Here is a 111473-nt window from a genome sequence, read left to right as displayed (position 1 = left end):
CCCAGATATGGCCGATAGCGGGATGTCCCATGGTCTTCCTCAAAACTGCACCTGCGAACTGATAAATGACGTCGTAGCCCCCAAGACGCGTATAGAGGGAGGGCTGTTGTTCCACGGATGGTTGCTGGTCGGTCATGATGCGGTTTCTCCGTTTCGGCTGGGGACGATCTGATTCGCTCAATGTCGTGTTCCGCACGGTTGATAAAGGGCGCGAGAACGTGGGACGAATACAAAATTAGAGCTGCTGTCGAGCGCACGCTTTGCTGGCAAGGACAATCGTTTGGTCTAGACGGACAACGGCTTAGGAAAACCGTGCTTGCAGCCGACGCAGAATGCTGACATCGGAACTGGTCCTGCGGCCATGGGGGGAGATATGGTCCGTGACTGGGGTTCCTTTATTTCTGTCTTGACCGGACGGTTCGCTGTTCTAGATCGCCGTGGACGTTGGTGTTTTACGATTGCTCCCATTCCATCGGCGTTGCAGCACCAAGGTCCCGAGTTGCAGCAGGTAAGTGGCAAACTCTTCGGGTGCCATGTCCCATCTGTGTAAAAACCAGGATGAATCGGATAGTCGCTGCTGTTCTCGTAGATGCATGAGACACCTCGTCATTTGTGTTTTTAGGGACACGGCGTGGAGTGAACATTATCTAGGGGAGATGAAGTGTGCTTGGCTCGAATGGACAACCGTTTGGTTAAAAAGGACAGGTATAGATGTCCGGCATACCCGTGGGCAGCGATGGTGCGGGGGGGGGATAGGCAGAGGTAAACGGCCAGACACAAGAAAGCCCGCACTAGGCGGGCTTCTTGAGGTGATTCATAGACTGCTGTAGACATCTATGGATCGGTACTTGGTGGCTACACAGGGACTTGAACCCCGGACCCCAGCATTATGAATGCTATGCTCTAACCAACTGAGCTATGTAGCCAAGTGGCGCGCATTATTCGCGTAGAACGGGAATGCGTCAAGCATTTATTTTGAATTTTTATCTACGCTTTCAATTGTTTATCGGAAACGCGCGAGTTGGGCGACGAGTGGTTGATGATTCGCTACTTCTATGAAGGGCCCCCCCAGGCGCCAGGCAATCCCTCGGCTGCTGGGCAAAGCAGCTCGTTGATCCTGCTTGCAACGGGACTGATCGCTCAAGGGGCTTGGGGCGGATGTTCGGTTTTGGCGGGATCGGTGCGATGCTGTCAGGGTGATTGGTGATCTTCCTGGCACGTACGAAAAAGGTCTGATTCGGTTGGGCAGATATCCCTTTCGCCCAACGCTTGGCCAGTCAGCCGGTTTTACGATTGGAACGGGTTCTGGGTGGTGCGCTTGAGCTGTTCGCGTGCTCGCGACAGGCGTGAGCGAACGGTGCCGATAGGGATGTCCAATACATCGGCGGTGTCCTGGTAGCTGCCGTCGGTTTCCAGCGAAGCGTACATCGTCCTGCGCATTTCCGTCGGCAGGTGGTCAATGGCGCTCAGGGTGTTCTCCAGGCGGCGGTTGATCTCAAACTCCCAATCCAGGTTGTTGTTTTCTTCCTGTCCATGCCACAACGATTCATCAAATTCGCAATGCACGGGTTTGGCATACATGCGCCTGAAGTGATTGCGAATCAGGTTCTGTGCGATGCCGCACATCCAGGTACTGAGCGAGGCGTTACCGCAGAAACGCTCGCGGTTGCGCCAGGCTTCCAGGTAGGTCAGTTGCAGAAGATCATCCGCATCTTCCGGGTTGAGTACGCGCTTGTGAATGAAGCGCCTGAGTTTTTTCTGCTGGTCGTCTGTCAGGTGATGCATGAATTGAGGCGAGCTGCCAACGAGGTGAGCTAAAGCTTCAATGGGAAGATTCATGTTTTTTTTCCTTAGGGTAGACGCAGTCGAGCGGGTGTCGACAGGTCCCTTTAGCACTCCCTGTGCCAAGCGGAAAAAATTCGTAACTTTATGATTTATATGTATAAATATTTTGAATTGATGCGTTTTTGTGCAGTGATTTGCACGGAGCACTGAAGGCTTTTGCAAGTTTTTTCAAATTCGTATTGAGAAAGGATTTTGATGGAACTGCATGGGCAGCCGTTGCCACACAGGGAAACACTCTTCCTGTACTGGCGTGTCCATGAAAGTCGAATCCAACAACGATGTGCAAACAATCCGCCCCCTGGATCAGACGGCTATCAGTCATGCCTCAGTTCCCGCACCCCCGAAGGCAGATGAGCTTGCACATCTGTTCGGCCAGGAGGTGGAGCTCAACAGCCGAGCGCTGAGCGGCCGGCAGATGACGTTGCGCGTGCCCCCCGTCGAGCACTATGCGCAACTTTATGATCAGCTAGGCCATCCGGCCAAGAAGACGCTGGCTTACCTTTCAATGCTCTTCAGGCGGCAATTGCAGAACAAACCTACTGTCGAAAAATTGCTGACGCTTGCGGAGGGGGACCCGGCGCGCGCGTTCGTGGTGCTCAAGCATGTGATGGCCAAGACAGGCAGCGAGGTCCGTCAGTCCGATCGTACGTCGGCGCACGATGTTATTGCCGAGCTTGAAGACCGTTTCAAAGGGGAGATCCGGGCAGGCCTGAACACTGCCTTGGCCTTGCAGTCGGTTGGGGTTGACTCGAAGGAGTGCCAGGCATTGCGTTTGCTCTACTACGCCAATGTGGTCACGCGCCAGTCCCTGTCTACGATGATGCAGGCTTTGCTGGGTGTATACGGTGGTGAGCAGTTCCACGTCGGGCTCCAGGTGATGAGTAAGGCGTTGGCGGATGACCTTATGGCCAAGGTGTCGTCAACGCCCAAGCCTCTGTTGCACACTTTGCTGCAGGGCCTGCGAGACTGCGGGCGGTTGAGCTCCGTGTTGGCTGGGTGCAATGAGTTGATCGGGCGCTTGGGCATCGAACATGACGCGGTAGGCTTGTTGCAGCGTCTGCTGGCTTACGCCGGCGGTGGCATTGAGGCTGCTGAGGCCCTGCGACTGGCGAATGATCTGGGAGGGGTCTCATCCCTCCGGCAACTGTTAGCCCTCCAGGCGATTTACCCGTTGTTCAAGCAGTTGCCCTTGGCCTTGTGGTCTGACAATCAAGTACGACGGGATACCTTGGCTCGGCTTGTGACGGTGGTGGATGAACTGGACCGGCATATGCGCGGACCTACACGACATGCCGGTGAGCCGAGGACCATGACGTGACCGCTCTGTCGGCCATCAACCGTGTATTGCTCAAAGTGGCACAACGCGCCGAAGTGTTGGGCGCCGTGGTGGTCATGGCCATCGTATTCATCTTCATTGTGCCGCTGCCCACCTGGCTGGTGGACATTTTGATCGCCCTCAATATCTGCATTTCGTGCCTGTTGATCGTGCTAGCGCTCTACCTGCCGGGCCCCCTGGCGTTTTCGTCGTTTCCGTCGATCCTGTTGTTGACCACCATGTTTCGACTGGCCCTATCGATTGCAACCACGCGTCTGATCCTGCTGGAGCAGGATGCGGGTGACATCGTCGAGGCCTTCGGTAATTTTGTGGTAGGGGGCAACCTGGCAGTGGGGATGGTGATTTTCCTGATCCTGACCCTGGTTAACTTCCTGGTGATCACCAAGGGGTCGGAACGGGTCGCCGAGGTCGCGGCGCGGTTCAGCCTGGACGCGATGCCGGGCAAGCAGATGTCCATCGACAGTGACTTGCGTGCCGGTCTGATTGACGGCACACAAGCGCGGGACAAGCGCGAGCAGTTGTCCCGTGAGAGCCAGTTGTTCGGCGCGATGGATGGGGCCATGAAGTTCGTCAAGGGCGACGCTATCGCGGGGTTGATCATCGTCGTGGTCAACCTGTTGGGCGGCTTCTCTACGGGCATGTTCCAGCACGGCTTGAGCGCTGCTGAATCAATGACGTTGTATTCGGTGCTGACTATCGGCGATGGCCTGATTGCACAGATTCCGGCGCTGCTGATCTCTCTGACCGCCGGCATGATCATCACCCGCGTGGCGCCGGAGGGGCGTAAGGGCATCAGTAACATGGGTGCCGAAATTGCCCGGCAAATGACCAGCGAGCCCAAGAGCTGGGTCATCGCTTCGGTGGGCATGCTCGCGTTTGCCATAGTGCCCGGTATGCCGACCGGGGTATTTATCCTTATTTCGCTGATAACCGGCAGCCTGGGGTATTACCTGATGCGCCAGCGTCAGCGACAGGCAGAGCCCGCGGCCGCAGTTGCCGAAGCCGTGCGTCCCGAAGAAAACGGAAAAGAGGACTTGCGCGGGTTTGATCCGTCGCGCCCTTACCTGTTGCTGTTCCCCCCGGTTTTGCGTGGGACGCCTGAGGTGACGGAGCTTATTCATGGGATTCGTCAGGCCCGAAATGCACTGGTTGCCAATATCGGTCTGACCCTGCCGCCCTTCGAAGTCGAACTCGATGACTCGCTGGCCGCCGACGAAATGCGTTTTTGTGTGCATGAAGTGCCGATGGTCAAGGCCTCGGTTGTCAACTATCTGGCCGTTGAACGTAACGCCTTGACGGTCGAACCTGAGCACGGAATACCCGGGCTGACTGAGCGTGATGAACAGGACTGGGTCTGGCTGGCACCGGATGATCCATTGCTCGATGACCCGCAATTGGAACGCTTTACCGCGACCAGTCTGATCATCGAACGCATGAAGCAGGCCATGATGCTCAGCGGACCGCAGTTCCTGGGGATCCAGGAGAGCAAGTCGATCCTCAGCTGGCTGGAGCACAACCAGCCGGAACTGGTGCAGGAACTGCAACGAATCATGCCGCTGTCGCGGTTTTCGTCAGTATTGCAACGCCTGGCCGGTGAAGGCGTGCCGCTGCGCGCCGTGCGGTTGATTGTCGAATCGCTGATCGAGTATGGCCAGCATGAGCGTGAGCCGGAAGCATTGGCCGACTACGCGCGTATTGCGCTCAAGGCGCAGATTTTCCATCAATACAGCGAGGCCGACGGCCTGCATGCCTGGCTGCTGTCACCGCACTCTGAAAACATCCTGCGTGAGGCATTGCGCCAGACCCAGACCGGGGTGTTTTTCGCGCTTGACGACGACCACAGCGCCGCGTTGATCACCCTGCTTAACCAGGCCTTTGCCTTAAGGGCCAAGAGCAAGAGTGTGCTGTTGGTGGCGCAGGACTTGCGTAGTCCCTTGCGTACCTTGCTGGTGGAAGAGTTCAACCATGTTCCGGTGCTGTCGTTTGCCGAGTTGGGGAGCACCTCCAAGGTCAAAGTGCTGGGGCGCATTGACCTTGGCCAGGACGAGCTGATGCGTGGTGCAGTGGCATGAGTATTCGGCCATGACCAGCGTGGAGGCCTCGCTGATGTTTGAGTTAAGGGTGCTTGACGGGCTGCGCCAGGGCGCTGCGTTGCCGTTGTTTGGGGAGCAGTGGAGCATTGGCGCTCACGCAGACGCCGACCTGATGTTGAACGACCCGGGCGTCGTCGAGCAGCATGCGCGCCTGCGGCTTATTGACTCCAACTGGTTGGTGCAGGCCGAGGCTGGGCTGTTGCGAGACCCCGAAGGCCAGGTACTGGCGCAGATCGCCAAGCTGGAACTGAATGTGCCGTTTTCAGTGGGAGGGGTGCGTCTGTGCGTCACCTTGGCCGAGGAGCCTTGGCCCCAACCCGCAGCCCCTGTGACGGTAGCGCCGCCGCCGGCCCATGAGCCTGCGCAAGCGATGAAGTTATCGTCAATCTCGCAGTCGCAACAAAAGCGCCTGATCAGCCTGGTGTTGGTGGTGACGGCAATCCTCGTGGCCGTGGGCACGGTCTCTACAGGGGAGCGTGAGGCGCAGGCTTCGCTGATGCCGCCCGTGGTTCAGAAACAGGAGCTGGCTTCGCCTTTTGAAGTACGCCAGCAGCTGTTGAAGATGCTCAGCGAACGTGAGTTGAGTCAGCGGGTCACCTTGCAAGTGATCAATGGCCAGGTGGCGCTCAGCGGAGATGTTTCCCAGGACGACGTGGAGCTGGTAGCGCGCATGCTCAGCCGTTTTGGTGAGCAATTCGACAGCTCGGTACCGGTGATCAGCCGTGTGCGTGCGCGCGACGGCACACTGCCATTTAGGATTGTGCAGATCGTCGGCGGGCCGAACGGTCACGTGGTCCTGGAAGAGGGCGGCCGACTGTTTGTGGGCGACGAAGTGGAAGGGCTGCGATTGGTGCTGATCGACAACAGCAAGGTGGTCTTCGACGGCGCGCAGCGTTACGAGGTGCGCTGGTGAGTGCGGATTTGCAAGCGCGTCTTGAAGCCTGGCAGCAGCGCCAGTCCCAGTCATTGAGCAACTTTGCTCCGGTGACGATGCGTGGCCGAATCCAGCGCGTCAACGGCATGCTGCTGCAGTGCCGGCTACCCCAGGCGCGTATCGGCGATTTGTGCCAGGTGGAAAAAAGTCCGGGCGACTACATGCTCGCCGAGATCATCGGCTTCGATCAGCAGGATGCGGTGCTCAGCGCCTTGGGTAATTTGGAAGGCGTGCGGGTAGGCGCTGGAGTGGAGCGCCTTGGGGTATCGCATCGAGTCCAGGTCAGCGAGGCCCTGTTGGGCCAGGTGTTGGATGGCTTCGGACGGCCGATTACGGGGCAGGGCGTGAGTGCGTTTGTCGAGGCTGACTTACCGGATACCAGTGCCGTGTTGTGTGAAGCGCCGCTGCCCACCGAGCGGCCGAGGATTAACCGTGCACTGGCCACCGGCGTGCGTTCGATCGATGGCCTGATGACGATTGGCGAGGGGCAGCGAGTAGGCCTGTTCGCCGGGGCCGGTTGTGGCAAGACCACCTTGCTGGCCGAGATCGCGCGTAACGTCGAGTGCGATGTCATCGTATTCGGGCTGATCGGCGAGCGGGGGCGGGAGCTGCGTGAGTTTCTCGACCATGAGCTCGATGACCAGTTGCGCGCCAAGGCGGTCCTGGTGTGCGCCACCTCCGATCGCTCCAGCATGGAGCGCGCCCGAGCTGCGTTCACGGCCACGGCATTGGCCGAAGGGTTTCGGCGCAAGGGGCAGCGGGTATTGCTGCTGATTGACTCCTTGACCCGTTTCGCCCGGGCCCAGCGTGAGATCGGCCTGGCTGCCGGCGAACCCCTGGGGCGCGGAGGTTTGCCCCCTTCGGTATACAGCCTGCTGCCACGACTGGTGGAGCGTGCCGGGTTGACGCGTGACGGTGTGATCACCGCGATCTATACGGTGCTGATTGAGCAGGACTCCATGAACGATCCGGTGGCCGATGAAGTTCGCTCGCTGCTCGATGGGCATATCGTGCTGTCCCGCAAGCTTGCCGAGCGTGGGCACTACCCGGCGGTGGATGTGTTGGCAAGCCTTTCACGGATCTTGAGCAACGTCGCAGAGCCGGAAGACATCCAGGCGGGTACGGCATTGCGACGGTTGTTGTCGGCGTACCAACAGATCGAGCTGATGCTCAAGCTGGGGGAGTATCAACCCGGCAGCGATGCCTTGACCGATCTGGCGGTGGACAGCCGTCAGGCGGTCGACGGGTTCCTGCGTCAGGACCTGCGTGAGCCTACGCCGATGTTGACGACGCTGGAGCAACTTAAGGAGCTGACCGCCCATGTCCCATTCTGATGTGCTTCTCGGCGAGGTCGAGACGTTGCGGCGCCTGCGCAGGCACAGGGCTGACCGCGCCGAGCGCGCCCTGCGTGAGGCCAAGCGCGCCCAGCAGGCCCTGCTCGTGGATATCCAGCAGGCTAAGGATGTGCTTGAGCAGACTCGGCAGGAGGAGGCTCGGCAAAGTGCTGAATTGCTCAGTCAGCATCAGGGGCAGGTGCTGAGCCTGAAGGCCTTGAAATCCTGGGGCGCACAGGAACGAACGTTATCTGCCAGTACCCGGCGGGACCAAGGCCAGCTGGCGCAATTACAAGGCCAGCAAGACGAAAAGGAAAGCCGCGTCGGGAGTGCTCAGAAACACGTCACCGCGTGTCTGCGGCAGGTGGAGAAGCTTCAGGAGTTATCCCTTCTTCTGGCCCAGGAGCCGACATGACCCAGGTTTCAAACAAACCCGTTGAGCGCCCACGTCCGCGTGAGGTGCGCGAGGAGCGGGAGCCGGGCGCTACGGGCGTAGTGTCTTGGGAACAAGGGCGACTGTTCGCTCAACTGTTTGCCGATAACGATGAAGGCACTGGATCGGGAGCTTCCTTATCGGGAATCAAGGCGTCGACCGGTGCCTCCATGGTCGAGGCCCTTACCGAGCAATTAGCTCCTCGCGTACAGGCTGGTTCCCAGTGGCCGCTGCAGGCGGTGTTGTACTTGCCTCGGCTGGGGCGGATCAATGCCAGCGTTCGCCGTGAACAGAGTGCCTGGAGCATTGAACTGGAAGCGGAACATGACGCCACGGCGCGTTGGCTCAGCGGCGTGCGGCAACAGTGTGAGGACCGGTTCTCGGCAGTGCTGGGGTTGCCGGTCAACCTGCTTGTGCCTAGTACCGGCTGCGCATGAAAGTGCCGCACTTGACCTTTCCCTTGATCAAGAGCGACACGGTTGCCGCACGCCGTCGACTGGGGCGCGGCTTGCGCCTGGCGTTTCAGGTCGCCGGCGAGGACGGCGAGCTGCGGCTGGAACCTGGACGGGCACCAGCAGGTGCCGAGGCGTTCTGCTTCGAAACCGTGTGTGGTGTCCTGGCGCTCGCGGAAGCGGGGCCGTTGCTCAGCCTGCTGGGCGAATGCCCGGTGACATTGGCCCCGTCCGGCAACGATCCGGAGTCCTGGTTCTGGGCTTTGTTCCAGCATCACCTGAGCCCGCAGGTGAGTGCGTTATTGGGGGATATCCGATTGCTGGAGACCGACCGGCCCAAGGGGTTTGGTTGCCGGCTCAGCGTAACCCTCGGGGCGTCGCGGGTTGTGGGCTATCTGTGGCTGGCCCCTGAAACGTTCCTGGCGTTGTGCGACGCCGGGCCATGGCACGCCACTGCCGGGCCGATGCCGGCGCGGTTCCAATTGGCAATTGCCGTGACCCTTGGGCGTTTGCAGTTACCGATTGCACAGGCTCGTAGCCTGCGTACCGGTGATGTGCTGGTGCTTGAACAGACCTTTTTTCAAGCCGAGGGCAGCGGCTACATACAGGTTGGCAAACAGCGGCTGCATGGCTGCATTGACGATGCCACTGGCGCTTTGTGCCTGACCCTTACTTCTATCGAGGACACGTCCATGGACGAAGATTTTGCAGCGCCCCATTATTCGGAATACGAGGAAGGGGAGCCCGTGGAGGATGTATTTGGCCATGAGCCGTTCGATGAGTTGAGCATGGCGCTGAATGTGCGCTGCGGAACGCTGAACCTTACGCTGGGTGAACTGCGCAATCTCGCACCCGGCTCGGTGCTGGGTATCGCCGGTTACGCCCCCGGTATGGCGGGCCTTTATTATGGTGACCGCCCCATCGGCCAGGGACAGTTGGTGGAAGTCGACGGGCGCCTGGGGTTGCAGTTATCTCGTGTGCTGTTCGGCCGATGATACTCCAAGGGCTCGACCCCCTCGTTCTCGCGCTTTTTCTTGGGGCACTGACGTTGATGCCCCTGCTGTTGGTCATCTGCACATCGTTTTTGAAAATCGTGATTGTGCTGATGATTACCCGAAATGCCATCGGCGTTCAGCAGGTGCCGCCCAGCATGGCAATCAATGGCATAGCGTTGGCAGCGACGTTGTTCATCATGGCGCCGGTGGGTTACGAGATCGCCGAGAGCGTCAAGGCTTCGCCCCTGGACATGAGCAATGTGCAAACGGTACTGCAGACGGGTGGAGAGGCCATCAAGCCGTTGCGTGCCTTCATGCTGCGAAACGTGGATCCGGATGTGCTGACACATCTGCTGGAAAATACCGCGCGGCTGTGGCCCGCACAGATGGCGCAGGAGGTGCAGCGCGAGGATCTGATCCTGCTGATTCCGGCCTTCGTGCTGTCGCAGTTGCAGGCAGGGTTCGAGATCGGCTTCCTGATCTACATTCCCTTCATCGTGATCGACCTGATTGTCTCCAACCTGCTGCTGGCGCTGGGCATGCAGATGGTCTCGCCGATGACCATTTCCCTGCCGCTCAAACTGCTGTTGTTCGTGCTGGTGTCCGGCTGGTCGCGGCTGCTCGACAGCCTGTTCCTCTCCTATCTCTGAGTGGCTTATGGAACCGATCGTGCTGTTCAAACAGGGCATGTTGCTGGTGGTGGTGTTGTCGGCGCCACCGTTGATCGTGGCGGTGGTGGTGGGTGTGCTGACATCCCTGGTGCAGGCACTGATGCAGATACAGGACCAGACGCTGCCCTTTGGCATCAAGCTGGTGGCGGTGGGTATCACGCTGATCATGACAGGGCGCTGGATTGGCGTGGAGTTGATCCAATTGATCAACCTCACCTTCGAGATGATCGGCCGCTCGGCCCTGAACTGAGGTCTCGCCTGTGCTGCTCTATCTCGAATTCCTGCCCAGCCTCTTGATCGGCATGGCGCGTATCTACCCCTGTGCCATCCTGGTGGCGGCGTTTTGTTTTCAACACATACGCGGCATGCTTCGGCACACCATTGTGATGGTGATGGCATTGCTGCCCGCGCCGGGTATCCATGCGGCGCTGGAGGGCCAGGACTACTCCGCGCTCATGCTCGGTGCGTTGGTACTCAAGGAGGTGGCGCTGGGGTTGTTGCTGGGAGTGTTGCTGGCGATGCCGTTCTGGATGTTCGAGGCGGTGGGGGCGCTGCTGGATAACCAGCGCGGTGCGCTTGCCGGTGGTCAGCTCAATCCTTCACTGGGGCCGGATGCCACGCCCATCGGGCACTTGTTCAAGCAACTGGCGATTTTTCTGCTGATGGTCAGCCTGGGGTTGGGCGCGTTGACCCAGGTGATCTGGGACAGCTACCTGATCTGGCCCCCCACCGTGTGGTTTCCGCTGCCTGCGCCTAATGGCATGAGTGTATTTGTCGGCCTGCTGGGCGATACCTTCACGCACATGATGCTGTATGCCGCGCCTTTCATTGCGGTGCTGTTGTTGCTGGAGTTCGGTATTGCGCTGCTGGGGGTCTACAGCCAGCAATTGCAGGTGAGTACGCTGGCGCCGCCGGTCAAGAGCCTGGCAGGTATTGGTATTGTGCTGTTGTACTTTGCCCTGCTGCAGGACCTGATCGTCGGGCGCATGCTCCAGTTGGGCGACCTGAAACACTCGCTGGGGCTTCTCTTCAAGGCTTCATTGCCATGAGTGACTCGGGGGAGAAAAAGCACCCGGCCTCAGCCAAGAAACTGCGCGACCAGCGCAAGAAGGGCCAGGTCGCCCAGAGTCAGGACGTCCCCAAGTTACTGGTACTCACGGCTATCAGTGAGATCGCCCTGTTAACCGCCGAGACCAGCCTTCAGCGCTTCCAGCAATTGATGGTGTTGCCGATGTCGCGCTTGAGCCAGCCGTTTGTACGCGCGTTGGAAGAGGTGCTGGTTGAAGGGCTGGTCATGTTTGCTTCGTTTGCCCTGTTGATGGTCGGAGTGGCGATCACGACGAAGCTGATCAGCAGTTGGATGCAATTCGGGTTGCTGTTCGCCCCGGAAGCGCTGAAGCTCGATTTCAATCGCCTCAACCCGGTCAGCCAGCTCAAGCAGATGTTCTCTGCCCAGTCGGTGATGAATCTGTTGATGAGCATCGCCAAGGCGTTACTTATCGGCCTGATTGTGTACCTGGTGGTCTGGCCTTCGCTGGGGGTATTGATCAACTTGGCAAACAGCGATCTGCAAAGTTACCTGCTGGCGCTGATCGCCCTGTTCCGTCATCTGCTGCACGCCTGCCTTGGGTTGCTGCTGGTGCTGGCCCTGATTGACCTGGCCTTGCAGAAGTACTTCTTCGCCAAACGCATGCGCATGACCCAGGTCGAGGTCGTCAAGGAGTACAAGGACATGGAAGGCGACCCCCATGTGAAAGGCCAGCGCCGCTCGTTGGCGTACCAACTGGCCCAGGAGGAGCCGAAGGTCAAGCTGCCCAAACTGGAGGAGGCCGATATGTTGGTGGTCAACCCGACGCACTTTGCGGTCGCCTTGTACTACCGGCCCGGTAAGACGCCGCTGCCGTTACTGATCAGCAAAGGCACCGACGCCTTGGCCCGCACGTTGATCGTACGAGCCAAGGCCGCTGAGGTGCCGGTGATCCAGTGTGTGTGGCTGGCCCGCACGCTGTATACGAAACAGCTCGGTGCAAGCATTCCTCGCGAAACCTTGCAGGCCGTTGCGCTGATCTACCGCACCTTGCGCGAGCTGGATGACGAAGCCAAGCGCGAAACCCTGGAGTTGCCGGAGCTTGAGCGGCGTTGATCAGCGACTGGAAGATGCGTCCAGGGCACCGAGGTTGGCCAGCGATAACATCCGGCTGAGAGTCTTGTCCAGCGTGTTACGCGCTGCCGGCAGCGCGTGCCAGATCACCAGGGCGTACTGGGCATCGAGGTAGATGAAAAAGCCATCGTATAACGACGCGTATTCAAAGCGTCGCTCCAGTACCCATTGCAGTTGCCCGGTTTGCTGCGCTTCACGGGCGATATGCAAGGCCATCCCCCGCTGATTGCCGCCTTGCAGCGCACACACCTTGATGCCGGGAGCGAGCGGCAGGTGAGCGGCAGCGCCGCTCACCAGACTGTCCAGAAACACCTGGCGTTGTGCGTCGGGCATTTCCTTCACGCTCATCGTTCCAGTGATACCGTTTGGTAGTCTTTTCGCTCCCCGGCGGGGCCAGGCTCGACACGCATCTGCGGTGGCCACCAGATCACCATTTTGTCCTTGGCCGATTGCGGGCGCGAGCACGAGTCGCCCTTGCAGGTGGGGGTGCAGCCGGCGACGAGCAGCGCGGTGCCGATCAGGGTGACGCAAAATAAGCGGTGTTTCATGGCGTAGCCTTTTGAGCAGGAGTGATCAAGGAGGGGCGGGGTACACTGAGGTGTTCATCCTTCACCACTGGGCGCATGGCGATAAATACCTCGGCTTCTTCACCCGGTTTGAGCCAGGCGCGCGGCCATACGCTGACGGCCAGGGTCTGGGAGTTGCTGCACTCTTTTTCGTCGATACGCACATTGCGTTTGAACTGGTTGCGCAACACCACCACCGCTACGTTGTACTCAGGGCCTGCATACCACTGGCTGCGTTCGGTGTTCAGCGCCAGCAAGTCGCGGGTGTTGCACAGGGTATTCAGCCCCAGTGGCATCGGTGCAGCCTTGAACGCCTTGGGCACTTCACCGCTGACCAAATGCGCCAGGGTGCTGATGATATCGCTGCGTTTGATCACCGGTTGGTGAGGGCTATAGCGCCGCGCCAACGGTGCGAGGGCTGCCTGCAATTCGACTTGGTCGTCCTGGGGCAGGTAGCGCGACGGATCGGCCTGGTCACCGATGACACGTGGGGTGAGAATGAACAGGCGTTCACGCCGATTGTTCTGCCGTTCGGTCGAGGAAAACAGCGCCTTGCCCAGTAGCGGGATATCACCCAGCAGAGGGACTTTGTTGCGCTTGTCGCTGCTTTCGGTGACGTGGAAGCCACCGACCACCAGCGAGCGCTTTTCCGCCATGACCGCCTGGGTGCTGACTTTGCCTCGGCGTACGTCAAGGTTGCCGGGGAGGGGGTTGCTCTCGTCGAAGTTACCATCTTCGATATCCACTGCCAGATGGATCTGGTGGCCGCCCCGGCTGGTGATCACGCGGGGCACAACCTGGAAGCTGGTCCCCACGGTGACCGGCAAGATGGTTGCATTCTCTCTACCGGGCGTCAGGTATTGTGTGCGGTTGAAGTCGATCACCGCCGGTTGGTTTTCCAGCGTGAGCACCGAGGGATTGGAGATCATGCTCGCCAGCCCCTTGGCTTCCAGCGCACGTATATCCGCGTAGAAACGCTCGCGGTTTTCAATCGACACCTGCGACGAAGTGCCCGGTGCCATATTGACACCGCCACGGAAGCGACTGTTCTGAAACCCCCAGTTCACCCCGAATTCTCGCAATTGCGTGCGTTCGATATCGAGAATGATCGCGTCGATTTCCACGAGCTTGCGCGCCACATCGAGTTGAGTGATCAGCTCGCGGTACATGGCCTGGCGTTCCGGCAAGTCGTAAATCAGCACTGCGTTATTGCGTATATCGGCCTCGACGCGAATCCTACTATTGGAGACCGGGGCGCGTGGGGTGACCGCGGGGCCGATGTCCAGTGATGCCGGGTTGGCGTTAGCACCGAGCATCTGGCCCAGCAACGGGTTGCCTAGCCGGGGAATGTTGGGAGTGAGCGGAGCGGGTGGTGAGGTGGGACGCTGACTCAGCCCCGCAAGCGTTGAAGTGGAACGTGGCTCCAACAAGCCACGCAAAATACTGGCCACCCCAGGGATGGCGAGCTTCTCGCCGCGATAATCCACTAGGCGGTCCGCTGCATTTGCGAACTTCAGCGGATAACTCAGCACACTCTGTTTTTCATCCGGTGAACGGCGTTGACTGCTGAACTGCTTGATCTGCTCGATGTAGCGTCGAGGACCGGAGACGAGCACTACGCCATCTTCGGGCAACTCACCCCAGCCGAAACGGCTGTCGAGCAGGCCGATATCGGTGAGGGCCTGTTTGAGGTCGGCGATGGTTTCGGACGAGACCTCCAGGCGCGCTGATTCCTGTTGATCCAGGGTGCTGATATAGAGGGTGTTGTTGTACAGGTACCACTGGAAACGGTGCTCTACACCGAGACGGTCGAGCATCGATTGCGGGGTATTGGCGCGGATCTTGCCATTGACGTTGCCTTCCAACAGGCCCTCGACTTGAAGTTGTGTGCCGAAGGTCTGGGCGAAGTCTTCGAGTACTTCCCGTAGGGGTTTGTGCTCGGCTTCATAGGCGTAGGCGGTATTTTTCCATTCGGAGGGGATGGCGGCAAGTGCGGTGTGCGCCGGCGCCATTATGCAGGCAAATAGGACCAGGCATTGCCAGTTGGCGCGTCTGGATGAAGTGTCAGGCTGATCGATATGCAAGCAGCAGCTGTGCTTGGAGATCTTGTTATGCATAGGAGCTTTCCTGATTAATGCCGCAACGCACGTAATGAGGTTGGTTTGAGCTGATGGGCTGGCTTGTTCAGGCGTGCGTAGATGGCGCGCCAGGTATCACGTTGGTTGAGTAGAGATTCGACGCTGCCGAGCACGCGAGGCTCTTCAGGTGCACCCTGGAGACTTTGGATAATCCAGAGAGCGCCACTGCTGGATGCGCGTGCCAGTGCGCCCTGAAAGTGAGTCAGACTCGCAGAGCCGAGCCGCATCCAGCATTGCAGTTCGGTGTTATTAGATGAAGTTGAAGTCAGTCTGACGCTAACGAGCACCCCACTGCCTTGAAGGCTGACGACAATTTCATCTTGTCCTTCAAATAGGGTGATTTGTTCTTCGCCGCTCTTCAGCCAGTGAGTGATAAGGTCTTTCAAATCACTGAAAACTTTCGATGGTTGTTTTGAACATCTCGTGAATAACGCGCCCTTGCTCTAGATAGGCGAAGTTGGCGAAGTCTTGCTGAATTATTAGTGCATAAAACCACTCAATGTCTCCCGATGTTGCAGCATCCTCACCGGCTCGCGCGACTTTCTGGTTGGCGGTGGTGCTGTTTTTCGCAAGTTGAAGCGTTAAGTCGCTGAAAAAACGCATGATGATTCCTCGATGTTTTTTGTGTTGTGGTTTGTACTAGTCACTCAGTTCCATACACAAGAAACTATTTGATACGTGGTGAACCAGTGAGGAGGCACTTGTAATTTTATCGACGCGGCTTGAAAAACATGTCGAGCATCGAGTGCCAGTTGATAAGAAAATCTCCCTCGTCTGTCCTCAGTGTCAGGGTTTGAGGAGGGACAGTGACGTCTGGCTGCAGCTTCCAGAGTGTCACCCCGTGAGAAACAAGGTACTGCTTCACAGGCTCGAATTCGTTTGGGCAGCAGAGCAGCGTCGCACTGACCTGCGGTATTTGACTGGCCAGCAGTTGCTTTATGAGAGCTTGCAGGCGCAGGGGCTCGACAGCCTCGTCAAAAATGCACTTGATGGCCTGGTTAATGACCACGGTCGCGTGATGTTCAAGGTGTGCCAGCAATTCCTCACGCTCATGTTCCCAGCACTTGAGTTGCTTATTGGCGCGTTGCCAGATTTCTACCGAGGCTTTTTTATGCATCGCCTCACATTCTTCAGCCGCTTTTCTCATCAGCCCGTCAGCCTCCATTTGCGCGTGCACCAGCAACTGGTTGGCGCTTTCGACATCTGCGAGTACTTCTCGGGGAACCAATGGGTTTGGAAAGCTGGCAGCGTTCTTGCGCAACTCAATTTTGTGCAGCTGAAGCATCATCAGTCTCCTGGCGTGCGCGTGTCAGGAAGCGTGTCATGGTCAGTCCTTGATGTGATACGCCAGACCACGGCTTGCCAGAGCGTGATCAATCGGCTGCACGCGTTTTCGAACACTGGAAATCTTTCTTCCACTGCGAGTACTCGCTCATAGGGAAAGCGTAATCGAAGCCGCTGCCAGACAGTGGGTGCTACCCAATTGCACAGTAATTGCAAAGGGTCCTCTTCGGGCAGAAGCATGTCAGGTGAGAGGGCTTTGGAAAGACTCATGCACCAGAGTTCATGGCCTTCGCTCAAGGGGGGGGCAGATTTAGGTGTGACAGTAAGGTGAATCAATTTGAGCGCGAGGTTGAGTTGTTCTGTTGACGCAAGTGCCAGCCGCAGAACGGCAAGCTGAGGTTGGGGAGGCAAGCAGGGGGCAGCGCCTGCAAGTTTGTGGTTCATCAAGGTCTCACAGCAATGGATCAAGGCAATCTCAGGGTAAAAAGATTTCCAGCTGTCGTGGGCGGTTCTCCAGGGACATGCCCACCATTGAGTCCAAGCCAGATGTTCACTCATTGATAGGGAATGGCTAACCACCATGTGCATGACCTGCAGCTACGTCAGGTGCAGGTATTACCTGCTTCAGTCGCTGTCGCCGGTTTAACAGGAACAATGAGCCGGCCACCATCAAAATCAAACCGCCCAGCACAACGACTAAGCTGGTCCACCAAAAGCTGCGGTCATCTGACGGGATCAGGAAAGGTCCGAAGTAGACTAATCGCTTTTGTTCTTGGTAGGCCGCAGCAGGTACAAATATGACGGTAAGTTTTTGCTGGTTGTCCACTGCTGTGGTCATCCCCGGAATACTGCTTGCGACCATTCTGCGAACACGGGCTCGGATATTATCGGGATCAAGGCGAGGATCGTGTTTGATGAAAACTGCAGAGGATGCCGGTTGCACCGGTTCTCCTGGCGCAACGCGCTCGGGAAGCACGACGTGCACCCGGGCAACGATGACACCATCGATGTTCGACAGGGTGGCTTCAAGTTCTTGGGATAAGGCGTAGATATAGCGGGCGCGCTCTTCCAGTGGTGTAGAAATAACGCCCTCTTTTCGAAACGTATCGCCTAGTGTGGCGCGAGTGAGTCTGGGCAGGCCCGCTGCCTCCAGAGTGCGAACAGCTCGGCCTATGTCGCTTGTATCAACACTTACCGTTACACCATCCTTGGCAGGGATTTTTTGAGCTCGAATATGTTTGTCTGCCAGTTCTGCAATGACTTCATTGGCTTCTTGCTCGGAGAGTTGTCGGTGCAGTTCGACACGGTCGCTGCAACCACTCAACAGAAATAGGAAGGTGAGAACAAGTAGGGTTGACTGCGGGAGGCGTCTGTTTGCTATTGCAGGTTGCATATTTTGTCGATGCACTGGGTTGTTTTGCCGAGGGTTTTTACGATGAAATGAGACATGAGCATTGCGTTAGAAAGATCATTTGGGTATTTACGTAACGCCTCCCTGTCGATGTTTTTGCTGAGCCTGCTGAGGTCTCTTGTTATATTTTTTTTTGTTATGTCGAGCGCCGTTGCTGCGTTCGTTAGCAAGCTCATCGTTTCAAGTTGTGCTGCCATATGTGCTTTCGGAATGGGACGTTCGAGTTGGGAGACAAAAAAGTCAACATCATTGCTTGTTGGTGAGCGATCAAATGATTGAGCGGCGTTTTTAAGACCGGTAGGCGCGATTGAGCTGGTGTCTTCTACAAGCATTGGTAATCCCTACAGATGAGTAATGGTACTTTATACGCAGGCTTGAAATATCCGCTCCTTTTAATAAAAAGAAACACCCCCTCGGCTGGTGAACCGAGGAGGCGCTTGCATTACCGCCTTTTCTCAGCGGCTGTTTTTACGTTGCTATCTTGTGTGGCGTCGTTGCTCAGCCTCAAGCCTTCAGCCTGTATTCGCTTCGACCGCTGCTCTTCTGCCTCAAGGGCGGGGTTCCCGGCGGAATTGCCGGTCCCATAAGGCGGTATGTAGGGAGGGGCACCGTTAATGGTAGACATAGATCTTCTCCGCTTCGCTAATTTAAAAGATAGTGTGTCACCCACCGCTCATGTTTTTACATCGTGCTACAACATGACCGTCTGGCGTTAACTGTGTGGCATTCGGTGATTAAGCAGTTCCAATCAATTCAAAAAGTAGAATGCTTCCAGATGTTGCCAGGCTCGCAATTGTTCCAAGCATTCGCTCAGCCAATCCCCAACTGTTTCATGCGGTAATAAAGTGTACGTTTGGCAATTCTCAAGTCGGCCGCTGCTAGGTCCACATTACCGTTGTGCCGTTGCAGTGATTCTTCAATCAGAGATTTCTCAATGTGTTGTAAGCGTTCCTTGAGGCTTGTTTCAGATACCTTATGATCTTCACCCCCCACTGAAAGTGGAGGAAGCCCCAATACAAGACGCTTAGCCGTGGAACTCAGTTCGCGAACGTTGCCAGGCCAAGGATGGCATAACAACTGTTGTAACAAAGCGTTTGGGAGTTGGGGAGAAGGGCATTTAAAAGACTCCGCTTCTTTTCGGATCATGGTCAAAAAAAGCGGGATTATTCGATCTTTGCACTCTCGTAAAGACGGAAGCTGGATGTCTACGACACTCAAACGGAAATACAAGTCCCGCCGGAAAGCCCCTCGCTCAACCATTTTATATAGCGACTGCTGGGCCGATGCGATGACGCGCATGTTTACCGGGATAAATCGGGTTGAGCCCAGACGCTCGACACCGCGCGACTCCAGGGCCCGAAGTAGCTTGGTTTGTAAAGACAGGGGCATGCTGTCGATTTCATCCAGGTACAAGGTGCCCAAGTGTGCAGCTTCGATAAAGCCCGCCCTGGACTGCACGGCGCCGGTGTACGCCCCGCTGTTGACTCCGAACAATTGGCTTTCCGCGAGCGTCTCTGGAATGGCTGCACAGTTTACAGCGACGAAGTTGCCCTGCCGGCCTGATAACCGATGAATTCGCCGGGCCAGGGTATCTTTGCCGGTGCCGGTTTCTCCCAGTAATAGAATGTCAATGTTGAGCGGAGCAATGCTGTTCAGCATTCTTTCAATATCATGGCCTTCAAACAGTGAAATATCCATGTCATTGTGAATATGGTTGGAGGCCGACATTGAGTGATTACTCCATGATTGCTACTGCTTCGCCATCAGCGTGCAGGCACGCCTAAGTAAATCGAAATTTACAATGTTGTCACTTGTCGTTGATGAAGTTAATGACCAATTTTGTGTAGGAGAAATTTGTTTATAGCTTAGATTTGAGTAGGTGTGAGATGAATAAGGAAGCGGGGTAAGTCTGAAAATACTTGGGATTTCAGCTATGAACTTTTTGATTTGGTAATCACTCGCCCACAAAAAAGCCGATGCATGCATCGGCTTTTAATGTGCGGTGTAAAACGCTACCAGCGCTTATACGTTAAAGCGGAAGTGCATCACATCGCCATCTTTAACAATGTATTCCTTACCTTCCAAGCGCCATTTACCCGCTTCCTTGGCACCGGCCTCACCCTTGAACTGGATAAAGTCGTTGTAGGCGATCACTTCCGCGCGGATAAAGCCTTTTTCAAAGTCGGTGTGGATCACACCGGCAGCCTGTGGCGCAGTGGCGCCGACTTTTACGGTCCAGGCGCGGACTTCTTCGACACCGGCGGTGAAGTAGGTCTGCAGGTTGAGCATTTCGTAGCCGGCGCGGATCACACGGTTCAGGCCAGGCTCTTCCAGGCCCAGGGCCTCAAGGAACATGTCTTTCTCTTCGCCGTCATCCAGTTCGGCGATTTCCGCTTCGATCTTGTTGCACACCGGCACCACGATGGCGCCTTCTTCGTCGGCGATGGCCTTGACCACGTCGAGCAAAGGGTTGTTCTCGAAGCCGTCTTCAGCGACGTTGGCGATGTACATCACTGGCTTGGTGGTCAGCAGGTGGAAACCCTTGATCACGGCCTTCTCGTCAGCGCCCATGGTCTTCATCAGGCTGCGTGCCGGCTTGCCCAGGGTGAAGTGTGCGATCAACTGTTCCAGCAGGCCTTTCTGGACCACTGCGTCCTTGTCGCCGCCTTTGGCGTTGCGCGCGACTTTCTGCAGTTGCTTCTCGCAGCTGTCGAGGTCGGCGAAGATCAGTTCCAGGTCGATGATCTCGATGTCGCGTTTCGGGTCGACACTGTTGGAGACGTGAATCACGTTCTCGTCTTCAAAGCAGCGGACCACGTGGGCGATGGCATCGGTTTCACGGATGTTGGCCAGGAACTTATTGCCCAGGCCTTCACCTTTCGACGCGCCGGCTACCAGGCCTGCGATGTCGACGAACTCCATGGTGGTCGGCAGGATGCGCTTGGGATTGACGATGGCCGCCAGTGCGTCCAGGCGCGGATCGGGCATCGGCACGATGCCGCTGTTGGGTTCGATGGTGCAGAAGGGGAAGTTCTCCGCCGCAATACCGGACTTGGTCAAAGCGTTGAACAAGGTGGATTTGCCGACGTTGGGCAGGCCGACGATGCCGCAATTGAATCCCATGGTGTTTCCCCTCGGAAAAAAGTCAGGCCTTCTGGCTGTGCAGGTTTTTCATCGCGCGGTTCCATTCACCGGCGAAGATATCCGGCAGCACGCCGAGGGCAAAGTCGATGCTGGCATCGAGTTTTTCCTGTTCGGCGCGTGGCGCACGACCCAGGACGAAATTTGAAACCATACTGGCGACGCCTGGGTGGCCAATGCCGAGCCGCAGGCGGTAAAAAGTATTCTGATTGCCCAGCTGCGCGATGATGTCGCGCAGACCATTGTGCCCGCCATGCCCGCCGCCTTGCTTGAGCTTGGCAACGCCGGGTGGCAGGTCCAGTTCGTCATGGGCCACCAGGATTTCCTCGGGTTTGATCCGGAAGAAACCCGCAAGCGCCGCGACAGCCTGGCCGCTGCGGTTCATATAGGTGGTGGGAATCAACAGACGAACATCCTGACCCTGATGCGAGAAGCGTCCGGTCAGGCCAAAATATTTGCGATCGGCCACCAGGTTTACACCTTGGGCGTGGGCGATACGCTCAACAAAAAGGGCCCCCGCGTTATGCCGGGTCTGTTCGTATTCGGCGCCTGGATTTCCCAGGCCAACGATCAGTTTAATGGCAGTCACGACAGGGGCCCTTCCTTTGGAGTTGTGGATAACATCGCTACACCTGCGTGCGGCGAAAGTGGACGACAAGAGATCATTTACTCAAGAGTAAACGCCGCGTTATCGCCCGCTTTCTCGCTACGTTTCGGTCCGCGATGTTTCCTCAAGCTCCGGCAATACAGAGTGAATTACTCTGCAGCGCCTTCTTCAGCTTCTGGAGCAACGCGTGGAGCGTGTACGTTTGCAACAGCTTTGTCATCACCGTGAGCCAGTGCGACAAACTCAACGCCTTTAGGAGCCTTGAGGTCGGACAGGTGGATGATTGCGCCGATTTCCAGAGCCGACAGGTCGACTTCGATGAACTCAGGCAGATCTTTCGGCAGGCAAGTCACTTCGATTTCGTTCAGGACGTGAGAGATCTCGCCGCCTTTCTTGACCGGAGCTTCTTCACCAACAAAGTGCACAGGCACGATAGCGGTCAGTTTCTGGCCGGCTACGACGCGTACGAAGTCAGCGTGCAGAACGTGACCCTTGGATGGGTGACGTTGCAGGGCTTTGATGATGACGTTTTGCTTTTTGCCGCCAACGTTCAGTTCGATAACGTGGCTGTAGGCCGCATCGTTTTCGAGCAGTTTGGCAACTTCTTTAGCCAGCATGCTGATGGATTCAGGGGCTTTGTCGCCACCGTAAACTACAGCTGGAACCAGGCTTGCGAGACGACGCAGGCGGCGGCTCGCACCTTTCCCCAGGTCGGAACGCACTTCAGCATTCAGAGTAAAATCGTTCATGTTGTATCTCCAAAATAACCACATTCGCCCCAGCGTTTGCGACCAGCGCTAAAGGCGATATGGGCAAAAAAGCCCCGCCCCAACAGTATGCTGGGGCGGGGCGCTTTTCGTCAGTGAGGTGTTCCGAAGGTTTGACCCTTAGCGGAACATCGCGCTGATCGATTCTTCGTTGCTGATGCGGCGAACCGCTTCGGCAACTACCGGTGCGATATCCAGTTGACGGATACGCGCACAGGCTTGAGCGGCGGCGGACAACGGGATGGTGTTAGTCACCACCAGTTCGTCCAGCACGGAGTTCTCGATGTTCTCGATCGCTCGGCCCGACAGCACAGGGTGTGTGCAGTAGGCGAAGACTTTAGCTGCACCGTGCTCTTTCAAGGCTTTGGCCGCGTGGCACAGGGTGCCGGCGGTGTCGACCATGTCATCAACCAGAATACAGGTACGCCCTTCGACATCACCGATGATATGCATCACTTCAGAGTGATTGGCTTTCTCGCGGCGTTTGTCGATGATCCCGAGGTCCACGCCCAGGGATTTGGCAACAGCCCGTGCACGCACGACGCCACCAATGTCCGGGGACACGATCATCAGGTTTTCAAAGCGCTGGTCTTCGATGTCATCCACCAAGACGGGGGAGCCGTAGATGTTATCTACCGGAATATCGAAGAACCCCTGGATTTGGTCAGCGTGCAGGTCAACCGTGAGCACACGGTCGATACCTACCACGGTCAGCATGTCAGCAACGACTTTCGCGCTGATAGCCACACGTGCGGAACGCGGACGGCGATCCTGGCGGGCATAACCAAAGTAAGGGATTACAGCTGTGATTCGAGTCGCTGAGGAGCGGCGGAAGGCATCAGCCATCACGACGAGTTCCATCAGGTTATCGTTGGTCGGAGCGCAGGTCGGCTGGATAATGAAGACGTCTTTACCGCGGACGTTTTCATTGATCTCGGCTGTAATTTCGCCGTCGGAGAATTTACCGACAGAGATGTCACCGAGAGGGATATGCAGCTGACGTACGACACGTCGAGCCAGATCGGGGTTGGCGTTCCCCGTAAAGACCATCATCTTGGACACGCGCAGTACCTAGAGGCTGAGGGTAACCTGGATGAGTATTAGAAAATGGCAGGGGCGGCTGGATTCGAACCAACGCATGGCAGGATCAAAACCTGCTGCCTTACCGCTTGGCGACGCCCCTGTATCTGTTGCAACGAGTACCCAGTACTCGATTCCTTTTAGAGCAGACTTTGCAGCTTGCGATGCAACATCGAAACGTTGCTTCCCTTTGCTACAAACCCTGTAAGGGTCTCTGTAAGAAGGGCCGAGACTTTATCAGCTTCAGCTTTGCTTGGGAAGCCCCCAAACACACAACTTCCAGTTCCGGTTAATTTTGCTTCGGTAAATTTACCTAACAAATTCAAAGCGTTACGTACCTCTGGATAACGCCTTGCTACAACCGGTAAGCAGTCATTTCGACTGTTTCCCTTGGGAACGGGGCGCACTTTAATGGGAGGAGAGTTACGTGTCAACAGCGGATCTGAAAAAATTTCTGCTGTACTTACAGATACTTGCGGGACAAGCACGACATACCACGGCTCTTCTGGGTATTCCGGGGTGAGTTTTTCCCCCACACCCTCAGCAAAAGCGGCGTGCCCGCGCACGAAAACCGGGACGTCGGCGCCCAGCGTGAGGCCCAGCACCGCCAGGCGATCATGGTCCCAGCCCAGTTGCCACAGATGGTTCAGACCCAGCAGTGTGGTCGCGGCATTCGAGCTGCCACCACCGATTCCGCCACCCATGGGCAAAATCTTATCGATCCATATATCGATGCCCTGGGAACAGCCGGACTGCTCCTGGAGTTTTTTCGCGGCCCTCACGATCAAGTTGCTGTCGTGGGGCACGCCTTCGAATTCAGTGTGCAACTGGATCACACCATCGTCGCGCAGGGCGAAGGTGAGCTCATCGCCGTAGTCGAGAAATTGAAACAGCGTCTGCAACTCGTGATAGCCGTCTTCACGGCGACCGAGGATGTGCAGCATCAGATTGAGTTTGGCAGGAGAGGGCAGGGTCAGTTTTTGTACGGCCACGTTATTGCCCCAGCTTGCGCGGTTGCCAGTCCTTGATCACCAGCGTGACGTCAAGGTCGGTGCCATGCAGCTTGATGCGCTCTGGCAGCCAATAACCGCCCTGTTCCACGTAGCTGAGGTACTCGACCTGCCAGCCATCCTGTTCCAGGGTGGCCAGGCGACTGTCACCGTTGAGGCTCAGGCGGCTCTTGCTGTCCGGCGCGGGCAAGCCGCGGACCCACCACACCAGGTGCGAGACAGGCAGTTTCCAGCCAATCTGCTCTTCCAGCAGCGCTTCGGGCGAGGAGGCCTCGTAGCGACCCTGGTTGGCGACTTCTAGGCTGACTTGTCCCGGGCGGCCGGTCAGGCGCGCGGCGCCGCGCCCCAGGGGGCCGGACAAGCGAATGTCGTAGTAATCCTGGCGTTGCAGCCAGAACAAGGTGCCGCTGCCGGAATCTTTCGGTGCGCGCACCCCGACTTTGCCTTCGATCTGCCAGCCGTCGATGCTGCCGAGCTGATCCTTGTGCTGCTTCCATTGCGCCGGGTTGCCCTGGCCCTCAACGGATTCGCGGGCACCGAAGCCCGCGCAACCGGCGAGCAGGGCGATGAAGCTGAAAACGATAACGTGGCGCAAGAACATAAGCTTAAAGGGTCTCGGATCCGGTCAGGCGCTTGATGGTGCCGCGCAGGATAGGGCTTTCGGGTTGTTCCTTGAGGAATTTTTCCCAGATCTGGCGGGCTTCACGCTGCTTGCCATTGGCCCACAGCACCTCGCCCAGGTGTGCAGCGACTTCCTGGTCGGGGAAGCGCTCCAGGGCCTGGCGCAGCAAGCGTTCGGCTTCGTCGAGGTTGCCCAGGCGATAGTTCACCCAACCCAGGCTGTCGAGTACGGCCGGGTCTTCCGGGTTGAGCTTGTGCGCCTGCTCGATCAACGCCTTGGCTTCGTCGTAGCGCGTGGTGCGGTCGGACAAGGTGTAGCCCAGGGCATTCAGGGCCATGGCGTTGTCCGGGTCGCGCTTGATGATCAGGCGCAGGTCTTTTTCCATCTGCGCCAGGTCGTTGCGTTTTTCCGCCTGCATGGCGCGGGTATACAGCAGGTTCAAATCGTCGGGGAATTGCAGCAAGGCCTGTTGCAGCACCTTCCAGGCGCGCTCGCCCTGATTATTGGCTGACAAGGTCTCGGCCTGGATCAGGTAAAGCTGGATCGCGTAGTCCGGTTCGGCATCCCGTGCAGCGGCCAGGCGTTTTTCTGCCTCATCGGTACGCCCGTTGTTCATAAGGATGTCGGCCTGGCGCAGTTGGGCCGGCAGGTAGTCGTTGCCTGGGCCGACTTGTGCGTATTCGAGCAGGGCGGCCTGTGGGTCGTTGCGCTCTTCAGCGATGCGGCCCAGGTTCAAGTGCGCCGAGTCGACATGGCTTTCGCGCTCGATCAGCTCTTCCAGATAACCCTTGGCCTCGTCCCAGGCCTTGGCTTCCAGGCACACCAGCGCCAGGGAGTAACGCAGTTCATCGTCATCCGGGTATTGCTGGAGCAGGTTGGCGAACTGCACTTTGGCGTCCTCCATGCGGTCCTGCTCTACCAGGGTGCGGGCGTAAGTCAGGCGCAGACGTTTGTCGTCCGGGTATTTCTTGATGCTTTTTTCCAGCAGTGGAATCGCTTCCTTGCCGCGGTTGAGGTTCTGCAGCAGGCGCGCGCGCAGCAGAATCGGCGCGATCTCACCGTCTTCCGGCGGGTTCTGTTCCAGCAGCTTCAATGCGGCTTCGGCTTCATCATCCTGTTGCAGCAGCAGGGCCTTGCCGAACACCAATTGACTGTTCTTCGGGTGTTTTTGCAGCAGGCGGTCGAAACTCTTCATCAGGCCATTGCGGGTGTCCTGGTCGGTGTCGGCAGCCGACAGCGCGAGGAAGTCGAAATGGGTGTCGCCCTTGCCTTGCAGGACTTTCTCCATGTAGACCATGGAGTCGTCATAGCGCCCGGCCCGCGCCAACTGAATGGCGGCTGCCCGCTGGGCTTCCAGATCGTCCGGCGCGTTCTTTGCCCAGATCAGCGAGGTATCCAGCGCGGCCTGATCGGCCCCGAGGTACTCGGCAATGCGGAACGCCCGCTCGGAAATTCCCGGATCCTGGGTGTTGATGGCCTGGGTCACGTAGTTATCCAGCGCAATATCGAAGCGATTGCGCTGGCCGGCCAGTTCCGCACTGAGCAGGCTGAACACCGTTTCTTCACTGAACGAGGAATAAACCTTGGGCTTTTCAGGGGCGGGTGTGCTGTCTTCAACCGGCGGTGTACCGTCCGGCGACACGGGTGCCATGGCCTGGCAGCCGCTGAGGAAGACAAAAGCAAGGAGCAACGCGGAAGATCTATTCATATAGGAAGAGGACGACTAACCTGCGGTCGGATCATCATGACACAAGCCTTCGGCCAAACATAACCGTGTAGGAGCGAGCTTGCTCGCGAAAAGCCTGAGGACAACGCGTTTTCTCAGGAGGCCGCGTCATGGTTCACGACCATCGCGAGCAGGCTTGCGCCTACAGATGGCCTTTTTATAGGCATAAGCTACTAGGACAATAGACGACGGTGGTTGTTCTGAATCTTTCGAAGTAGGACAATTGTCGGCTTCCCGACATCATCAGCGATATTGAATGGCCTTCCTCGCACTCGGTATTAACCACAAGACTGCTTCCGTAGACGTGCGCGAGCGCGTGGCGTTTACGCCAGAGCAGTTGGTTGAGGCCTTGCAGCAGCTCTGCCGTCTCACCGACAGCCGCGAAGCTGCGATCCTTTCGACCTGCAATCGCAGTGAGCTTTATATAGAGCAGGAACATCTTTCAGCGGATGTGGTACTGCGCTGGCTGGCCGATTATCACCATTTGAGCCTCGACGACCTGCGCGCGAGCGCCTATGTGCACGAAGACGATGCGGCAGTTCGTCACATGATGCGCGTGGCATCCGGCCTCGATTCGCTGGTGTTGGGCGAGCCGCAGATCCTGGGCCAGATGAAGTCCGCCTACGCCGTGGCGCGCGAGGCCGGCACCGTCGGTCCGCTGCTGGGTCGTCTGTTTCAGGCCACCTTCAATTCCGCCAAGCAGGTGCGCACCGACACCGCCATCGGTGAAAACCCGGTGTCCGTGGCGTTTGCCGCCGTCAGCCTGGCCAAGCAGATCTTCAGCGACCTACAGCGCAGCCAGGCGCTGTTGATCGGCGCCGGTGAGACCATCACCCTGGTTGCCCGCCACCTGCATGACCTGGGCGTCAAGCGCATCGTGGTCGCCAACCGTACCCTGGAGCGCGCCAGCATCCTCGCCGAACAGTTCGGCGCCCATGCGGTGCTGCTGTCGGACATCCCGGCCGAACTGGTGCGCAGCGATATCGTCATCAGCTCCACCGCCAGCCAGCTACCGATTCTCGGCAAGGGCGCGGTGGAAAGCGCGCTGAAACTGCGCAAGCACAAGCCGATCTTCATGGTCGACATCGCCGTTCCCCGGGATATCGAGCCCGAAGTCGGCGAGTTGGACGACGTTTACCTCTACAGCGTCGACGATCTCCATGAAGTGGTCGCCGAAAACCTCAAGAGTCGCCAGGGCGCTGCCCAGGCGGCTGAAGAGATGGTCGGCATCGGCGCTGAAGAGTTCATGGTGCGCCTGCGTGAGCTGGCGGCGGTAGACGTGCTCAAGGCGTATCGTCAGCAGGGCGAACGCCTGCGTGATGAGGAGTTGATCAAGGCCCAGCGCCTGCTCGCCAACGGCAGCAGCGCCGAGGAGGTGCTGATGCAACTGGCTCGCGGCCTGACCAACAAATTGCTGCATGCGCCCAGCGTACAATTAAAAAAACTGACTGCCGAAGGCCGCCTTGATGCGCTGGCCATGGCCCAGGAACTCTTTGCCCTCGGTGAGGGCGCGCCCAGCTCTTCGGATAAAAAATCGCAATGAAAGCGTCACTGCTCAATAAACTGGACGTGCTCCAGGACCGTTTCGAAGAACTGACCGCCTTGCTCGGCGACGGCGAAGTCATTTCCGATCAAGCCAAGTTCCGCGCCTATTCCAAGGAATACGCCGAAGTTGAGCCCATTGTGGCCACGTACAAGAATCTCACCAAAGTGCAGGCCGACCTTGAAGGCGCCCAGGCGCTGCTCAAGGACAGCGACCCGGACATGCGTGAAATGGCCGTGGAAGAAGTCCGCGAGGCCAAGGAAAAGTTGGCCGAGCTGGAAGGTGACCTGCAGCGCATGCTGCTGCCCAAGGACCCCAACGACGGGCGTAATGTGTTCCTTGAAATCCGTGCCGGCACCGGCGGTGATGAAGCGGCGATTTTCTCCGGCGACCTGTTCCGCATGTATTCGCGTTATGCCGAGCGTCGCGGTTGGCGGGTCGAGATCCTGTCCGAGAACGAAGGTGAGCACGGCGGCTATAAAGAAGTCATCGCGCGGGTCGAAGGCGACAACGTCTATGGCAAGCTGAAGTTCGAGTCCGGTGCCCATCGTGTGCAGCGGGTTCCCGCGACGGAATCCCAAGGTCGCATCCACACCTCGGCCTGCACCGTGGCCGTGTTGCCCGAGCCGGACGAGCAGGAAGCCATCGAGATCAACCCGGCCGACCTGCGGGTCGATACCTACCGCTCGTCGGGCGCCGGTGGCCAGCACGTCAACAAGACGGACTCGGCGATCCGTATCACCCACTTACCGTCGGGCATCGTGGTGGAGTGCCAGGAAGAACGTTCCCAGCACAAGAACCGTGCGCGGGCCATGTCCTGGCTCTCGGCCAAGCTCAATGACCAGCAGACCAGCGCCGCCGCCAACGCGATTGCCAGCGAGCGCAAATTGCTGGTGGGCTCGGGCGACCGCTCCGAGCGCATCCGTACCTACAACTTTGCCCAGGGCCGGGTCACCGACCACCGGGTCAACCTCACCCTTTACTCCCTGGACGAGATTCTCGCCGGTGGCGTGGATGCGGTGATCGAGCCACTGCTCGCCGAATACCAGGCCGATCAGCTGGCGGCGATAGGTGAATAAATGACCATTATCGCCAGCCTGTTGCGCGCCGCCGACCTGCCCGACTCGCCCACGGCGCGCCTGGATGCCGAGTTATTGCTGGCGGCGGCCTTGGGCAAGTCCCGCAGCTACCTGCACACCTGGCCGGAAAAAATCGTCAGCAGCGAACACGCCCTGGCGTTTGCCGGCTACCTGCAACGCCGCCGCGCTGGCGAACCGGTGGCCTATATCCTCGGTCAGCAAGGTTTCTGGAAGCTGGATCTGGAGGTCGCGCCCCACACGCTGATCCCGCGTCCGGACACCGAGTTGCTGGTGGAAGCGGCCCTGGAATTGTTACCGGCCACACCGGTCAAGGTCCTCGACCTCGGTACTGGCAGCGGCGCCATCGCCCTGGCCCTGGCCAGCGAGCGTCCGGCCTGGCACGTCACGGCCGTCGACCGCGTGCTGGAAGCCGTGGCGCTGGCCGAACGCAATCGCCAGCGCCTGCACCTCCATAACGCCACGGTGCTCAACAGCCATTGGTTCAGCGCCCTGGCAGGCCACGCCTACGACCTGATCATCAGCAACCCGCCCTACATCGCCGCCAACGATCCGCACCTGGTGGCGGGCGATGTGCGGTTTGAGCCGGCCAGCGCCCTGGTGGCGGGCCATGATGGCCTGGACGACCTGCGGTTGATCATCGCCCAGGCCCCGGCCCACCTGAACGCCGCGGGTTGGCTGCTGCTGGAGCACGGTTACGATCAGGCTGGCGCGGTGCGCGACCTGTTGCTGAGCCAAGGCTTCGAGCAGGTGCATAGCCGCATCGACCTTGGCGGTCACGAACGCATCTCCCTGGGACGCCGGCCGTGCTGACCGATCAGGAGCTGTTGCGCTACAGCCGACAGATTCTGTTGCAGCATGTCGACATCGACGGCCAATTGCGCCTGAAAAACGGCCGTGCGTTGATCGTCGGCCTCGGTGGCCTGGGTGCCCCGGTGGCGATGTACCTGGCTGCCGCCGGTGTTGGTGAATTGCACCTGGCGGATTTCGACACCGTCGACCTCACCAATCTGCAACGCCAGATCATCCATGACACCGACAGCGTCGGGCAGGCCAAGGTTGATTCGGCCATGCGCCGCCTGAGCGCCCTCAACCCCGAAATCACCTTGGTCGCCCATCCCATCGCGCTGGATGCCGATACCTTGGCGGCGGCGGTGGCGGGTGTGGACGTAGTGCTCGATTGCAGCGACAACTTCTCCACCCGCGAGGCCGTCAATGCCGCCTGCGTGGCGGCGGCCAGGCCATTGATCAGCGGCGCGGCGATTCGGCTTGAAGGGCAGCTGTCGGTGTTCGATCCACGTCGCGCCGAAAGCCCGTGCTATCACTGTTTATACGGGCACGGCAGCGACACTGAACTGACTTGCAGCGAAGCGGGCGTGGTCGGCCCACTGGTGGGCCTGGTCGGTAGCCTGCAAGCCCTGGAGGCCTTGAAGTTGCTGGCTGGTTTCGGCGAGCCGTTGGTGGGACGCTTGTTGTTGATCGACGCGTTGACCACGCGTTTTCGCGAGTTGCGGGTCAAGCGTGATCCCGCTTGCAGTGTCTGCGGGACGCAGCATGGGTAAGGACGCGCCAATCGGTGTGTTCGATTCCGGTGTCGGCGGCTTGTCGGTGCTGGCTGAGATTCAGCAATTGCTGCCCCATGAGTCCCTGTTGTACGTGGCCGATTGCGGGCATATCCCCTACGGCGAGAAAACCCCGGCGTTCATTCTTGAGCGTTCCCGGTCAGTTGCCGGTTTTTTCCGCGAGCAGGGCGCCAAGGCTTTTGTGATTGCCTGCAACACCGCGACCGTGGCGGCCGTCGCGGATTTGCGCCAGGACTACCCCGATTGGCCCCTGGTGGGCATGGAGCCCGCGGTCAAACCCGCCGCGGCGGCCACGCGCAGTGGCGTGGTCGGGGTGCTCGCCACCACCGGCACCCTGCAAAGCGCCAAGTTCGCCGCGTTGCTCGATCGGTTTGCCACCGATGTGCGGGTGATCACCCAGCCGTGTCCGGGCCTGGTGGAACTGATTGAAACCGGTGATCTGGACAGCCCGGCCCTGCGTCAGTTGTTGCAGGGCTATATCGACCCGCTGCTCAGCGCCGGCTGCGACACCATCATCCTCGGCTGTACCCACTATCCCTTCCTCAAGCCGCTGCTGGCGCAGATGCTGCCCGCCAGCATCATCCTCATCGACACCGGCGCTGCTGTCGCGCGACAGCTCAAGCGTTTGCTGGGCGAACGCGAACTGCTGGCCCTCGGCGATCCTGAGCCTGCACAGTTCTGGACCAGTGGTGATGTGTATCACCTAAGAAATATCCTACCGACACTATGGAAACATTCTGCAGTTGTGCGAAGCTTCGGGTCGTGAAAATTTCGTGAAATGTCGCTGAACTTCTGAGTGTGCGTCAGCTTCTATAGCGAGATGGCCTGTAAAAATTCATACAAACTTTGTTTTCAAAGGACTGTTTCTTATGAAGCGCTTGTTCTGTTTGGCCGCGATTGCGGCCGTAGTGGTGGGACACTCTGTTTCGGCCCAGGCTGCAGGCCTGGAGTTTGGGGTGGGCAGCACCAGCGATTCGACGTTGACCTATCGACTGGGCCTGACCTCGGATTGGGATAAAAGCTGGATGCAGAGCGACGTCGGTCGCCTGACCGGCTATTGGAGCGGCGCCTATACCTATTGGGAGGGTGATGACCGTGCAGGTGCCAGCAGCCTGTCGTTCTCGCCGGTATTTGTGTATGAGTTTGCCGGCCAGTCGGTCAAGCCCTACATCGAAGCCGGGATTGGCGTGGCAGTGTTTTCCCGTACCAAGCTGGAAGACAACAACATCGGCCAGGCTTTCCAGTTCGAAGACCGCCTGGGCTTTGGCCTGCGCTTCACCGGTGGGCATGAAGTCGGCATTCGCGCCACGCACTACTCCAATGCCGGGATCAGCAGCAATAACGATGGTGTAGAAAGCTACTCGCTGCACTACACCATGCCGCTGTAATTCCCAGGAACGCTGCAAGACAGTGTGGGAGGGGGCAAGCCCCCTCCCACATTAAGGTCCTCACTGGCCTGAGATCAGCGGTAGGCCGTGGCGATGCCTTCGCGTTCGGTCAGGCACTCCGGTGCACCCATCTCGAACTCCCGGCAAATCAACGGCCGACGTTCGTAAATCGTGCACATCATCGTGTCCCGATCCAGCGCCGCGCACCAGCCGTCGTCCAGGCGCAGCATCACTTCACCGCCCCAATCGTCAGTGTCGATATAGCGCTCCGGCACGCCGGTGTCGGTGATCAGCATCACTTCCAGCTGGCAGCAGCAGGCCGCGCAGGTCGAGCAGGTGACGGCGGGTTCGGTGATCTGGGTGTGGGGGATGTTGGTCATAGGCGCGCAGTGTAAGGCAAGCGGATGCTGTGCGTGTGAATGCTCTGACAGACGTCAGCGCGCCAGCCGATGCAGTCCGACGAACACCGCCGCCCAAAGCAGCGCCAGCCCCGCCATGGTGGGTAGCAGTGGGTAGCCAAAATGCACGCCCGCCAACTGGCTCCCGGCGTAATACGAAAACGGCCCCCCGATCGCCCCCAATGCGGCCGCACGCCACCAGGGCCGTGCACTCCAGGCCAGGCAATGGCGCAGGGTGGTGGCCAGCACCGCCCACAGCAGGATCAGCCAAAAGGGAATCAGCGGTCCGGGCTCGCTGAAGTGAAACACCCCCAGGTTGCGCAGCAATGTATCCAGTACCGTGCCCAGCAGCGTCACGCGGATAATCAGCGCGCCGTCGGTGGCCCACGAACTTATCCACAGCAGGTGGATTGCCAGCACCGCCAGCCCCACCAGCAACCAAGGGCTATCGCCACCGAGTACGCAGGCAAACCACCCGCACTGGAACAGCACGGCATTGGCCAGTGGTTTAAGCACTGAAGCGCCCGAGCAACGGAGGGTTGATGGCCGACGGTTTGGCCAACAGCAATTGCGCGGTGCCAATGGTGCGCTCCATAAAGCCGCCCTCGCAGTAGCACAGGTAAAACTCCCACAGTCGCAGGAAATATTCGTCGTAGCCCAACTCCGTCAGGCGGCCGTGGGCGTGGCGAAAGTTCTCGTGCCACAGGCGCAGGGTTCGCGCGTAGTGCAGGCCGAAGTCCTCCATGTGCAGCAGGTTCATATCGGTGTCGCGGCTGACGATGTGCAGCATGTTCTGCACACTGGGCAGGGCACCGCCGGGGAAGATATAGCGCTGGATAAAGTCGACGCTGTTCTTCGCCTGCTCGAAGCGTTGCTCGCGGATGGTGATGGCTTGCAGCAACATCAGGCCATCACGCTTGAGCAGGTGCGCGCACTGCTTGAAGTAGGTCGGCAGGAACCGATGGCCCACCGCTTCGATCATCTCGATGGATACCAGCTTGTCGTACTCGCCGGTCAGGTCGCGGTAGTCCTGCAGCAATAACGTGACCTGGTCTTGCAAGCCCAGGGCCGCGATGCGTTTTTCGGTGTAGGCGAACTGCTCTTTGGACAAGGTCGTGGTGGTGACCTTGCAGCCGTACTGCTGCGCCGCATACAGCGCCATGCTGCCCCAGCCGGTGCCGATTTCCAGCAGATGATCGGTGGGCTTGAGCGCGAGCTTCTGGCAGATGCGTTGCAGTTTGTTCAGTTGCGCCTGTTCCAGGCTGTCGTCGGGCGTCAGGAACTGCGCGGCCGAATACATCATGGTCGGGTCGAGGAATTCTGCGAACAGCTCATTACCGAGGTCGTAGTGGGCGGCGATGTTTTTTTGCGAGCCCTTGCGCGTGTTGCGGTTGAGCCAGTGCAGGCCTTGGGTGAACGGCCGTGCCAATCTGGCCAGGCCACCCTCCATCGCGTCGAGCACATCCAGGTTACTCACCATCACCCGCACCACCGCCGTCAGGTCCGGGCTGGTCCAATAGCCGTGGATAAACGCTTCGCCCGCACCGATGGAACCGTTGGCCGCCACCAGCCCCCATACCGCCGAATCGACAATCTGGATTTCCCCCAGCAGGTGCGCTTCCCGTGCGCCGAATACCTGGCGCTCGCCGTCCTCGATCACCACCAACTGGCCATGGCGCAGTTGGCTGAGTTGGCGCAGCACGCCCTTGCGCAGCAGCGCACCGGTCATGCCGTTGACGTTCAGGCGGTGGGTCTTGACCGATAAGCTAGGGGATTTCATGGCGGCGATCCTTGGTGTACCCGACTGCTGTGCGAGAGGCGCCGTCGGCGGCCTGATGGGAAAAAATCGGTGTGCGCTTGAGCAACAGGCGCAGGGCCTGCCAATAAATGGCCAGGCAGGTCTTGGCGGTCATCCACGGATAGCGCCACAGGTAACGGTGCAGGCTGGCGCGGTTCAGCGTTTCTTTGTGCAGGCTCAAGGTGGCGTCGAAGACTTTCACCTCGCCCTGCCAATCGGCCATGTGCACGCCGAGCTTGGTGGCGGGCGGGCTGAAGCTCATGCGGTATTCCAGGTCGCGCGGCAAAAACGGCGACACGTGAAACGCCTTGGCCACGGCAAAGTGCTGGTGTTCGTCCGCACCGAGGGCCTGGGCCGGCAGCACGTAGTGATAGCGCTCGCGCCATGGGGTGTTGGTCACTTCGCACAGGATCGCGGCCAGTCGTCCGTCGGCCTCGAAGCAGTAGAAGAAACTCACCGGATTAAAAGCCAGGCCCCAACTGCGGGCCTGGGTCAGCAGGCAGATAACGCCCAAGGGTGTATGCCCCAGGGCCTTGCCGACTTCCTGGCGCACGGCATCGGTCAAACTCATGCCGTGACGCGTAAATTCACGCAGGTAGTCCTGCTCGCGAAAGCCGAAGGGCGCCAGGCGACTTGCACCGGCCAGGGGCGATAGCCCGAGCACCTCGTCTTGTTCGCTGAGGTCCAGGTACAGCAGGCCGATGCGGTAGCGAAAGGCATGGGCCTTGGGGGCAAACCGCCGATGGGCGATCCAGCCGCTGTACAGGGCGCTGTTCACAGGCTTTCCCCAAAGGCTTCGGCCACGCGCAGGGCGCTGACGACGCCGTCTTCATGGAAGCCGTTGGCCCAATAGGCGCCGCAGTACCAGGTATGGCGGGTGCCGTTCAGTTCTTCCCAGCGTGCTTGTGCGGCCACGGCGGCCAGGCTGTATTGCGGGTGGGCGTAGGTATAGCGCGCAAGGATCTTCAGCGGGTTGATCATCGACGTCTGGTTGAGGCTGACGCAAAAGGTGGTGGCGCTGTCGATGCCTTGCAGGATGTTCATGTCATAGGTGACAGCGGCCTGGGTCTGCGTGTCGCCGCTCAGCCGGTAGTTCCAGCTGGCCCAGGCCAGTTTGCGCTCGGGCAGCAGGCGCGTGTCGGTGTGCAGCACCACGTCATTGTCGGCGTAGGGCAGGGCGCCGAGGATCTCCTGCTCGGCCTGGCTCGGGTCGCCGAGCAGGGCCAGTGCCTGGTCGCTGTGGCAGGCGAACACCACCTTGTCGAAGGCTTCGGTGCCGGCGGCGCTGTAAATGATTACGCCCTCTGCGTCACGCTCGACCAGATGCACCGGGCAGTCGAGGCGGATCTGCTCGCGAAAGCTGCGGGTCAGCGGTTCGATATAACGGCTGGAGCCACCCTCGATCACGCACCACTGCGGCCGGTTGTTCACCGAGAGCAAACCGTGGTTCTTGAAGAAACGCACAAAGAACTGCAACGGGAAATCCAACATGTCCGCCAGGGACATCGACCAGATCGCCGCGCCCATCGGTACGATGTAATGCCGGATAAACCGAGGCCCGTAGCCCCCGGCTTCGAGGTAGTCACCCAAGGTCATCCCGGCGTTGATGCGCTGTTCTTTCAGGTCCCGCGGCGCCTCGCGATTGAAGCGCAGGATGTCGCGCAACATGCCCCAGAAGCCTGGCGAGAGGATATTGCGGCGCTGGGCAAACAGGCTGTTGAGGTTGTTGCCGTTGTACTCGAAGCCGCTGCCCTGGTCGCACACCGAAAAGCTCATCTCGGTGGGTTTGAAGGTCACGCCGATCTGCCCCAGCAAGCGGATGAAGTTGGGGTAGGTCCAGTCGTTGAACACGATGAAGCCGGTGTCCACCGCATAGGGTTTGCCCTCGACGGTGACGTTGACCGTGTGGGTGTGCCCGCCGATACGGTCGCCGGCCTCGAACAGCGTGATGTCGTGGCGGCGGCTGAGCAGGTAGGCGCTGGTCAGCCCGGCGATGCCGCTGCCGATAATGGCGATCTTCACAGGTCGTCCTTTTTCGGTGGCGGGCTGCGCAACATGCGTTTGCCGATGATCAATTGCGCGCGGTTCGGCAGTTTCGACAGCGGCCACAGCGTGGCGATAAACAGTGCGGGGAAGGCGATCTCCAGCGGGCGTTTTTCCAGTTTGGCGAAGATATGCCGCGCGGCCTTGTCGGCGGGCCAGCTCAGGGGCATCGGGAAGTCATTGCGCTCGGTGAGTGGGGTGTCGACGAAGCCCGGGCTGATCACCGTGACATCAATGTTTTCGGTCGACAGGCTGATGCGCAGGGATTCGAACAGGTAGCGCAGCCCGGCCTTGGACGCGCCATACGCTTCGGCCCGTGGCATCGGCAGGTAGGTCACGGCGCTGGCGACGCCCACCAGGTGTGGTGTGCGCCCGGCGCGCAACAACGGCAGTGCCGCTTCAATGCAGTAACTGCTGGCCAGCAGGTTGGTGCGCACCACGTGTTCGATAATCGAGGCATCGAATTGCCTGGCGTCGACATATTCACAGGTGCCGGCGTTGAGGATTACGCTGTCGACCGACCCCCAGGCCGCGCCGATGTGCTCACCGATCTCGCGCACGGTCTGGCTGTTGGTCAGGTCGCCGGCCACCACCAGCACCTGGCCGGGGTAACGTTGGGCGAGCGCTTCCAGCGGGCCTTTGGTGCGTGAACTGAGGGCCACGTGGGCGCCGCTGTTGAGCAGCTCCACGGCCAGCGCGGCACCGATGCCACTGCTGGCACCGGTCAGCCAATAACGACGGGGCGGCAGTGCGTTCATCCCACTCTCCTTTTCAACCAACTGACGACCCCACCCAAGACAGGAAGGTGTTCGTACAACAGGGCGCCGGCGTCGAAGTAATCGCGGTGGCGGTACACCTTGTCACGCCACATCAAATGCGAGCAGCCCTCCACGCGGATGACCTTGCCCTTGCCCAGGCGCGGGTGGCAGAAACTCATGTTCCAGCGCAGGTAACCTTCGCCTTCGGCCACCTGGTCGAAACCATGGAAGTCGAAGCGCAGCTGGCTGACGTTGCTGTACAACTCGGCGAAATACGTGTGCAGCGCGGTCAGGCCATGGACTTCATGCAGCGGGTCGGTGAAGGCGATGTCCTGGCTGTAGAGGCTGTCGAGCAGTTGCAGGTTGTGCTTGTCCAGCGAGGCAAAGGCCTGGGCGAAGCGGCGCAGGAAGTCACTCATGTTCAGCGACCTCCTGGCGTGAAGGCAGGTTGCGAAAGGCCGCCAGGGCGCGTTCGCGGGATTTTTTCAGGTCGACAATCGAGCGCGGGTAATCCGCCACGCCAAACAGGCCGCCGAGCGCCTGCGGGTTGTGCACTTCCTTCTTGTTCAGCTTGGCCAGCTCCGGCAGCCAGCGCTTGATAAACACGCCGTCGCCGTCGAATTTTTCCGACTGGCTCAGCGGGCTGAAAATCCGGAAATACGGTGCCGAATCGGTGCCGGTGGATGAACTCCATTGCCAGCCGCCGTTGTTGGCTGCCAGGTCGCCGTCGATCAGGTGGCGCATGAAGAAGCGCTCGCCTTCGCGCCAGTCGATCAATAGGTTCTTGGTCAGGAACATCGCCACCACCATGCGCAGGCGGTTATGCATCCAGCCGGTTTCCAACAGTTGGCGCATCGCGGCATCGATGATCGGCAGGCCGGTGCGCGCCTGTTGCCAGGCGGCGAGGTCCTCGGGCGCATCGCGCCAGGCCAGGGCTTCGGTCTCGGGACGGAAAGCGCGGTGACGGGAGACCCGTGGGTAGCCGACCAGAATGTGCTTGTAGAACTCACGCCATAGCAGCTCGTTGATCCAGGTGATGGCGCCGATGTCGCCGCTTTCGAATTCGCCCTGGTTGGTCTGCAGGGCGGCGTGCAGGCATTGGCGCGGCGAAACCACGCCGGCGGCCAGGTAGGCTGAGAGCTGGCTGGTGCCGGGCTTGGCCGGAAAATCCCGTTCGTCTTTGTAGTAGCTGATCTGCTGGTCGGCAAAGGCGTCGAGGCGGCGGCGGGCTTCGTCTTCGCCGGCGGGCCAGAGGGCGCGCAAGGTGTCGCTGGGCGGTTCGAAGCCGTCGACCTGTTCGGGAATAGGATCGCTCTTGAGCGTGAGCGCGGCTTGGGCCTTGGGTGTTGCGACCCGACGCGGCAGGGCACTGTGCAGGCGCGCGTAGCAGACTTTGCGGAACTGGCTGAACACCTGGAAGTAGGTGCCGGTCTTGGTCAGCACGCTGCCCGGTTGGAAAAGCAGTTGGTCCAGGTAACTATGGAACGTCACGCCGCCGGCTTCCAGCGTCTCAGCGACAGCTGCATCGCGACGGCTTTCATGAATGCCGTATTCCTCGTTGACGTGCACCGACTCCACGGCCAGTTCCCGGCACAGTTGACTCAACACGGCGGGAACCTGATCCCAGTCAGCGGCATGGCGGATCAGCAAGGGAATGTTCAGGGTGCCCAGGGCCTGGCTCAAGTGCTGCAGGTTGCGCAGCCAGAAATCCACTTTGCAGGGTGCATCGTCATGGGCCAGCCATTGCTCGGGCGTGACCAGGTACACGGCCGCTACCGGGCCTCGCTGGCAGGCCGCGGCCAGGGCGGTGTTGTCGTGAAGGCGCAAGTCGGTGCGCAGCCAGATCAAGTGCATTTAGATAAGTCCACGCTGGATCAGGAGCTGATGGGCCGACAACGGGTCTTCGGCCACGAACAATTGCACGATGTCTTGGGTTAATACGGCCAGCTCGGCCTGGTGGATGCAGACCGTGGGTCCGACGAGCAGTTTTGCGCAATTGACGCCAGCCAGCAGCTTGGTCAGTACCGGCAATTGCAGGGCCTTGCTCGAATACAGGAGCACGGCACGCGGTTGCAGGTGTTCCGCCGCCAGGGCCAACTCGCCGGTGGGCAGCGGCCAGTCGAAAACCTCCACCGGGCAATCGGCGCTGCTCGCCAGCCAGGCGCTGAGCCACAGGTGCGGCTCCAGGGGCAGGTCGGAGTGGTTGACCAGCAGCAGCGGCGCGCCGTGCAACTGCCGGTTGTTGTGGTAGATGCGTGCACCGAACTTGCTGCGCAGCCAGGACAGGAAAAACACCCGCTCCATCTGTGCGCCAAACTGGCCTTGCCAGCGCTGTTCCAGCTCCTGCAGCAACGGCAGCAGCAATTGCTCGCACAGGGTGCGCGGCGGGTACAGCGCCATGGCCTGGTTAAACACATCGTCCACCCGGCGTTCGGCCAGTTCGCTGACGGCCTGCACCAGGTTCTGGCGCAAGGCGTGCCATTCGTTCTCGACGGCATCGGGAAGGGCCTGGGCGGAATCGATCAGGCCTTTGACCTGGCTGACCGGCACGCCGCGATTGAGCCAGGTGAGGATGGTGTGGATGCGTTGTACATGGTCGGCATTGAACAGCCGATGGCCCTTGGGAGTGCGCTGGGGCACGATCAGGCCATAACGGCGTTCCCAGGCGCGCAGGGTCACGGCGTTGACGCCGGTCTGGCGCGCCACTTCACGAATCGGCAGCCAGCCGTCTTCGAGGGCTTGGGCGATGTCTGCGCCGGGTTCGTCTTGCAAGATAGCGGTCATGACGCTTTTCATGGTTTAGATCGCATTCCGCAGGCTGAGATTTTCCGGGTGCGGCTGCAAGTAGGCCTGCTGCGCGATGTAGCGGTCCGGGTGTTGGCGAAAGTGATGCTTGAGCAGGGTCAACGGCACCACGAGCGGCACGATGCCCTGGTGATACTGGCTGATGACCGTCTGCATTTCCTGTTTGTCATCCGCGCTGATGGCCTGCTTGAGGTAGCCGCTGATGTGTTGCAGCACGTTGGTGTGGGTGCCGCGGGTGGCGCACTTTTTCAGGCCGGTCATCAAGTCGCTGAAATAGCAGGCGGCCACCTCGTCGAGGTTGACGTCCCTGGCCATGCTGCCGAGGCGGTGGCCCAGGCTCTTGTAATGCATCAGGCTGTGGGCCATCAGCAAATACTTGTAGCGCGCGTGAAACGCCAGCAGGCGGTGGCGGGTCAGGCCCTCGGCCAGCAGTTGCTGCCAACTGGCGTAGACGAAGACGCGGGTCAGGAAGTTTTCCCGCAGTACCGGGTCATTCAGGCGGCCGTCTTCTTCCACGGGCAGGTTCGGGTGACGCGCGCAGAACGCCTGGGCGTAGATGCCACGCCCGCCGCCCTCCACCGGCGCTCCATTTTCACGGTAGACCTTGACGCGCTCCAGGCCGCAGGACGGCGACTTCTGCATGAAGATGTAGCCGCACAGGTCAGTGTGTTCGGCGGCCATTTTGCGGCCGTATGCGTCCAGCGGCGCGGTGACATTCAGCTCGTGGTGTACGGTGCCGACGGCCTGGGGCTGTTCGGCATCGCCCACCAGGCGAATGGTTTCACGGGGGATACCGAGGCCGATCGCCACTTCCGGGCACAGCGGCACAAAGTCGAAGTACTCGGCGAGGACCTCGCTGCATAGCTGGGACTGCTTGTGACCGCCATTGAAACGCACGTTCTCGCCCAGCAGGCAGGCGCTGATGCCAATCTTCGGCTTGATGGACGGTGTGCTGGGCATGGCCAAACCTCTGCAAGATTCCTGTACAAGATCTGAAATCTGTACAACTAAATCTCATCATAGGTTTGATGCTGTACAAGTCAAATATTTTGTACAAGTATTTGCGCGGGGCTATTTCCAGCCGATTTGCCAAGCCTCGGCATTTTGCAGGGTTTGCCAGGCCAGGCGCTGGGCGCGCAGGGTCATCACGGCTTGCAACTCGATTTCCAGCACTGTGCCGTCCTCGTCACGAAACAGTTCGGTCACCAGAAAGTGTTTTTCCTTGTTGCGGGGCCGGGCTGCCGTCCACTTCGACAGCAGCAATTTGGCCGGGTTGATGCGGTTCATTGCAGGTGCTCGATCAACCGTCGCGCGGCCTCCTGGCCACTGAGCCACGCCCCTTCCACGCGGCCCGAGAGGCACCAGTCGCCACACACGTACAGGCCCAGGTCGGCGTCGGCCAGTACCCCGAACTCATGGGCGCCGGACGGCCGTGCGTAGAGCCAGCGGTGGGCCAGGCTGAAGGACGGTGCGGGCATGGCGCTGTGCAGCAATTCGGCGAAGGCGCCGTGCAGGTGTTCGATCACCGCGTCCTTGGACAGGTCCAGGTGGGCCTTGCTCCAGGTGCTGGTGGCATGCAGCACCCAGGTGTCAAGGGTTGTGTCGCGCCCGGGCTTGCTGCGGTTGCGCGCCAGCCAGTCCAGCGGGCTGTCTTGCACGAAACAGCCTTCCATGGGGGTATCCAGGGGCTTGTCGAAGGCCAGGGCAATGGCCCAGGTCGGGTCCATCTTCACGCCGGCGGCGGCACTCGCCAATTTGGGCGCTGCCGCCAGCAGGGCAGTGGCCTGGGGCGCAGGCGTGGCGATGATCACATGGCTGAACGGGCCGTGGTTTTCGCCGTCGGCATCCAGCAGGTTCCAGTGTTGCTTGCCTTGGAACACCTCGGTGATCCGGCAACCGAATTCCACCGGCAGATCGTCAAGCAGGGCGCGGGTGATGGCGCTCATGCGCGGCGTGCCGACCCAGCGGATCTGTTCATCGGGGGAGGGGGTGAGTTGGCCGGACTTGAAGTTGTACAGCTGGGGCTTCCATTGCTCGGCCCAGCCGTTGCTTTGCCAGCGCTGCACTTCGTTGACGAAGCGTCGGTCGCGGGCGGTGAAGTATTGGGCGCCCATGTCCAGTGCGCCGGCGTCGCTGCGCTTGCTGGACATGCGGCCGCCGCTGCCGCGGCTTTTATCGAAGAGTTGTACAACGTGCCCGGCGTCTTGTAACGCTCGGGCGGCGGAGAGACCGGCGATGCCGGTGCCGATGATCGCGATGGGGACAGTCATGGGAGGCCTCGTTTTACCGTTGGGTACAGGCTACGCCGACACCAATAGCTGTACAATATTATTTTTTGGTATAAGTTTTGGCGTACCTGATCGCTTTGCGTGACCTATGGTTAAGCATGAGGCTTAAACAAAAGTCACGCTCGATTACAAATTGATCCCTGCTTATAAAATAGACTAGTGATCGGCGGCGAACGTTACATGAGGAGCGTCCCATGCATATTTTGCTGACCGGCGGTACCGGCCTGATCGGTCGCCAACTCTGCCAACACTGGATTGCCCAAGGTCATCGCCTGACGGTGTGGAGCCGCCATCCTGAAGACGTCGCCCGGTTATGCGGTGCAACGGTGCTCGGGGTGGCTCGCTTGGAGGAGGTGATTGGCGCGGTGGACGCGGTGGTCAACCTGGCAGGCGTGCCGATAGCTGACCGTCCCTGGACCCACAAACGCAAGGCGCTGCTCTGGAGCAGCCGCATCGGCTTGACCGAAACCCTGCTGGCCTGGCTCGAAAGCCAGGCGCAGAAACCGGCGGTGCTGGTTTCCGGTTCGGCGGTGGGCTGGTACGGCGACGGTGGCGAGCGCGAACTGACCGAGGCGAGTGGGCCGGTACAGGACGATTTCCCCAGCCAACTGTGCATCGCCTGGGAAGAAACCGCCCAGCGTGCCGAAGCCTTGGGTATCCGCGTGGTGCTGGTGCGTACCGGCCTGGTACTGGCGGCCGAGGGCGGCTTTTTGTCGCGCCTGTTGCTGCCGTTCAAACTCGGGCTGGGCGGGCCTATCGGCAACGGGCGGCAGTGGATGCCGTGGGTGCATATCAAGGATCAAATCGCCCTGATTGATTTTCTTCTGCACAAGGATGACGCCAGCGGTCCTTATAATGCCTGCGCGCCGCACCCAGTGCGTAACCGCGAGTTCGCCAGGACATTGGGCCAGGCGCTGCACCGCCCGGCGTTCATGCCGATGCCGGCCTTTGCGTTGAAGGTGGGTTTGGGCGAGTTGTCCGGCTTGTTGCTGGGCGGCCAGAAAGCATTGCCCGAACGCCTGCTGGCGGCCGGTTTCACTTTTCAGTTCACTGAGTTGCGTGCGGCCTTGGACGATGTTTCCAGCCGCCGCTAAGAGATAGGATGTTGCATGACGGATCACGCGTTGTTACTGGTCAACCTGGGTTCACCGGCGTCCACTTCGGTGGCCGATGTGCGCAGCTACCTCAATCAGTTCCTGATGGACCCTTATGTCATCGATCTGCCGTGGCCGGTGCGGCGCTTGCTGGTGTCGCTGATCCTGATCAAGCGCCCCGAGCAATCGGCCCATGCCTACGCCTCGATCTGGTGGGACGAGGGCTCGCCGCTGGTGGTGCTCAGCCGTCGCCTGCAACAGCAGATGACCGCGCAGTGGACCCAGGGGCCAGTGGAGTTGGCGATGCGTTATGGCGAGCCTTCCCTGGAAACGACCCTCACGCGGTTGGCCGCCCAAGGTATTCAAAAGGTCACCTTGGCGCCTTTGTACCCGCAATTTGCCGACAGCACCGTGACCACAGTGATTGAAGAAGCCAAGCGGGTAGTGCGTGATAAAAAGCTCAACGTACAGTTCTCGATCCTGCAGCCATTCTACGATCAGGCGGAATACCTCGACGCGTTGGCAGCCAGCGCCCGACCTTATACAGATGCGCATTACGACCACTTGCTGCTGAGCTTCCACGGCTTGCCCGAGCGCCATCTGAAAAAGCTCGACCCGACCGGCCAGCATTGCTTCAAGGATGCGGACTGCTGCAGGAACGCCTCGCCTGAGGTGCTCGCGACCTGCTACCGCGCGCAATGCTTCAGCGTTGCCCGCGACTTCGCCGCGCGCCTGGGCTTGCCCGACGACAAATGGTCAGTGGCGTTCCAATCGCGCCTGGGCCGTGCGAAGTGGATCGAACCCTACACCGAGGCACGCCTGGAGGCGCTGGCCCGTCAAGGGGTGAAAAAGCTGCTGGTGATGTGCCCCGCGTTTGTTGCCGACTGCATCGAGACCCTGGAAGAGATCGGTGATCGTGGTCGGGAGCAATTCCGCGAGGCGGGCGGTGAGGAGTTGGTGCTGGTGCCGTGTTTGAATGACGATCCGCAGTGGGCAGCAGCGCTCAATACCTTGTGTGAAAGAGCCCCGCTTTCGCTGTAATCACGTCATCCAAATGTGAGAGAGGCTTAACCCCTCTCACGTTTTTGATTGTGTTACAGGTTGAGGGTCAGGCTGACGGTGAGATTGCGCGGCTCGCCGGGATTGACCCAGTAATTGCTATAGGACCGCTCGTAGTACTTTTCATCGAACAAGTTGTTGAGGTTCAGGCCCACGGTGACGTTCTGCGTGGCCTTGTAATGGGCCAGCAAATCGACGGTGTGGTAGGCGGGCAGTTCAAAGCGGCTGCCCGCTTCACCCGAGCGATCCCCCACATAGGTGAACGCCGCGCCCAGGTCTGAACCGCGCAGCGCGCCGTCCTGGAATTCATACACCCCCAACAGGCTGCCACTGTGCTTGGCTACGCCGAGGATGCGGCTGCCCGCAGGAATGGCTTTATCACCCTTGGTCACTTCGGCGTCGATGTAGGCAAAGGCGCCGATCACGCGTACCGCATCGGTCAGTTGTCCTGTCAGTTGCAGGTCGAAGCCCTGGCTGCGTGCCTTGCCCATGGCGCGGTTGGTATTGGTGGCCGGGTCCAGGGCCAGCACGTTTTCCTTTTCGATATGGAAGGCGGCGAGGGTGGCGCTGAGGCGGTCGTCGAACAGCTCGCTCTTGATCCCCACCTCATAGCCCACGCCTTCTTCCGGCTTGAAGGTCTTACCGCTGGCGTCCAGGCCGCTGTTGGGCTTGAACGAGGTGGAAGCGTTGGCGAATACGCCGACCTCTGGCGTCAGTTGATACAGCAGGCCGGCGCGCTGGGTAAGTGCGTCGTGGGTTTGCCGACTCTTGGCGTGGTTGCGGGTGAAGTCGTCGGTGCTTTGTTCGAAATGCTCGAAGCGCGCGCCGACCATGCCGCGCAAGCGGTCGGTGAAGATGATCTGGTCTTGCAGGTTCAGCGCCTGGCTTTTGGTCTGTTCGAAGAAGTCGGTGCTGGAGCGTGCGCCATTGGGTTTGGGCTGGCCGTAGACCGGGTTGTAGAGGTCGATGGCGTAGGGGTTGCCGGCTATGGCGGTGACGCGCTCCTTCTTGCGGTAGTCCTCGTATTCGGTGCCGACCAGCAATTCATGCTGCCAACTGCCAAGATCGAACAGGCCGCGCAGTTCCAGCTGGGTGATGCTGTCGTGCCAGCCCGTGGAGCGTTCGCGGTAACGGCGGTTAAGGGTATGGCCGTCGGTGTTCAGTGCGCGGTTTTCCGAGGCGTCGCCCCACAGGCTGCCCTGTTTGTAATGGCTGGCCAGGCGCAGTTTCCAGGCGTCGTTGAGATGATGATCGAGGGTCGCCTGGATGCGGTTGTTGTGGTTGTCGATAGTGCCGTCGTTGGGTTCGCCGAGGAAGGTGGAGCGCGATACGCCTGGGGCATCGACGATGCCCCGGTCGAAGGTGGAGCTGTGGCGTACGAATTCGCTTTCCACCAGCAGGTGGGTGTCCGGGGCCAGCTGCCAGCTGAATGAGGGCGCGGCGAATACGCGCTTGCTCTCGACGTGATCGCGGAAACTGTTGTTGTCCTCCACTGCCAGGTTGACCCGCGACAGCAGGTCGCCCTCGCTGTCCAGCGGCGTATTGATATCGACGGCAGTGCGATAACGGTCCCAACTGCCCGCGCTGGTTTGCACGGTGGTGAAGGCTTCGGGCTGGGGTTTTTTGGTGACGATATTCACCGTGCCACCGGGATCACCGCGGCCATACAGGCTGGCTGCGGGGCCCTTGAGCACTTCGATGCGTTCGATATTGGCCGCGTCCGGTGTGCTCGGGTAGCCGCGGTTGGCGCTGAAACCGTCCTGGTAGAACTCCGAGGTGGTGAAGCCGCGCACGCTGTATTCGTAGAGCGTGAGGCCGCCAAAGTTGTTCTGCTTGGACACCCCGCCGGCAAACTCCAGGGCGCGTTCCACGTTAGTGCTGCCCAGGTCCGTGAGTACCGAGGCGGGAATCACGCTGATGGACTGTGGGATATCGCGCAGGGCGGTGTCGGTTTTAGTCGCGCTGGCAGAGCGGGTGGCACGGTAGCCTTTGACCGGGCCGGTGGCGGATTCATAGGCGTCGGTAGTGACGCTGATGGTATCCAGCTCAACGGTGTTTTCTTCGGCAAACGCGGGATCCAGCAGCAGACCCAAGGCCAGGCCAGCCAGGGGGGCAAACTTTCGAGACGGCATGATAGAACGTTCCAATAGCGATATTGAAACAATATAACATGTCTAATGAGAATGCTTTTGCTTTGAAATATATGCTTACAGGTACCCGCGAACGGGTACCTGTGGAGGCGGTTTATTCCTCTTCTTTGACCGGCGCAGGCGGTGGACGCAGGCCGATTTCCGCCAGCAGCTTGATCTCTTTACCGTTGCGCATAACCTGGATCGCCACCTTGTCGGTCGGCTTGATCCGCGCGACCTGGTTCATCGACTTGCGCCCATCACCGGCCGGTTCGCCGTTGATGCTGAGGATCACATCCCCCAGCTGCAGGCCGGCTTTCTGCGCCGGGCCATCGCGGAAAATCCCGGCAACCACGATGCCTGGGCGCCCGGTCAGGCCGAACGACTCGGCCAGCTCCTTGGTCAGCGGCTGTACTTCGATCCCCAGCCAGCCGCGAATCACCTGGCCGTGCTCGATGATCGACTTCATCACTTCCATCGCCAGCTTTACCGGGATCGCAAAGCCGATGCCCTGGGAGCCGCCGGACTTGGAGAAAATCGCCGTGTTGATGCCGGTCAGGTTGCCATTGGCATCCACCAGTGCGCCGCCGGAGTTGCCCGGGTTGATCGCCGCGTCGGTCTGGATAAAGTCCTCGTAGCTGTTCAGCCCCAGCTGGTTTCGCCCGGTGGCGCTGATGATGCCCATGGTCACCGTCTGGCCCACTCCGAACGGGTTGCCGATAGCCAGTGCCACATCACCCACCCGCAGCCCATCGGAGCGGCCGAGGGTGATGGAAGGCAGGCTTTTCAGATCGATCTTCAGGACCGCGAGGTCGGTTTCCGGGTCGCTGCCCACCACGCGGGCCAGGGTTTCACGGCCGTCACGCAGGGCCACCACAATCTGGTCGGCGCCGGTGGTCACGTGGTTATTGGTGAGGATGTAGCCTTCGGGGCTCATGATCACCCCGGAACCCAGGCTGGACTCCATGCGGCGCTGCTTGGGCCCGTTGTCACCGAAATAGCGGCGGAACTGCGGGTCTTCAAACAACGGATGGGCCGGCTTGTTGATGACCTTGGTGGTGTACAGGTTGACCACCGCAGGAGCGGCGATGACCACCGCGTCCGCGTAAGTCACCGGGCCTTGCACCACCGAGCTGGTCTGGGGCGCCTGTTGCAGGTTGACATCAAGGCTGGGCAAGCCCACCCACTGGGGATAACGCTGAATAATCAGCATCGCGATCAGCACGCCAGCCAGCAATGGCCATCCAAAAAAACGCAGTGCCTTGAGCATCAAGTAAGTCCTGACAGGTTGCAGGGGGCGGGAGAGCGCCCATAATGTCGCGCATTATACGAGGCTGCGAGCGCCTCGGAACGGGATATTTAGGAGTCTTTTATGGCCGTCCCCCTTACCACCCTCGTCGAGGAAGCGGACCGCTACCTCGGCAGCGCAAAGATTGCCGATTACTGCCCCAATGGCCTGCAGGTCGAGGGGCGGCCGCAAGTGATGCGCATCGTCAGCGGCGTGACCGCGAGCCAGGCCCTGCTGGACGCGGCCGTCGAAGCCCAGGCCGATTTGATCCTGGTGCACCACGGTTATTTCTGGAAAGGCGAAAGCCCCTGTATCACCGGCATGAAGCAACGCCGCCTGAAAACCCTGCTCAAGCACGACATCAGCCTGCTGGCCTACCACCTGCCGCTGGACCTGCACCCCGACGTTGGCAATAACGTGCAACTCGCCCGCCAGTTGGACATCACCGTCGAAGGCCCACTGGACCCGGACAACCCCAGGATCGTCGGCCTGGTCGGCTCGCTCGCCGAACCGCTGTCACCCCGCGACTTCGCCCGGCGTGTGCAGGACGTGATGGGCCGCGAGCCGCTGCTGATCGAAGGCAGCCAGATGATCCGCCGCGTCGGCTGGTGCACCGGCGGTGGCCAGGGTTACATCGACAACGCCATCGTCGCGGGCGTCGACTTGTTCCTGAGCGGCGAAGCTTCCGAGCAAACCTTCCACAGTGCCCGGGAAAACGACATCAGCTTTATCGCCGCCGGGCACCACGCCACAGAGCGTTACGGCGTACAGGCGCTGGGCGATTACCTGGCGCGGCGCTTCGCCCTGGAGCATCTGTTCATCGATTGCCCCAACCCGATTTGACGGCCAAACCTGGGGGCATATTGATATACCGTTTCGATCTAGCTGGCGCCCTGAATAGAAGAAGGTGCTGTGCTAGCATGCCCCGCTCGAACACGGCCCGCTGGCCGTCCATAAGATCGTTTTTCCGTGAGTAACCATGGTCGACAAACTGACGCATCTGAAACAGCTGGAGGCGGAAAGCATCCACATCATCCGCGAGGTCGCCGCCGAGTTCGATAACCCGGTGATGCTCTACTCGATCGGTAAAGACTCCGCCGTGATGCTGCACCTGGCGCGCAAGGCCTTCTTCCCGGGCAAGCTGCCGTTCCCGGTGATGCACGTCGACACCCGCTGGAAATTCCAGGAGATGTACAAGTTCCGCGACAAAATGGTCGAAGAGCTGGGCCTGGACCTGATCACCCATGTCAACCCGGATGGCGTGGCGCAGGGCATCAACCCGTTCACCCACGGCAGCGCCAAGCACACCGACATCATGAAGACCGAAGGCCTCAAGCAGGCCTTGGACAAGCATGGTTTCGACGCGGCCTTCGGCGGTGCCCGTCGCGATGAGGAGAAATCCCGTGCCAAAGAGCGCGTGTACTCGTTCCGCGACAGCAAGCACCGCTGGGACCCGAAGAACCAGCGCCCGGAGCTGTGGAACGTCTACAACGGCAACGTCAACAAGGGCGAGTCGATCCGTGTGTTCCCGCTGTCCAACTGGACCGAGCTGGACATCTGGCAGTACATCTACCTGGAAGGCATCCCGATCGTGCCGCTGTACTTCGCCGCCGAGCGCGATGTCATCGAGAAGAACGGCACGTTGATCATGATCGACGACGACCGCATCCTCGAGCACTTGTCCGACGAAGACAAAGCCCGAATCGTCAAAAAGAAAGTACGTTTCCGTACCCTTGGCTGCTACCCGTTGACGGGCGCGGTGGAGTCCGAAGCCGAGACGCTGACGGACATCATTCAGGAAATGCTCCTGACGCGAACTTCCGAGCGCCAGGGCCGTGTCATCGACCACGATGGTGCCGGCTCGATGGAAGATAAAAAACGTCAAGGCTATTTCTAAGGGGCTGTCATGTCGCATCAATCTGATTTGATCAGCGAGGACATCCTCGCCTACCTGGGCCAGCACGAGCGCAAGGAAATGTTGCGCTTCCTGACCTGTGGCAACGTCGACGACGGCAAGAGCACCCTGATCGGGCGCCTGCTGCACGACTCCAAGATGATCTACGAAGATCACCTGGAAGCCATCACCCGTGACTCGAAAAAGTCCGGCACCACCGGTGATGACATCGACCTGGCGTTGCTGGTCGACGGCCTGCAGGCCGAGCGTGAGCAGGGCATCACCATCGATGTCGCCTACCGCTACTTCTCTACCGCCAAGCGCAAATTCATCATCGCCGATACCCCCGGCCATGAGCAGTACACCCGCAACATGGCCACCGGTGCATCCACCTGTGACCTGGCGATCATCCTGATCGACGCGCGCTACGGCGTGCAGACCCAGACCCGTCGCCACAGCTATATCGCTTCGCTGCTGGGCATCAAGCACATCGTGATCGCCGTCAACAAGATGGACATCAATGGCTTTGACCAAAGTGTGTTCGAGTCGATCAAGGCCGATTACCTGAAGTTCGCCGAGGGCATCGCCTTCAAGCCGAGCACCATGGCATTCGTGCCGATGTCGGCGCTCAAGGGCGACAACGTGGTGAACAAGAGCGAGCACTCGCCCTGGTACACCGGCCAGTCGCTGATGGAGATCCTCGAGACTGTCGAGATCGCCAACGATCGCAACTACACCGACCTGCGTTTCCCGGTGCAGTACGTCAACCGTCCGAACCTGAACTTCCGTGGGTTCGCCGGCACCCTGGCCAGCGGCATCGTGCACAAGGGCGACGAAGTCGTGGTGCTGCCGTCGGGCAAAAGCAGCCGCGTCAAATCCATCGTCACCTTCGAAGGTGAGCTGGAACACGCCGGCCCAGGCCAGGCCGTGACCCTGACCATGGAAGACGAGATCGACATCTCCCGTGGCGACCTGCTGGTGCATGCCGACAACGTGCCGCAAGTGACCGACGCCTTCGACGCCATGCTGGTGTGGATGGCCGAAGAGCCGATGCTGCCGGGCAAGAAATACGACATCAAGCGCGCCACCAGCTACGTGCCGGGTTCCATCACCAGCATCGTGCACCGTGTGGACGTGAACACCCTGGCCGAAGGCCCGGCGAGTTCGCTGCAACTGAACGAAATCGGCCGGGTCAAGGTCAGCCTCGACGCCGCCATCGCGTTGGATGGCTATGACAGCAACCGCACCACCGGTGCGTTTATCGTCATCGACCGCTTGACCAACGGCACCGTGGGCGCCGGCATGATCATCGCACCGCCGGTCACCCACGGCAGTGCGGCGCATCACGGCAAGCTGGCCCATGTCGCCACCGAGGAGCGCGCCCAGCGTTTCGGCCAGCAACCGGCTACCGTGTTGTTCAGCGGCCTGTCAGGCGCGGGCAAGAGCACCCTGGCCTATGCGGTCGAGCGCAAGCTGTTCGACATGGGCCGTGCGGTGTTCGTGCTGGATGGCCAGAACCTGCGTCACGACCTGAACAAGGGCTTGCCCCAGGACCGTGTCGGGCGTACCGAAAACTGGCGCCGTGCCGCTCACGTGGCGCGTCAGTTCAACGAAGCCGGCCTGCTGACCCTGGCGGCATTCGTTGCCCCGGATGCCGAAGGCCGTGAACAGGCCAAGGCGCTGATTGGCAGCGACCGCCTGCTGACCGTTTACGTGCAGGCCTCCCCGCAGGTGTGCGCCGAGCGTGATCCGCAGGGCTTGTACGCGGCGGGTGGGGATAATATCCCTGGCGAATCCTTCCCGTACGACGTGCCGTTGAATGCCGACCTGGTAATCGACACCCAGGCCCTGTCGCTGGAAGACAGCGTCAAGCAAGTGCTGGAGCTGTTGCGTCAGCGCGGCGCGATCTAAACCTCGCGGCCACAAAAAAAGCCCGCCACCGAGTGATCGGTGGCGGGCTTTTTCACATCTTAAAGACCGGGCGCGGTCAAATGTGGGAGGGGGCTTGCCCCCGATGGCGGTGTGTCAGTCAGTACATCTGTCACTGATCCACCGCTATCGGGGGCAAGCCCCCTCCCACATTTTGTTCATCATTTGTCTGGAAAGTCTTTGTGAAGTCGGTCCAGCAACGCATCCTTGGTTTCCCACAGCTGGTTGATCCACCCCTGGAACGCCAACCGATACACCCCATCCTGCTCATAATTCCTGCCGATAAACTCGGCCGGAATTTGCACCTCTTCAAACTGCACCACCACGTCCTGCACCTTCCCGCACAGCAAGTCCCAATACCCAGGACGTCCGCCAGGGTAGTGAATGGTCACGTTGACCAGTGATTTGAGCTGTTCCCCCATGGCATCCAGCACAAACGCGATACCACCCGCCTTGGGCTTGAGCAGGTAACGAAACGGCGACTTCTGCTGCGCATGCTTGCCCGGCGTAAAGCGTGTGCCTTCAGCAAAGTTGAAAATACCCACCGGGTTGTCGCGAAACTTCGCACAGGTCTTGCGAGTGGTTTCCAGGTCCTTGCCTTTCTTCTCCGGGTGTTTTTCCAGGTAGGCCTTGGTGTAGCGCTTCATGAAGGGAAAGCCCAGTGCCCACCACGCCAGGCCAATCACCGGCACCCAGATCAACTCCTGCTTGAGGAAGAACTTCAGCGGGCGAATCCGACGATTGAGCACATATTGCAGGACCATGATGTCGACCCAGCTCTGATGGTTGCTGGTCACCAGGTACGAGTGCTGGTAGTCCAGGCCTTCAAGACCTTTAAGGTGCCAACGGGTATGGCGCACCAGGTTCATCCAGCCCTTGTTGTTGGTGACCCAGGCTTCGTGGGTGTGGTTCATCAGCCATTCGCTGAAGCCCTTGGCGAAGGGTAGCGCCTTGAACAGCGCCACGATAAACAGGAACGAACACAGCAGGATCGTATTCAGCGCCAACAGCAGCGAAGCGATCACCCCGCGTACGGCGGCAGGTAGAAAATCCAGCATTTAGATATCCATAGGTCGGTTGGCGGCTTGGATCGCAGTCAGCGCGATGGTGTACACGATGTCGTCGACCTGGGCACCGCGTGGCAGGTCGTTGACCGGTTTGCGCAGGCCTTGGAGCATCGGCCCCAGGCTGACGCAATCGGCACTGCGTTGCACGGCCTTGTGGGTGGTGTTGCCGGTGTTCAGGTCCGGGAACACGAACACGGTGGCTTTGCCGGCGACCAGGCTGTCCGGGGCCAATTGGCGAGCGACGGTTTCGTTGGCGGCGGCGTCGTATTGCAGCGGGCCGTCGATCAGCAGTGAGCTTTGCTGTTCATGGGCGAGCAGGGTGGCTTCGCGGACTTTCTCCACTTCCTCACCGCTGGCCGAGTCGCCGCTGGAGTAGCTGATCATCGCCACACGCGGGGTGATGCCGAAGGCCGCCGCCGAGTCGGCGCTTTGCAAGGCGATTTCCGCCAGCTCGGCGGCACTGGGGTGCGGGTTCATCACACAGTCGCCGTAGACCAGCACCTGCTCGGGGAACAGCATGAAGAACACCGACGACACCAGGGTGCAGCCCGGTGCGGTCTTGATCAGCTGCAGGGCCGGGCGAATGGTGTTGGCGGTGGAGTGGATAACCCCGGAAACCAGGCCGTCCACTTCATCCAGTGCGAGCATCATGGTGGCAATCACCACGGTGTCTTCCAGTTGCTGCTCGGCCATCGGCGCATTCAAGCTCTTGCTCTTGCGCAGGGCAACCATGGGCTCCACGTAGCGCTGGCGAATCAGGTCCGGGTCGAGAATCTCCAGGCCTTCGGGCAATTCGATGCCTTGGGCGCGCGCGACCGCTTCTACGTCAGCCGGCTTGGCCAGCAGCACGCAGCGCGCGATGCCCCGGGCCTGGCAGATGGCGGCGGCTTGCACGGTCAGCGGTTCGCTGCCCTCGGGCAGCACGATGCGTTTGTTGGCCGCCTGGGCGCGCTGGATCAGCTGGTAGCGGAACACCGCCGGCGACAGGCGCATCTCCCGTGGCGTGCCGCAACGCTGGTGCAGCCAGCGCGCATCGAGGTGGCTGGCGACGAAATCGGTGATGATCTCCGCGCGCTCGCGGTCATCGATGGGGATTTCCTTGTTGAGGTTGTTGAGCAGGTTGGCGGTCTCGTAGGAACCGGTACTCACCGACAGCACCGGCAACCCGGCCTGGAAGGCGCCGCGGCACAGCTCCATGATGCGCGGGTCGGGCAGGGTGTCGCTGGTCAGCAGCAGGCCGGCCAGGGGCACACCGTTGATCGCGGCCAGGCTGACGGCGAGGATGATGTCGTCACGGTCGCCGGGGGTCACCACCAGCACGCCGGGCTTGAGCAGCTCCACGGTGTTACGCATGGTGCGGGCGCAGATGATGATCTTGGTCATGCGTCGGGTTTCGTAGTCGCCGGCGTTGAGGATCTGCGCGCCCATCAGGTCGGCCACGTCGCGGGTGCGCGGCGCGTTGAGTTCCGGCTGGTAAGGAATGCAGCCGAGCAGGCGGAAATCACCGCTGCGCAGCAAGGGCGAATGCTCCTTGAGGCGCGCCGAGAAGGCTTCCATGCTTTCGTCGGTGCGCACCTTGTTCAGGATCACGCCGAGCACTTTCGGGTCTTTCGGGCCGCCGAACAACTGGGCCTGCAGTTCCACGCGGCCGGAGAGTTCGGTGAGCACTTCGTTTTCCGGGGCCGAGACCAGGATCACTTCCGCATCCAGGCTCTTGGCCAGGTGCAGGTTGACCCGGGCCGCATAGCTGGCGCTGCGGGTCGGTACCATGCCTTCGACGATCAGCACGTCCTTGCCCACGGCGGCCTGCTGATAAAGGGTGATGATTTCTTCGAGCAGCTCGTCGAGCTGGCCGTCGCCGAGCATGCGTTCCACGTGAGCCAGGCCTAGTGGTTGTGGCGGCTTGAGGCCATGGGTGCGAGCCACCAGCTCGGTGGAGCGTTCGGGGCCGGTATCGCCGGGATGTGGCTGGGCAATCGGCTTGAAAAAACCGACTTTCAGGCCGGCTCGCTCAAGGGTACGCACCAGCCCAAGGCTGATGGAGGTCAGACCCACACCAAAATCGGTGGGCGCGATAAAAAAAGTCTGCATGCGAATTCTCTGGAGGTGCATGGCTTCGGTGGCGCCCTATGGTTGAGTGCCTACCGGGAATCAGGCGCCAAGGTTATCGTTATTCGGGCGCTTGCGCACACCAGCCGCAGGCAAAGGGCTGGCGTATTTTTTCCAGGCGCTGTGTGGCGTCGAGTACCCAGGCGCGAGACTGCCATGGCGGCTGGTGGCGCAGGTGCTGGGTGTGGCCGCAGGACAGCTCGGCAACCCAGTGACCCTCCTCGTCCTGGTGGAAACCGATGACCAGGGATGCCGTTGATCGGCCCCGTCCGTCCGGGTTCTGTTCGCTTTCGGGCAAATCCTTGTTTAGACTTGTCCGTTCTTCATTCTTATGCAAAAGGTCTCGCCCCATGACGATCGCCGCTAACAAGGCTGTCTCCATCGACTATACCCTGACCAACGACGCTGGTGAGGTCATCGACAGCTCAGCCGGCGGCGCGCCGCTGGTCTACCTGCAAGGCGCAGGTAACATCATCCCAGGCCTGGAAAAGGCTCTGGAAGGCAAGAACGTCGGTGATGAGCTGACCGTTGCCGTAGAACCTGAAGATGCCTACGGCGAATACTCCGCCGAACTGGTCAGCACCCTGAGCCGCAGCATGTTCGAAGGTGTTGATGAGTTGGAAGTGGGCATGCAGTTCCACGCTTCCGCGCCGGACGGTCAAATGCAGATCGTCACCATCCGTGACCTGGACGGCGACGACGTCACCGTCGACGGCAACCACCCTCTGGCTGGCCAGCGCCTGAACTTCCAAGTGAAGATCGTTGCTATCCGCGACGCTTCCCAGGAAGAAGTGGCCCACGGTCACGTCCACGGTGAAGGCGGTCATCACCATTGATTGATGTTTTGATCAAGTGGTAGCAAAAACGCCCCGACTGGTTCGGGGCGTTTTTTTGTGCGCTTGAAAATCTCTACCGGATACCCCGGCCACATTTTGATCGTGGTGTATTTTCAGGCACAAACAAAAATGCCCCAGACCTTTCGGTACGGGGCATTTCTTAACTGTTTCGCAACCTGGGCTGCGTGGCAGTTGTTACCACTTAGGCAGCAGCAGGAACGCTCAGAGCCTTGATGTGGCCATTCAGGCGGCTCTTATGACGAGCGGCCTTGTTCTTGTGGATGATGCCTTTATCGGCCATACGGTCGATAACTGGCACAGCCAGAACGTAAGCTGCTTGAGCTTTTTCAGCGTCTTTGGTGTCGATGGCTTTAACTACATTCTTGATGTAGGTACGAACCATGGAACGCAGGCTGGCGTTGTGGCTGCGACGCTTCTCAGCCTGTTTTGCACGTTTTTTGGCGGAAGGTGTGTTGGCCACCGTCGAGCTCCTCGAAAGACTTTTTAGGAAATAGCAAACAAAATAGGCCGCGAATCATGCCGATGACTTGATGTGTTGTCAAGGCCGGCTGATGCGAACTGCTGAGTGGTCGATCTGAAGAGGCGGGTGATTTATTTCCGGCGCTTGACCTGTAAACTCGCGAGCTTTGGCGCTGTGCTGTTGCAGGCGCGCAGTATCGCATAAGTAGGCGCTTAGTTCGCCTGCTCTTTATCTATAGGCGCAAACTCTTTCAATGAATCTGCTCAAATCGTTGGCCGCCGTCAGCTCTATCACGATGATCTCCCGGGTTTTGGGGTTTGTGCGTGACACCCTGCTGGCGCGTATCTTCGGCGCCAGCATGGCCACGGATGCGTTCTTTATTGCGTTCAAACTGCCCAACCTGCTGCGGCGGATCTTTGCCGAGGGCGCGTTTTCCCAGGCGTTCGTGCCGATTCTGGCCGAATACAAGACTCAACAGGGTGAGGAGGCGACCCGGACCTTTATCGCCTACGTTTCGGGCCTGCTGACCCTGGTGTTGATGCTGGTGACCCTCGTCGGCATGTTCGCCGCGCCCTGGGTGATCTGGGCCACGGCGCCGGGTTTTGCCAATACGCCGGAAAAATTCGCGCTGACCACTGACCTGTTGCGGGTGACCTTTCCTTATATATTGCTGATCTCGCTGTCATCCCTGGCCGGTGCGATCCTCAACACCTGGAACCGTTTCTCGGTGCCGGCGTTCGTGCCGACGCTGCTTAACGTCAGCATGATTATCTTTGCCCTGTTCCTGACACCTTACTTCGATCCGCCGGTCATGGCCCTTGGCTGGGCCGTGCTGGCCGGTGGCCTGGCGCAGTTGCTCTACCAACTGCCGCACCTGAAAAAGATCGGCATGCTCGTATTACCGCGCCTGAACCTCAAGGACACCGGCGTCTGGCGCGTCATGCGCAATATGTTGCCGGCGATCCTGGGGGTGTCGGTGAGCCAGATTTCCCTGATCATCAACACCGCGTTCGCCTCGCTGCTGGTATCCGGCTCGGTGTCATGGATGTATTACGCCGACCGCCTCATGGAACTGCCGTCCGGCGTTCTGGGCGTAGCCCTCGGCACCATTTTGCTGCCGACGCTGGCACGCACCTATGCCAGCAAGGATCGCCAGGAATACTCGCGCATCCTCGATTGGGGCTTGCGCCTGTGCTTCGTGCTGGTGCTGCCGTGCGCCCTGGCGCTGGGGATCCTGGCCGAGCCGCTGACAGTGTCGTTGTTCCAATACGGGCAATTCGATGCACATGACGCGTTGATGACCCAGCATGCGCTGGTGGCTTATTCCGTCGGCCTGCTCGGCATCATCGTGATCAAGGTGCTGGCGCCTGGCTTCTATGCCCAGCAGAACATCCGCACGCCGGTAAAGATCGCGATCTTCACCCTGATCGTCACGCAACTGCTCAACCTGGTGTTTATTGGTCCGCTGGCCCACGCCGGCCTGGCCCTGGCCATCAGTGCTGGAGCCTGCATCAATGCCGGCCTGCTGTTTTATCAGCTGCGCAAACAACAGATGTTCCAGCCTCAGCCTGGCTGGGGCATGTTCGCCCTCAAGTTGCTGGTGGCCGTTGCGATGATGTCCGCGGTATTACTCGGCCTGATGCACTTCATGCCAGCCTGGGATGAAGGTCATATGCTGGAGCGCTTCATGCGCCTGGGCGTGCTGGTCGTGGCCGGCGTGGTGGTGTACTTCGGGATGTTGCTGCTGCAAGGCTTCCGCCTGCGGGATTTCAATCGCAAGTCGTTGAGCTAGAGAGTTTGCCGCGATAAAACGGTTGTTTTATCGATTCGATCCATTTGCCCTGCGCTGTTGCCTGTCGTCCGGGGCCGGGTGTGGTTATAATCGACCACTTTATGAGCAAGAAGCGCGTTATGCAGCTGGTTCGAGGTCTCCACAACCTGCGCCCTGAGCATCGGGGCTGCGTCGCCACTATTGGCAACTTTGACGGTGTTCACCGTGGCCACCAGGCTATCCTGGCCCGGCTGCGCGAGCGTGCGGTCGAGTTGGGCGTACCCAGCTGCGTGGTGATTTTCGAGCCGCAGCCGCGGGAATATTTCACCCCGGAAACGGCACCGGCACGTCTGGCCCGTCTGCGGGACAAGCTGCAACTGCTGGCCGAAGAAGGCGTGGACCGCGTCCTCTGCCTGGCTTTCAACCAGCGTTTGCAAAGTCTCAGCGCTGCCGAGTTCGTCGACCGCATACTGGTAGACGGCCTGGGCGTACAGCATTTGGAGGTCGGCGACGACTTCCGTTTTGGCTGCGATCGGGTCGGGGATTTCGAGTTCCTGCAACACGCCGGTATCACCCAGGGCTTTACCGTCGAAGCCGCGCAAACCGTCGAACTGGACGGCCTGCGCGTGAGCAGCACCCAGGTGCGTAACGCCCTGGCCGCTGCCGACTTCGCCTTGGCCGAGCGTTTGCTCGGTCGCCCGTTCCGCATAGCCGGGCGGGTACTGCACGGCCAGAAGCTGGCGCGCCAACTGGGCACGCCAACCGCCAACGTGCAACTCAAGCGCCGCCGTGTGCCGCTGACCGGGGTTTACCTGGTCAGCGTCGACATCGACGGCCAATCGTGGCCGGGAGTCGCCAACATAGGCGTCAGGCCCACGGTTGCAGGTGATGGCAAGGCCCACCTGGAAGTTCATCTGTTGGATTTTGCCGGTGATCTGTATGACCGGCGTTTGACGGTGGTTTTCCACCAGAAGCTGCGTGAAGAGCAGCGTTTCGCCTCGCTTGAGGCGTTGAAAACGGCGATCAATGCGGATGTCGCCGCCGCCCGTGCACTAGCCGCACCTAGCGCCCATCGCTAACCGAAGAGCCTTAAATGACCGACTATAAAGCCACGTTAAACCTTCCGGACACCGCCTTCCCAATGAAGGCCGGCCTGCCACAGCGCGAACCGCAGATCCTGCAGCGCTGGGACAGTATTGGCCTGTACGGAAAGTTGCGCGAAATTGGCAAGGATCGTCCGAAATTCGTCCTGCACGACGGCCCTCCTTATGCCAACGGCACGATTCACATCGGTCATGCGCTGAACAAGATTCTCAAGGACATGATCCTGCGCTCGAAAACCCTGGCGGGTTTCGACGCGCCTTATGTCCCGGGTTGGGACTGCCACGGCCTGCCGATCGAACACAAGGTCGAAGTGACCCACGGCAAGAACCTGGGCGCGGATAAAACCCGCGAACTTTGCCGTGCCTACGCTGCCGAGCAGATCGAAGGGCAGAAGTCCGAGTTCATCCGCCTGGGTGTGCTGGGCGAGTGGGACAACCCCTACAAAACCATGAACTTCAAGAACGAGGCCGGTGAAATCCGTGCCTTGGCCGAAATCGTCAAGGGCGGTTTCGTGTTCAAGGGCCTCAAGCCCGTGAACTGGTGCTTCGATTGCGGCTCGGCCCTGGCTGAAGCGGAAGTCGAATACGAAGACAAAAAGTCCTCGACCATCGACGTGGCGTTCCCGATCGCCGACGACGCCAAGCTGGCCGAGGCCTTTGGCCTGGCAAGCCTGAGCAAACCGGCTGCCATCGTGATCTGGACCACCACCCCGTGGACCATTCCCGCCAACCAGGCGCTGAACGTGCACCCGGAATTCACCTACGCCCTGGTGGACGTCGGTGATCGCCTGCTGGTGCTCGCCGAGGAAATGGTCGAAGCGTGCCTGGCTCGCTACGAACTGCAGGGTTCGGTAATTGCCACCACCACCGGTTCCGCGCTGGAGCTGATCAACTTCCGTCACCCGTTCTATGACCGTCTGTCGCCGGTGTACCTGGCTGACTACGTCGAGTTGGGTTCGGGTACGGGCATTGTTCACTGCTCGCCTGCCTACGGCGTGGACGACTTCGTGATCTGCAAGAAGTACGGCATGGTCAACGACGAGATCATCAACCCCGTGCAAAGCAACGGCGTTTATGTGCCGTCGCTGGAGTTCTTCGGCGGCCAGTTCATCTTCAAGGCCGACCAGCCGATCATCGACAAGTTGCGTGAAGTCGGTGCGCTGATGCAAACCGACACCATCAAGCACAGCTACATGCACTGCTGGCGCCACAAGACCCCGCTGATCTACCGCGCCACGGCGCAATGGTTCATTGGCATGGACAAGGAGCCAGCCAGCGGCGACACCCTGCGTGTACGCTCGCTCAAAGCCATCGAAGACACCCAGTTCGTCCCGGCCTGGGGCCAGGCGCGCCTGCACTCGATGATCGCCAACCGTCCGGACTGGTGCATCTCCCGCCAGCGTAACTGGGGTGTGCCGATCCCGTTCTTCCTCAACAAGGAAAGCGGTGAGCTGCACCCACGCACCGTCGAACTGATGGAAGTGGTGGCCCAGCGTGTCGAACAGGAAGGCATCGAAGCCTGGTTCAAGCTGGACGCCGCCGAGTTGCTGGGTGACGAAGCGCCGCTGTACGACAAGATCAGCGACACCCTCGACGTCTGGTTCGATTCGGGTACCACCCACTGGCACGTGCTGCGCGGCTCGCACCCGATGGGTCACGAAACCGGCCCGCGTGCCGACCTGTACCTAGAGGGCTCCGACCAACACCGAGGCTGGTTCCACTCGTCGCTGCTGACCGGTTGCGCCATCGACAACCACGCGCCATACCGCGAGCTGCTGACCCACGGGTTCACCGTCGACGAGACGGGCCGCAAGATGTCCAAGTCGCTGAAGAACGTGATCGAGCCGAAAAAGATCAACGATACCTTGGGCGCCGACATCATGCGCCTGTGGGTGGCGTCGACCGATTACTCCGGCGAGATCGCCGTGTCGGACCAGATCCTGGCCCGCAGCGCCGATGCCTACCGCCGTATCCGTAATACCGCGCGCTTCCTGCTGTCGAACCTGACCGGTTTCAACCCGGCCACCGACCTCCTGCCGGCCGAGGACATGCTCGCCCTGGACCGTTGGGCCGTGGACCGTACCCTGTTGCTGCAGCGCGAGTTGCAAGAGCACTACGGCGAATACCGCTTCTGGAACGTGTACTCGAAGATCCACAACTTCTGCGTGCAGGAGCTGGGTGGTTTCTACCTCGACATCATCAAGGATCGCCAGTACACCACCGGTGCCAACAGCAAGGCCCGCCGTTCGGCGCAGACCGCGCTGTATCACATCTCCGAAGCGCTGGTGCGCTGGATCGCACCGATCCTGGCCTTCACCGCCGACGAACTGTGGGAATACCTGCCGGGCGAGCGTAACGAGTCCGTCATGCTCAATACCTGGTACGAAGGCTTGACCGAACTGCCGGCCGACTTTGAACTGGGCCGCGAGTACTGGGAAGGTGTAATGGCCGTCAAGGTTGCGGTGAACAAGGAGCTCGAGGTTCAGCGTGCGGCCAAGGCCGTCGGTGGCAACCTCCAGGCCGAAGTCACCCTGTTTGCCGAGGAAGGCCTGACCGCTGACCTGACCAAGCTGAGCAACGAACTGCGCTTCGTGTTGATCACTTCCACTGCGAGTCTGGCACCGTTTGCCCAGGCACCGGCGGATGCCGTGGCCACCGAAGTGCCGGGCCTCAAGCTCAAAGTGGTCAAGTCGGCCTTCCCTAAGTGCGCCCGTTGCTGGCACTGCCGTGAAGACGTCGGGGTGAACCCTGAACATCCGGAAATCTGCGGTCGTTGCGTCGACAACATTTCCGGTGAAGGCGAGGTTCGCCACTATGCCTAATGCAGCCAGTCGTTTCGGACGTCTGGGCTGGCTCGTACTGAGCGTGCTGGTCCTGGTCATCGACCAGGTCAGCAAGGCTCACTTCGAGGGCTCCCTGGAAATGTTCCAGCAAATCGTAGTGATCCCGGATTACTTCAGCTGGACCCTGGCCTACAACACCGGCGCCGCTTTCAGCTTCCTGGCTGACGGTGGTGGCTGGCAGCGCTGGCTGTTCGCTCTGATCGCCGTAGTGGTCAGTGCGGTGCTCGTGGTCTGGCTCAAGCGCTTGGGCCGCGATGACACCTGGCTGGCCATCGCCTTGGCCCTGGTGTTGGGCGGCGCCCTGGGCAACCTGTACGACCGTATTGCCCTGGGCCATGTGATCGACTTTATCCTGGTGCATTGGCAGAACCGCCATTACTTCCCCGCGTTCAATTTTGCCGACAGCGCCATCACCGTCGGTGCAATCATGCTGGCGCTGGACATGTTCAAAAGTAAGAAAACCGGAGAGACCGTCAATGACTGATCAGGTATTGGCCGGGCAACGCATCGGCCAGAACACGGAAGTCACCTTGCATTTCGCGCTGCTCCTGGAGAATGGTGACACGGTCGACAGCACGTTCGACAAAGCCCCGGCGACCTTCAAGGTCGGCGACGGCAACCTGTTGCCAGGTTTTGAAGCGGCACTGTTCGGTTTCAAGGCCGGCGACAAGCGCACCCTGCAGATCCTGCCGGAAAACGCCTTTGGTCAGCCCAACCCGCAAAATGTGCAGATCATCCCGCGTTCGCAGTTCCAGGACATGGACCTGTCGGAAGGCTTGCTGGTGATTTTCAATGATGCGGCGAATACCGAGCTGCCCGGTGTGGTCAAAACCTTCGATGATGCGCAGGTAACTATCGACTTCAACCACCCGTTGGCCGGTAAAACCTTGACGTTCGACGTTGAAATCATCGACGTTAAAGCTCTTTGATCAACGCCCCGATCTAAAATGTGGGAGGGGGCAAGCCCGCTCCCGCCTTTGGTCGCCATTGTCAGTTCAGTAGCATCAACTCTGGCCCAAGCGCCAGACACGAGGCACAGCATGCAAATCAAACTCGCCAACCCCCGTGGCTTCTGCGCCGGCGTGGACCGGGCGATCGAAATCGTCAACCGCGCCCTGGAAGTCTTCGGGCCGCCGATCTATGTGCGCCATGAGGTCGTCCATAACAAGTTCGTTGTCGAAGACCTGCGCGCACGTGGCGCCATCTTTGTCGAAGAACTGGAGCAGGTGCCGGACGACGTCATCGTTATCTTCAGCGCCCACGGTGTTTCCCAGGCCGTGCGTTCCGAAGCGGCCGGTCGTGGCCTGAAAGTATTCGACGCCACCTGTCCGCTGGTCACCAAGGTACATATCGAAGTCGCGCGCTACAGCCGTGATGGTCGCGAATGCATCCTGATTGGCCATGCCGGCCACCCGGAAGTCGAAGGCACCATGGGCCAATACGACGGCAGCAATGGTGGCGCCATCTACCTTGTGGAAGACGAAAAAGACGTCGCCAGCTTGCAGGTTCACAACCCAGAGCGTTTGGCATTCGTGACCCAGACCACCTTGTCCATGGACGACACCAGCCGCGTGATCGACGCGCTGCGCAGCCGTTTCCCCGCCATTGGTGGGCCACGCAAGGACGACATCTGCTACGCCACCCAAAACCGCCAGGATGCGGTCAAGCAGTTGGCCGATGAATGCGATGTAGTGCTGGTGGTCGGCAGCCCTAATAGCTCCAACTCCAACCGCCTGCGTGAATTGGCCGAACGCATGGCGACACCGGCGTATCTGATCGACGGCGCTGAAGATATGCAGCGCAGCTGGTTCGATGGTGTCGAGCGTATTGGTATCACGGCGGGCGCTTCGGCCCCGGAAGTCCTGGTGCGTGGCGTCATCCAGCAGTTGCATGCGTGGGGTGCTACGGGCGCCGATGAGTTGGCAGGTCGTGAAGAGAACATCACTTTCTCCATGCCCAAGGAGCTGCGGGTTCGCTCGCTGCTCTGAATGCCAGGGTGCCGGAGTAACTTCGGCACAACGCCTGTTCGGCTCTATCGCTGCGCAGGCTGATGCGCCCACTGGGCGCCAGCACCACCTGGTACAGGCTCTGCACCGAGTCCGTGGCGCATATATGTACAGTGCCCGCACGAAAACCTCCCCCAGCAAATACAGGTTCGCCCAACCCGCTGAAGCGTACCTGGCTTTTGACCGGTCCATTCCCGACGATCGGTACCCGACCACTGCCCTGGCGCTCCAGTAACACCGGGTTGTTGTCGTCCAGATGGCCACGCCCGCTAACATCCAGCACGACCCGCCAACCCTGGCTCCAGTCATCGTCCAGTGCGTGGATGACCACCGCTCGGTTACGCGTGATGGCTTCAGTGCGCGCGAAGCGAAATCCGTTCGTCAGTGATTGCGCCGCGCTTTGTCGCTGCTGTGATTCCAGCAGGCCGATGAAATTGGGCGTAGCCAGATGCGCCAGGATGCCGCTCACGATCAATCCGAGAAGCAGTTCTATCAGGGTGAAACCTCGTTGTTTCATAGGTCGTCCCTCCGTGGACGGGTGTACATATCGGGTTGAAACATAGGTATAGCGTCCGGTTCGACGTGTCGAATGATGGCCTTCATGTCCAAAGTATTTCCCTTTGTTCCGTGACCTGCACCGTCGAAAAACTGACGCTAGTCTTGGTTCGCACAGCAGGGTTTTCCTGCTTTTTTCGGCCTTCGACACGGATGACGACGGTAATGCCCGCTTGCCTGAAAACCTGTTTTCCCCTGATTTTTCCTCGGTACCAAATCGGCATGACATTGATCGAAGTGCTGGTTGCGGTGCTGATTCTCGCCGTCGGGCTGTTAGGGGCCGTGATGCTCCAGCTCAACGCGCTCAAGTACACCGACAGTTCGAGAATGACCAGCCAGGCCAGTTTCATCGCCTACGATATGCTCGACCGAATCCGTGCCAATTCCGGTGCCGACTACTCGTTGCGTCGTGGCACTCGAGCGCCGACCAGTGCCGCGACCACCAGCGTGCGTGACGTGGACCTGCATGATTTTGAAGCCAATATTCGCGGTTTTGCCGGGGAGAGCGGCAAAGGCTCTGTGGTGGTCAGTGCAGATGAAGTGACTGTCAGTATCAGTTGGGATGACAGCCGGGGTGCAAACACCCCCGGCGCGAGGGAAACCTTCACCCTGACCAGTCGCCTCGACAATGAGCCGGGGGTGATGCAATGAGGCATCGGGGTAGAGGTTTCAGCCTGGTGGAATTGTTGCTGGCCCTGGCCGTCGGTTTGGTGCTGGTGCTTGGCGGGAGTCAGGTGCTGATCAATTCACGAGCGACCGACGCCAGCCAGCAGGCGGCCATGTTGCTGCAGGATGATGCGCGGTTTGTGCTGGGCAAGATGATCCAGGACATTCGCCAGGCGGGCATGTTTGGCTGTTTGGCCACGGCCTTTATCGAGAACGCCCCGCCAGCCTTTGAAAGGCCTGTCAGCTGGAATGCCGGGGGCAGTTCAAAGTCGCTGACGCTGGTCACCGCCGATGTCGGCGACGGCAGGCCTGATTGGACGGTGCTCTCCGACTGCACGGCTACCGCTCAAGCCTATTCAGGCAGCTCACCTGCGCCTGCTCCCGGGCAGATTCGTTTTGCGATTCGGCAACTGACCTACACCTTCGAGGCGGGCCAGTTGAAAGTCAGCACGCTTGCCGCGCCGGCCAAGGCTGTGTTGGTGGATAACGTAAAGGCTTTCGATATCAGTTTCGGCGTGGCTGCCAGCCCGGCGTCAGTTCGGGTTGTGCGTTATGACGCTATCCCGACCGATGAGTCCTTGATCCGCAGTGTGCGCATCCGCATGACGTTGCAAGACCCGACGGGGCGGGTAAAAGATCAAACCTACAGCGTCGTGGCGGCGCTGCGAAACCGTGTGGGGTAGGGCGACCATGGTGCTTGCTGAGGGTGTTTCTTTGCGGCAGGGGGGAATGGTCCTGCTGATAAGCCTGGTGTTTTTGTTGCTGTTGTCGTTGATCGGCCTGTCTTCGATACAGGGGGCGGTCACCCAGCAAAAGATCACCGGGAGCCTGTGGCACCGCAACCAGTCGCTGCAAACCGCAGAAAGTGGTTTGAGGCTGGGAGAGCAAGGTGTGAGGCGAAAGGGTGCGGCCTTGCCGCAATGTCAGTCGATCGCTGCCTGTGGGCCACCGGATGAAGCGTTTTCGGTGGTGGGTGCCGGGCCCCATCCAGTGTCATCGGTTAACTGGGTGGCCATCAAGGGTGGGCTCTACGGTATTCAATCCCTGGGGCCGGGTGTAGGGCTGCCGCATGTGCCGCCGCAAACCCTGGCGACGTTGTACCGGATAACAGCGGTCGGGCTCAGTGGCCAATCGCGCACGGTATTGGAGAGCGTGTATGCGCGGGTGGAGGAGGAGAGTGGCTCGCGATTTCGGCGGGTTTCGTGGCGGCAACTTCAATAAGGAGCAATGAAATGGGCATGGACAGCCAGGGGTTTACCCTGATCGAGCTATTGATCGCCGTAGCGATCATCGCGTTTCTGGCCGGAATCGCTTACCCCGGGTACACCGGCCATGTGAAAAAGGTCTATCGCGCGGAAATCGTCGCGCTGTTGACCGAGCAGGCTCAGCACCTGGAGCGGTTTCATATGAGGAACGGCACTTTTATTGACGCAAGCGGCGTCAGTACGGGCAATGATCGCTATAGAATCACCGCAGCGTTGAACCCTCAGGATTTCTACCTGGTTGCTACACCGGGCGCCGATTCGTTGATGGCCGGCGACCCTTGCGGCGACTTCAGCCTGGACAGCAGCGGTGCGCGTGGCAATCCGGGGGCGGCACCTGAAATGTCGCGCCAGATATGCTGGGGGCAGTGATGAGGGTGCTGGATGATTGGGCGCCGGGCGCGTTTATTCCTATTTATCGACTGGATCAAATGATGGTTAAGCAACAGCACGTGGTGATTGTCGGTGGCGGAGTCATCGGCTTGTTGACGGCGTTCAATCTGGCGACCCAGGGGCAGGCTGTGACCCTGCTGGAGCGTGCCGGTGTGGGGCGGGAGTCGTCATGGGCGGGCGGAGGCATTGTTTCGCCACTGTATCCGTGGCGCTATAGCCCGGCAGTCACAGCGTTGGCCCATTGGTCCCAGGATTTTTATCCGCAACTGGCTGAGCGGCTGTTTGCCGCTACCGGTGTCGATCCGGAGGTCCATACTACGGGTTTGTATTGGCTGGACCTGGACGATGAAACCGAGGCGCTGGACTGGGCTGCTCGTGAAGGGCGGCCTTTGAGCAAGGTCGATGTATCTGCCGCCCATGATGCGGTTCCTGTCTTGGGTGGCGGGTATTCCCAGGCGATCTATATGGCCAACGTGGCCAACGTGCGCAACCCGCGCCTGGTCAAATCTTTGAAGGCCGCGCTATTGGCCTTGCCTGCCGTGACTGTTCACGAACAGTGCGAAGTGAACGGTTTTGTTCTGGATGGCGGCAACGTAGTGGGCGTGGATACGGCACAGGGGCCGATTCTGGGGGATCAGGTGGTGCTCGCAGCGGGGGCTTGGAGCGGCGAACTGCTCGGCACCTTGGGCTTGGCGCTGCCGGTAGAGCCGGTCAAGGGGCAGATGATTTTGTACAAGTGCGCCTCGGACTTCCTGTCGAGCATGGTCCTGGCCAAAGGGCGTTATGCGATCCCTCGGCGCGACGGGCACATCCTCATCGGCAGCACGCTGGAGCATGAGGGGTTCGACAAGACGCCAACCGACACCGCGCTGGAAAGCCTCAAGGCCTCGGCTGTGGAACTGATTCCCGCCCTGGCCGACGCCGAAGTGGTGGGGCATTGGGCCGGCTTGCGGCCCGGCTCGCCGGAGGGGATCCCCTATATCGGCCGGGTACCCGGCTTCAACGGGCTGTGGCTCAACTGCGGGCATTACCGCAACGGGTTGGTCCTGGCGCCGGCATCGTGCCAGTTATTTGTCGATTTGCTACTGGAGCGTGGGCCGATCATCGATCCGGCGCCCTATGCCCCCGAAGGTCGGATCAACGCTGGATAGACTTCGGTCCTTGCTCCAGATGCGCCTGGGTGCAATACCACTCCTGGCGCGAACTCAGGGCGCGATCCTGCGGCAAGTGCACGCCGCAGTGTGCACAACGCACCATCAACGCTGCGCCGGGCTCGCTGGTGCGTTGCTGCCTGGCGGTCGGGCTTTTGAATTTGCGCCAGAACCATACCGCGGCAGCAATAACGGCAATCCAGAACAGAAGACGAAGCATGATGGGCGGTTTCTCGATAAGGAATGCGCCAGTTTAGCCAAGGACGTGGCAGGCGCACAGCGCAATAATCCTTGTCCATAAAAAAGGAGCCCCGAAAGGCTCCTTTTTTGCGTTGCTTCGACAGACTCAGTCGAACACACCGAAGGTCATGTAGCTGAACCACGAGCGGTCCTGGTTGTTGCCCAGGGCCTGCGGCTCTTCTTCTTCGATCACGTCGCCGTTCTCGTCGTGCGGCTTGAGGTCTGAAGGAATGGCGTCCTTGGCATCCTGGAACTGTTTGATCACGTCCTGGTTGGCGCGGGTTTCGCCCGGCGGCAACGGCGGACGCGACTCGATCAGGCCCAGGGTGTACTTGCTCAGCCACGAGCGGTTGTCCGCTTCGGCCACCTGAGGCACGAACTGGCCGTCTTTCAGGCTCGGGTGATCAGGGTAGTTAAGCTTCAGGGTCTCCAGGCTGGTGCTGGCCAGCTCGTCCAGGTGCAGGCGCTGGTAAGCTTCGGTCATCACCGCCAGGCCGTCACCCACGGATGGGGTTTCCTGGAAGTTTTCCACGACATAGCGACCACGGTTGGCGGCAGCTACATACGCCTGACGGGTCAGGTAGTAGTGGGCCACGTGGATTTCGTAGGAAGCCAGAAGGTTGCGCAGGTAGATCATGCGCTGCTTGGCGTCTGGTGCGTAGCGGCTGTTTGGGTAGCGGCTGGTCAGCTGGGCGAACTCGTTGTAGGAGTCACGGGCGGCGCCCGGGTCACGCTTGGTCATGTCCAGCGGCAGGAAGCGCGCCAGCAGGCCAACATCCTGGTCGAACGAGGTCAGGCCCTTCAAATAATAGGCGTAGTCCACGTTCGGGTGTTGCGGGTGCAGGCGGATGAAGCGCTCGGCGGCGGACTTGGCAGCTTCCGGCTCGGCGTTCTTATAGTTGGCGTAGATCAGCTCAAGCTGAGCCTGGTCGGCGTAGCGCCCGAACGGATAGCGCGACTCCAGGGCCTTCAGCTTCGCTGTGGCGCTGGTGTAGCTATTATTGTCCAAGTCTTTCTGTGCCAGTTGGTACAGCTCGACCTCGCTCAGGTTTTCGTCGACGACTTCCTTTGTTGACGAGCAAGCAGCAGTCATGGCGAGGATGGCGATCAGCAGCAGGTGTTTCACTTGCATGGCGGCTTGCGTCCCTATGACGGCCGCTGTCTTGGGCGGGGCCGTCCTGTTATGATGAGCGCCCCGTTGAAAGCCTCGGGGCAAAAGACGCCGTATTTAACCACAAGCGCGCAGCCGAAACCAAAGGCTGTGCCACGCCTAGTCTGAGCATGTCCGATAAAATTGAACTTCGCGCAGAGGTGCCGTCCGAATTGGGCGGCCAACGCCTCGATCAAGTCGCCGCACAATTATTCGCTGAGCACTCGCGCTCGCGCCTTTCCGCCTGGATCAAAGACGGCCGCCTGACTGTGGATGGAGCGGTTATCCGCCCGCGAGACATAGTCCATGGCGGTGCGATTCTTGAGCTGACTGCCGAGCAGGAAGCCCAGGGAGAATGGGTTGCCCAGGACATCGAGCTGGACATCGTCTATGAAGACGACGACATCCTGGTGATCAACAAACCCGCAGGCCTGGTGGTTCACCCGGCGGCCGGGCACGCTGATGGCACCTTGCTCAATGCCCTGCTGCACCACATCCCCGACATCATCAATGTGCCGCGTTGCGGCATCGTGCACCGTCTGGACAAGGACACCACCGGCTTGATGGTGGTGGCCAAGACCATTCAGGCGCAGACGCAACTGGTCACGCAATTGCAGAGCCGCAGTGTCAGCCGTATCTACGAGTGCATCGTGATCGGCGTGGTCGTGGCGGGTGGCAAGATCAACGCCCCGATCGGTCGCCACGGCCAGCAGCGCCAGCGTATGGCGGTGATGGAAGGCGGCAAGCAGGCGGTGAGCCACTACCGCGTGCTCGAGCGTTTCCGTTCCCACACCCATGTGCGGGTCAAGCTGGAAACCGGTCGTACCCACCAGATTCGCGTGCATATGGCCCACATCAACTTCCCGTTGGTAGGCGATCCGGCCTACGGTGGCCGCTTCCGCATTCCGCCTGCGGCGAGCCAGACCATGGTCGAATCGCTCAAGACGTTCCCGCGCCAGGCCTTGCATGCACGTTTCCTGGAACTGGATCATCCGACGAGCGGTAAGCGCATGAGCTGGGAATCACCACTTCCAGACGATTTTGTCTGGTTGCTGTCGCTGCTCAAGCAGGATCGCGAGGCGTTTGTCGGATGAATGACTGGCTGATTCCTGACTGGCCCGCGCCTGTCGGGGTGAAAGCCTGTGTGACTACCCGCACGGGCGGCGTCAGCCAGGCGCCGTTCGACAGCCTTAATCTGGGCGATCACGTTGAAGACAGCCTTGAGGCCGTCCTTGAGAATCGTCGTCGCCTTACCGAAGCCTTCGATATTCAGCCGGCCTGGCTGCGCCAGGTTCATGGCGTGGATGTGGTCGAGGCCGACCCTGGCCGCACCGCCGAAGCCGACGGTAGCTGGAGCAGCACCCCTGGCATCGCCTGCACCGCGATGACCGCCGATTGCCTGCCTGCGTTGTTCTGCAACCGTGCCGGCACTCGTGTGGCTGCGGCCCATGCCGGTTGGCGTGGGCTGGCGGCGGGTGTGCTGGAAGCGGCCTTCGAAAGCCTCGATGCAGAGCCCTCGGACGTCCTGGTATGGTTGGGCCCGGCGATTGGCCCGCAAGCCTTTGAGGTTGGCCCTGAAGTGCGTGAAGCGTTCATGCAGCAACTGCCGACAACTGCCGAAGCCTTCGCGCCAAGCCGCAATCCCGGCAAATTCATGGCCGACATCTATCAGTTGGCCCGCCTGCGCCTTGCTGCGCGGGGTGTCACCGCTGTTTATGGTGGTGGCTTCTGCACCGTGACCGACCCACGCTTCTTTTCGTACCGGCGCAGCCCCCGCACCGGACGTTTTGCCTCCCTTGTCTGGCTTGAACGCTAGACTCTGCTGATCTGGGTCAACGCTGATCCATATCAACCGCCGCTCGCTTGAATCTTCCAGAATCCACCCCATCTATAAGGGTATCTGGCAGGTTTCTTCATTCAGGATGTTTTATAGCTCCGGCCTGCTCAAAAGGAAGGTGACTAATGCGTATTGATCGTTTAACCAGCAAATTGCAGTTGGCCTTATCGGACTCCCAATCCTTGGCGGTGGGGCTTGACCACCCGGCCATTGAGCCTGCGCACTTGATGCAGGCACTCCTGGAACAGCAAGGTGGTTCTATCAAGCCCTTGCTGATGCAGGTGGGCTTTGATGTCAACAGCCTGCGCAAGGAGTTGAGCAAAGAGCTCGACCAACTGCCGAAAATCCAAAACCCTACCGGCGACGTGAATATGTCGCAGGATCTGGCGCGCCTGCTTAACCAGGCAGACCGCCTGGCCCAGCAGAAGGGTGACCAGTTCATCTCCAGCGAACTGGTGCTGCTCGCCGCCATGGACGAGAACAGCAAGCTTGGCAAGTTGTTACTCGGCCAGGGTGTCAGCAAGAAAGCCCTGGAAAACGCCATCAACAACCTGCGTGGCGGTGATGCGGTTAACGACCCCAACCACGAGGAGTCGCGCCAGGCCCTGGACAAGTACACCGTCGACCTGACCAAGCGTGCCGAAGAGGGCAAGCTTGACCCGGTGATCGGCCGTGACGATGAAATTCGTCGCACCATCCAGGTTCTGCAGCGTCGCACCAAGAACAACCCGGTGTTGATCGGTGAACCTGGCGTGGGTAAAACCGCGATTGCCGAAGGCCTGGCCCAGCGCATCATCAATGGTGAAGTGCCGGACGGCCTTAAAGGCAAGCGCCTGCTGTCCCTGGATATGGGGTCATTGATCGCCGGTGCCAAGTTCCGCGGTGAATTCGAAGAGCGCCTGAAATCCCTGCTTAATGAACTGTCGAAGCAGGAAGGGCAGATCATTCTGTTTATCGACGAGCTGCACACCATGGTCGGCGCCGGTAAAGGCGAGGGCTCCATGGATGCTGGCAACATGCTCAAGCCCGCCTTGGCGCGGGGTGAGTTGCATTGTGTCGGTGCTACCACGCTTAACGAATATCGCCAGTACATTGAGAAAGATGCGGCCCTTGAGCGGCGTTTCCAGAAAGTCCTGGTGGAAGAACCGAGCGAAGAGGACACCATCGCGATCCTGCGGGGCCTGAAAGAGCGCTACGAGGTCCACCATAAAGTGGCGATCACCGACGGCGCGATCATTGCGGCGGCCAAATTGAGCCATCGCTACATTACCGACCGTCAATTGCCGGACAAGGCCATCGACTTGATCGACGAAGCGGCCAGCCGCATTCGCATGGAGATCGACTCCAAGCCGGAAGTGCTCGACCGCCTGGATCGTCGCCTGATTCAACTGAAAGTCGAGTCCCAGGCACTTAAGAAAGAAGAGGACGACGCGGCCAAGAAACGCCTGGAGAAACTTCAGGAAGAAATTCTCCGCCTGGAGCGCGAGTATTCGGACCTCGAAGAAATCTGGACCTCGGAAAAAGCCGAAGTACAGGGCTCTGCGCAGATCCAGCAAAAGATCGAGCAGTCGCGCCAGGAGCTGGAAGCCGCACGTCGTAAAGGCGATCTGAACCGCATGGCCGAGTTGCAGTACGGGGTGATCCCGGACCTGGAACGCAGCCTGCAAATGGTCGACCAGCACGGTAAGGCTGAAAATCAGCTGTTGCGCAGCAAGGTGACCGAGGAAGAAATCGCCGAAGTCGTTTCCAAGTGGACCGGCATCCCGGTGTCGAAAATGCTTGAAGGCGAGCGTGACAAGCTGCTGAAGATGGAGCACCTGTTGCACCAGCGCGTGATCGGCCAGGAAGAGGCGGTCGTGGCGGTGTCCAACGCGGTACGGCGTTCCCGCGCCGGCTTGTCCGACCCGAACCGTCCGAGCGGCTCGTTCATGTTCCTCGGCCCGACCGGGGTGGGTAAGACCGAGCTGTGCAAGGCCCTGGCCGAGTTCCTCTTTGATACTGAAGAGGCCATGGTACGGATCGACATGTCCGAATTCATGGAGAAACATTCGGTGGCTCGCCTGATCGGGGCCCCACCAGGCTATGTGGGCTACGAGGAGGGCGGTTACCTGACCGAGGCCGTGCGGCGTAAGCCTTACTCGGTGATCCTGCTGGATGAGGTCGAGAAGGCTCACCCGGACGTGTTCAACATCTTGCTGCAAGTGCTGGAAGATGGACGACTCACGGACAGCCACGGGCGCACTGTGGACTTTCGCAACACGGTGATCGTCATGACCTCCAACCTGGGCTCGGCGCAGATCCAGGAACTGGTAGGTGATCGTGAGGCCCAGCGCGCTGCTGTAATGGATGCGTTGACCACGCACTTCCGTCCGGAATTCATCAACCGGGTCGACGAAGTGGTGATCTTCGAGCCATTGGCGCGGGATCAGATCGCGGGCATCACCGAGATCCAGCTGGGGCGTCTGCGCGGTCGCCTGGCGGAACGCGAGTTGTCGCTGGAGCTGAGCCGCGAGGCGTTGGACAAGCTGATCGCGGTCGGTTACGACCCGGTGTATGGCGCACGGCCTTTGAAACGTGCGATCCAGCGCTGGATCGAGAACCCGCTGGCGCAGTTGATCCTGTCGGGCAGCTTTATGCCGGGCACCAGCGTCGAGGCGACTGTGGAGAACGACGAAATCGTCTTCCACTGAGCTCGGATTGCACTGCAATAAGAGAAGGCCCTGCATCCCAGGGCCTTTTTTTTCGATAGGGCGTTGAACTGTAAGGCAAAGGCTTGTAAAGTGCGCCCCGCAGCAACGTCAGCCCACGGGTTTCTTCTCCCCAAGAAGAAATCAGAAAGAAGCGCAAATCATTGTCTTAAAAGCAATTTAAAGGGTTGACAGGGGTTTTTAAGATTGTAGAATAGCGCGCCTCAGAGACGCTAACGTAGCGATACGAACAGGGTCGAAGAGAAGGTTACACAGCAGTAAAAGTTGTACTTTGAAATATGTAGTTCCGTGATAGCTCAGTCGGTAGAGCAAATGACTGTTAATCATTGGGTCCCAGGTTCGAGTCCTGGTCACGGAGCCAATTTCAAATCGGGGTATAGCGCAGTCCGGTAGCGCGCCTGCTTTGGGAGCAGGATGTCGGGAGTTCGAATCCCCCTACCCCGACCATATTTGGGTCGTTAGCTCAGTTGGTAGAGCAGTTGGCTTTTAACCAATTGGTCGTAGGTTCGAATCCCACACGACCCACCATTTTTGAGACCAGTTAACGCTGGAATCGAATCTTAAGATCAGAGGCCAAAAGCGCTGATCGAAGAAGGCGACTGAAAGGTCGCCTTTTTTTTACCGGGGTATAGCGCAGTCCGGTAGCGCGCCTGCTTTGGGAGCAGGATGTCAGGAGTTCGAATCCCCTTACCCCGACCATATTAAAAATCCTCGTATCGAAAGATACGGGGATTTTTTTTGCCTGGAATTATCTCAAGTCCAACACACAACCAATGTGGGAGGGCGCAAGCCCCCCACATTGGCCAGTCCCGCAAGGGACTCTGTTGTTAGTGAAGCTTCAGGCGCGGTTCAGTCCCGCGTCCGATCTTGCTGCCCAGCATCAGCATCGCCGTGCGGAAGAAGCCATACAGCGCCATCTGGTGCATGCGGTACAGCGACACATAGAACATCCGCGCCAGCCAGCCTTCCAGCATCACGCTGCCGGTCAGGTTGCCCATCAGGTTACCCACCGCCGAGAACCGCGACAGCGAGATCAGCGACCCATAGTCGGTGTACTTGTACGCCGGCAGGTCCTTGCCCTCGATACGCAGTTTCAATGACTTGGCCAGCAACGAGGCCTGTTGGTGCGCGGCCTGGGCCCGTGGCGGCACATTGCGGTCGTTGCCCGGTTGCGGGCACGCGGCGCAGTCGCCAAAGGCGAAGATGCTTTCATCGCGGGTGGTTTGCAGCGTCGGCAGCACTTGCAGTTGATTGATGCGATTGGTTTCCAGGCCATCGATGTCCTTGAGGAAAGCCGGGGCCCGAATCCCGGCGGCCCACACCTTGAGGCTGGCAGGAATCACCTGGCCACTGCTGGTGATCAATGCGTCGGCAGTCACTTCGCTGACCGCTGAGTTGGTCAGCACCGTCACCCCGAGCTTTTCCAGGGTTTTATGCACAGGCCCGCCAATCCGCTCCGGCAAGGCAGGCAGTACACGAGGGCCGGCTTCGATCAGGGTGATGTGCATGTTTTCCGGCTTGATGCGGTCCAGGCCGTACGCCGCCAGCTCGTGGGCCGCGTTATGCAGCTCTGCGGCCAGCTCGACGCCCGTTGCACCCGCACCGACGATGGCGACGCTGATCTTTTCCACCACATCGGTCTGCCCGGCGTGGGCGCGCAGATAGTGGTTGAGCAGCTGTTGGTGGAAACGCTCGGCCTGCTTGCGGGTATCGAGGAACAGGCAGTGCTGCGCCGCGCCCTCGGTGCCGAAATCATTGGTGGTGCTGCCCACCGCAATCACCAGGCTGTCATAGCCCAGCACGCGCGCGGGCACCAGTTCGCGGCCTTCTTCGTCGAGGGTGGCGGCCAGCTGGATTTTCTTCTGTTCGCGGTCGAGCCCGCTCATGCGCCCCAGTTGGAACTCGAAGTGGTTCCATTTGGCCTGGGCGACGTAATTGAGTTCGTCTTCCGAAGAGTTCAGTGAGCCGGCAGCGACTTCGTGCAGCAAAGGCTTCCAGATATGGGTGAGGTTGGCGTCCACCAGCGTGATGCTGGCGGTGCCGCGCTTGCCCAGAGTCTTACCCAGGCGGGTAGCCAACTCCAGGCCGCCGGCGCCGCCGCCGACGATAATAATACGATGGATCATGGGGGTATCTCGCAAGGCTAAAGGAAATCGGAGCAGTTACCCCCGCGAGCGCCAGGCAGCTCATAGCGTCAGGTAACTCAAAAGGCGGCTCAGCAGGCCGAGCCCGATCACCACCACCAGCACCACACCAAGGAGCAGCCACGGCCGGAAAGGCTTGCGCTCGACTCGGTTCTGGGAGAGTTGCAGGTACTCTTCGACATGCTGTTGGTCGTCGGGGTTCAGGCGGCTGGTCATATAAGGCCTCGTCAGGTAGACGTTGCAAAAGGGCGCCACGTTACAATGGGGGGATCAGAGGCTGATGCCCACATCGAACACTATGCTGCGCCCCAGGTTGTTGCGCAAGAAATCCGGCGCGTCCGGGTGGGCGAACAGCACCCGGGCAAACGTCGGTCCCACCAGCGACAGCGAGCGCCAGCCCTGGCGCAAGTATTCGGTGGGTGGGGGAAAGTGGCTGTTGAGGTCGAGCACTTCGCGCTTGAGGCTGGTGAACGCGACGATATCCAATTCGCCCAGGTCCATCCCACGCTCTTTGTAGTTGTGGGCCTTCTTGCGCAATGTGGGCGCCAGGCGCAGCAGGAATTCATGGGCGGGGATGCGCCGCGGCTTGGCTTCGCGCCGCACCAGCTGGCTCAGGGAGAATGCACTGCGTCGACGCAACAGTTCGTCACGCCATTCGTCGTTCAGGCGGCGCCCTTCATCGAGTACGAAAAACACCTCGAAACTGGCATCGCGAAACAACACATCGGGCGGTTCTTGCCCGGCGGGGTGAAACTCTTCGGCGCGATAGGGCACATTCAAGCCTTGCAACAGGCGCTGGCAGACCCAACGCTCACGCTCCCATTTGCGGGCATTGGACAGGAACGCATTGGCTTGTTCGGCCGCTACGGTGAGCAGGCGCAAGTAATCTGAGTCATCCATGCCTGCAGCTTAGCGTCCAAATGATGACCGCAGGAAGTCCCGCCGCAAAAGCCAGGGTGTAGACTGGCCTTTCAAGCGTAATTCCCCCCGTATGAGGAGCGTGCAGTGAAGTGTCTGGTGGTGCTGTTGCTGAGTCTTTTGCCGGTATGGGCACAGGCTGTTGAAGTGGGCGAACGCCTCGCTCCCTGGACCTTGCTCGATCAATTCGACCAAGCCTATACCCTCGATAACCAGGCACGGATTCTGTTGGTGGCGCGCAGCATGGACGCGGCCAAGCTGGTAGATGCGGCGCTGCAAGGTCAACCTGAAGGCTACCTCGACGCGCGGCATGCCGTGTTCGTCGCTGACATCCAGCGCATGCCCCGACTGATCGCCAAATTGTTCGCGGTGCCGGCCATGCAATCCTACAACTACCGCGTCATGCTGGACCGTGACGCGCGTATCGCCCCGCGTTATCCCGCGGCGGCGGATAAAGTGCTGTGGCTGCAGTTGGATAACGGTAAGTTGGTTTCTCAACATGAATACGGCACGGCTGTCGAACTGCGCCAGGCCCTGGAGCAGGTGAAGCCGTGATCAGTGCCGCAGTGCTGGCGCCCACAACCCTCGGCATCGGCTGGCTGTTGTATGCACCGGTACTGCTGTGGGCGATCCTGCGTTCGCCCTGGGTCGAGTTGTTTGCCGACCGGCGGCGCCAGCATTTGCTGTTCGGTACGGTGTTCGCACTGTTCATGTTGTGGCTGGTAAGACGGGATTTCGATACTGGTGTGTCCTACCACTTTATCGGTATGACCGCCGTAACCCTGCTGCTGGATTGGCCCTTGGCCATCGTCGGTGGTTTTGCCGCCCAGATCGGGTTGATGCTGCTTGGGCGCCAGGATTTGGCAGCCCTTGGCATCAACGGCCTGCTGCTGATCGTGCTGCCGGTGCTGGTCACCGAGGGTTGTGCGCTTGTGGTCGAGCGAGCGCAGCCACGCAATCCCTTCGTGTATATCTTCTGCTCCGGCTTTTTTGCTGCCGCACTGTCGGCCTTGGTTTGCCTGCTGCTGGGGTTGGGATTGTTGTGGTTCGACGGTCGTTTTGCCATGCCGGAATGGCTGGAGGATTTCGTTGGCTACCTGTGGCTGATCATCTTCCCCGAAGCCTTTATCAACGGCATGGTGATCAGCGCCCTGGTGGTGTTTTGTCCGGAATGGCTGGAGACATTCAACCGCACACGCTACCTCTCGGCGCCCTGGAAGGATGACGAATCGCAGCGTTGACCCAGATCAAATCCCGCGCAGCCGAGCAGGCCCATGCTCTGCGAAGTTTTCCTAGGCAAGGCGGGAGCACGAATCATGAGTGTGTACGAGTGGGCACGGCAGGAGTTGCGCAGGAGCCAGGATGCGGCACAGGAAATCGGTTTCGACCCGGGCTTGACCCTGCGCGCGATGCTCAGCGCGGTGGTGCAGCAGAGCAAGGGCGTACGCAGTTTCGAAGACCTGGCCGACGAGCTGCAATACCTCGCAGAAAACCTCGACGACCAGCAGGAATACGCCTTTATGCGGCCTTAGTGGCGCGGCGGCAGGTCTTCGGAAAACAGCTCGTCTTCGGCATCCGGCGCCACGGGGATCTTGTGTTCCTCGGCGGCCCATGCGCCCAGGTCGATGAGCTTGCAACGGTCCGAGCAGAACGGCCGGTTGGGGTTGGCTGCATTCCATTCCACGGGTGCACCGCAGGTTGGGCAGTCGACGGTCAAGGGTTGGCTCATGATCGGCCTCCACGCAAAGTAAGGTAAAAGTGGTGCAGTCGCTCGACCTCGCTGTGCAGCCAGGCGAGGTCCTGGTCATTGACCAGCACGTCATCGGCATGGTTCAGGCGGTCTTCACGGCTGGACTGTGCCTTGAGAATTGCCTGAACCTGTTGTTCGCTGATGCCGTCGCGCTGCAGGGTACGCTGAATCTGCAGCGATTGCGGCACGTCGATCACCAGGATGCGCTGGGTCATGCTGTACTGGCCGGATTCGATCAGCAGCGGGGACACCAGGATCGCGTAAGGCGAGCGGGCGCGAGCCAGGTGACTGCGAATCTCCTCGCCAATCAACGGGTGCAGCAAGGCTTCCAGCCAGCGGCGCTCTTCGGGCACCTCAAAGATCAGCTTGCGCAACGCGGCGCGGTCCAACTGGCCGTCAGGCTGCAATACGCCGGCACCAAAATGCTCGGCGATGCGGGCCAGCGCCGGCCGGCCGGGTTCGACCACCCAGCGCGCGGCGTGATCGGCGTCCACCAGGTCAATGCCCAGGTCGATAAAGTGCTGGGCTGCCGCACTTTTACCGCTGCCGATGCCACCGGTGAGGCCAAGAATCCAAGGTGTTGCAACAGGAGTGGTCATCTGAAACCGACAGACTGCAAATAGAAGTCGGTTATTTGACCACCCCAGAGCAATGCAATCCAGCCGGCAATTGCCAGATACGGACCAAACGGCATCGGCGTGGACGCCAGGGTCTTGCGCAGGCGCATCAGGATCAACCCGACAAACACCCCCACCAGCGACGACATCAACAGTGTCATCGGCAATATCTGCCAGCCGCCCCAGGCGCCGAGCAAGGCCAGTAACTTGAAATCACCATGGCCCATGCCGTCTTTGCCGGTGACCAGCTTGAACAGCCAGAACACGCTCCACAGGCTCATGTAGCCGATCACGGTGCCCCATAGTGCGTCGGGTAATGTCGTCAGTAATCCAAAACTGTTGACGATCAGGCCCAGCCACAGCAATGGCAGCACCAGCACATCCGGGAGCAACTGGTGGTCTGCGTCGATCAGGCTCATTGCCAGCAATCCCCAACTCAACACCAGCACCGTTGCGGCCTGCCATCCAAAGCCGAAATGCCAGGCGACCCAGGCCGAGATCAACCCGCAGGCGAGTTCCGTGAAAGGGTAGCGAGGGCTGATGGCTCCCTGGCAATGGGCGCAGCGCCCCCTGAGCATCAGGTAGCTGAGCAGTGGAATATTTTCCCACGGCCGGATGGGATGGTCACAGTGTGGGCAGCATGAGTTGGGGTGCATCAGGTTGTAGGTCGGCCCGCCAGGTTCGGCAGGCAAGCCGAGCACTTCATGGGCCTGGGCACGCCATTCCCGTTCGAGCATTTTTGGCAGGCGCCAGACCAGCACGTTGAGGAAACTGCCGACGATCAGCCCCAGTACCAGCGCGATGGTGACAAAGGCCAATGGGTGCTCGTTCAGCAGCAGGCTCAAAATGCACTCCCCAGTTGGAAGACCGGCAAGTACATGGCGATGACCAGCGCGCCGACAATGCCCCCCAGCACCACCATGATCAACGGTTCCATCAGGCTGGTGAGGTTGTCGACCAGGTTGTCCACGTCAGCCTCATAGTGGCTGGCGACCTTTTCCAGCATGTGTTCCAGGGTGCCCGACTCTTCGCCGATCACTGTCAGTTGGATCGCCATGCCGGGAAACAGGCCGCTGTTGACCATGGATTGATTCAGTTGCATGCCGTTGGATACATCGTGACGCATATGTTCGATTGCCTGTTTGAACGGGCCGTTTCCCACGGCGCCGGCGACTGAGTCCAATGCCTGTACCAGTGGAACACCGGCGGCAAAGGTCGTGGAGAGCGTGCGGGCGTAGCGGGCCACGGCGGATTTTGTCAGCAGTTTGCCTGCCAGGGGCGCTTTCAACAAACCGGTGTCCAGCCAGCAGCGAAACCCCGACGAGGTCCGATAGGCCTGGCGCAGCGCAGCGGCTCCCGCGACGATGCCCAATACCAGCATCCACCATGCGTGCTGCATGAACGCCGACAGGGCGATCACGTGCAAGGTAAATGCCGGCAGTTTGCCGTCGACTCCGGCGAACAAGGCCTGGAACTGCGGCACCACGTGGACCAGCAGTATGCCGGTGACCAGGCTGGCAACCACCAGGACAGCAATGGGGTAGGTCATGGCCTTTTTGATCTTGGCCTTGAGCTGCTCACTCTTTTCCCGGTGGATCGCCACCCTCTCCAGCAGTGTCTCAAGCGCCCCAGCCTGTTCGCCGGCGGCCACCAGGTTGCAGTACAGCTCATCGAAATGACGCGGTTGTTTGCGTAATGCCTCAGCCAGGCTGCTGCCGGCGGCGATCGCTTGTTTAAGCCCCATCACCTGTTCACGCACAGCGCGATTGTCGACGCCTTCGCTGATGATGTTGAAGGCTTGCAGGAGTGGAACTCCAGCCTTCAGCAGCGTAGCCAGTTGGCGCGTGAACAGCGTGATATCAGCCGCTTTGACTGATGGGGTGAGGTTTGGCAGCAGCAGGGATTGCTTGCGCACACGACCGGGGCTGATCCCTTGCTGGCGCAGTTGTGCCTTGACCAGGGCCGCGTTGTGCCCCTTGGTTTGCCCGGACACCCTGCGCCCTTTACGGTTGATACCTTCCCAGGCGTAAATCGTTGAAGCGTTGTCCATGTCGCGGTTCCGCATACAGGCTGTCGAAGATTTATAGCTTAGTCAGGTGACGGATTCGGGCATGCCGATGGTGCGGGATAAAAATGTCAGAATGTGCGTCTTGAGCGCGATTGGCCGCTTGCGGGTGAGTACACTGGCGCCGTTGCAAAAACGGGGTGCAGGACGCGCCTTGTCATGAGTTCTATTCGGGAGAGTGAATGTGATACGTCAGAAAGGCTTTACCTTGATCGAGTTGTTGATCGTCGTGGCAATCATCGGCATTTTGGCCACCATCGGCCTGCCCATGTACACCACCCACCAGGCCAAGGCCAAGTTCACTGCCGGCCTGGCTGAAATTGCCGCGTTGAAGGCCGGTTACGAAGACACCATCAACCAGGGCACCGTACCCACCGTGGCCTTGATCGGCGGCACCAGTCCTACGGCCAACTGCAGGATCGAGGTGGCAGGCGATGTGGCCACGGGGGCGGGCTCCATCAGTTGCGAAATACTCGACGCACCGGCACCGGTGCTGGGCAAGACCATCACCCTGGTCCGCAGCGCCACCGGCTGGAAGTGCGCGACGACCGCTGAAGCGAAATATGCCGGCAAGGGCTGCGGCACCGACGGCGCGTAACTGCTAAACCATCCACAGGGAAGTAGAGGTGGCCGATGGTGTTATCCGTACAGCAGCGAGGCGGTGTTTTCCTGGTAGCAGCGGTGTGCCTGTTGAGTGTCGGGATTTGTGCGCCGTTCGGCGGGCATGATCTACAGCGTGTCATGCAAATTGCCATCGGGTTTTGCGCGGTGCTGTATGGGGTATCGGTTACTTCCATTGAACCTTGGGTAGACAGGCCCACTGCCTGGGGCGTGGCGCTGGTTGTGGGGCTGGGCGTGCTGTCGTCGACGCTGGCCCATCAGCCGCTGTGGGCGCTTACCGAAGTGGCGCTGTTTGTCAGCTGCGCGGCGATTGCCGTCGCCTTTGCCCTGGTTCGTCGTCACGGCGGCGAGCCTTTGGATCGCGTGCTGATCCTGGTTGTGGTGTTGCTGTGCCTGATCAAGTCGGTTCAGTATCTGTATGCCGGTACGTTGCTGCTCGTCAGTGGCGAGCGCGTACTGGACCCTGGCGGGTTGCTGTCGGGCTTTTCCAACAAGCGTTTCTACGGACAGTTTCAGACATTTACCTTGCCATTGCTGGCGCTGCCTTTACTGATACCCAATGTCTCCCGCGCCTTGCGGGGGATGGTGTTTGCGTTGCTGTGTGTCTGGTGGATGATCGCAATCAGCGGCGGTACGCGGGGTACCTGGCTTGGCATGGGCGTGGCGGGCGTGATGTTGGCGCTGCTTGGGCCCTGGGGGCGTCGCTGGCTGGGATGGCAGTCGGCCGCAGCGTTGATTGGGCTGTGGCTGTATTGGCTGGTATTCACGGGACTGTCGGATTACCTGGGGATTGCGCTCACCAATGATGCCGGAGATCGCCTCACCACCTCGCTGTCGGGACGGGGTCCGATCTGGTGGCAGGCGTGGTACATGCTCATCGAGCGCCCGTGGCTTGGTTTTGGGCCGATGCATTTTGCCGATATAGCCAACAGGATTGCCGCTCATCCCCATCAGGCGATTCTGCAATGGGCCAGCGAATGGGGTGTGCCCTCGGCGCTGTGCGTGGCGGTGTTGGCATGGCGAGGCGGCTGGGCCGCGTTGGCTGTGCTGCGCGAGCGAGCGCTGTCCGCCGCGCGGGTTGACCTGCTGCGCTTGTGCCTGTTCGCGGCGTTGGTGGGGGCGCTGGTGCAGTCCATGGTCGATGGCGTGATAGTGATGCCCAACTCCCAGGTCTGGTTGGCGCTGGTGGTGGGCTGGCTGATGGCGCTGCATGAGCTGCGCACGCCAGCAAGCGCTGCGCTGCCGTTGGCCCGCAGGCTATGGAAAGCCTTGGCTGTGTTGGCCATTGGTCTGTTGGTGTTTATCGCGGTGCGCGATGTGCCTCACCTCCAGCAAGCCCAAAAACAGTACCTTGGCGATGAAGGTCGTCACCTGCAACCACGCTTTTGGGCTCAGGGGGTCATTGCCCGTTGAAGGGCGCAAGTTGCCGGACGCCCGATGCGGTGCTAGCTTTAGCCCACCGCCCGTGTAGCTCAGTTGGTAGAGCAGCGCACTCGTAACGCGAAGGTCGCAGGTTCGATTCCTGTCTCGGGCAAAAAGGCAATACTGCTTCAAAGGCAATGTTTTCAGATGATCCCAGAATGGTTCTGAAGGCCAGACGAGTTGGCACGTGTGCCGGCTCTTTTGTATCTGCGCAAACCTTGATGACCCAGATGCATCCCCATTCCTCGATCTAAGAGAACGACATGACCACGACTGAAATGACCCAGGAAGTTCGGCATCAAGCAGCCCTCGAAAAATACCTTGAGGAATCGCCGCAGCTCAAAGAAGAGATCAAGGACCTGAGCGCCGATGATCAGCGCGACCAGATCCAGTGGGCGTTTGAGGACGAGGCCGAGAGCCAGGGCTTCCAGCCTTGGGAACTGACCCTCAAGTACACCTCGACGCCGGAAGAGTTCGAAGCGGCACGGCTGGCCTTGCACAAAGAGGCGGCCGAGGTGCTGGGTGTCGAATGGGAAGAATACTGCGAGATGAACGACCTGGTCGTTTAAAAGCAGCTTGTAGGAGCGAGCTTGCTCGCGAAAATCGCTAACGATGACGCGGGCTGCCTGGTTCCCTGCGGCGTTCTCAGGTTTTTCGCGAGCAAGCTCGCTCCTACAGTTAAGGTGCTCAGATACTGAGGCGCATCGACAAATCCACCGCCTTCACATCCTTGGTCATCGCACCAATGGAAATGTAGTCCACCCCCGTCTCCGCGATAGGCAGCAGGGTGCTTTCATTGATCCCGCCGCTGGCTTCCAGCTTGGCCTTGCCGCCATTCAGGCGCACGGCTTCACGCATATCTTCCAGGCTCAACTCATCAAGCATGACGATGTCGGCGCCCGCCGCCAGCGCTTCGCGCAGTTCGTCCAGGCTCTCCACTTCGATTTCCACCGGCTTGCCGGGTGCGATCTTGTGGGCGGCGCTGATGGCTTGGGCAATCCCGCCGCTGGCAGCGATGTGGTTTTCCTTGATCAGGAACGCATCATACAAACCGATACGGTGGTTGTGGCAGCCACCGCAGGTCACCGCGTATTTCTGCGCGAGGCGCAGGCCGGGCAGGGTTTTTCGAGTGTCCAGCAGCTTGACCTGGGTGCTGGCGACAAAATCCGCCAGGAACCGGGCGCGTGTGGCGACCCCGGAGAGTAACTGCAGGAAGTTCAGGGCAGAGCGCTCGCCACTGAGCAGCGAACGCGCCGGCCCCTCCAGGTGGAACAGTGCCTGGTTGGGGCTGACGCGTTCGCCGTCGGCCACCTGCCAGTGCACGGCGACCCGTGGGTCCAGTTGGCGGAATACGGCATCCACCCAAGCAGTGCCGGCGATGACTGCGGCGTCGCGGGTAATGATGGTGGCCGTGGCCAGCCGTTCGGCCGGGATCAACTGTGCGGTGATGTCGCCGCTGCCGATGTCTTCCAGGAGCGCGCGGCGCACGTTGGCTTCGATTTCAGCGGTGAGGTCGGCAAGACGGAGGTTCGGCATAACAGGCTCCACAAACAAAGTGTCCCGATTATAGGGGCAGCGTGCGTTTGAACCCAGGCTCACCACTCATTTACAGCGCAATGTCAGAGTTTGCTGGCGCAACGGCACTCATTTGCAAGATAATCTCGCGCCTTGCAATTGGCGTCATAGCTTTGACGTCCTGGTGATAACCGGTTATCCACAGCCTTATTGGGCCTGTACCCGATCTTTCCCCAACGCTTTACCGCCGTTTCAGGAGGCCAGGATGCACAATGACGGAAAGGTGGTGCCAATCAACAAGGCACAAGCCACGCCATCGCCGCTCGCGCGCCTGCCGGTGGTGCTGCTGCAGGTTCGCGACAAGGCGGCGCAGCAGTTGCAGCAGGGTTTACAGGAACTGTTCGATAACGCCGACGACACCTTGTTCGAAATGGCCGACAAGGCCCGCAGCAACGTGGACCACCATATCTTCTTTGAGGCCATGCGCGACCTGCGCCTCAAGCGCAAGAATTTCGAGCGCGTGTTCATGGAGCGGCTGTTCGAAGCCTTTGGCAACCTGGGGCTGGCGGGCCGTGGTGAACTTCAGTTGGTGCCGGTGGTGTCCTATGACGCGGCCTCAGGCACGTCCAAGGATGACCTGGAAAAAGCCGTCGCGCTTGAGGCCATGCTGGGCCGGGTGCGCCACCGCGACGGCCTGGCGCTGGCGCAACTCACGGCACGCTTGAGTGCCTTGCTCGGCAATCGTCTGGACGACCGTGAAAACCCCCTGGGCCCGGCGCTGTTGTGCGAGTTTTTCCTGCGTGCCGGGCGTAGCCTGGGTGTGGAGATCCGCGTCAAGCTGATCATGCTCAAGCTGTTTGAAAAATACGTCCTCAGTGATGCTGACCAGCTGTACGGTGAAGCCAATCAACTGCTGGTCGCGACCGGCGTGTTGCCGGAACTCAAGGCTGCGCCATCCCGTCGTCCCTGTGGCCGTGCCGCCCGTGATCATCAGCGTGAAGAGGTATTGCCGAGCACCGACCAGCCCATCGACGAAAATGGCCAGCAAGCCTTCAGCGCCTTGCAGGCGTTGTTGACCGTCGTGCGTGGTAGCGTGTCGCCTACCCTTGAAGCCAGTGCCGAACCCCAGCCCATCGCCACCCGCGATCTGCTGCGGCTGTTATCCCACTTGCAGCAGTACGTCCCGGAGCCGGAAGCCGAGGATGATTTCGACCTGTGTAACCAGCTCGAGCAGTTGCTCACCCGTGTCAGCGTCAAGAGTGGCAAGTCGCGGGTGGTGGAGGATGCGGATGAAGATGTGATCAACCTGATCGCCCTGCTGTTCGAATTCATCCTCAATGACCGCGCAGTGCCGGACGCCTTCAAGGCCTTGATCGGCCGCCTGCAGATCCCGATGCTGAAAGTGGCGGTGCTGGACAAGAGCTTTTTCAGTCGCCCCGGTCATCCGGCTCGGCGCCTGTTGAATGAAATCGCTACCACCGCCATGGGCTGGAGCCCGGTCGATGACTTCCAGCGAGACAGCCTGTACCTGCGCATAGAGCAGGTGGTTCAGCGTTTACTCAATGAGTTTGTTGAAGACCCGGCGATTTTTTCCCAATTGCTGACTGAATTCACTGCGTTCACTGCCGATGAGCGTCGTCGCAGCGAATTGCTTGAACAGCACACCCGCCATGCTGAAGAAGGGCGCGTGCGTACAGAAGCGGCGCGGGCACGGGTGGCCGAGGTACTGAATCGACGGATGCTGGGCAAGGTTTTGCCGCAGGCGGTGGTGCAGTTCCTGCAACAGGCCTGGAGCCAGGTGCTGTTGCTGGCCAGCCTCAAGCACGGCGAGCAGTCGGTGCAATGGCAAGCAGGGCTGCGCACCATGGATGAGCTAATCTGGAGTGTCAGCCTGCCGGCAGACACTGAAGCCGGGGTGCACTTGCTGGAGCAGTTGCCCGGGTTGCTCAAGGCACTGCGCGACGGGTTGACCAGTGCTGCATTCGACCCCTTCAGCACCCGTGATTTTTTTGTGCGCTTGCAGACCCTGCATGTCCGGCCGCCCGAGGGTGGCGATGGATGGCTCGAAGTGCGTGAACCCTTTGTGTTCAGCGTACTGCCGCTCGATCCCCTCGAGGGCCTGCCGGAGGATGATCCGGACCTGGCCAAGGTGCACCAATTGCGCGTCGGTGACTGGGTCGTGTTCCAGCAGGGCCCGGCAGGCACCCTGCGGTGCAAGCTGACGGCGATCATGGCGCCGGCCAACACCTATATTTTCGTCGGCCGTACCGGGCTCAAGGTCCTGGAGAAGAGTGCCGGCCAACTGGCGATGGCATTCAAGCGTGGCGCGCTGCATAACCTCGACGATGAGCCGCTGTTCGAGCGGGCGCTGGCGGCGGTGGTGGGCAAGCTGCGTCAACTCAATCGCGGCAAGTGATCGCAACCACGGGGTCGAACGCGGCATACTGGTCACACTTAGTCACGTTCAAGGATCCTGTATGCAGTTGGACCCCGCCAGCGGCTGGTGCCAGGGCATTCGCCATTGCCCTTCACCCAACTTCAACGAGCGCCCGGCAGGCGAAATCTCACTGTTGGTGGTGCATAACATCAGCCTGCCACCCGCGCAGTTCGCTACCGGCAAAGTGCAGGAGTTTTTCCAGAATCGCCTGGACGTCACGGAACATCCCTACTTTGAAGGGATTGCCGACCTACGGGTGTCTGCGCATTTTCTGATTGAGCGCGATGGCACGGTGACGCAGTTTGTGTCCTGCATAGACCGGGCCTGGCATGCCGGGGTCTCGTGTTTCGAAGGGCGTGAGACGTGCAATGACTTTTCCCTGGGCATAGAGCTTGAAGGTACGGATGATTTGCCGTTCACCAACCCCCAGTATGTGTCGCTGATCGACCTGACACGGCAGTTGCTGGCAGCCTATCCAGGTATTACGCCGCAGCGTATCTGCGGCCATAGCGATATCGCTCCGGGGCGCAAGACCGATCCCGGCCCCGCTTTTGATTGGGTGCGCTTTCGCAGCGCCCTGCAGGATGGAGGACACGCACGATGAGTTTTCTGGTGTTGGTGCTGGCCGTGTGGATCGAGAAGTTCTCGGCCCTGCGCCAGCGGTTGCAGCGTGATGGCGGCTGGTTGCGCGAATTGGCCAAGTTGGAGTCGAGCCCGCGCATGGGCAAGCAGCCGTGGCTGATTCTGGTCCTGCTGGTGTTGCTGCCGGTGGCGTTGCTGGCGTTGTTGCTGCTGGTGCTGGAACCGGTGGCCTATGGTTTGTTGGCGCTGCCGGTGCACTTGCTGGTGGTGATCTACAGCTTGGGCCGTGGCGATCTATTGGCTGGGCTGGGGCCATTTCGCGATGCCTGGCGCCGTGGTGACCTGCAGGCGGCCGAACATGTGGCCGAGCGCGACCTGAAGCTGGGCGCCGACAGCGGCGAGCAACTGCTGGAGCGCGTCCAGGGCCATCTGTTGTGGCAGGCCTACCAGAGTTTTTTCGCCGTGATTTTCTGGTACTTCCTGTTGGGGCCGGTCGCCGCGCTGGCCTATCGGCTGCTGGCGCTTGCCAGTGAGCACAGCCAGAACCCTCTGGTGGCCGAGCGCGCCGGGCAATTGCGTCACGCGTTCGACTGGCTGCCGGTGCGCCTGCTGGCGGCCAGTTTTGCCCTGGTGGGCAACTTCGTCGCGGTCAGCCGTGTCATGCTTCACGAGTTGTTGAGCTGGGACATCAGCGCCGCGCAACTGGTGGAAAAAGTCGGCCTGGTCGCCGCTGAAATCCCCCCTCCGGCCCTGGGTGCCGAAGGCATCAATAGCCTGGATCACCTGTGGGAACTGCTGCTGCGTGCGGCGGTGCTGTGGTATGCCGGTTTTGCCATTTGGACCGTGTTGCCCTGACTCCTGTGATAAGCGGGCTTGTCGAATCGTCGCACCGCCCGCGCCGGGCTGCGCAGCAGCCCGCTGCAATCTTCGTCCGTTAACTTTACGTTACAAAACTCCCTTTCAAATTGAGCTATACAGACAGAGCGCCAAATAGTGGCTTTCTGCCGCCGCCCTGCGCCCGAATAAAAATAAAACAAAGAAAAGGGAGGTCACCTGTGAAGAGCTTGCTCTATCCCGCCGTCGCGCTGATGAACCGTCTTAGCTTCGGCATGAAGTTCAGCCTGATCAGTGTGCTGTTCCTGCTACCGATGCTGGCTACCAACTATTACCTGGTGCGTGATTCCTGGCGCGAATTCCAGGGCACCCGTGTCGAGCTGCAAAGCCTGGATTTGCTCGGCAGCAGCCTGGTCCTGCGCCGTGACCTGGAAACCCTCAATAACCAGGTGCAGATCAACGCAATACTTGGCCAGTCCGGCAAGGCCGCTGACCTTGAGGGCAAGATCAGCGCCTTGGAGCAGAGCGTGCTCGCCCGTCTGCAAGGCCTCACCCCGATGGCTGCCGAACCTGAGCAAGTCGCCGCCTTTGAAGGTAAGCGTGACGAACTGATCACCGCCTTCCAGGCCCAGCAACAGGAAAGCTCGCTGCAGAGCAAAAGTGCGTTGATCGGCAAGTTGCTCAACAAGGCCCAGATGCTCAGCCAGATCATTGCCAGCCAGTCCGGCTTGAGCCGCGATCCCCAGAGTGACTTGCGCCAACTCAGCGAGCTGATCACCAGTGTCACCCCGCAGGTCACCCAGACCTTGGGAGAAGGCCGGGCGATGGGGGCCTACTCCCTGGGCCAGGGTTTTCTCAACTCATCTTCCAGTACCCGCTTCGACGAACTGCTGCAACAGTTGGAAAAGCTCCAGGCCGAATACGCCTTGAAATTGCAGGACGTCCTGGGCTCCAGCAACGCCGCGCATGCAGCACTCGACAGCCTGGCAAAGACCAGCAACGCCAGCCTCAAGCACGGCAGCGAGTTGTTCGAAGAACAGGTGGTGATGGCCGAAACCCTTGATGCGCCCTGGCAGGGTTTCTATGACAGCGTCAGCCAATTGATGGAGCACACCTATCAGCTCGATGACGCCACCCTGACGTTCCTCGGGCAGCAGCTGGAGCAGCGCCTGGCGCAGAACCGTACGCACATGGTGGTGCTGGTCTCGGCGCTGACGGCGGTGTTTTTGCTGATCTTTTACCTGTATGCAGGGTTCTACGCGTCTACGCGCACTACGTTGCGGCGCCTGGGGGCGATGATGGACAAGGTGGCCGCCGGCGACATGACCGTTACCTTTGTTGCCCGAAGCCGCGATGAGTTGGGCGACCTGGGCCAAGTGTTCAACGGCACCGTGGCGAAAATCCATGACTTGATCGAGCGCGTCGGGCATACCGTCAGCCAGGTCGAGTTGCAGGCCAGCCAAGTGGAAACGGTCTCGGCCCGGAGCAATCAGGCGGTCTCTGGCCAGCGCATGCAGATTGAGCAGGTGGCGACGGCCATGAATCAAATGTCCTCCACCGCCCAGGAAGTGGCGCGCAGTGCCGCAGCGGCGGTCAGCAGTGCCCACAGCGTCAACGATGAAACCGTCAATGGCCGCGGCCTGGTGCAATCCCAGCAGGGCAGCATTGCGCGGCTGGCCTCGGAGATCGACCAGTCGGTAAGGGTGATCAACCAATTGGCCACCGACAGCCAGTCCATCAGCAGCGTCCTGGAGGTGATCAAGAGCATCGCCGAGCAGACCAACCTGCTGGCACTCAATGCGGCCATCGAGGCCGCACGGGCGGGTGAGCAGGGACGCGGCTTTGCCGTGGTGGCCGACGAGGTGCGAACCCTGGCCCGGCGGACCCAGCATTCCACCGAAGAAATCGAGCAAATGATCAGCCGCCTGCACAGCGGCGTGGCCGCAGCCGTGAAGGCCATGGGCACCAGCCATGAAATGGCCAGCGGCACCGTGGAACAGTCGGACAAGGTCCAGCAAGCCTTGGAAAATATCCTCGGTGCCGTGGGCATGATCGTCGATCAGAATCAGCAGATCGCCGCAGCGGTGGAGCAGCAGACCGCCGTTGCCCATGACATCGACCAGAATATCGTCGAAATCAATCGTGCCGGCGAGCATGCTGCCCAAGGCGCGCATCAGACTGAAGCGGCGAGCCGGCAGCTGTCGATACAGGTGATCGAGTTGAAACAACTGATAGGGGCCTTTCGTGTGTAAGGCGGTGGCGTAGGATTAGTCTTGGGTTGGTGTAGTGCCTGTCCTGATTTCCTGAAGTGCCTTTTATGCGCGGGTGAATGAGTGAAAATTTGTGTCACTCAATCAAGGTCCAAGGGAGGCATGACGATGACCACTGCAGTCGGCATCAAGGGGCACTGCGCCCATTGCGACATCACGTTTGAACTCAAGCCTTGGCAGTTGAACGCCATCGCCATTGAAGAACCCTTTGATTGCCCGTATTGCCAGCGCGTCCTGGAGTTGAACTGCCCCCGGCAGTTGCGACATTTCAAGGCGCTGGACCATTGGGCGCTGGTATGCCCGAGCATGGCCGTGCTGACGTGCGTGGTGCTGATCGTGGCGCTGGTGACGGAGTGGATTGGCCTGATCAGTGTGGTCGGGCAGCTCAACGTGTCATTGATGGTGCTGCTGGTGCACTTCCTGGTGCTGCGCTATGTCCGTCATCGGCAGCGAATGACCTTGAACCTGCAAGCGGTGACCCCGGTATTACCAATTGAACAGCTCGCACGCATTGCGTGTGCTCGCCTCGGCCAGCGCTAGGGGGCTGGTGCCCATACGCTCGGCCAGGGCGGTGCAGATCGCCGGCAGGTGCTCCGGGCTGTTGCGCTGGCCCGGGTACATGGCCGGCGCCATGTCGGGGGCGTCGGTTTCCAGTACGACCGCGTTCAGCGGCAGCTGTGCCAGCACCTTATGCATGCGCAGGGCCTGGGGCCATGTGGCTGCGCCGCCCAGGCCGAGCTTGAACCCGAGCTTGATGTATTCATGGGCTTCTTCCCGGCTGCCGGCAAACGCGTGGATGATGCCGCCCCGTGGCAGGCGGATGCGCTTGAGCGTGGCGATCACGGCCGCGTGGCTGCGACGTACGTGGAGCAGCGCCGGCAGTTGGAAGTCCACCGCCAGTTTGAGCTGGGCTTCGAACAGGCCTTGCTGGCTTTCGCGATCCAGCTGTTCGAGAAAGTAATCCAGGCCGATCTCACCTACCGCGCAGAGCTGTCGATGGCCGTGCAGGCGGGTCAACCAGTCGCCCAACTCCGTCAGGTCGGCGGGCTTGTGCTCATCGAGGTACACCGGGTGAAGGCCAAAGGCCGCGAACAAACCGGCATCCGCCTGCACCAGATCCCACAGCCGCTGCCAATTCTGCTGATACACCCCCAGCACCACCATGCGCCGCACGCCCAACTCACGGCTGTGGGCGAGGACTTCCCGGCGATCGCTGTCGAAGTCCGGGAAGTCCAGGTGGGTGTGGGTGTCGATCAGCTCCACGCTCAGGCCTCGTGGATACGCTGCTTGAAGGTCCGGCCGATGGCGTGCACGCCCGGTTGGTATTGTTCTTCTTCAATGGCGGCCAGGGCCAGGCGCAGGGCGGTGTCGGCAATCAGCTGATGTTGCTGGGCCATGGCGTTGACCGGCAGCGGCAGGAAGTCCAGCAACTGGGTGTCACCAAACGTGCCCAGGCGCAGCGGGCGTGACTTGAGCGGGAAGTCATGCAATGCGTCGAACACACCTTGCAGCAGCACGTAGGACGTGGTCACCAAGGCGTCAGGCAAGTGCCCCAGTTGATGCAGAAGTTGCTCCATCAGCTGTCGGCCACAGTCGCGGCTGAAGGCTTCGCCGTGTTCGACGATGACCTCGCCGGTGAAACCGTCGAGCGCTTCACGGAAACCGGCCGCACGCTCCTGGCTGATGCTCAGCTCGGGCCGCGCGCCAATCAGCACGATCTGCTTGGGCAGCGGTTGCAGCAAGCTGCTGGTCAATTGCTGGCAGGCCTGGCGGTCGTCGCTGACCACCGAGCAGAACTGGTCCGCCCCCATCACCCGGTCGATGGCAATCACCGGCAAACCCTTGGCTTGCAGCTCGCGGTAACTGTCGTCGCTGGCCGGCAGGCAACTGGCGACGAACAGCGCGTCGCAACGGCGGGCGCGGAACAGTTGCAGCAGTTGGCGCTCGCTCTCGGCTTCATCGTCTGAGCTGGCGATCAGCAACTGATAGCCGCGGGCCCGTGCACCTTGCTCCAGCAGCTTGGCGATACGTGCGTAACTGGGGTTTTCCAGATCCGGGAGGATGAACCCCAGGGTACGGGTATGCCGGCTGCGCAGCCCGGCGGCCTGGGGGTTGGGCGTAAAGCCATGGGCTTCAACCACGGCACGCACGCGCTCGACGGTCGCGCTGCTGATGCGTTGCTGTGCGGCTTTGCCATTGATGACATAGCTGGCGGTGGTCACGGACACACCGGCCAGACGTGCGATATCACTGAGTTTCAAACCGGGATTTCCTTGTTTTTTGGAGCTCGCCCCGACATTTTGTCCAATCGTAACCGATTCCTGCACACGACTAATGTCTCAGCTCAAGTGCCGAGTGGTCCTTCAAGGATGCGCAATTAACGCGTAACCTGCCATAAATTCTAGATTAAACGTTTCAGCCAGCGTATTTTTACGACGTTAGCCACTGAGTGCCTACTGCCAATTGACTACTCGGTCAGCTGTCCCGGAACACCATTACACTGTTTTATTCAAAACAATACCTAGTGCGTCCATCGCACTAAACTAGGAGAACGGCATGCTTGAGCTCACTGTAGAGCAGATTTCCATGGGCCAGGTGGCTGTGGATAAATCTGCTGCCCTGCACCTGCTCGCTGACAAACTGGTGGCCGATGGCCTGGTCGCCGAGGGATATCTCAGCGGCTTGCAAGCCCGTGAAGCCCAAGGCTCGACCTTTCTTGGCCAAGGTATTGCCATCCCCCATGGCACCCCCGAAACCCGCGACCAGGTGTTTTCCACCGGCGTGCGCCTGTTGCAGTTCCCCGAAGGGGTGGACTGGGGCGATGGGCAGATTGTGTACCTGGCCATTGGTATTGCCGCCAAATCTGACGAACACCTGCGCCTGCTGCAACTGCTCACCCGTGCCCTCGGTGAAACCGACCTGGGCCAGGCGTTGCGCCGCGCCGGCACGGCTGAAGCCTTGCTGAAACTGCTGCAGGGCGCACCCCAGGAGCTGGCGCTGGACGCGCAGATGATCAGCCTGGGCGTGTCTGCCGATGACTTCGAAGAGCTTGTCTGGAGAGGCGCACGCCTGCTGCGCCAGGCCGATTGCGTCAGCAATGGGTTTGCCGCAGTGCTGCAGCAGGTCGATGCGCTGCCCCTGGGTGATGGCCTGTGGTGGCTGCACAGCGAGCAGACGGTCAAGCGCCCGGGCCTGGCGTTTGTTACGCCCGACAAGCCCATGCGCTATCTCGGCCAGCCCCTAAACGGTCTGTTCTGCCTGGCCAGCCTGGGTGAAGCCCATCAGGCCTTGCTTGAACGCTTGTGCGCCTTGTTGATTGAAGGCCGTGGCCAGGAATTGGGCCGCGCCACCAGCAGCCGCGCGGTGCTCGAAGTGCTCGGCGGCGAGCTGCCAGCTGACTGGCCCAGCGCCCGCATCACCCTGGCTAACGCCCACGGCCTGCACGCACGGCCGGCGAAGATCCTCGCGCAATTGGCCAAAAGTTTTGAAGGCGACATCCGCGTGCGCATCGTTGACGGCCCGGTAGGCGCCGTGTCGGTGAAGAGCCTGAGCAAGCTGCTGAGCCTTGGCGCCCGGCGTGGCCAGGTGCTGGAATTTGTTGCTGAACCGACGATTGCCGGCGATGCGTTGCCCGCGCTGCTGGCCGCTGTCGAAGAGGGCCTGGGCGAAGAGGTCGAGCCACTGCCGACCGTGAGCGCACAGCCTGAAGCCCTTGATATTGCGCCAGTGATCAGCGCGCCACAGGCCGGCAGCCAGCTCCAGGCCATCGCTGCGGCGCCGGGCATTGCCATTGGTCCTGCACATATCCAGATTCAACAGGTGTTCGATTACCCCTTGCGCGGTGAGTCCTCGGCCATTGAGCGCCAGCGCCTGCAGGATGCCCTGGCCGATGTGCGCCGGGATATCCAGGGCCTGATCGAACGCAGCCAGGCCAAAGCCATCCGCGAGATTTTCATCACCCACCAGGAAATGCTCGACGACCCGGAACTCACCGACGAAGTCGACACCCGTCTCAAGCAAGGTGAAAGCGCACAAGCGGCGTGGATGAGCGTGATCGAAGCCGCCGCCAGGCAGCAGGAATCGTTGCAGGACGCGTTGCTTGCCGAGCGCGCCGCCGACCTGCGCGACATCGGTCGCCGGGTGCTGGCGCAATTGTGCGGCGTTGAAACCGCCCAGGAGCCGAGCGAACCCTACATCCTGGTAATGGACGAAGTCGGCCCTTCCGACGTCGCACGCCTGGACCCGGCCCGTGTCGCCGGCATCCTCACCGCCCGTGGCGGCGCAACCGCCCACAGCGCCATTGTCGCGCGGGCCCTCGGTATTCCCGCGTTGGTCGGTGCCGGCCCGGCGGTATTGCTGCTGGCCGCCGGCACGCCGTTGTTGCTGGATGGCCAGCGCGGTCGCCTGCATGTAGACCCCGATGCAGCCACCCTGCAACGTGCCACCGTCGAGCGCGATACCCGTGAGCAACGCTTGCAGGCCGCCTCGGCCCAGCGCCACGAGCCGGCGCTGACCCTTGATGGTCACGCCGTGGAGGTGTTCGCCAATATCGGCGAAAGCGCCGGTGTGGCCAGCGCCGTGGAGCAGGGCGCCGAAGGCATTGGCCTGCTGCGCACCGAACTGATTTTCATGGCCCACCCCCAAGCCCCGGACGAAGCCACCCAGGAAGCCGAGTACCGCCGTGTGCTCGACGGCCTCGGTGGCCGCCCGCTGGTGGTGCGCACCCTTGATGTGGGCGGCGACAAACCGCTGCCGTATTGGCCGATTGCCGAGGAAGAAAACCCCTTCCTCGGCGTACGCGGTATTCGCCTGACCCTGCAACGCCCGCAGATCATGGAAGCGCAATTACGCGCACTGCTGCGCTCGGCGGATAACCGCCCGTTGCGCATCATGTTCCCCATGGTCGGCAGCGTGGATGAATGGCGTGCGGCCCGCGACATGACCGAACGCCTGCGCCTGGAAATCCCGGTGGCCGACCTGCAACTGGGGATCATGATCGAAATCCCGTCCGCCGCGCTGTTGGCGCCGGTGCTGGCCAAGGAAGTGGACTTCTTCAGTGTCGGCACGAACGACCTGACCCAGTACACCCTCGCCATCGACCGAGGCCACCCGACCTTGTCGGCCCAGGCCGATGGCCTGCACCCGGCGGTGCTGCAACTGATCGACATCACCGTGCGTGCGGCCCATGCCCATGGCAAATGGGTCGGCGTGTGCGGCGAACTGGCGGCGGACCCGCTGGCGGTGCCGGTGCTGGTCGGCTTGGGTGTGGATGAGTTGAGCGTGTCGGCCCGCAGCATTCCCGAAGTGAAGGCGCGGGTGCGTGAATTCAGTCTGAGCGAGGCCCAGGGCCTGGCGCAAAAAGCACTGGCGGTGGGTTCGCCCGCCGAGGTGCGTGCCCTTGTGGAGGCCGTGTAGATGGCAAGGATTCTGACCCTGACGCTGAACCCGGCGTTGGACCTGACGGTACGCCTGGCGCACCTGGAACCGGGTGAAGTCAACCGCAGCGAAACCCTGCTCACCCATGCCGCCGGCAAGGGCGTGAATGTGGCGCAAGTCCTGGCCGACCTGGGCCATCAAGTGACCGTGGGCGGTTTTCTCGGCGAGGACAATCCCCAAGCCTTCGAGGCGCTGATTGCACAACGTGGTTTTGCCGACGCGTTTATCCGCGTGCCCGGCGAAACCCGCAGCAATATCAAGATTGCCGAGCAGGACGGCCGGGTCACCGATATCAATGCGCCGGGGCCGTTGGTCAGTGGGCAGGCGCAGCAGGCGTTGCTCGACCAATTGACGCGCATTGCGCCGGGCCATGATGCGGTGGTCGTCGCGGGCAGCTTGCCGTGTGGCATCAGCCCGCAGTGGTTGCAGGGGCTGTTGGAACACCTGAAGCGTCTGGGCTTGAAAGTCGCCCTGGACACCAGCGGCGAGGCGCTGCGTGCCGGTCTCAAGGCGGCCCCGTGGTTGATCAAACCCAATACCGAAGAGCTCGCCGAGGCCCTGGGGGATGCCACCAACGTCATCAGCCAACTGCATCAGCAGGGCGTTGAACATGTGGTCGTCTCCGACGGTGCCGCGGGCGTGAGCTGGTACAGCCGGGCTGCGACCCTGCATGCCACGCCGCCCAAGGTGACGGTGGCCAGTACGGTAGGCGCCGGCGACTCGCTGCTGGCCGGGATGCTCCACGGTTTGCTTGAGTCTGAAGCGCCTGAACAAACCCTGCGCCGCGCCACGGCAATTGCTGCCATGGCGGTGACACAGATCGGTTTCGGCATCCGCGACGCCGCGCAGCTGGCGCGTCTTGAAAGCGGCGTCGCTGTACGCCCGCTGACAGAACAATAAGAGGGATTGTCATGAAGTTAGCCATTGTTACTGCCTGCCCCAACGGCATGGTCACCAGTGTGCTGTGCGCCCGCTTGTTGGACGCTGCCGCGCAACGCCAGGGCTGGAGCACCAGCGTCGAGGTGGTGGACGTACAGCGCCCGGAGCGCCAGTTGTCCCAGGCCACCATCGACGACGCCGAATGGGTGTTGCTGGTCAGCAGCACGGCGGTGGATATGCAGCGGTTTGTCGGCAAGCGGGTGTTCCAGAGCACACCGGCCCAGGCGCTGGCGGACGTCGAGGCGGTGTTGCGCCGGGGCGCGCAGGAGGCCGAGGTCTACATTGCGACGGCACAGGCAGCTCAAAATGCGCCGCGTATCGTGGCCGTCACGGCCTGCCCCACCGGTGTGGCCCATACCTTCATGGCCGCCGAAGCCTTGCAGCAGACGGCCAAACGCCTGGGCTATGACTTGCAGGTCGAGACCCAAGGCTCGGTCGGTGCGCGTACGCCGTTGAGCCCCGAGGCCATCGCGAATGCCGACGTAGTGCTGCTGGCGGCCGACATTGAAGTGGCCACCGAGCGTTTCGCCGGCAAGAAGATCTACCGTTGCGGCACCGGTATTGCGCTCAAGCAATCCGAGGCGACCCTCAACAAGGCCCTGGCCGAAGGCGCGGTGGAAAGTGCCGCCAGCGGTGCCGTGGCCAAGCAAGAAAAAACCGGCGTCTACAAACACCTGCTGACCGGTGTGTCGTTCATGTTGCCGATGGTGGTGGCGGGCGGTTTGCTGATCGCCTTGTCGTTCGTGTTCGGCATCCATGCGTTTGAGCAGGAAGGCACGTTGGCGGCGGCGCTGAAAACCGTCGGCGACCGCGCCTTTATGCTGATGGTGCCGCTGCTGGCGGGTTATATCGCCTACTCGATTGCCGACCGCCCGGGCATTGCCCCCGGCATGATTGGTGGCCTGTTGGCGGGCACTTTGGGAGCCGGTTTTATCGGCGGGATTTTCGCCGGGTTTCTCGCCGGTTATTGCGTCAAGCTGATCACCCGTGCGGTGAAGTTGCCGCAGAGCCTGGAAGCACTCAAGCCGATCCTGATCATCCCGTTGCTGGCGAGCCTGTTCACGGGCCTGGCGATGATCTACCTGGTGGGGCCACCGGTGGCGCGCATGCTCACGGGCCTGACCGATTTTCTCGCGACCATGGGCACCACCAATGCGGTGCTGCTGGGCATCTTGTTGGGCGGCATGATGTGTGTCGATCTGGGCGGGCCGATCAACAAGGCGGCGTATGCGTTTTCCGTCGGCTTGCTGGCGGCACAGAGCGGCGCACCGATGGCCGCGACCATGGCCGCCGGCATGGTGCCGCCAATCGGCATGGGCATCGCCACGTTCCTGGCGCGACGCAAGTTCGCCCAGACTGAACGCGAGGCCGGCAAGGCCGCGATGATCCTGGGCATGTGCTTTATCTCCGAAGGCGCGATCCCGTTTGCCGCCAAGGACCCGTTGCGCGTGATCCCGGCCAGCATCGCCGGTGGCGCGTTGACCGGGGCGCTGTCGATGTACTTCGGCTGCAAACTGGCCGCCCCCCATGGCGGCCTGTTTGTGTTGATCATTCCGAATGCGATGAACCACGCGCTGCTGTACCTGCTGGCGATTGTTGCCGGTAGCCTGCTGACCGGTTTGGTGTATGCGCTGATCAAGCGTCCGGAAGCGGTGGAGCTGGCTGTCGCACCGGTGTCATAAGCGCATGCTTTAGTGGCCCTTTTGATACTCAAGAGGGCACCTGCATGAGCCACTTCGATCTCGGCCGTCGCCGTGTGATGCAAGCCGTCGGCGCCGGCCTGTTGCTGCCGGGCCTGGCCCCGGCGGTGATCGCGTCGGTCAAGGACCGGCCGCAACTCACCGACGGCGTGCAGTCCGGCGATGTGCTGGGTGACCGCGCGATGATCTGGAGCCGCAGCGACCGCCCGGCGCGCATGGTGGTGGAGTGGGACACCCGCAGCGTGTTCAGCAACCCGCGCAAATTCGTCTCGCCCCTGGCCGACAACCGCACCGACTTTACCGCCCGCGTCGAACTCACCGGACTGCCCGCCGATCAGGCGATTTTCTACCGCGTGCACTTTGAAGACGCCCAGACCGGCGTCGCCAGCGAGCCGTGGTTCGGCCACTTGCGCAGCGTGCCGCAACAACGCCGCGACATCCGTTTTGTGTGGAGCGGCGACACCGTCGGCCAAGGCTTTGGCATCAACCCGGACATCGGCGGTATGCGCATCTACGAAGCCATGCGCCTGCGCCTGCCGGACTTCTTTATCCACAGCGGCGACACCATCTACGCCGACGGCCCGGTGCCCGCGCAGTTGCCCACCGAGGGCGGGCGCATCTGGCGCAATATCACCACCGAAGCCAAGAGCAAGGTCGCCGAAACCCTCGACGAATATCGCGGCAACTACCGCTACAACCTGCTGGATGAAAACGTGCTTCGCTTCAATGCCGAGGTGCCGCAGATCTGGCAGTGGGATGACCATGAAGTGGTGAATAACTGGTCGCCCGGCAAGCAACTCGACGAGCGCTACCAGACCAAGGACATCAACACCTTGGTGGGCCACGCACGCCAGGCCTGGCTGGAGTATTCACCCATGCGCCGGCAAAGCGCGGACGGCGGCGGGCGGATTTATCGCACGCTCAGTTATGGCCCGCTGCTGGATGTATTCGTGCTCGACATGCGCAGCTATCGCGGCCCCAACGATGACAACCTGGGCGGTGAAAAACCCTTCCTCGGCCGCGAGCAGTTGGACTGGCTCAAGCGCGAACTCAAGGCCTCCCAGGCCCAGTGGAAGGTGATCGCCGCCGACATGCCCATCGGCCTCGGCGTGCCCGACGGCGAAGTCAGCCCCGGCGTACCGCGCTGGGAAGCCATTGCCAACAATGACCCAGGCCCGGCGCAGGGCCGCGAGCTGGAAATCGCCGAATTACTCGGCTTTCTGCGCGCGCAGAAAGTGCGCAACCATGTGTGGCTGACGGCGGATGTGCATTACTGCGCGGCCCATCACTATCACCCGGATCGGGCGGCGTTCCAGGATTTCGAGCCGTTCTGGGAGTTTGTCGCCGGGCCTCTGAATGCGGGCAGCTTCGGTCCGAATCCCTTGGATAAAACCTTTGGCCCTGAGGTGGTGTTCGAGAAGGCCCCGCCCGCGCAGAACACCTCGCCGTTTGCCGGGTTTCAGTTTTTTGGCGAAGTGCAGATTGACGGGCAGACAGCGGAGTTGACCGTGATTTTGCGCGACCTGGATGGGGTCTCGGTATTCGAACAGAAGCTGCAACCCACCTGACTTGAAATGCAATCCAATCCAAATGTGGGAGGGGCTTGCCCCCTCCCACATTGGATCACATCAGTAGACATCCCGGCGGTAGCGACCTTGTTCGATCAAACGCTCCACCGTCTCACTCCCGAGGATGTCGACCAGCGCCTGGTCCACGCCCGTCGCCATCCCCTGCAAGCTGCCGCACACATAAATCGCCGCGCCGTCCGCGAGCCATTTACGCAGGACATCGGCGGATTCGCGCAGGCGATCCTGCACGTAGATTTTCTCCACCTGATCCCGGGAAAACGCCAGGTCCAGCAGGGCCAGGTCACCACTGGCCAGCCAGCCTTGCAGTTCGTCCCGGCACAGGTAGTCGTGGGCGAGGGTGCGTTCGCCGAACAGCAGCCAGTTGCGCTGCTGGCCATCGGCAATGCGCGCCTTGAGCAGGCTGCGCAAACCGGCCAGGCCGGTGCCGTTACCCAGCAGGATCAACGGTACCGGCGCCTCTGGCAGATGGAAACCGCTGTTACGGCGCAGGCGCAGGCTGATCGAGGAGCCCATCGCGGCATGTTCGGTGAGCCAGCCTGAACCCAGGCCCAGGCTGCCATCCGGGTGGCGTTCCTGGCGCACGATCAGCTCCAGTACGCCGTCGCTGGCAATCGAGGCGATGGAGTACTCGCGTATGCCCAGGGGAGCAAGCGCGTTGACCAGCGCTTGAGCATGCAGGCCTACCAGGTGTGCGCGGTTGTCCGGCAGTTGGCGGGTCGCCAGGGCTTGATTGAGGGTGTGCGGCAAACCGTCGATCAGCACGCCGTCGGTGCCGGCCAGGCCCAGGCCTTTGAGGAAGTGCTCGATGGCCCTGGGACCATTGCGCGGCAGGATTTCCACCAGGTCACCGGCCAGCCAATGCTGTGGCGATGGCGATGTGAGGCCCAGCAGGTAAACGCCCGAACCGGTACTGCCAGGGTTAAGCAGGGCGCGCTGGCTCAGGGTCCAGTTTTCATACTGGGCGGTCGGCCAGGCTGCTGCTGGTGCATGGCCCGTCAATTGGCCAAGTTGTTGTTGCCAGTGCAGCAGGGCGACGGTGTCGCCGCTGTCCACTTCGACCGGTGCGAACAGGGGGTTGCCGCCCTGGTTGGTCAGCCAGAAATGCAGGCGCCGGGCAAAGCCGCAGAAGTGTTGGTACTGGCGATCACCCAGGGCCAGTACTGAGTAGTTCAGGCCCTTGAGCGACAGATCCTGGCCGAGCACGCTGCGCTCGAAACCGCGGGCGCTGTCGGGGGCTTCGCCGTCGCCGAAGGTGCTGACTACGAACAGCGCATTTTCCGACTGGCGCAAGTCGTCCTGGCTGACACTGCCCAGAGGCTGCACCTTCACCGGCAGGCCGGCCGCCTGCAGTTGTCCGGCGGTCTGCCAGGCCAGTTGCTCGGCAAACCCGCTCTGGCTGGCAAAGCCGATCAGCCAGGCCGGGGCATCACTGTGGTTGGCACTGAGGCCTTTGCGTGCGTCGCGCACCTGGCGCTTTTTGCGCCGACGGTCCAGGTACAGCAGCCAACCGGTGATGAAGAACAACGGCATGAGCAGCGAGCTGACGGTGAGGATAATGCGCCCCGCCAGGCCGAAATAACTGCCGGTGTGCAGCGCGTAGATGCTGGTGAGTAACTGCGACTTGAAGGTTTTGCCGGCGTACGTGTCATGGGATTTGACCTCGCCGGTGGCCGGGTCCAGGTTGATCTGGTTCAGTGCGCGGTCGTGGGGGGAGTCTTTGAGCAGGTAATAGACGATGGCGGGTTGCCCGGCGACGGCTGGCATGCGGATGTTATAGGCACTCAAGCCTGGGCCGGCGTTGCTGTAGATGCTGCTCCAGATCGCGTCGTAGTTGGCCACCGGTGTCGGGCCTTCGGGCGGTGGGCCGCGCTTGCGCATCCGTTCATTTTGCGGCGCGTCGGACAGCAGTTTGGTCAGGCCCTGGCTGTACCAGTCGTAGGACCAGGACAGGCCGGTCAGTGCCGCCAGCAGGTAGGCCAGCAGGCACCAGGTGCCGAACACCGAATGCAAATCCCAGTTGAAGCTGCGGCCCTTTTTGCGCCAGTCCAGCGTCAGCCAGGCACGCCAGTTGGCGACCTGGCGCGGCCAGCGCAGGTACAGGCCGGACAGGCAGAAGAACACCAGGATCAGCGTGCAGGCGCCGGTGATCTGCCGGCCGGTTTCGCCCATGGCCAGGAAGCGGTGCAGTTGCAGGATAAAACCGAGTACATCCTGGCCGACCGCGTCGCCCATGTAGTCGCCGGTGTAGGGGTCGAAATAGCGCATCTGGCCACGGCGCTCACCCGGCGGCGGGGTGAAGAACACGCGGGCGGCGTTGCCGCTTTCGCTTTCCACCCACAGCATGGACACGGCCTTGCCTTCGGTGGCTTCCAGCTTGCGCACCAGCTCGGCGGGCGGCAGCACGCCGGCTTCGCGTTTCTCCACGCTCAACACGCTTGGGTTGAGCGCCCGCAGGATCTCATCCTGAAACGAGACCGCAGCCCCGGTGATCCCCATCAAGGCCAGCACCAGCCCGGCAGTGATGCCGAAGAACCAGTGCAACTGAAACAGGGTTTTCTTCAACACGTCGGACCGCCTCGTCTATCTGAATATGTAGGGCACGGCGCGCATTATGCCGTGGGTTGTCGAGAAACATTCTGTTTTACACGCAAAAGCCCCACGCATCCGATGCGTGGGGCTTTGTGGGCTGCTGACCGTTTAGAAGTGGAAACTCGTGGACAGCAGCGCCGTGCGGCCCGCCGCCTGGTTGGCGAAGTGCGAGGCGTAGGCTTTGTCGTAATAGGTCTTGTCTGTCAGGTTCTGCACGTTCAATTGCAGGTCGACGTTTTTGCTCAGCTTATAGCTGGCCATGGCGTCGTAGCGGGTGTAGGAGGGCACATACACGGTGTTGGCCGCATCGCCGTAAACCTGATCGACGTAGAACGCGCCACCGCCGATGGTCAGCTTCGGGGTCAGGTTATAGGTGGTCCACAGGCTGAACGAGTTCTCCGGCGTGTTGGGCATTTGGTTGCCTTTGTTGGAACCGGCCTGGACGACGCCCTGGCGGTTGCCGTTTTTGCCTGGGTCAACCAGTTCGGCTTTCAGGTAGCTGTAGCCGGCGAATACTTGCCATTGTTCGGTGATCTTGCCGCTGGCGGACAGTTCCAGGCCATCGACCCGCGACTCGCCTGCCGTTTCGTAGGTGTTGGAGTCCACCAGAATGCGGGTGTTTTTCTTCTCGGTACGGAACACTGCGGCAGACAGGGACAGGCGGTTGTGGAACAGGTCCCACTTGGTGCCCAGCTCGTAGTTGACGGTTTCTTCGGGCTTGAGGTCGCTGGTGTTGATGCCGGTAGGAATCGCATTGTTGTCGACCCCTTCGCCCACCAGTCCACCTGCCGGTGAGGCCGAGGTCGCGTAGGAGGTGTAGATGCTGCCGTTCTCCAAAGGCTTCCAGACCAGGCCGGCCTGCCAGTTGAAGAACTGGCTGTCGTCCTTGACCTTGCTGCGTGCCTTGACCGTCGAGGTCGGTACGGCGTTGGTGTTGGCTTCGGTGTCGAAGGTGTCGTAGCGCAGGCCGACGTTCAGCAGCCATTTCGGATCGAGTTCGATGGTGTCGAACACATAGGCGGCACGGCTGGTGGCCTTGGTGTTGGTGCCGTTGTAATTGCGCGCGATGCTGCCGGTCCAGACGTCGTCCGGATTCGGGTTGCTCAGCGAGGTGCACTGTCCACCCCGGCCGCCGCCGGCCACGGTGCACGTCGGGTTGCTGTTCGGTGTGACGGTGTAACCGCTGACGCGGGTTTCTTCGCCGGTGAATTCCAGGCCGGTGGAGTAGCTGTGCTTGAAGCCAAGCGCCTGGAAATTGCCGAACAGATCTGTCTGGTTGGTGGTGGTCGTGGTGGTGGAGACGCGAGTGTTCGCGCGACGCCACACCGTGCCGAAACGGTTGACGTTGCGTTGGCTATCGTCCGGCTGCGTGAGCACGTAGTCCTGGCCGGTGCTGCCATGGCGCAGGGTGTTTTTCAGCGTCATGTCGTCGTTCAGGTCGTGCTCGATGGAGAACGTGCTGATGTCCGCGCGGGTCTTGCGGAAGTCGCGGTCCTTGAGACCGTAGAAGTTATTGCTGTCGCCGCCGTCGGTGGGTTTGTCGTGCACGTGGGTGGTGGCGGTCGAAGAGCTGTAGCCATACGGAATGCCCGAATCCGGCAGGTCATTGCTTTCCATATGGTAGTAGCTGAGGTTGACGCGGGTCGGCGTGCCCAGGCCGAAGGTCAGCGATGGGGCCACGCCCCAGCGGTCGTAATTGACTGCGTCACGGCCAGCCACGTTCTGTTCGTGGCTCATCAGGTTCAGGCGGAACGCGGCGCTGTCGTCGAGGAACTGACGGTTCACGTCGAGTACATAGCGGCGGGTCTGGTCGGAACCGTAAGTGAAGCCGCCGTTGGTGAAGTCCCGGGCTTGCGGGGTCTTGCTCACCAGGTTGAGGCTGCCACCGGCCGAGCCACGACCGCCGAAGGAGGAGTTCGGGCCTTTGCTGACTTCGATGGACTCGATGTCGAAAATCTCACGGCTCTGGCCGCCGGTGTCGCGCACACCGTCCAGGTAGGTGTCGCCCTGGGCGTCGAAACCACGGATGAATGGACGGTCGCCCTGCGGGTTGCCGCCCTCGCCGGCGCCGAAGGTAATCCCCGGTACGGTGCGCAAGGCATCCTGCAACGAGGTGGCGGCGGTGTCCTTGAGGACTTGTTGTGGCACCACGGTCACCGAGCGCGGCGTGTCCACCAACGGCGCGGTGTATTTTTGCGACGAGGCTTTTTCGACCTGGTACGCGGTGTTGTCCTGTTCTTCGCCGGTGATGCTGGTGGCGCCGAGGGCGATGCTGTTGCGCTGGCCTTTTTGTTCAGTGTCTTCGGCCGCCTGCGCCAGATGGGCGACAGAGCTGGCGCTCAGCGCAACGCCGATGGCCGAAGCCAGCATACGGGGTGAGCCAACAGGTGTTTTTGTGGTGGTGCGCGACATGACGTGTCCTTTCCCCAAGGAGGTGAGGCCGCGGAATATAGGGCGAACAAGACTTTCTATCAATTGCGATACATTACTATTCGCACTGAATTTACATTCTTTACACTTTTGCCTTACGATTTTTACGTTCTCGTTCGTCTCCGGCGTTTTACAGGGCGGATAAGAATCAATACCATTGGCGCCTCTTTGCCTACAGGTATTGCCCCATGTTGCTGCACATTCCCGGCCTGTTCTCTCGCGAGGAAGTGCAGCGCATCCGCCACGCCCTGGAAACCGCCGATTGGGCCGATGGCAAAATCACTGCCGGGCACCAGTCCGCCAAAGCCAAGCACAACCTGCAATTGCCCGAAGGCCACCCGCTGGCCAAGGAGATCGGCGCGGCAATGCTCGAACGGTTGTGGAAAAATCCTCTGTTTATGTCAGCGGCGTTACCGCACAAGGTCTTCCCGCCGTTGCTCAATTGCTACACGGCCGGTGGCAGTTTCGACTTCCATATCGACAATGCCGTGCGCCAGGCCAGGGGCAGCCATGAACGGGTGCGCACGGACCTGTCGTCCACGCTGTTCTTCAGCGATCCGGATGACTATGACGGCGGCGAACTGGAGATCCAGGACACTTTCGGCCTGCAGCGCGTGAAGTTGCCGGCCGGCGATATGGTGCTGTACCCAGGCTCCAGCCTGCACAAAGTCAACGCCGTGACCCGAGGCGCGCGGTATGCCGCGTTTTTCTGGACCCAAAGCCTGGTGCGCGAAGACAGCCAGCGCACCCTGCTGTTCGAGATGGACGGCGCCATCCAGCAATTGAGCCGTGATGTACCCGACCACCCTGGGTTGATCCAGCTCACCGGCACCTATCACAACCTGTTGCGTCGCTGGGTCGAGGTCTGACATGGGCTTTTTATTGCGCCGCGAAGAAGTGCTCAACGTTGAGCAATTGCAGGGCATGCTCGACGACTCGCCGGTGCGTGCGGCCCAGGCGATTCTGATCGCGGCCAAGGAGGGCGTGGTGGATGCCCAGGCCTTGCTCGGGCAAATCCTGTTGGAAGGCCGCGGTATTGCGCGCGACGAAGCGCTCGCGCTGCGGTGGTTCCAGATTGCGGCGCAGGGCGGGCATTTAATGGCGCGCAATATGGCCGGGCGTTGCCTGGAGCATGGCTGGGGGTGTGCCATCGACGAAGCGGCGGCTGCGCGGGAATACCGTTTGGCGGCAGACGCGGGATTGGATTGGGGCCAGTACAACTATGCCAATCTGCTGGCGACGGGCCGGGGTGTTGCCGAGAACCCGCAGCACGCGATGGCCCTGTATCGGCAAGCCGCAGAACAGGGGCATGCCAAGTCGATGAACCTGCTGGGGCGCTACCTGGAAGACGCTCAGGTTTGCCCGAGGGACCTGGAGGCGGCTGTGGAGTGGTATCGACGCTCAGCCGAGGCCGGGGATTTTCGCGGGCAGTTCAGTTACGCGGCGGTGTTGGCCGACAGGGGCCAGGTCGAGGCGGCGCTGGAGTGGTTGCGCAAGGCGCTGGCGGGCGGAAATCTGAAGTTCCTGCGAACAGCCCACACGGCCTTGGCGGCGGCGAGTGATCCGCGGGTTCGAGCGCTGGCCGAGGCCTTCCACCAACGGGCCGTGAGCCTTGCCTGAGGCATAAAAAAAACCCATGAGATGTCATGGGTTTTTTGTGCGCGGGCGTCTTACACGTAGAACGACTTCAACGGCGGAAAGCCATTGAACTCAACCGCGCTGTAGCTGGTGGTGTAGGCACCGGTCGACAGCCAGTACAAGCGATCACCGATCGCCAGGTTCAGCGGCAGGCCGTACTTGTAGTTTTCGTACATGATGTCGGCGCTGTCGCAGGTCGGGCCGGCGATGACCACTTCTTCCATCTCGCCTTTCTTCTCGGTCCAGATCGGGAACTTGATGGCTTCGTCCATGGTTTCGATCAGGCCGGAGAACTTGCCCACATCCGTGTACACCCAGCGCTCGACGGCGGTACGGGATTTACGGGCAACCAATACCACTTCACTGACCAGGATGCCGGCGTTGGCGATCAGCGAACGGCCTGGCTCGAGGATGATTTCCGGCAGGTCATCGCCGAAGTCTTCCTTGAGGAAGCGGATGATTTCTTCGGCGTAGGTTTCCAGGCTGTTGGTGCGGGTGATGTAGTTGGCCGGGAAGCCGCCGCCCATGTTGATCAGCTTGAGGTGGATACCGTCTTCTTCCTTCAGGCGTTCGAAGATCACCTTGACCTTGGCGATTGCCGCGTCCCACACGCTGATGTCGCGTTGCTGCGAGCCAACGTGGAACGAAATGCCGTAGGGCACCAGGCCCAGGTCACGGGCCAGGATCAGCAGGTCCATGGCCATGTCGGTCTGGCAGCCGAATTTGCGCGACAAAGGCCAGTCGGCCGTGGTCGAGCCTTCGGTGAGGATACGTACATACACTTTCGAACCCGGCGCGGCCTTGGCGATGTTGCGCAGGTCGGCTTCGGAGTCGGTGGAGAACAGGCGCACGCCCTTCTCGTAGAAGTAGCGGATGTCCTTGGATTTCTTGATGGTGTTGCCGTAGCTGATACGGTCGGCGCTGACGCCGCGGTCCATGACCTTGTCCAGCTCGTAGATCGAGGCGATGTCGAAGCTCGAGCCCTTGTCTTTCAGCAGGTCGATGATCTCCACGGCCGGGTTGGCCTTGACCGCGTAATACACCTTGGCGAATTCGAAACCGGCGCGCAGGTCATCGTAGGCCTGGCTGATCATCGCGGTGTCGATCACCACGAACGGGGTTTCCTGTTTGTCGGCGAACGCCTTCATTTTGTCAAAAGTGGCGCGCGCGAAATAATCTTCGACGTTGATCGACATGCTGGGAACTCCTAAGGGCAAACTAAATTGATCAATGGGTGCAAATGAACGTCCTCCGTATCCCCACTTTGGTTCGCCTACTTCCCAAGGCATGTCGCCGAAAGCAAAAAGGCCATGGGAATAGTCGCTTCCCTTGGCCTTGCTGTCTCGTCGTCAGTACTTGAGCCGGATGGATCGTTTCCAGCATGGACGTTCGGCGCGAACTTTAGGACGTGAGGGGCCATAGATCAACTAAAAATGTCGCGTTTTTGCACGCGTTCGTCGCGGGACCGCGCGCAGCTACTTATGTAACCGACACGTGTGACGGAATGATGTTCCCCGGATGGGGATAATTGAAGGTGTTTCCCTGACAGATCGCGGGACCAAATGTGGGAGGGAGCAAGCCCCCTCCCACATAAGATCAGGCCAGGGCGGTCTCGGCGGGGGAGACAATGCTGGTCTTGCCCCCACGGGACTTACCGGAACTCAGGTACTCGGCAATCGACTCCTGGGTCACTTCACCCAGGAACACCCGCTCCGCATCCATCACCGGCAACCACGAGCGGTTGAACTCGTACATGCGCGACAACAGGATGCGCAAATGCTCGTCATACGCCGCCGTGGCGTTGAACTCGCGCAGGTACTGGCCGCAGGTACCGGTCTGACGGTGCAGGTCGCGACGGCGTACATAGCCGAGCGCCTTGTTCTCGGCGCACGTGACTACCACATAGCGGCGGTCAGTTTCGTCCATCAGCTCCAGGGCATCGGCCACCGGGGTTTCCGGGCTCACCGACGGGGCGTTGTCCGCCGCATCTTCAGCCTTCACCAGCAACAGGCGCTTGAGGGTGCTGTCCTGGCCCACGAAGTTGCTGACGAACTCGTCGGCCGGATGGGCCAGCAGGGTGTCCGGATGATCGATCTGCAGCAGCTTGCCGGCGCGGAAGATGGCGATCTTGTCACCCAGCTTGATGGCTTCGTCGATGTCGTGGCTGACCATGATCACGGTCTTGTTCAGCGCCCGTTGCATCTCGAAGAACTCGTTCTGGATCATCTCGCGGTTGATCGGGTCGACCGCGCCGAACGGCTCATCCATCAGCAGCAGCGGCGCGTCCGCCGCCAGTGCACGAATCACACCGATGCGCTGTTGCTGGCCGCCCGACAGTTCACGCGGGTAGCGATGCAGGTACTGCTTGGGTTCCAGCTTGATCATGCTCATCAACTCGCGGGCGCGGTCGTGGCATTTCTGCTTGTCCCAGCCCAGCAGCTTGGGCACGACCACGATGTTTTCCTCGATGGTCATGTTCGGGAACAGGCCGATCTGCTGGATCACGTAGCCGATGTTGCGACGCAGGGTCACTTCATCGAGGTCGGTGGTGTCTTCGCCGTTGATCAGGATCTTGCCCGAGGTCGGCTTGATCAGGCGGTTGATCATTTTCAGCGTGGTGCTCTTGCCGCAGCCCGAAGGGCCGAGGAACACGCAAATCTCGCCTTCGTTGACGGTCAGGCTTACGTCGTTCACGGCCGAAACAGTTTTGCCGTTGCTTTGAAAAGTCTTGGTCAGGTTTTGAAGTTCGATCATTTGAGCAGTCCTTTTGGAGTCAGCGAGCGTTGCAGCCATTGCAGAAGCAGGTCGGCGAAGATGGCCAGGAGACTGACCAGCACGGCGCCGACAATCAGCATCGACATGTCGCTGCGGCTGATGGAAGCCAGAATAAGTACACCCAGGCCACCGGCGCCGATGGTGGCGGCGATGGTCATGACGCCAATGTTCATCACCACGGCGGTACGCACGCCGGCGAGGATCACCGGCACGGCGATGGGCAGTTCGACCATGCGCAGGCGCTGGCCGAAGGTCATGCCGATGCCTTTGGCGGCTTCGCGGATGCCCGGCTCGACGCCGGTGAGGGCCAGGTAGGTGTTACGCATGATCGGCAGCAGGGAGTAGAGGAACACGGCGGTGATCGCCGGCATCGGCCCCAGGCCCTGGCCGAATTTGGAGTAGAACGGCAGCAGCAGGCCGAACAGGGCGATGGACGGTACGGTCAGCAGCACCGTGGCGCTGGCTTGCAAAGGGCCGGCGAGGGTCGGGAAGCGGGTCATCAGCACGCCGAGGGGCACGCCGACGACAATCGCCAGGATCACCGCGATACCGACCAGGGTGATGTGCTGCCAGGTCAGGTGCAGGACCTGGGCCCAATCAAGATGGGAAAAGGCGTTCAGGAATTCCATGTCTTCTCCTTCTTAGTTGATCGGATGTTGGCGCAGGAAATCGGCGGCAACAGCGGATGGGCTTTCATGGTCGACGTCGACCCGCGCGTTCAACTCGCGCATGGTCTTGTCTTCGAACAGCGCGGCCAGAGGCGCAAGGTCTGCGGCCAGCTGCGGGTGTGCGTCGAGGTAAACCTGGCGCACCACGGGGGCGGCGGTGTAGTCCGGGAAGTAGTGCTTGTCGTCGGCCAGCAGCTTCAATTTGAACGCGTTGAGGCGACCGTCGGTGGTGTAGACCAGGCCGGCAAACACTTGGCCGTTACGCAGGGCGGTGTAGACCAGGCCCGCGTCCATCTGCCGGGTGTTTTTGCGCGTCAGGTTCATGTCATACAGCTTGACCATGCCGGCCAGGCCGTCGGAGCGGTTGGCGAACTCGGTGTCCAGGGCCACCAGGCGGTGTTCCTTGGTGTCTTCTGCCATGGCGTTGGTGAGGTCGCTGATGCTGTTGATCTCTGGATGCTCCTCGGCCACTTTCTCGGGCAGTGCCAGGGCGTAGGTGTTGCTGAAGCGCGACGGCGACAGCCAGACCAGGCCTTTTTTCGCGTCGAGTTCTTTCACTCGGGCGTAGGACTGTTCGCTGTCGAGCTTCTCATCCACATGGTTGTAGGCCACCAGCGACACGCCGGTGTATTCCCAGATCAAGTCCAGTTGCCCGC

Annotated in this window: 109 protein-coding genes, 7 tRNA genes and 2 pseudogenes (2 of these 118 cut by a window edge); 61 read left to right on the top strand and 57 right to left on the bottom strand. The window is 60.5% G+C overall.

From position 1 onward, the window contains the following. The 3 genes from AC07OP_RS05925 to AC07OP_RS05915 all read right to left on the bottom strand — a co-directional run. Positions 1–136: the 5' end (the start) of a group I truncated hemoglobin gene (locus AC07OP_RS05925; protein WP_495101070.1), read on the bottom strand. 353 nt of this gene lie to the left of the window's left edge; the window shows 136 of its 489 coding nt (coding positions 1–136); the start codon lies at positions 134–136; the stop codon falls past the left edge of the window. Positions 137–849: 713 nt separating this feature from the next. Continuing rightward, positions 850–926, bottom strand: a tRNA-Met gene (locus tag AC07OP_RS05920). A 361-nt stretch (positions 927–1287) separates the two neighbouring features. After that, positions 1288–1839, bottom strand: coding sequence for an RNA polymerase sigma factor (locus AC07OP_RS05915; protein WP_027606911.1), 552 nt, complete (start codon positions 1837–1839; stop codon positions 1288–1290). A gap of 262 nt (positions 1840–2101) precedes the next feature. On the opposite strand from AC07OP_RS05915, the gene AC07OP_RS05910 reads away from it, so the two are divergent. From AC07OP_RS05910 to sctU, 11 genes are read left to right on the top strand one after another with little or no spacing between them, the layout of a single operon-like run. Continuing rightward, on the top strand, positions 2102–3163 hold the full coding sequence (locus tag AC07OP_RS05910) for a TyeA family type III secretion system gatekeeper subunit (RefSeq protein ID WP_495101071.1): 1062 nt from the start codon (positions 2102–2104) through the stop codon (positions 3161–3163). Further along, entirely contained in the window at positions 3160–5253 is a 2094-nt protein-coding gene (sctV, locus tag AC07OP_RS05905) for a type III secretion system export apparatus subunit SctV (RefSeq protein WP_115486558.1), read from the top strand. The genes AC07OP_RS05910 and sctV overlap by 4 nt, the downstream gene beginning before the upstream one ends. 34 nt (positions 5254–5287) lie before the next feature. Continuing rightward, positions 5288–6187 (top strand): FHA domain-containing protein, encoded by a 900-nt coding sequence (locus AC07OP_RS05900; RefSeq protein ID WP_141157854.1) that lies wholly within the window; start codon positions 5288–5290, stop codon positions 6185–6187. Then, positions 6184–7542 carry a FliI/YscN family ATPase gene (locus AC07OP_RS05895; RefSeq protein ID WP_115486559.1) on the top strand — a complete coding sequence of 453 codons (1359 nt, stop codon included), beginning with the start codon at positions 6184–6186 and terminating at the stop codon, positions 7540–7542. Before AC07OP_RS05900 ends, AC07OP_RS05895 begins: the two co-directional genes overlap by 4 nt. Then, a complete protein-coding gene (sctO, locus tag AC07OP_RS05890; protein WP_141156689.1) occupies positions 7529–7957 on the top strand; it encodes a type III secretion system stalk subunit SctO in 429 nt (142 codons plus the stop codon). Before AC07OP_RS05895 ends, sctO begins: the two co-directional genes overlap by 14 nt. Continuing rightward, positions 7954–8412: a type III secretion system HrpP C-terminal domain-containing protein gene (locus tag AC07OP_RS05885; RefSeq protein ID WP_495101072.1), complete on the top strand. Its 459-nt coding sequence runs from the start codon at positions 7954–7956 to the stop codon at positions 8410–8412. Before sctO ends, AC07OP_RS05885 begins: the two co-directional genes overlap by 4 nt. Further along, positions 8409–9422, top strand: a complete 1014-nt coding sequence (locus tag AC07OP_RS05880) for a FliM/FliN family flagellar motor switch protein (RefSeq protein WP_115486562.1) — start codon at positions 8409–8411, stop codon at positions 9420–9422. Before AC07OP_RS05885 ends, AC07OP_RS05880 begins: the two co-directional genes overlap by 4 nt. Then, positions 9419–10072, top strand: a complete 654-nt coding sequence (gene sctR, locus AC07OP_RS05875) for a type III secretion system export apparatus subunit SctR (RefSeq protein WP_115486563.1) — start codon at positions 9419–9421, stop codon at positions 10070–10072. Before AC07OP_RS05880 ends, sctR begins: the two co-directional genes overlap by 4 nt. A 7-nt stretch (positions 10073–10079) precedes the next feature. After that, the gene (sctS, locus tag AC07OP_RS05870; RefSeq protein ID WP_065938437.1) at positions 10080–10343 is read left to right on the top strand and encodes a type III secretion system export apparatus subunit SctS; all 264 of its coding nucleotides are present in this window, start codon (positions 10080–10082) and stop codon (positions 10341–10343) included. A gap of 10 nt (positions 10344–10353) precedes the next feature. Continuing rightward, positions 10354–11142 carry a type III secretion system export apparatus subunit SctT gene (gene sctT, locus AC07OP_RS05865; RefSeq protein WP_115486564.1) on the top strand — a complete coding sequence of 263 codons (789 nt, stop codon included), beginning with the start codon at positions 10354–10356 and terminating at the stop codon, positions 11140–11142. Beyond that, positions 11139–12236 carry a type III secretion system export apparatus subunit SctU gene (gene sctU, locus AC07OP_RS05860; protein ID WP_495101073.1) on the top strand — a complete coding sequence of 366 codons (1098 nt, stop codon included), beginning with the start codon at positions 11139–11141 and terminating at the stop codon, positions 12234–12236. The genes sctT and sctU overlap by 4 nt, the downstream gene beginning before the upstream one ends. On the opposite strand, the gene AC07OP_RS05855 is transcribed toward sctU, so the two are convergent. The 17 genes from AC07OP_RS05855 to AC07OP_RS05775 all read right to left on the bottom strand — a co-directional run bounded on the left by AC07OP_RS05855 (position 12237) and on the right by AC07OP_RS05775 (position 26588). Next, positions 12237–12587 (bottom strand): transcriptional regulator, encoded by a 351-nt coding sequence (locus tag AC07OP_RS05855; RefSeq protein ID WP_141156693.1) that lies wholly within the window; start codon positions 12585–12587, stop codon positions 12237–12239. It abuts the gene before it with no gap. Between the two features lie 11 nt (positions 12588–12598). After that, positions 12599–12802, bottom strand: a complete 204-nt coding sequence (gene hrpT, locus AC07OP_RS05850) for an HrpT family type III secretion system protein (RefSeq protein WP_115486566.1) — start codon at positions 12800–12802, stop codon at positions 12599–12601. Then, positions 12799–14937: a type III secretion system outer membrane ring subunit SctC gene (sctC, locus tag AC07OP_RS05845; protein WP_495101074.1), complete on the bottom strand. Its 2139-nt coding sequence runs from the start codon at positions 14935–14937 to the stop codon at positions 12799–12801. Before sctC ends, hrpT begins: the two co-directional genes overlap by 4 nt. Before the next feature lie 14 nt (positions 14938–14951). Further along, positions 14952–15344 carry a type III secretion protein gene (locus AC07OP_RS05840; RefSeq protein ID WP_495101075.1) on the bottom strand — a complete coding sequence of 131 codons (393 nt, stop codon included), beginning with the start codon at positions 15342–15344 and terminating at the stop codon, positions 14952–14954. Between the two features lies 1 nt (position 15345). Further along, positions 15346–15561 (bottom strand): hypothetical protein, encoded by a 216-nt coding sequence (locus tag AC07OP_RS05835; RefSeq protein ID WP_495101076.1) that lies wholly within the window; start codon positions 15559–15561, stop codon positions 15346–15348. A gap of 106 nt (positions 15562–15667) precedes the next feature. Next, entirely contained in the window at positions 15668–16243 is a 576-nt protein-coding gene (sctL, locus tag AC07OP_RS05830) for a type III secretion system stator protein SctL (RefSeq protein WP_495109903.1), read from the bottom strand. Positions 16244–16813: 570 nt separating this feature from the next. After that, a complete protein-coding gene (sctJ, locus tag AC07OP_RS05825) occupies positions 16814–17635 on the bottom strand; it encodes a type III secretion system inner membrane ring lipoprotein SctJ (protein WP_495101078.1) in 822 nt (273 codons plus the stop codon). Further along, positions 17620–17985, bottom strand: coding sequence for a hypothetical protein (locus AC07OP_RS05820; protein WP_495101079.1), 366 nt, complete (start codon positions 17983–17985; stop codon positions 17620–17622). Before AC07OP_RS05820 ends, sctJ begins: the two co-directional genes overlap by 16 nt. Before the next feature lie 478 nt (positions 17986–18463). After that, entirely contained in the window at positions 18464–19381 is a 918-nt protein-coding gene (locus AC07OP_RS05815; protein ID WP_495101080.1) for a sigma 54-interacting transcriptional regulator, read from the bottom strand. Between the two features lie 294 nt (positions 19382–19675). Continuing rightward, positions 19676–20776: a redox-regulated ATPase YchF gene (gene ychF / locus AC07OP_RS05810; RefSeq protein WP_010213320.1), complete on the bottom strand. Its 1101-nt coding sequence runs from the start codon at positions 20774–20776 to the stop codon at positions 19676–19678. Between the two features lie 22 nt (positions 20777–20798). Then, positions 20799–21383 (bottom strand): aminoacyl-tRNA hydrolase, encoded by a 585-nt coding sequence (gene pth, locus AC07OP_RS05805; protein WP_003208389.1) that lies wholly within the window; start codon positions 21381–21383, stop codon positions 20799–20801. 167 nt (positions 21384–21550) lie between these two features. After that, complete coding sequence (locus AC07OP_RS05800) at positions 21551–22150, bottom strand: 50S ribosomal protein L25/general stress protein Ctc (RefSeq protein WP_027606889.1); 600 nt, start codon at positions 22148–22150, stop codon at positions 21551–21553. Between the two features lie 138 nt (positions 22151–22288). Beyond that, positions 22289–23230 (bottom strand): ribose-phosphate pyrophosphokinase, encoded by a 942-nt coding sequence (locus AC07OP_RS05795; protein ID WP_003171603.1) that lies wholly within the window; start codon positions 23228–23230, stop codon positions 22289–22291. A gap of 46 nt (positions 23231–23276) precedes the next feature. Next, a tRNA-Gln gene (locus AC07OP_RS05790) sits at positions 23277–23351 on the bottom strand. A 37-nt stretch (positions 23352–23388) separates the two neighbouring features. After that, on the bottom strand, positions 23389–24192 hold the full coding sequence (ispE, locus tag AC07OP_RS05785) for a 4-(cytidine 5'-diphospho)-2-C-methyl-D-erythritol kinase (RefSeq protein WP_495101176.1): 804 nt from the start codon (positions 24190–24192) through the stop codon (positions 23389–23391). Between the two features lie 49 nt (positions 24193–24241). Then, positions 24242–24859, bottom strand: coding sequence for a lipoprotein insertase outer membrane protein LolB (lolB, locus tag AC07OP_RS05780; protein WP_065938448.1), 618 nt, complete (start codon positions 24857–24859; stop codon positions 24242–24244). Positions 24860–24863: 4 nt separating this feature from the next. Further along, positions 24864–26588, bottom strand: coding sequence for a tetratricopeptide repeat protein (locus tag AC07OP_RS05775; RefSeq protein WP_495101081.1), 1725 nt, complete (start codon positions 26586–26588; stop codon positions 24864–24866). 274 nt (positions 26589–26862) lie between these two features. Here AC07OP_RS05775 and hemA point away from each other — a divergent pair, with 274 nt between their 5' ends. The 6 genes from hemA (at position 26863) to AC07OP_RS05745 (ending at position 32217) form a co-directional block, all read left to right on the top strand. Further along, on the top strand, positions 26863–28149 hold the full coding sequence (hemA, locus tag AC07OP_RS05770) for a glutamyl-tRNA reductase (RefSeq protein ID WP_065938450.1): 1287 nt from the start codon (positions 26863–26865) through the stop codon (positions 28147–28149). After that, positions 28146–29228, top strand: coding sequence for a peptide chain release factor 1 (gene prfA / locus AC07OP_RS05765; RefSeq protein WP_034102013.1), 1083 nt, complete (start codon positions 28146–28148; stop codon positions 29226–29228). Before hemA ends, prfA begins: the two co-directional genes overlap by 4 nt. Next, on the top strand, positions 29229–30059 hold the full coding sequence (gene prmC, locus AC07OP_RS05760; RefSeq protein ID WP_169899158.1) for a peptide chain release factor N(5)-glutamine methyltransferase: 831 nt from the start codon (positions 29229–29231) through the stop codon (positions 30057–30059). Beyond that, positions 30053–30808, top strand: a complete 756-nt coding sequence (locus AC07OP_RS05755) for a molybdopterin-synthase adenylyltransferase MoeB (protein WP_098480396.1) — start codon at positions 30053–30055, stop codon at positions 30806–30808. Before prmC ends, AC07OP_RS05755 begins: the two co-directional genes overlap by 7 nt. Then, entirely contained in the window at positions 30801–31595 is a 795-nt protein-coding gene (gene murI / locus AC07OP_RS05750) for a glutamate racemase (RefSeq protein ID WP_098480395.1), read from the top strand. The genes AC07OP_RS05755 and murI overlap by 8 nt, the downstream gene beginning before the upstream one ends. 103 nt (positions 31596–31698) lie before the next feature. After that, positions 31699–32217, top strand: coding sequence for an acyloxyacyl hydrolase (locus AC07OP_RS05745; RefSeq protein ID WP_027606880.1), 519 nt, complete (start codon positions 31699–31701; stop codon positions 32215–32217). A 74-nt stretch (positions 32218–32291) separates the two neighbouring features. On the opposite strand, the gene AC07OP_RS05740 is transcribed toward AC07OP_RS05745, so the two are convergent. The 12 genes from AC07OP_RS05740 to AC07OP_RS05685 form a co-directional block, all read right to left on the bottom strand. Next, a complete protein-coding gene (locus AC07OP_RS05740) occupies positions 32292–32597 on the bottom strand; it encodes a YkgJ family cysteine cluster protein (RefSeq protein ID WP_016977069.1) in 306 nt (101 codons plus the stop codon). 54 nt (positions 32598–32651) lie between these two features. Beyond that, positions 32652–33131, bottom strand: a complete 480-nt coding sequence (locus AC07OP_RS05735) for a DUF2878 domain-containing protein (RefSeq protein WP_495101082.1) — start codon at positions 33129–33131, stop codon at positions 32652–32654. Next, on the bottom strand, positions 33124–34395 hold the full coding sequence (locus AC07OP_RS05730) for a class I SAM-dependent methyltransferase (RefSeq protein WP_495101083.1): 1272 nt from the start codon (positions 34393–34395) through the stop codon (positions 33124–33126). The genes AC07OP_RS05735 and AC07OP_RS05730 overlap by 8 nt, the downstream gene beginning before the upstream one ends. Next, positions 34382–35191, bottom strand: a complete 810-nt coding sequence (locus tag AC07OP_RS05725) for a DUF1365 domain-containing protein (protein ID WP_495101084.1) — start codon at positions 35189–35191, stop codon at positions 34382–34384. Before AC07OP_RS05725 ends, AC07OP_RS05730 begins: the two co-directional genes overlap by 14 nt. Beyond that, complete coding sequence (locus AC07OP_RS05720) at positions 35188–36435, bottom strand: NAD(P)/FAD-dependent oxidoreductase (protein ID WP_141156707.1); 1248 nt, start codon at positions 36433–36435, stop codon at positions 35188–35190. The genes AC07OP_RS05725 and AC07OP_RS05720 overlap by 4 nt, the downstream gene beginning before the upstream one ends. Then, the gene (locus AC07OP_RS05715; protein ID WP_495101085.1) at positions 36432–37214 is read right to left on the bottom strand and encodes an SDR family NAD(P)-dependent oxidoreductase; all 783 of its coding nucleotides are present in this window, start codon (positions 37212–37214) and stop codon (positions 36432–36434) included. Before AC07OP_RS05715 ends, AC07OP_RS05720 begins: the two co-directional genes overlap by 4 nt. Then, entirely contained in the window at positions 37211–37633 is a 423-nt protein-coding gene (locus AC07OP_RS05710; protein ID WP_027606873.1) for a nuclear transport factor 2 family protein, read from the bottom strand. Before AC07OP_RS05710 ends, AC07OP_RS05715 begins: the two co-directional genes overlap by 4 nt. Continuing rightward, entirely contained in the window at positions 37626–39068 is a 1443-nt protein-coding gene (gene phrB / locus AC07OP_RS05705) for a deoxyribodipyrimidine photo-lyase (protein WP_495101086.1), read from the bottom strand. The genes AC07OP_RS05710 and phrB overlap by 8 nt, the downstream gene beginning before the upstream one ends. Then, the gene (locus AC07OP_RS05700; RefSeq protein WP_495101087.1) at positions 39069–39998 is read right to left on the bottom strand and encodes a MerR family transcriptional regulator; all 930 of its coding nucleotides are present in this window, start codon (positions 39996–39998) and stop codon (positions 39069–39071) included. Positions 39999–40013: 15 nt separating this feature from the next. Then, positions 40014–40979 carry a YbgA family protein gene (locus tag AC07OP_RS05695; protein ID WP_065924059.1) on the bottom strand — a complete coding sequence of 322 codons (966 nt, stop codon included), beginning with the start codon at positions 40977–40979 and terminating at the stop codon, positions 40014–40016. Positions 40980–41090: 111 nt separating this feature from the next. Continuing rightward, entirely contained in the window at positions 41091–41306 is a 216-nt protein-coding gene (locus AC07OP_RS05690; RefSeq protein ID WP_027606869.1) for a TIGR02450 family Trp-rich protein, read from the bottom strand. Further along, positions 41303–42289 (bottom strand): NAD(P)/FAD-dependent oxidoreductase, encoded by a 987-nt coding sequence (locus AC07OP_RS05685; protein ID WP_115486585.1) that lies wholly within the window; start codon positions 42287–42289, stop codon positions 41303–41305. The genes AC07OP_RS05690 and AC07OP_RS05685 overlap by 4 nt, the downstream gene beginning before the upstream one ends. 212 nt (positions 42290–42501) lie before the next feature. Between AC07OP_RS05685 and AC07OP_RS05680 the strand changes: the two genes are divergently transcribed. Together AC07OP_RS05680 and hemH are read left to right on the top strand one after the other, a co-directional pair. Next, on the top strand, positions 42502–43401 hold the full coding sequence (locus tag AC07OP_RS05680) for a TIGR01777 family oxidoreductase (RefSeq protein WP_495101088.1): 900 nt from the start codon (positions 42502–42504) through the stop codon (positions 43399–43401). 15 nt (positions 43402–43416) lie between these two features. Further along, positions 43417–44442, top strand: coding sequence for a ferrochelatase (gene hemH / locus AC07OP_RS05675; protein ID WP_495101089.1), 1026 nt, complete (start codon positions 43417–43419; stop codon positions 44440–44442). A gap of 53 nt (positions 44443–44495) precedes the next feature. On the opposite strand, the gene AC07OP_RS05670 is transcribed toward hemH, so the two are convergent. Both AC07OP_RS05670 and algW read right to left on the bottom strand, forming a co-directional pair. Continuing rightward, positions 44496–46592, bottom strand: coding sequence for a TonB-dependent siderophore receptor (locus AC07OP_RS05670; RefSeq protein ID WP_495101090.1), 2097 nt, complete (start codon positions 46590–46592; stop codon positions 44496–44498). Positions 46593–46704: 112 nt separating this feature from the next. Continuing rightward, complete coding sequence (gene algW / locus AC07OP_RS05665) at positions 46705–47859, bottom strand: Do family serine endopeptidase AlgW (protein WP_027606864.1); 1155 nt, start codon at positions 47857–47859, stop codon at positions 46705–46707. Positions 47860–47961: 102 nt separating this feature from the next. Here algW and AC07OP_RS05660 point away from each other — a divergent pair, with 102 nt between their 5' ends. The 3 genes from AC07OP_RS05660 (at position 47962) to cysN (ending at position 51682) form a co-directional block, all read left to right on the top strand. After that, positions 47962–48720, top strand: a complete 759-nt coding sequence (locus AC07OP_RS05660; RefSeq protein ID WP_495101091.1) for a Nif3-like dinuclear metal center hexameric protein — start codon at positions 47962–47964, stop codon at positions 48718–48720. A gap of 136 nt (positions 48721–48856) precedes the next feature. Further along, positions 48857–49774, top strand: a complete 918-nt coding sequence (gene cysD / locus AC07OP_RS05655; protein WP_017137614.1) for a sulfate adenylyltransferase subunit CysD — start codon at positions 48857–48859, stop codon at positions 49772–49774. 9 nt (positions 49775–49783) lie between these two features. Next, positions 49784–51682, top strand: a complete 1899-nt coding sequence (gene cysN / locus AC07OP_RS05650; RefSeq protein ID WP_495101092.1) for a sulfate adenylyltransferase subunit CysN — start codon at positions 49784–49786, stop codon at positions 51680–51682. 179 nt (positions 51683–51861) lie between these two features. Here the strand turns inward: cysN and yihG are convergent, their stop codons facing one another. The 3 genes from yihG to AC07OP_RS05635 all read right to left on the bottom strand — a co-directional run bounded on the left by yihG (position 51862) and on the right by AC07OP_RS05635 (position 55228). Next, complete coding sequence (gene yihG / locus AC07OP_RS05645) at positions 51862–52758, bottom strand: 1-acylglycerol-3-phosphate O-acyltransferase, YihG family (RefSeq protein ID WP_495101093.1); 897 nt, start codon at positions 52756–52758, stop codon at positions 51862–51864. Continuing rightward, positions 52759–54858, bottom strand: a complete 2100-nt coding sequence (gene pta / locus AC07OP_RS05640; RefSeq protein ID WP_027606860.1) for a phosphate acetyltransferase — start codon at positions 54856–54858, stop codon at positions 52759–52761. A gap of 79 nt (positions 54859–54937) precedes the next feature. After that, on the bottom strand, positions 54938–55228 hold the full coding sequence (locus tag AC07OP_RS05635) for a DUF3565 domain-containing protein (RefSeq protein WP_495101177.1): 291 nt from the start codon (positions 55226–55228) through the stop codon (positions 54938–54940). Between AC07OP_RS05635 and AC07OP_RS05630 the strand changes: the two genes are divergently transcribed. Next, the gene (locus AC07OP_RS05630) at positions 55227–55712 is read left to right on the top strand and encodes an FKBP-type peptidyl-prolyl cis-trans isomerase (RefSeq protein WP_003188398.1); all 486 of its coding nucleotides are present in this window, start codon (positions 55227–55229) and stop codon (positions 55710–55712) included. The two genes, AC07OP_RS05635 and AC07OP_RS05630, sit on opposite strands and share 2 nt — an antisense overlap. A 202-nt stretch (positions 55713–55914) precedes the next feature. Here AC07OP_RS05630 and rpsT read toward each other — a convergent pair whose 3' ends face one another. Next, positions 55915–56193 (bottom strand): 30S ribosomal protein S20, encoded by a 279-nt coding sequence (gene rpsT / locus AC07OP_RS05625; protein ID WP_003188401.1) that lies wholly within the window; start codon positions 56191–56193, stop codon positions 55915–55917. 253 nt (positions 56194–56446) lie between these two features. Here rpsT and murJ point away from each other — a divergent pair, with 253 nt between their 5' ends. The 6 genes from murJ (at position 56447) to ispH (ending at position 63898) form a co-directional block, all read left to right on the top strand. Continuing rightward, a complete protein-coding gene (murJ, locus tag AC07OP_RS05620; RefSeq protein WP_495101094.1) occupies positions 56447–57985 on the top strand; it encodes a murein biosynthesis integral membrane protein MurJ in 1539 nt (512 codons plus the stop codon). A 119-nt stretch (positions 57986–58104) separates the two neighbouring features. Continuing rightward, positions 58105–59043, top strand: a complete 939-nt coding sequence (gene ribF, locus AC07OP_RS05615) for a bifunctional riboflavin kinase/FAD synthetase (protein WP_065924072.1) — start codon at positions 58105–58107, stop codon at positions 59041–59043. Positions 59044–59057: 14 nt separating this feature from the next. Next, positions 59058–61889 (top strand): isoleucine--tRNA ligase, encoded by a 2832-nt coding sequence (gene ileS / locus AC07OP_RS05610; RefSeq protein WP_495101095.1) that lies wholly within the window; start codon positions 59058–59060, stop codon positions 61887–61889. Continuing rightward, entirely contained in the window at positions 61882–62394 is a 513-nt protein-coding gene (lspA, locus tag AC07OP_RS05605; RefSeq protein WP_027606854.1) for a signal peptidase II, read from the top strand. The genes ileS and lspA overlap by 8 nt, the downstream gene beginning before the upstream one ends. Beyond that, entirely contained in the window at positions 62387–62839 is a 453-nt protein-coding gene (locus AC07OP_RS05600; RefSeq protein WP_495101096.1) for an FKBP-type peptidyl-prolyl cis-trans isomerase, read from the top strand. The genes lspA and AC07OP_RS05600 overlap by 8 nt, the downstream gene beginning before the upstream one ends. A 111-nt stretch (positions 62840–62950) precedes the next feature. Then, on the top strand, positions 62951–63898 hold the full coding sequence (ispH, locus tag AC07OP_RS05595) for a 4-hydroxy-3-methylbut-2-enyl diphosphate reductase (RefSeq protein WP_065938472.1): 948 nt from the start codon (positions 62951–62953) through the stop codon (positions 63896–63898). Here ispH and AC07OP_RS05590 read toward each other — a convergent pair. Further along, a complete protein-coding gene (locus AC07OP_RS05590) occupies positions 63852–64433 on the bottom strand; it encodes a GspH/FimT family pseudopilin (protein WP_495101097.1) in 582 nt (193 codons plus the stop codon). The two genes, ispH and AC07OP_RS05590, sit on opposite strands and share 47 nt — an antisense overlap. A 203-nt stretch (positions 64434–64636) precedes the next feature. Between AC07OP_RS05590 and pilV the strand changes: the two genes are divergently transcribed. From pilV to thiO, 5 genes are all read left to right on the top strand, one after another. Then, positions 64637–65122, top strand: a complete 486-nt coding sequence (gene pilV, locus AC07OP_RS05585) for a type IV pilus modification protein PilV (protein WP_495101098.1) — start codon at positions 64637–64639, stop codon at positions 65120–65122. Further along, a complete protein-coding gene (locus AC07OP_RS05580; RefSeq protein WP_495101099.1) occupies positions 65119–65820 on the top strand; it encodes a prepilin-type N-terminal cleavage/methylation domain-containing protein in 702 nt (233 codons plus the stop codon). Before pilV ends, AC07OP_RS05580 begins: the two co-directional genes overlap by 4 nt. Positions 65821–65866: 46 nt before the next feature. Then, a complete protein-coding gene (locus tag AC07OP_RS05575; protein WP_371914611.1) occupies positions 65867–66358 on the top strand; it encodes a pilus assembly PilX family protein in 492 nt (163 codons plus the stop codon). A gap of 11 nt (positions 66359–66369) precedes the next feature. After that, positions 66370–66771, top strand: a complete 402-nt coding sequence (locus AC07OP_RS05570; protein WP_495101100.1) for a type IV pilin protein — start codon at positions 66370–66372, stop codon at positions 66769–66771. Positions 66772–66833: 62 nt separating this feature from the next. Then, entirely contained in the window at positions 66834–67943 is a 1110-nt protein-coding gene (gene thiO / locus AC07OP_RS05565; protein ID WP_495101178.1) for a glycine oxidase ThiO, read from the top strand. Here the strand turns inward: thiO and AC07OP_RS05560 are convergent. Together AC07OP_RS05560 and AC07OP_RS05555 are read right to left on the bottom strand one after the other, a co-directional pair. Continuing rightward, entirely contained in the window at positions 67930–68163 is a 234-nt protein-coding gene (locus AC07OP_RS05560; RefSeq protein ID WP_027606845.1) for a PP0621 family protein, read from the bottom strand. The two genes, thiO and AC07OP_RS05560, sit on opposite strands and share 14 nt — an antisense overlap. A 126-nt stretch (positions 68164–68289) precedes the next feature. After that, complete coding sequence (locus tag AC07OP_RS05555) at positions 68290–69315, bottom strand: outer membrane protein assembly factor BamD (protein ID WP_115486598.1); 1026 nt, start codon at positions 69313–69315, stop codon at positions 68290–68292. 149 nt (positions 69316–69464) lie between these two features. On the opposite strand from AC07OP_RS05555, the gene rluD reads away from it, so the two are divergent. The 7 genes from rluD (at position 69465) to AC07OP_RS05520 (ending at position 74577) form a co-directional block, all read left to right on the top strand. Beyond that, on the top strand, positions 69465–70427 hold the full coding sequence (gene rluD, locus AC07OP_RS05550) for a 23S rRNA pseudouridine(1911/1915/1917) synthase RluD (protein ID WP_032886184.1): 963 nt from the start codon (positions 69465–69467) through the stop codon (positions 70425–70427). After that, positions 70424–71149, top strand: coding sequence for a peptidoglycan editing factor PgeF (gene pgeF, locus AC07OP_RS05545; protein ID WP_495101101.1), 726 nt, complete (start codon positions 70424–70426; stop codon positions 71147–71149). Before rluD ends, pgeF begins: the two co-directional genes overlap by 4 nt. Positions 71150–71295: 146 nt before the next feature. Then, positions 71296–73860, top strand: a complete 2565-nt coding sequence (clpB, locus tag AC07OP_RS05540; RefSeq protein ID WP_141156723.1) for an ATP-dependent chaperone ClpB — start codon at positions 71296–71298, stop codon at positions 73858–73860. A 303-nt stretch (positions 73861–74163) separates the two neighbouring features. Continuing rightward, a tRNA-Asn gene (locus tag AC07OP_RS05535) sits at positions 74164–74239 on the top strand. A gap of 9 nt (positions 74240–74248) precedes the next feature. Continuing rightward, positions 74249–74325: transfer RNA gene (locus AC07OP_RS05530), tRNA-Pro, on the top strand. A gap of 5 nt (positions 74326–74330) precedes the next feature. Beyond that, positions 74331–74406: transfer RNA gene (locus tag AC07OP_RS05525), tRNA-Lys, on the top strand. Positions 74407–74500: 94 nt separating this feature from the next. Then, positions 74501–74577 (top strand) — tRNA-Pro (locus AC07OP_RS05520). 128 nt (positions 74578–74705) lie between these two features. On the opposite strand, the gene AC07OP_RS05515 is transcribed toward AC07OP_RS05520, so the two are convergent. Genes AC07OP_RS05515 through AC07OP_RS05505 form a run of 3 tightly spaced genes read right to left on the bottom strand, consistent with a single transcriptional unit; the run spans position 74706 to position 76922 of the window. Beyond that, positions 74706–76004: an NAD(P)/FAD-dependent oxidoreductase gene (locus AC07OP_RS05515; RefSeq protein WP_495101102.1), complete on the bottom strand. Its 1299-nt coding sequence runs from the start codon at positions 76002–76004 to the stop codon at positions 74706–74708. Positions 76005–76064: 60 nt separating this feature from the next. After that, positions 76065–76238, bottom strand: coding sequence for a DUF3094 family protein (locus tag AC07OP_RS05510; protein WP_016976295.1), 174 nt, complete (start codon positions 76236–76238; stop codon positions 76065–76067). A 54-nt stretch (positions 76239–76292) separates the two neighbouring features. Then, positions 76293–76922, bottom strand: coding sequence for a DUF1780 domain-containing protein (locus AC07OP_RS05505; protein WP_027604891.1), 630 nt, complete (start codon positions 76920–76922; stop codon positions 76293–76295). 105 nt (positions 76923–77027) lie between these two features. Here AC07OP_RS05505 and AC07OP_RS05500 point away from each other — a divergent pair, with 105 nt between their 5' ends. The 3 genes from AC07OP_RS05500 to AC07OP_RS05490 all read left to right on the top strand — a co-directional run bounded on the left by AC07OP_RS05500 (position 77028) and on the right by AC07OP_RS05490 (position 78472). Continuing rightward, entirely contained in the window at positions 77028–77495 is a 468-nt protein-coding gene (locus AC07OP_RS05500; protein ID WP_495101103.1) for an FAD/FMN-containing dehydrogenase, read from the top strand. Continuing rightward, entirely contained in the window at positions 77492–78181 is a 690-nt protein-coding gene (locus tag AC07OP_RS05495) for an energy-coupling factor ABC transporter permease (protein ID WP_115486603.1), read from the top strand. The genes AC07OP_RS05500 and AC07OP_RS05495 overlap by 4 nt, the downstream gene beginning before the upstream one ends. Positions 78182–78256: 75 nt before the next feature. After that, the gene (locus AC07OP_RS05490) at positions 78257–78472 is read left to right on the top strand and encodes a hypothetical protein (protein ID WP_003171680.1); all 216 of its coding nucleotides are present in this window, start codon (positions 78257–78259) and stop codon (positions 78470–78472) included. Here AC07OP_RS05490 and yacG read toward each other — a convergent pair. Genes yacG through AC07OP_RS05470 form a run of 4 tightly spaced genes read right to left on the bottom strand, consistent with a single transcriptional unit; the run spans position 78469 to position 81357 of the window. Beyond that, a complete protein-coding gene (gene yacG / locus AC07OP_RS05485) occupies positions 78469–78669 on the bottom strand; it encodes a DNA gyrase inhibitor YacG (protein ID WP_027604888.1) in 201 nt (66 codons plus the stop codon). The genes AC07OP_RS05490 and yacG overlap by 4 nt on opposite strands. Continuing rightward, the gene (coaE, locus tag AC07OP_RS05480; protein ID WP_027604887.1) at positions 78666–79289 is read right to left on the bottom strand and encodes a dephospho-CoA kinase; all 624 of its coding nucleotides are present in this window, start codon (positions 79287–79289) and stop codon (positions 78666–78668) included. Before coaE ends, yacG begins: the two co-directional genes overlap by 4 nt. Next, a complete protein-coding gene (locus AC07OP_RS05475; protein ID WP_495101104.1) occupies positions 79286–80152 on the bottom strand; it encodes a prepilin peptidase in 867 nt (288 codons plus the stop codon). Before AC07OP_RS05475 ends, coaE begins: the two co-directional genes overlap by 4 nt. After that, positions 80149–81357, bottom strand: a complete 1209-nt coding sequence (locus tag AC07OP_RS05470; RefSeq protein WP_495101105.1) for a type II secretion system F family protein — start codon at positions 81355–81357, stop codon at positions 80149–80151. Before AC07OP_RS05470 ends, AC07OP_RS05475 begins: the two co-directional genes overlap by 4 nt. Before the next feature lie 202 nt (positions 81358–81559). On the opposite strand from AC07OP_RS05470, the gene AC07OP_RS05465 reads away from it, so the two are divergent. The 5 genes and pseudogenes from AC07OP_RS05465 to AC07OP_RS05445 form a co-directional block, all read left to right on the top strand. Next, positions 81560–81970, top strand: a complete 411-nt coding sequence (locus AC07OP_RS05465) for a pilin (RefSeq protein WP_495101179.1) — start codon at positions 81560–81562, stop codon at positions 81968–81970. Between the two features lie 35 nt (positions 81971–82005). Next, positions 82006–83406, top strand: a complete 1401-nt coding sequence (locus tag AC07OP_RS05460) for an O-antigen ligase family protein (protein ID WP_495101106.1) — start codon at positions 82006–82008, stop codon at positions 83404–83406. A 48-nt stretch (positions 83407–83454) separates the two neighbouring features. Further along, a tRNA-Thr gene (locus AC07OP_RS05455) sits at positions 83455–83527 on the top strand. Positions 83528–83678: 151 nt separating this feature from the next. After that, complete coding sequence (locus AC07OP_RS05450) at positions 83679–83984, top strand: DUF6388 family protein (protein WP_027604882.1); 306 nt, start codon at positions 83679–83681, stop codon at positions 83982–83984. Positions 83985–84005: 21 nt separating this feature from the next. Then, a pseudogene (locus AC07OP_RS05445) lies at positions 84006–84095 on the top strand (outer membrane lipoprotein carrier protein LolA); the annotation flags it as partial. Positions 84096–84102: 7 nt separating this feature from the next. Here AC07OP_RS05445 and nadC read toward each other — a convergent pair. Beyond that, the gene (gene nadC, locus AC07OP_RS05440) at positions 84103–84951 is read right to left on the bottom strand and encodes a carboxylating nicotinate-nucleotide diphosphorylase (protein WP_027604881.1); all 849 of its coding nucleotides are present in this window, start codon (positions 84949–84951) and stop codon (positions 84103–84105) included. 244 nt (positions 84952–85195) lie between these two features. Between nadC and AC07OP_RS05435 the strand changes: the two genes are divergently transcribed. The 6 genes and pseudogenes from AC07OP_RS05435 (at position 85196) to AC07OP_RS05410 (ending at position 91593) form a co-directional block, all read left to right on the top strand. Continuing rightward, positions 85196–87346: a DUF1631 domain-containing protein gene (locus tag AC07OP_RS05435; RefSeq protein ID WP_495101107.1), complete on the top strand. Its 2151-nt coding sequence runs from the start codon at positions 85196–85198 to the stop codon at positions 87344–87346. Positions 87347–87407: 61 nt separating this feature from the next. Beyond that, the gene (gene ampD / locus AC07OP_RS05430) at positions 87408–87971 is read left to right on the top strand and encodes a 1,6-anhydro-N-acetylmuramyl-L-alanine amidase AmpD (protein WP_092358802.1); all 564 of its coding nucleotides are present in this window, start codon (positions 87408–87410) and stop codon (positions 87969–87971) included. Next, positions 87968–88804, top strand: coding sequence for a regulatory signaling modulator protein AmpE (ampE, locus tag AC07OP_RS05425; protein ID WP_115486609.1), 837 nt, complete (start codon positions 87968–87970; stop codon positions 88802–88804). The genes ampD and ampE overlap by 4 nt, the downstream gene beginning before the upstream one ends. A gap of 233 nt (positions 88805–89037) precedes the next feature. Next, positions 89038–90129, top strand: a pseudogene (locus AC07OP_RS05420) (methyl-accepting chemotaxis protein); the annotation flags it as partial. Further along, positions 90106–91035, top strand: coding sequence for a methyl-accepting chemotaxis protein (locus AC07OP_RS05415; protein ID WP_495109904.1), 930 nt, complete (start codon positions 90106–90108; stop codon positions 91033–91035). The pseudogene AC07OP_RS05420 and the gene AC07OP_RS05415, both read left to right, overlap by 24 nt. Before the next feature lie 126 nt (positions 91036–91161). Then, positions 91162–91593 (top strand): hypothetical protein, encoded by a 432-nt coding sequence (locus AC07OP_RS05410; protein WP_495101108.1) that lies wholly within the window; start codon positions 91162–91164, stop codon positions 91591–91593. Here the strand turns inward: AC07OP_RS05410 and AC07OP_RS05405 are convergent. Together AC07OP_RS05405 and cra are read right to left on the bottom strand one after the other, a co-directional pair. Continuing rightward, entirely contained in the window at positions 91540–92316 is a 777-nt protein-coding gene (locus AC07OP_RS05405) for a TatD family hydrolase (protein WP_495101109.1), read from the bottom strand. The two genes, AC07OP_RS05410 and AC07OP_RS05405, sit on opposite strands and share 54 nt — an antisense overlap. A gap of 2 nt (positions 92317–92318) precedes the next feature. Further along, positions 92319–93314, bottom strand: a complete 996-nt coding sequence (gene cra / locus AC07OP_RS05400; RefSeq protein ID WP_065924093.1) for a catabolite repressor/activator — start codon at positions 93312–93314, stop codon at positions 92319–92321. A gap of 295 nt (positions 93315–93609) precedes the next feature. On the opposite strand from cra, the gene ptsP reads away from it, so the two are divergent. The 4 genes from ptsP to AC07OP_RS05380 are packed head-to-tail and all read left to right on the top strand — an operon-like array spanning position 93610 to position 100696. Next, complete coding sequence (gene ptsP, locus AC07OP_RS05395) at positions 93610–96468, top strand: phosphoenolpyruvate--protein phosphotransferase (protein WP_368960590.1); 2859 nt, start codon at positions 93610–93612, stop codon at positions 96466–96468. Beyond that, on the top strand, positions 96469–97389 hold the full coding sequence (gene pfkB / locus AC07OP_RS05390; RefSeq protein WP_495101110.1) for a 1-phosphofructokinase: 921 nt from the start codon (positions 96469–96471) through the stop codon (positions 97387–97389). It abuts the gene before it with no gap. A gap of 11 nt (positions 97390–97400) precedes the next feature. After that, entirely contained in the window at positions 97401–99110 is a 1710-nt protein-coding gene (locus AC07OP_RS05385) for a PTS fructose-like transporter subunit IIB (protein ID WP_495101111.1), read from the top strand. 44 nt (positions 99111–99154) lie between these two features. Further along, on the top strand, positions 99155–100696 hold the full coding sequence (locus AC07OP_RS05380; protein ID WP_495101112.1) for an alkaline phosphatase D family protein: 1542 nt from the start codon (positions 99155–99157) through the stop codon (positions 100694–100696). A 60-nt stretch (positions 100697–100756) separates the two neighbouring features. On the opposite strand, the gene AC07OP_RS05375 is transcribed toward AC07OP_RS05380, so the two are convergent. Both AC07OP_RS05375 and AC07OP_RS05370 read right to left on the bottom strand, forming a co-directional pair. Beyond that, positions 100757–103282, bottom strand: coding sequence for a PepSY domain-containing protein (locus AC07OP_RS05375; RefSeq protein WP_495101113.1), 2526 nt, complete (start codon positions 103280–103282; stop codon positions 100757–100759). Positions 103283–103414: 132 nt separating this feature from the next. Continuing rightward, on the bottom strand, positions 103415–105718 hold the full coding sequence (locus tag AC07OP_RS05370; RefSeq protein ID WP_495101114.1) for a TonB-dependent receptor: 2304 nt from the start codon (positions 105716–105718) through the stop codon (positions 103415–103417). 206 nt (positions 105719–105924) lie between these two features. On the opposite strand from AC07OP_RS05370, the gene AC07OP_RS05365 reads away from it, so the two are divergent. Together AC07OP_RS05365 and AC07OP_RS05360 are read left to right on the top strand one after the other, a co-directional pair. Further along, positions 105925–106605 carry a Fe2+-dependent dioxygenase gene (locus tag AC07OP_RS05365; RefSeq protein WP_065947104.1) on the top strand — a complete coding sequence of 227 codons (681 nt, stop codon included), beginning with the start codon at positions 105925–105927 and terminating at the stop codon, positions 106603–106605. A gap of 1 nt (position 106606) precedes the next feature. Further along, positions 106607–107356 (top strand): tetratricopeptide repeat protein, encoded by a 750-nt coding sequence (locus AC07OP_RS05360; protein WP_368960596.1) that lies wholly within the window; start codon positions 106607–106609, stop codon positions 107354–107356. A 50-nt stretch (positions 107357–107406) separates the two neighbouring features. Here AC07OP_RS05360 and AC07OP_RS05355 read toward each other — a convergent pair whose 3' ends face one another. The 4 genes from AC07OP_RS05355 to AC07OP_RS05340 all read right to left on the bottom strand — a co-directional run. Then, positions 107407–108570: a type III PLP-dependent enzyme gene (locus AC07OP_RS05355; protein ID WP_014716890.1), complete on the bottom strand. Its 1164-nt coding sequence runs from the start codon at positions 108568–108570 to the stop codon at positions 107407–107409. 400 nt (positions 108571–108970) lie between these two features. Next, complete coding sequence (locus tag AC07OP_RS05350; protein WP_017138294.1) at positions 108971–110128, bottom strand: osmoprotectant ABC transporter ATP-binding protein OsmV; 1158 nt, start codon at positions 110126–110128, stop codon at positions 108971–108973. Next, the gene (locus tag AC07OP_RS05345) at positions 110125–110778 is read right to left on the bottom strand and encodes an ABC transporter permease (RefSeq protein WP_027604864.1); all 654 of its coding nucleotides are present in this window, start codon (positions 110776–110778) and stop codon (positions 110125–110127) included. The genes AC07OP_RS05350 and AC07OP_RS05345 overlap by 4 nt, the downstream gene beginning before the upstream one ends. Before the next feature lie 12 nt (positions 110779–110790). Next, positions 110791–111473: the 3' portion of a glycine betaine ABC transporter substrate-binding protein gene (locus AC07OP_RS05340; protein WP_495101115.1), read on the bottom strand. Its footprint extends 211 nt past the window's final position; 683 of the gene's 894 nt are visible here — the last part of the coding sequence; its start codon lies off the right edge, out of view — the gene reads right to left on this strand; it ends in the stop codon at positions 110791–110793.

The organism is Pseudomonas sp. GW821-FHT09D08 (genome assembly GCF_059416305.1).
This window is presented reverse-complemented; position numbering and strand designations above follow the sequence as displayed.

Excerpts from the sequence above, each read along its gene's own strand:
- AC07OP_RS05915 (WP_027606911.1), bottom strand. The coding sequence starts at position 1,839 with ATGAATCTTCCCATTGAAGCTTTAGCTCACCTCGTTGGCAGCTCGCCT.
- AC07OP_RS05910 (WP_495101071.1), top strand. The coding sequence starts at position 2,102 with ATGAAAGTCGAATCCAACAACGATGTGCAAACAATCCGCCCCCTGGAT.
- AC07OP_RS05900 (WP_141157854.1), top strand. The coding sequence starts at position 5,288 with ATGTTTGAGTTAAGGGTGCTTGACGGGCTGCGCCAGGGCGCTGCGTTG.
- sctO (WP_141156689.1), top strand. The coding sequence starts at position 7,529 with ATGTCCCATTCTGATGTGCTTCTCGGCGAGGTCGAGACGTTGCGGCGC.
- AC07OP_RS05885 (WP_495101072.1), top strand. The coding sequence starts at position 7,954 with ATGACCCAGGTTTCAAACAAACCCGTTGAGCGCCCACGTCCGCGTGAG.
- AC07OP_RS05880 (WP_115486562.1), top strand. The coding sequence starts at position 8,409 with ATGAAAGTGCCGCACTTGACCTTTCCCTTGATCAAGAGCGACACGGTT.
- sctR (WP_115486563.1), top strand. The coding sequence starts at position 9,419 with ATGATACTCCAAGGGCTCGACCCCCTCGTTCTCGCGCTTTTTCTTGGG.
- sctS (WP_065938437.1), top strand. The coding sequence starts at position 10,080 with ATGGAACCGATCGTGCTGTTCAAACAGGGCATGTTGCTGGTGGTGGTG.
- sctU (WP_495101073.1), top strand. The coding sequence starts at position 11,139 with ATGAGTGACTCGGGGGAGAAAAAGCACCCGGCCTCAGCCAAGAAACTG.
- AC07OP_RS05855 (WP_141156693.1), bottom strand. The coding sequence starts at position 12,587 with ATGCCCGACGCACAACGCCAGGTGTTTCTGGACAGTCTGGTGAGCGGC.
- hrpT (WP_115486566.1), bottom strand. The coding sequence starts at position 12,802 with ATGAAACACCGCTTATTTTGCGTCACCCTGATCGGCACCGCGCTGCTC.
- sctC (WP_495101074.1), bottom strand. The coding sequence starts at position 14,937 with ATGCATAACAAGATCTCCAAGCACAGCTGCTGCTTGCATATCGATCAG.
- AC07OP_RS05835 (WP_495101076.1), bottom strand. The coding sequence starts at position 15,561 with ATGCGTTTTTTCAGCGACTTAACGCTTCAACTTGCGAAAAACAGCACC.
- sctL (WP_495109903.1), bottom strand. The coding sequence starts at position 16,243 with ATGCTTCAGCTGCACAAAATTGAGTTGCGCAAGAACGCTGCCAGCTTT.
- sctJ (WP_495101078.1), bottom strand. The coding sequence starts at position 17,635 with ATGCAACCTGCAATAGCAAACAGACGCCTCCCGCAGTCAACCCTACTT.
- AC07OP_RS05820 (WP_495101079.1), bottom strand. The coding sequence starts at position 17,985 with ATGCTTGTAGAAGACACCAGCTCAATCGCGCCTACCGGTCTTAAAAAC.
- AC07OP_RS05815 (WP_495101080.1), bottom strand. The coding sequence starts at position 19,381 with ATGTCGGCCTCCAACCATATTCACAATGACATGGATATTTCACTGTTT.
- ychF (WP_010213320.1), bottom strand. The coding sequence starts at position 20,776 with ATGGGATTCAATTGCGGCATCGTCGGCCTGCCCAACGTCGGCAAATCC.
- AC07OP_RS05800 (WP_027606889.1), bottom strand. The coding sequence starts at position 22,150 with ATGAACGATTTTACTCTGAATGCTGAAGTGCGTTCCGACCTGGGGAAA.
- ispE (WP_495101176.1), bottom strand. The coding sequence starts at position 24,192 with ATGCTGCACATCCTCGGTCGCCGTGAAGACGGCTATCACGAGTTGCAG.
- lolB (WP_065938448.1), bottom strand. The coding sequence starts at position 24,859 with ATGTTCTTGCGCCACGTTATCGTTTTCAGCTTCATCGCCCTGCTCGCC.
- AC07OP_RS05775 (WP_495101081.1), bottom strand. The coding sequence starts at position 26,588 with ATGAATAGATCTTCCGCGTTGCTCCTTGCTTTTGTCTTCCTCAGCGGC.
- hemA (WP_065938450.1), top strand. The coding sequence starts at position 26,863 with ATGGCCTTCCTCGCACTCGGTATTAACCACAAGACTGCTTCCGTAGAC.
- prfA (WP_034102013.1), top strand. The coding sequence starts at position 28,146 with ATGAAAGCGTCACTGCTCAATAAACTGGACGTGCTCCAGGACCGTTTC.
- prmC (WP_169899158.1), top strand. The coding sequence starts at position 29,229 with ATGACCATTATCGCCAGCCTGTTGCGCGCCGCCGACCTGCCCGACTCG.
- murI (WP_098480395.1), top strand. The coding sequence starts at position 30,801 with ATGGGTAAGGACGCGCCAATCGGTGTGTTCGATTCCGGTGTCGGCGGC.
- AC07OP_RS05745 (WP_027606880.1), top strand. The coding sequence starts at position 31,699 with ATGAAGCGCTTGTTCTGTTTGGCCGCGATTGCGGCCGTAGTGGTGGGA.
- AC07OP_RS05740 (WP_016977069.1), bottom strand. The coding sequence starts at position 32,597 with ATGACCAACATCCCCCACACCCAGATCACCGAACCCGCCGTCACCTGC.
- AC07OP_RS05730 (WP_495101083.1), bottom strand. The coding sequence starts at position 34,395 with ATGAAATCCCCTAGCTTATCGGTCAAGACCCACCGCCTGAACGTCAAC.
- AC07OP_RS05715 (WP_495101085.1), bottom strand. The coding sequence starts at position 37,214 with ATGAACGCACTGCCGCCCCGTCGTTATTGGCTGACCGGTGCCAGCAGT.
- AC07OP_RS05710 (WP_027606873.1), bottom strand. The coding sequence starts at position 37,633 with ATGAGTGACTTCCTGCGCCGCTTCGCCCAGGCCTTTGCCTCGCTGGAC.
- phrB (WP_495101086.1), bottom strand. The coding sequence starts at position 39,068 with ATGCACTTGATCTGGCTGCGCACCGACTTGCGCCTTCACGACAACACC.
- AC07OP_RS05700 (WP_495101087.1), bottom strand. The coding sequence starts at position 39,998 with ATGACCGCTATCTTGCAAGACGAACCCGGCGCAGACATCGCCCAAGCC.
- AC07OP_RS05695 (WP_065924059.1), bottom strand. The coding sequence starts at position 40,979 with ATGCCCAGCACACCGTCCATCAAGCCGAAGATTGGCATCAGCGCCTGC.
- AC07OP_RS05690 (WP_027606869.1), bottom strand. The coding sequence starts at position 41,306 with ATGAACCGCATCAACCCGGCCAAATTGCTGCTGTCGAAGTGGACGGCA.
- AC07OP_RS05685 (WP_115486585.1), bottom strand. The coding sequence starts at position 42,289 with ATGACTGTCCCCATCGCGATCATCGGCACCGGCATCGCCGGTCTCTCC.
- AC07OP_RS05680 (WP_495101088.1), top strand. The coding sequence starts at position 42,502 with ATGCATATTTTGCTGACCGGCGGTACCGGCCTGATCGGTCGCCAACTC.
- hemH (WP_495101089.1), top strand. The coding sequence starts at position 43,417 with ATGACGGATCACGCGTTGTTACTGGTCAACCTGGGTTCACCGGCGTCC.
- AC07OP_RS05670 (WP_495101090.1), bottom strand. The coding sequence starts at position 46,592 with ATGCCGTCTCGAAAGTTTGCCCCCCTGGCTGGCCTGGCCTTGGGTCTG.
- algW (WP_027606864.1), bottom strand. The coding sequence starts at position 47,859 with ATGCTCAAGGCACTGCGTTTTTTTGGATGGCCATTGCTGGCTGGCGTG.
- AC07OP_RS05660 (WP_495101091.1), top strand. The coding sequence starts at position 47,962 with ATGGCCGTCCCCCTTACCACCCTCGTCGAGGAAGCGGACCGCTACCTC.
- cysD (WP_017137614.1), top strand. The coding sequence starts at position 48,857 with ATGGTCGACAAACTGACGCATCTGAAACAGCTGGAGGCGGAAAGCATC.
- cysN (WP_495101092.1), top strand. The coding sequence starts at position 49,784 with ATGTCGCATCAATCTGATTTGATCAGCGAGGACATCCTCGCCTACCTG.
- yihG (WP_495101093.1), bottom strand. The coding sequence starts at position 52,758 with ATGCTGGATTTTCTACCTGCCGCCGTACGCGGGGTGATCGCTTCGCTG.
- pta (WP_027606860.1), bottom strand. The coding sequence starts at position 54,858 with ATGCAGACTTTTTTTATCGCGCCCACCGATTTTGGTGTGGGTCTGACC.
- AC07OP_RS05630 (WP_003188398.1), top strand. The coding sequence starts at position 55,227 with ATGACGATCGCCGCTAACAAGGCTGTCTCCATCGACTATACCCTGACC.
- AC07OP_RS05635 (WP_495101177.1), bottom strand. The coding sequence starts at position 55,228 with ATGGGGCGAGACCTTTTGCATAAGAATGAAGAACGGACAAGTCTAAAC.
- murJ (WP_495101094.1), top strand. The coding sequence starts at position 56,447 with ATGAATCTGCTCAAATCGTTGGCCGCCGTCAGCTCTATCACGATGATC.
- ribF (WP_065924072.1), top strand. The coding sequence starts at position 58,105 with ATGCAGCTGGTTCGAGGTCTCCACAACCTGCGCCCTGAGCATCGGGGC.
- ileS (WP_495101095.1), top strand. The coding sequence starts at position 59,058 with ATGACCGACTATAAAGCCACGTTAAACCTTCCGGACACCGCCTTCCCA.
- lspA (WP_027606854.1), top strand. The coding sequence starts at position 61,882 with ATGCCTAATGCAGCCAGTCGTTTCGGACGTCTGGGCTGGCTCGTACTG.
- AC07OP_RS05600 (WP_495101096.1), top strand. The coding sequence starts at position 62,387 with ATGACTGATCAGGTATTGGCCGGGCAACGCATCGGCCAGAACACGGAA.
- ispH (WP_065938472.1), top strand. The coding sequence starts at position 62,951 with ATGCAAATCAAACTCGCCAACCCCCGTGGCTTCTGCGCCGGCGTGGAC.
- AC07OP_RS05590 (WP_495101097.1), bottom strand. The coding sequence starts at position 64,433 with ATGAAACAACGAGGTTTCACCCTGATAGAACTGCTTCTCGGATTGATC.
- pilV (WP_495101098.1), top strand. The coding sequence starts at position 64,637 with ATGCCCGCTTGCCTGAAAACCTGTTTTCCCCTGATTTTTCCTCGGTAC.
- AC07OP_RS05580 (WP_495101099.1), top strand. The coding sequence starts at position 65,119 with ATGAGGCATCGGGGTAGAGGTTTCAGCCTGGTGGAATTGTTGCTGGCC.
- AC07OP_RS05575 (WP_371914611.1), top strand. The coding sequence starts at position 65,867 with ATGGTCCTGCTGATAAGCCTGGTGTTTTTGTTGCTGTTGTCGTTGATC.
- AC07OP_RS05570 (WP_495101100.1), top strand. The coding sequence starts at position 66,370 with ATGGGCATGGACAGCCAGGGGTTTACCCTGATCGAGCTATTGATCGCC.
- thiO (WP_495101178.1), top strand. The coding sequence starts at position 66,834 with ATGGTTAAGCAACAGCACGTGGTGATTGTCGGTGGCGGAGTCATCGGC.
- AC07OP_RS05560 (WP_027606845.1), bottom strand. The coding sequence starts at position 68,163 with ATGCTTCGTCTTCTGTTCTGGATTGCCGTTATTGCTGCCGCGGTATGG.
- AC07OP_RS05555 (WP_115486598.1), bottom strand. The coding sequence starts at position 69,315 with ATGCAAGTGAAACACCTGCTGCTGATCGCCATCCTCGCCATGACTGCT.
- rluD (WP_032886184.1), top strand. The coding sequence starts at position 69,465 with ATGTCCGATAAAATTGAACTTCGCGCAGAGGTGCCGTCCGAATTGGGC.
- pgeF (WP_495101101.1), top strand. The coding sequence starts at position 70,424 with ATGAATGACTGGCTGATTCCTGACTGGCCCGCGCCTGTCGGGGTGAAA.
- clpB (WP_141156723.1), top strand. The coding sequence starts at position 71,296 with ATGCGTATTGATCGTTTAACCAGCAAATTGCAGTTGGCCTTATCGGAC.
- AC07OP_RS05515 (WP_495101102.1), bottom strand. The coding sequence starts at position 76,004 with ATGATCCATCGTATTATTATCGTCGGCGGCGGCGCCGGCGGCCTGGAG.
- AC07OP_RS05510 (WP_016976295.1), bottom strand. The coding sequence starts at position 76,238 with ATGACCAGCCGCCTGAACCCCGACGACCAACAGCATGTCGAAGAGTAC.
- AC07OP_RS05505 (WP_027604891.1), bottom strand. The coding sequence starts at position 76,922 with ATGGATGACTCAGATTACTTGCGCCTGCTCACCGTAGCGGCCGAACAA.
- AC07OP_RS05490 (WP_003171680.1), top strand. The coding sequence starts at position 78,257 with ATGAGTGTGTACGAGTGGGCACGGCAGGAGTTGCGCAGGAGCCAGGAT.
- yacG (WP_027604888.1), bottom strand. The coding sequence starts at position 78,669 with ATGAGCCAACCCTTGACCGTCGACTGCCCAACCTGCGGTGCACCCGTG.
- coaE (WP_027604887.1), bottom strand. The coding sequence starts at position 79,289 with ATGACCACTCCTGTTGCAACACCTTGGATTCTTGGCCTCACCGGTGGC.
- AC07OP_RS05470 (WP_495101105.1), bottom strand. The coding sequence starts at position 81,357 with ATGGACAACGCTTCAACGATTTACGCCTGGGAAGGTATCAACCGTAAA.
- AC07OP_RS05460 (WP_495101106.1), top strand. The coding sequence starts at position 82,006 with ATGGTGTTATCCGTACAGCAGCGAGGCGGTGTTTTCCTGGTAGCAGCG.
- AC07OP_RS05450 (WP_027604882.1), top strand. The coding sequence starts at position 83,679 with ATGACCACGACTGAAATGACCCAGGAAGTTCGGCATCAAGCAGCCCTC.
- nadC (WP_027604881.1), bottom strand. The coding sequence starts at position 84,951 with ATGCCGAACCTCCGTCTTGCCGACCTCACCGCTGAAATCGAAGCCAAC.
- AC07OP_RS05435 (WP_495101107.1), top strand. The coding sequence starts at position 85,196 with ATGCACAATGACGGAAAGGTGGTGCCAATCAACAAGGCACAAGCCACG.
- ampD (WP_092358802.1), top strand. The coding sequence starts at position 87,408 with ATGCAGTTGGACCCCGCCAGCGGCTGGTGCCAGGGCATTCGCCATTGC.
- ampE (WP_115486609.1), top strand. The coding sequence starts at position 87,968 with ATGAGTTTTCTGGTGTTGGTGCTGGCCGTGTGGATCGAGAAGTTCTCG.
- AC07OP_RS05415 (WP_495109904.1), top strand. The coding sequence starts at position 90,106 with ATGACCGTTACCTTTGTTGCCCGAAGCCGCGATGAGTTGGGCGACCTG.
- AC07OP_RS05410 (WP_495101108.1), top strand. The coding sequence starts at position 91,162 with ATGACCACTGCAGTCGGCATCAAGGGGCACTGCGCCCATTGCGACATC.
- ptsP (WP_368960590.1), top strand. The coding sequence starts at position 93,610 with ATGCTTGAGCTCACTGTAGAGCAGATTTCCATGGGCCAGGTGGCTGTG.
- pfkB (WP_495101110.1), top strand. The coding sequence starts at position 96,469 with ATGGCAAGGATTCTGACCCTGACGCTGAACCCGGCGTTGGACCTGACG.
- AC07OP_RS05385 (WP_495101111.1), top strand. The coding sequence starts at position 97,401 with ATGAAGTTAGCCATTGTTACTGCCTGCCCCAACGGCATGGTCACCAGT.
- AC07OP_RS05380 (WP_495101112.1), top strand. The coding sequence starts at position 99,155 with ATGAGCCACTTCGATCTCGGCCGTCGCCGTGTGATGCAAGCCGTCGGC.
- AC07OP_RS05370 (WP_495101114.1), bottom strand. The coding sequence starts at position 105,718 with ATGTCGCGCACCACCACAAAAACACCTGTTGGCTCACCCCGTATGCTG.
- AC07OP_RS05365 (WP_065947104.1), top strand. The coding sequence starts at position 105,925 with ATGTTGCTGCACATTCCCGGCCTGTTCTCTCGCGAGGAAGTGCAGCGC.
- AC07OP_RS05360 (WP_368960596.1), top strand. The coding sequence starts at position 106,607 with ATGGGCTTTTTATTGCGCCGCGAAGAAGTGCTCAACGTTGAGCAATTG.
- AC07OP_RS05355 (WP_014716890.1), bottom strand. The coding sequence starts at position 108,570 with ATGTCGATCAACGTCGAAGATTATTTCGCGCGCGCCACTTTTGACAAA.
- AC07OP_RS05350 (WP_017138294.1), bottom strand. The coding sequence starts at position 110,128 with ATGATCGAACTTCAAAACCTGACCAAGACTTTTCAAAGCAACGGCAAA.
- AC07OP_RS05345 (WP_027604864.1), bottom strand. The coding sequence starts at position 110,778 with ATGGAATTCCTGAACGCCTTTTCCCATCTTGATTGGGCCCAGGTCCTG.